A 112,768-nucleotide genomic window follows, 5' to 3' on the forward strand; every position below is an offset into this window, starting at 1 on the left:
CGGGCAAGGAAGCAGGCGGCGGTGATCGACCCGGCGGGGCGGCCACCGATATTGCCCATGTCGGCGAAGTTGCTCTTCAGCTGATCCTGGTAATCCTCCCAGATCGGCAGGCGCCAGGCGCGGTCCCAAGAGGTCTGGCCGGCGGCCAGCAGTTCGTCGGCCAGCGCGTCGTCGTTGGCCATCAGGCCGCTGGTGACGTGGCCCAGCGCGATGATGCAGGCACCGGTCAGCGTCGCGATATCGATTACGCAGGCGGGCTCGTAACGCTCGGCGTAGGTCAGCGCATCGCACAGGATGAGCCGGCCTTCGGCGTCGGTGTTCAGGATTTCTATGGTCTGGCCGGACATCGACTTGACCACGTCACCGGGCCGCGTGGCTGCGCCACCCGGCATGTTCTCGGTGGTCGGGATGAGGCCGATCACGTTCAGCGGCAGCTTCATCGCGGCCAGCGCCTGGAAGGTGCCAAGCACGCTGGCGGCGCCGCACATGTCGTACTTCATCTCGTCCATGCCTTCGCCCGGCTTCAGCGAAATGCCGCCGGTGTCGAAGGTGATGCCCTTGCCGACCAGCACGATGGGCGCCTCGTTCTTCTTGCCGGCGCGGTACTCCATCGCGATGAACTTGGGCGGCTGGCGCGAGCCGGCAGCGACCGACAGGAAGGAACCCATACCCAGCTTCTGAATGTCGGCGCGGTCGAGCACGGTGACGGCGATATCCGACTTCTTGCCAAGTTCGAGTGCCTGTTCGGCGAGATAGGTCGGCGTGCAGACGTTGGGCGGCAGGTTGCCGAGCGTCTTCGCGAGCGCCATGCCGTGACCGATCGCTTCGCCCTGTGCAAGCGCGTCGGCGGCAGCAGACGCCGCGGTTTTCTTCGGCAGCGTGAAGCCGAGCGCGGCCAGTGCGCGCGACTCGTCCTTCTTGTTGCGGGCGTGGGTGTCGTAGCGGTACAGCACGTCGAGTGCGACGATGGCGGCCTGACGCAATGCGCCGGCTGTGCCGACCTTGCGCGGGGCGACTTCGGCCAGCGTGCTCACTGCGTCGCTGGCGCCGGTGTCGCGCAGCGCACGCACGCTGGCGGCAACCGCGTCGCGGTATTCCTTGAGACCGAATTCCTTTTCCTTGCCGAGGCCGACCAGCAGCACGCGTTCGGCGGCGATGCCCGGCAGCTTGTGCAGCAGCAGCGTGGTGCCGGACTTGCCGTCCATGTCGCCGCTGCCGAGGATGTCGGCGATGCGGCCCTTGCTGGCGGCGTCGAGCGCCGCGGCTGCCGCGCCCGGTTTGCGCGACTCGAATACACCCACGACCAGGGCGCCGGTGCGCAGTTTCTCGGGGCCGCCGCTCTTTATGCTAAATTCCACCCGCTTCTCCTCTATCAGTTCGCGCTGCTTCAGATCGCCCGATTATCGGCGTGAAGCCGCGCGCGAGTCAAAAAAGAACGGCCTGACGCGGCTTTGCGCGAAGGCGTTCCGCACGGAGCCCCAGGCTTGATCTTCCAGCGCGCCGCCCTGCGCGAATTCGCCAGTACCGCTTTGACGGTGTTCGTCGCCTTGTTCGCGATCGTGCTGTCCACTCAGCTCGTGCGCCTGCTCGGACAGGCGGCGGGCGGGAAAGTGGCATCGGAAGCGGTGATGGCGCTGCTCGGCTTCGGCGCGCTGCGCTATCTGGGCGTGATCCTGTCGCTGACGCTGTTCATATCGGTGCTGCTGGCGATGTCCCGCAGCTGGCGGGATTCGGAAATGGTGGTGTGGTTCGCGACCGGTCTGCCCCTGTCCGCCTGGGTGCGGCCAGTGCTGCTGTTCGCGTTGCCCATGGTGATCGCGGTCGGGGTGCTGTCGCTGTACCTGGCGCCGTGGTCGCAGGTGAAGAGCGCCGAATTCCGCACCCGAATGAGCAACCGCGACGACGTGGCGCAGATGTCGCCCGGCAGCTTCCGCGAGTCGTCGCAGGCCAACCGGGTGTTCTTCGTCGAGAGCGGCGACGGCACCGACGGCGCGGTCAAGAACATCTTCGTCAGCACGACCGACAAGGGCAAGGTCGGCGTCATCGTCGCCGGTGACGGCTACACGCAGACCATGGAATCCGGCGACCGCTTCGTCGTGCTGCTGAACGGACGCCGCTACGAGGGCGAGCCGGGCAGCCCGGAGTACCGCGTGATGGAATTCGAACGTTACGCGGTGCGGATCGAAACGAAGGAAGCGCAGGGTGTCGAGTCGCGCCCCTACCTGCTGACGGTCGAGGAACTGCTGGCCGACCCGACCGCACCGAACATGGGCGAGCTGGCTTTCCGCATCGGTCTGCCGATTGCTGCGCTGAATCTGGCCCTGCTTGCCATCCCGCTGTCTTTCGTCAATCCGCGCGCCGGGCGCGCCAACAATCTGCTGATGGCGCTGCTGATCTATCTCGTCTATTCGAATCTGCTGAGCATCACCCAGGCCTGGGTGTCGCAGGGCAAGCTGTCCTTCGGCGGCGTGCTGTGGACGCTGCACGGCGGCATGTTCCTGCTGCTGGCCGGCATGTTCGCCTGGCGCATGTATGGCCACTTGCCGCGCACCTGGCTGGGGCGTTGATCGATGCTGATCCACGAACGCTACATCCGCCGCGAAGTCGCCCTGGCCACACTGCTGGTGCTGGCGGCCTTTCTCGGGCTGTTCGGTTTCTTCGACCTGATCAACGAGCTCGATAACCTGGGGCGCGGCAATTACGGCCTGCAGCACGCGGTGATGTACACGGTGCTGACCATGCCCGGTCGTGTGTACGAAACGCTGCCGATCGCGGTGTTGATCGGCGCGCTGTACTCATTGACCACGCTGTCGCGCCATTCGGAAATCACCGTGCTGCGTGCGTCGGGGATGTCGACCGGTCGCATCCTGCGTCTGCTTGCACGCATCGGCCTGCCCTTCGTGCTGCTCACCTTCGTCACTGGCGAATTCATCGCGCCACCGGCCGAGCGCGCGGCGCAGGAACTGAAGCTGTCGGCCCGTTCGCAGCTGCTCACCGGCGAGTTCCGCAGCGGCTTCTGGGTCAAGGACGGTCACGATTTCGTCAATATCGGCAGCGTCACGCCCGAGGGGGTGCTGCGCAAGATCCGCATTTTCGAGTTCAACGACAGCCGGGAACTGCTGTCCGTGCTGGAGGCGGCAAGCGGCGGCTACCAGGCGCCTGCCGGATGGGTGCTCACCGACGTCACCCGCACGGACTTCTCGGAGAACGGCGCCAAGGTGAGCAAGTCGGACACACTGGTGTGGGATTCCGATCTTAGTCCGGATGTGATGAGCGTGATGCTGGTGGTGCCGGAGCGGATGTCGGCGTGGAAGCTGTGGCACTACATCCGGCACCTGTCGGACAACAGACAGGAGACCGGCCGCTACGAAATCGCGCTGTGGAAGAAATTCAGCTATCCGCTTGCCTGCTTCGTCATGCTGGCGCTCGCGCTGCCATTCGCCTACATGCACAACCGCAATGCGGCGGTCAGCATCAAGGTGTTCACCGGCGTGATGATAGGCGTGCTGTTCCACATGCTGAACGGCCTGTTCTCGAACCTCGGCGCGATCAACTCGTGGCCGCCTTATGCGGCGGCACTGACGCCAGGCTTCCTCTTCGTATTCGCTGCGGCGGCCATGCTGTGGTGGGAGGACCGCCGTTGAGCGCTTCGCTCACTTGATGCGGATGACCCGGGTGCCGGCCAGTCTGTCGTGCAGGAACTGGCGGTCGCGGTCGAACAAGGCCCAGAACAGCCCGACGCCGCAGAACAGCAGCGACGGCCAGCTCAGCAGATAGCGCGCGAGCGCGCGTTTCAGTTCGGGCGGCCTGTCCTGCGTCGCGTCGACGACACGTATCCCCCAGGTCTGCATGGCCAGCGTCTGTCCGCCACGGCGCCAGTAGTGAACGAAATACAGGCCAAGCAGCAGCAGGATGTGCAGCCAGGCGAACCAGCCCTGCGGCGCCAGTTCGAAGAACAGCCCGACGATCAGATAGGGCAGCATGAAACCGGCCGCCAGCACACCAAGCAGCAGCAGGGATTCGTAGAGCAGCGATGCGAGGCGCCGGCGCAGGCCGGCCGCCGGATAACGGGTCGTTTCTGACATGTGGAAGCGGTGCGGCGTGGCCGCGTTATGAATTGGACGGCTAAGCTGCCTGTTTACTTGCGGACCGGCGCCGCCGCCGCCGCGCCCGGCGCCTTGCTGCCCGGGCGTTGGGCCGCGCCGAGCCGGCTGCGTTCCTCCGGCGACAGCCCTTCGTAGGCTTCCCATTGCCGGCGCAGCGTTTCGCGCTGGTCGGCGGGCATAGCCTGCAGGCGCTTGTAGCGCTCGCGTGCCTCGATGCGCTCCTGTGCCGTCAGACTGCCCCAGTAGCTCATGCGGGCACGCATCCGCGACTGTTCCTCCACCGTCATCGACGGGTAGCGCGCGGCCAGATCGAGCCACTTGCGGCGGCGTTCGGCGTCGAAGCTGTCCCAGTCCGCTGCCAGCGGCGACAGGATGGCCTGTTCGGCCTGGCCGAGCTGATGCCAGCCAGGTGCCCGGGTCTGTGCTGATGCGCCGGCGCAGGCGAGGGTGGCTGCAAGCAGTGCACCGGCAAACTTGCGTCGCATCAGGACCTGCCCTGGCTGTCGAGCCAGGCTCCGAAACCGCGATCGAGGTAGGCGTCGATAGGCAGATCGTCGGTCAGCAGGGCGCTGTCGATGTCGAGGGATTCGTTGAAGCGCTCGTCCTGCGATTGCTGGCTGGCCAGGGCGGCGATCAGTGCGAGCATCAGGATACCGACGGCCGGCGCCAGTCCGTCGCGCAGCCAGCCGCCGCCCAGATGGCCCGGCAGCCCGGCAAAACGGGGCAGCCATGCCAGTCGGCGGCGTGGCGTGGCGGCCTCCAGTGCGCGCTCGCGTGACTGGCGCAGGCGGAACACGATGTCGGGGGGCAGTTCGGTGCAGGAGGCTTCGAGCGCCGCGTGCACGCGCTGGCCGATCGCGGCCTCGTCGGTCGCCGCGGACGGAAATGTCGTTCGAACGGTGGATTTCATAGCTTGATGCCACGCAGTTTGAGGGCGGCAGCGAGCGCGTGGGTCGCGCGCGAGCAATGCGTCTTGACGCTGCCTTCCGAACAGCCCATGACGGCGGCCGTTTCGGCAATGTCCAATTCTTCCCAGTAACGCATCAGAAAAGCTTCGCGTTGACGCGTCGGGAGGCGGGATATTTCACGCTCTATCAGAGCCATCACCTCGCTCTGTTCGAGGTTCTGCTCCGGCGTACGACCCAGTTCCGACGGCTCGTCGATCACCATGTTGTCGAGCGGGTCGTAATCGTCGTCCTCGTCCGAGCCGGTAAAGGACGACAGCAGCGTGGTCCAGGTCGAGCGCACCTTGCGCCGCCGGAACATGTCGCGGATCACGTTCTGCAGGATGCGCTGGAACAGCATCGGAAACTCTTCCGCCGGCCGGTCGGCGTACTTTTCCGCGAGCTTCATCATCGCGTCCTGCACGGCATCGAGTGCGGATTCGTCGTCGCGCAGCGCGAATACGGCCTGTTTGAAGGCGCGCCGTTCGACCGCGGCGAGAAAGCCGGAAAGTTCTTCGCGAGATGCCAGGATGTGTCTTTCTCAGGGTGGGTGGCGATCGCTGCGGAGCGGGCGGTCAGGCCCGTGCGATGCCGAAAATGCCTTGACCGGGAACTGTGCGACAGCTACCCTTTGCGGCTTTTCCGGAATTTTTTTACAGGTGTGGCGATGCTTTTGACCGGAGCGGAAATTGTAGTCAGGTGCCTTGCGGAAGAAAAGGTCGAGTATGTTTTCGGCTATCCCGGCGGCGCCGTGCTGTACCTGTACGACGAGCTTTTCAAGCAGGACAAGGTCCGGCACGTACTGGTCCGCCACGAGCAGGCTGCACTGCACGCCGCTGATGCCTATTCGCGTTCGACCGAGCGCGTCGGTGTCGCGCTGGTGACCTCCGGCCCCGGTGTGACCAACGCGATCACCGGCATCGCGACCGCCTACATGGATTCGATCCCGATGGTGATCATTTCCGGTCAGGTGCCGACTGCGGCCATCGGTCAGGATGCCTTCCAGGAGTGCGACACGGTCGGCATCACCCGTCCCTGCGTGAAGCACAACTTCCTGGTCAAGGACGTCAAGGACATCGCCACCACCATCAAGAAGGCCTTCTATATCGCGAAGACCGGCCGTCCGGGCCCGGTGCTGGTCGATATCCCGAAGGACATCACGATGGCCAAGGCCGAGTTCGATTATCCGAAGTCGGTCACGATGCGTTCCTACAACCCGATCACCAAGGGTCACCAGGGCCAGATCAAGAAGGCCGTCCAGCTGCTGCTGGAAGCCAAGCGCCCGATGATCTACGCCGGCGGCGGCGTCATCCTGTCCGACTGTTCGGAAAAGCTGACCAAGCTGGTGCGCACGCTCGGTGCCCCGTGTACCAACACGCTGATGGGCCTCGGTGCCTATCCGGCCACCGATAAGCAGTTCGTCGGCATGCTCGGCATGCACGGCAACTACGAAGCCAATATGGCGATGCAGTACTGCGACGTGCTGATCGCGGTCGGTGCCCGCTTCGATGACCGCGTGATCGGCAACCCGGCCGACTTTGCCCGCGTCGCGCGCAAGATCATCCACATCGACATCGACCCGTCGTCGATTTCCAAGCGCGTGAAGGTGGATGTGCCCATCGTCGGCAATCTGCCGGACGTGCTGGACGACATCCTGCGCCTGCTCGATGCGTCGAACGACCGCCCGGACAAGGAAGCGCTCGGCGAGTGGTGGAAGCAGATCGAGGAATGGCGCCGTCGTGACTGCCTGAAGTACAAGCAGAGCGACGAAGTGATCAAGCCGCAGTTCGTGGTCGAGAAGCTGTGGGAAGTGACCAAGGGCGACGCCTTCATCACGTCCGACGTCGGCCAGCACCAGATGTGGGCTGCGCAGTACTACAAGTTCGACAAGCCGCGCCGCTGGCTCAATTCCGGCGGTCTGGGCACGATGGGCGTGGGCATTCCCTACGGCATCGGCGTACAGCTCGCCCACCCGGGCTCGCCGGTGGCGGTGGTGACCGGTGAAGGTTCGGTGCAGATGAACATCCAGGAACTGTCGACCTGCAAGCAGTACCGCATTCCACTGAAGATCTGCAGCCTGAACAACCGGTATCTGGGCATGGTCCGCCAGTGGCAGGAAATCATCCACGGCAACCGTTACTCCGAGTCCTACATGGATTCGCTGCCCGATTTCGCCAAGCTGGCCGAGGCCTATGGCCACGTCGGCATCCGGGTCGAGAAGCCCGGTGACGTCGAGGACGCGCTGCGCGAGGCCTTCAAGCGCAAGAACGATCTGGTGTTCATCGACTTCCAGGTCGATCCGACCGAGAACGTGTATCCGATGGTGATGGGCGGCAAGGGTCTGACCGACATGATCCTGTCGTCCGAGGACCTGTAACGCATTACCCCGACACTGTCGTGCGCGGACCCCGGCAGCCATGCGTCGCCGGGTCCGCCTGACGGACTTACCGGTCTGTCAGGCAGCGGGCACCGGCCTCCGGCAGCCCGTCTTCGCGGCGGCGGTTCCTGATTTCCAGAAAGAGGCGCTCGCAATGAGGCATGTCATTTCCGTACTGATCGAGAACGAAGCGGGCGCGCTGTCGCGCGTGTCCGGCCTGTTCTCGGCGCGTGGCTACAACATCGAATCGCTGACCGTGGCACCGACCGAAGATGGTTCGCTGTCGCGCATGACCATCATTTCCACCGGCTCGGACGACATCATCGAGCAGATCACCAAGCAGCTGAACAAGCTGATCGAGGTGGTGAAGGTGGTCGACCTGTCGGAGGCCGCGCACATCGAGCGCGAACTGATGCTCATCAAGGTGCGCGCCACCGGCAAGGACCGCGAAGAACTGAAGCGTGTCGCCGACATCTTCCGCGGCCGCATCATCGACGTGACCGACTCGACCTATGTGATCGAACTGACCGGCAACACCGCGAAGCTCGATTCCTTCGTCGGCGCGATCGACAGTTCGCTGATCCTGGAAACCGTGCGCACCGGCGTCGCCGGCATCGGCCGCGGCGACCGCATCCTGCGCCTCTGATCCGCACACCGCATTCCGCTCCAGCCCGCAGCACCGCATAAACCTACACAGCACAAGGGAAAACCCATGAAAGTCTTCTACGACAAGGACGCAGACCTGTCCCTGATCAAAGGCAAGAAAGTCACCATCGTCGGCTACGGTTCGCAAGGCCATGCCCACGCACAGAACCTGTCGGACTCCGGCGTCAAGGTCACGGTCGGCCTGCGCAAGGGCGGCGCGTCGTGGAAGAAGGCGGAAGGCGCCGGCCTGAAGGTGAAGGAAGTCGGCGACGCGGTGAAGGGCGCCGACCTGGTCATGATCCTGCTGCCGGACGAGAACATTCCGCAGGTCTATTACGGTGACGTCGAGCCGAACATCAAGAAGGGCGCGACCCTGGCGTTCGCCCACGGCTTCAACATCCATTACAACCAGGTCATCCCGCGCGAAGACCTGGACGTCGTCATGGTCGCGCCGAAGGGCCCGGGCCACACCGTGCGTTCCGAGTACCTGCGCGGAGGCGGCGTGCCGTCGCTGATCGCCGTGTACCAGGACAAGTCGGGCAAGGCGCGTGACCTCGCGCTGTCGTATGCGGCTGCGAACGGCGGCACCAAGGGTGGCGTGATCGAAACCTCGTTCCGCGAAGAGACCGAAACCGACCTGTTCGGCGAACAGGCCGTGCTGTGCGGTGGTCTGGTCGAGCTGATCAAGGCCGGCTACGAAACGCTGACCGAAGCCGGTTACGCGCCGGAAATGGCCTACTTCGAATGCCTGCACGAAGTGAAGCTCATCGTCGACCTGATCTTCGAAGGTGGCATCGCCAACATGAACTACTCGATCTCGAACAACGCGGAATACGGTGAGTACGTCACTGGCCCGCGCGTGATCGCCGGCGAAGCCCGTGCCGCGATGAAGGAATGCCTGGCCAACATCCAGAATGGCAACTACGCCAAGAACTTCATCCTCGAAGGCCGGACCAACTATCCGGAGATGACCGCCCGTCGTCGCCTGACCGCTGCCCACGAGATCGAGAAGGTTGGCGCGCAGCTGCGCGGCATGATGCCTTGGATCACCAAGAACAAGCTGGTCGACCAGTCGAAGAACTGATTGGCGTCCCGCCTGGCCCGGCGGTTCCGGCACATCCGTGCCCGGGCCGCCGGGCCTTTTGCATTCCGGGCCATGGTACGCCATGGTTGCTCCGGCGCTTTCGCGATGCGTGTCATCCTGATACGTTGAGGGCAGTGGTCGCCCGTTCGCCGCGCCGAAGCGCGCAGTCCGTCCGTCGAGTCGGACAATGAGCACGTATGGCCGACCGGCCTGTAATGCAGAATCCATGCCGCGGTGATCCCGCGCATGGTTCGTCGGAGTGAATGCATGTCCGAATACGATCCGCAGTACATCAAGCCTGCCGACCCGGTAAAGCGCCGGCGCGGCATCTACATCCTGCCCAACCTGTTCACGACGGCTTCGCTGTTCGCAGGTTTCTACGCCATCGTGCAGGCGATGAATGGACGCTACGAATACTCGGCGGTCGCCATCTTCATCGCCATGGTGCTCGACGGTCTCGACGGCCGTGTCGCCCGACTTACCCATACGCAATCGGCCTTCGGTGCCGAATTCGATTCGCTGTCCGACATGGTGTCCTTCGGTGCTGCTCCGGCGCTGATCGCCTATGAATGGGCCATGCGCGGTCTGGGCAAATGGGGCTGGATCGCCGCCTTCATCTACTGCGCCGGTGCCGCGCTGCGCCTGGCCCGCTTCAACACCAACCTGGGTACCGTGGACAAGCGCTATTTCCAGGGGCTGCCCAGCCCTGCGGCCGCCGCGCTGGTGGCCGGTCTCGTCTGGGTGGCGACCGACAACGGCTACACCGGACCCGACATGCGCTGGGCGGCCTTCGTCATCACGCTGTTCGCCGGGCTGACCATGGTGAGCAATGTGAAGTTCTGGAGCGGCAAGGACATCAACCTGCGTCGCAGCGTGCCCTTCATCGTCATTTTCGGATTCGTGCTGGCCTTCGTCGCCGTGTCGGTCAACCCGCCGGTGGTGCTGTTCAGCCTGTTCGTTGCCTACGGCCTGTCCGGCTACGTGATGTGGCTGATCCGCTTCTCGCGGCGCAAGCCTCAGCTGCCGCCGACGCCACCGGAGGCCTGAGCCGGCACGCCGTTGTCGCGGCGCGACCCGGCGACTATATTCGCGACCCTGTGCCGCTCGCGGCCAGCCGCCTGTTTTACGAAACGACCTTGCGCGCCCGCCGCTGCGGACGCGCCCCGGAGACTGCAATGACCGACCGCCTCATCATTTTCGACACCACGCTGCGCGACGGCGAACAGAGCCCGGGCGCGTCGATGACGCGCGACGAGAAGCTGCGCATCGCCCGCCAGCTCGAGCGCATGCGCGTGGACGTGATCGAGGCCGGCTTTGCGGCCGCTTCCAATGGCGATTTCGAATCGGTGCGTGCGGTCGCTGAAACCATCCGCGAATCCACCGTCTGTTCGCTGGCGCGCGCCAGCGAGAATGACATCCGCCGTGCCGGCGAGGCGATCAAGCCGGCAGCGAGCGGCCGCATCCATACCTTCATCGCGACCAGCCCCATCCACATGGAGAAGAAGCTGCGGATGAGCCCCGACCAAGTGGTCGAGCAGGCGATCAAGGCGATCGGCTGGGCGCGCGAGTACACCGAGGACGTCGAATTTTCGGCCGAAGACGCCGTGCGCTCCGACATCGATTTCCTGGTGCGCGTGTTCACCGAGGTGATCAAGGCCGGCGCGAAGACGATCAACGTGCCGGACACCGTCGGCTATTCGGTGCCGGCGCAGTGGGCCGAACGCATGCGCATCCTGATTGAGCGCGTGCCGGGCGCCGACAAGGTGGTGTGGTCGACGCACTGTCACAACGACCTCGGCATGGCGGTCGCCAATTCGCTGGCCGCGGTGATGGCAGGCGCCCGTCAGGTCGAGTGCACGATCAACGGCCTCGGCGAGCGCGCGGGCAACGCCTCGCTGGAGGAGGTGGTCATGGCGGTGCGCACGCGCCGCGACGTGTTCGGTGTCGAAACGCGCATCGATGCGACGCAGATCGTGCCGGCCTCGCGCCTCGTATCCACCATCACCGGCTACCCGGTACAGCCGAACAAGGCCGTCGTCGGCGCCAACGCCTTCGCGCATGAATCCGGCATCCACCAGGACGGCGTGCTCAAGCACCGCGAAACCTACGAAATCATGCGCGCCGAGGACGTTGGCTGGAACACCAACAAGCTGGTGCTCGGCAAGCACTCGGGCCGCAATGCCTTCCGCGCGCGACTGACCGAACTGGGCATCGTGGTCGAGTCGGAAGAGCAGCTCAACGTCGCCTTCGCCGCCTTCAAGGAGCTGGCCGACAAGAAGCATGAAATCTTCGACGAGGACATCCAGGCGCTGATGAGCGACGAGGCCGTGACGCCGGAGCAGGAGCAGTACAAGCTGGTGGCGCTCAGTTCGCGTTCGGAAACCGGTGAACTGCCACAGTCCGTGGTCACGCTGTCGGACGGCGGGCGCGAAGTGAAGGTGTCGTCCAACGGCAGCGGCCCGGTCGATGCGGCCTTCTGTGCCATCGAATCGGTGGCGAAGAGTGGTGCCGAGCTTCTGCTTTACTCGGTCAATGCGATCACCACCGGCACCGATGCCCAGGGCGAGGTAACGGTGCGTCTGGCGCTGGGCGGCCGCATCGTCAACGGGCAGGGGGCCGACACTGACATCATCGTCGCCTCCGCCAAGGCCTACATCAATGCGCTGAACAAGCTGCAGGGCGTGCAGAAGCTGAATCCGCAGGGCGAGAGCCCGATCTGAGCGACCCTAGCGCGATTGCGCGAGCCGGCTCGGCGCGGTGAGCTTGGAGTAGAACAGGCAGCCGAGGAACAGCGCCACCGACAGCAGCGTATAGACCAGGGCCAGCTGTGCCGACGGGCTGCTGTCCGAGGTGGCGCGCACGATGCCTTCGGTGAAGTAGGCGAGGCTGAGCAGCGACATCCACTGGTGGGTGTAGCGTTTGCCACGCAGGATGCCGAACAGCGCGCCCAGCAGCGGCACTATCTTCAGCACCAGCCATGAGCCGCCCGGTCGCAGCGGAGCCAGCCACAGCTCCCAGGCGAGGCCGAGCAGGATGAGGGCGATCAGGCTGGACGAGGCCAGCAGGTTCCAGTGTCGTGCGGTCATGGTCGGGCGGCGAGTTTGAGTGCGGTCAGCGCGAGCCGACGGCCGAGTGCAAAGGCAAGTCGTGCTTCGGCTTCCGACAGCTGAGTCCGCCCGTCGTGCCCGCTCACGTGGCTGGCGCCGTAGGGCGTGCCGCCGTCCGGCGTGGTCGACAGATCGGGTTCGGAATAGGGCAGGCCGACGATGAGCATGCCGTGGTGCAGCAGCGGCAACATCATGCTCAGCAAGGTGCTCTCCTGCCCGCCATGCATCGAGGTGGTCGAGGTGAACACCGCGGCCGGCTTGCCGGAGAGCGCACCGGCAAGCCACTGCGGGCTGGTGCCGTCGAGAAAGTATTTCAGCGGTGCGGCCATGTTGCCGAAGCGGGTCGGACTGCCGAGGGCGAGGCCGATGCATTCGTCGAGGTCGCGGGCTTCCGAATAGGGCGCGCCGCTGTCCGGCACGGCCGCAGCGGTCGCTTCGCAGACGGTCGATACCGGCGGTACCGTGCGCAGGCGCGCTGCCGCGCCGTCGACCGAATCGATGCCGCGGCCGATCTGGCGTGCCAGGTTAAGCGTCGACCCGTAGCGGCTGTAGTAGAGGACGAGAATTTCTTTCAATGCGGGCCATCCAGCAGAATGAGGCCCGGAGTGTACAGCTTTGCCGGTCCCGATCTGCTGACGGACCTGCCACCTTCCCCGATGTCTTCACCGCTGATCGATCTTCTGATTCGTCCCTTTCACGTGCTGGGCGCGGCCGCAAGGCGGCACCGCGAGGGCAGCGCCGCGCAGTCGGCGGCGGCGCTTGCATTCGCGTTGCTGTTCGCGCTGGTGCCGCTGATCGTGCTGGTGCGCCAGCTTTCGGTCTGGCTGCCGGAGGCGCTGCAGTTCGGCAAGCCTTTGCAGGCTTATCTGACCGGATCCTTGCTGCCGGACGACGCCGGATCGGCGGTGGTCCGTCACGCGACGCGTTTCGTCGCCAAGGCGCGCCGGCTGTCGCTGGTCGATCTGCTGCTCCTGCTGGGCAGTGCCTGGGTGTGGGTGCGCACCGCCGACCACGCGCTCAATGCGATGTGGCCGCAGCGACCGCCCCGGCGGCTGCGGCGTACCGCGCTGATCTATCTGACGCTGCCGGTGCTCGCACCATTCGCGCTCGGCGCCGGGACGGCCCTGAGTCTCTATCTGGTGACGGCCTCGCTCGGCGTGGTGAACGAGCCGGCCTGGGTGAAGGTTTTTCTGCTGCGCAGTGCTGCAGCCCTGGTGACCGCGGGTTTCCTGCTGTTGCTGTACCGGACGCTGCCGCGTGCCGCCGTCGGACTGCGTCCGGCGTTGTGGGGCGCGGTGGTGGCGACCGCGCTGCTGACATTGATGCAGAAGGTGCTCAGTCTGTACATCGAACACATGCCGGGTTACGCGGTGGTCTATGGCGCGCTGGCCACGCTGCCGGTCTTTCTGCTCTGGCTCTACCTGTTCTGGTCCATCGTGCTGTTTGGCGCTGCGGTGACCGCCGTGTTGCACGACCGGAGCGGGCGGCAAACGGGCTGACGCTCAGGGGCGGCTGGCAGGATCGGATCGACCACCGCTGCTCGTGTTGGCGCTCATTTCCTCGATCTCGAACAGTTCGAAGGCCTGCGTCTGCAGGTCGAGATCGGACAGGCGAGCGTCGCCGAGCCGGTAGCGGCCGCCGGAATTGTGCGCGATGAGCAGGTCGCGACCGTTGGCCTCGCCGGGCGGCAGCATGATGCAGGGGTGCGGGCGGTGGCTGGTAAGCGGCGGCAGGCGCAGCGCGGGTACCGCGGCGCGCGACCCCGACGCCTCGAACACCACGGTCGCCGCCTGGGCGCCGTGACTGAGCAGTTCCACCCCGACATCGATGGCGCCGGCACTGGCGCTGCGCGCCCAGCGCACGACGCAGATCATCCAGTTGCGACTGCCGCTGCCCTTGATCAGCACCGGCAGGCCGGGCCGGACCAGACCGGTCGGGCCGGCGTCGAGGCGCAGCGCAAAACCATTCGGACTGTCGTTGAGCAAGGTCCAGCCGGTGGTCTGGTTGTCCCAGTCGGCGGCTGGATCGCGTCGTTCGAGCAAGTGCCAGATGGCGTCGAAGCCGATCAGCATGCGTATCGCCTGGCCACGCTCGCGCCGCGCGTGCTGCCGTCGCGGCATCGCCATCCAGCGCGCCTGCAGGCGGCGCAGCAGGCGACGCGTGCGCGTCTGACCGAGACAGGCCGGCAGGTACATGTCGGCAACGTTGCCGCCTTCGTCGATCAGGTCGAGATGGTGGGCCAGCACCTGACCGAGCCGCTGGCAGGAGCAGTAGAGGATGTGCGGACCGCGTTCCGGATCGGGCGCCGCCCGCAGCAGCGGCGTCGGGCCGTGATCGTGCTCGTCGTCTATCCAGAACCACGAATCGAGGTCGCGATGCGGCGGGTTCGACTGGATCTGTACCGCGCCCGAATAGCTGCGCACGTAGTCGGCGATGTTGAAGAAATCGGCTGGCGCGAGGTGCGGCGGTTGCGCCAGTTCGAGCGCGATCAATTCGCGGTGCAACTGTTCGGCGTCCGCCGAGCCGGCGATCTGGGTGGCCGGCGTGGCCATCATGCGGGCGTGCATCAGCAGGGCGTGCGCCGTTGTCCACATGCCGGGCGGTACGTCGGCTGCGGTCAGCGTGCGCAGGGCGTAGACGTCGAGCAGGCAGAGCATGGCGTGTCCTGCCGCGCGCGACGGCTTGTGGGCGGCGCGCGCCTGCAGGGCGTCCAGATAGCTGCGCGCAATCTGCATCAGCGCATCGCACAGCCGATCGGCCGCATCTCGCAGCGTTGCCTGCACGGGCAGTCCGCTGGCGGCAAGCTGCGGCTTGAGTGCTGTCGCGCAAGCCAGCGCGCGGTCGTGGAAGATGTCGAGCACGCGTACCCGCGCCGGCGCGTCCATGCGCGTCTGGGCGAGTACGCCGAGGCAGGTGGCCAGCGCGGCTGCTTCGTGCCCCGGATCGCCGGCGGCGGGTGTTGCCAGCCAGTCGAGTACTGTCCGCAATGGGTCCCCGGTCTTTGCCGAGCGCAAAAGGCTGTCGGGCGCGGCAGGAACGGGGGCAGGGGCGGACATCGGGGCGGGGCGCAAGGACGTGTAGAGCGCTGATTCTAGTAAACTCGTGTTTTGTCTGCGCAGGCCATACGCCTCACTTTCCGTCCGCACCATGAACATGCCTACTTCCTCCGTCCAGTCCAAGGCCGCCATCGACCCCGCCGATCGGCTCATCGTGGCGCTCGACGTGCCGTCCGCGGACCAGGCGCGTGCCATCGTCGACCAGCTCGGCGACGCCGTCCGCTTCTACAAGATCGGCCTAGAACTGTTCATGAGCGGCAACTACTTCGAACTGCTCGACTGGTTGATCGCACGGAACAAGAAGGTTTTCGTCGACCTGAAGTTCTTCGATGTGCCGGAAACCGTACGCTCCGCGGTGCGCGCGCTGTCGTCCAGCGGTGCCACCTTCGCCACCATTCACGGCAATCAGGCCATCATGGAAGCCGCCGGCGCCGACAAGGGGGCGCTGAAGATACTCGCCGTCACGGTGCTCACCAGCCTGGATCGGGGCGATCTCGACGATCTCGGTTTTGCCTGCGACGTCGATGCTCTGGTGCTGTCGCGTGCACGGCGTGCGCTGGCCGCCGGCTGCGACGGGGTCGTGTCGTCGGGGCTGGAGGCGCCGCACATCCGCGCCGAACTGGGCGAGCGCATCCTGGTCGTGACGCCGGGCATCCGGCCGGTCGAGAATCGCCCGGTCGATGACCAGAAGCGTACGGTCGATGTTGCGCAGGCGCTGGCCAACGGTGCCGACTACCTGGTGGTCGGGCGGCCGATCCGCAATGCGGCCGATCCGGCGGCGGCGGCCTGGCGCATGCAGGAACAGATCGCGCAGGCGCTCGGCCAGCGCTGATCGTTGGCAGGTGCGCATCATCAGCCCTTCGGATGATGATGCGCCGGACGCCCTTGCTGCATACTCGTTGCGTCTTCCCTTCCCATCGGGCTTGCCCCGCGCGCGAGTGCTGGCGTCAATACACTCGTTCTCCGCAATGACACGCGTCGGCCGCATCGGCCTCGCCGTGCGCATGCTCTTGATGCTCTGTTCACTACTGCTGTGCGGGCTGGTGCAGGCGGCGTCCGTGCTCGTGCTGCTGAGCGAGCCAGGCGGCGCCTATGGCGAGTTTGCCGAGGCGCTGAAGAACGAGCGCAGCGCCCGCGGCGGTTTCTCTCTGGCCGTGGCGACGCGGAACGATTTCAATGTCGCCTCCCTGACCGCACACGACGCCGTGATCGCGGTGGGTGCCGGAGCCCTGCGCACTGTGGTGCAGGCGGACGTGTCGACGCCAGTGCTCAGCGTGCTGGTGCCGCAGAGTGCATTCGAGTCGATGCTGACCGCGGGCAATACGCGCCGCTGGTCGGCCATACACATAGATCAGCCCTTCATCCGCCAGGTCGACCTGATACGCATCGCGCTGCCCGAGGCCCGACGCATCGGCGTGCTCTTCGATGCCGCTGACCCGGAGCGCCTGCAGCCCTTGAAGAATGCAGTTGCCGGCACCTCGATGCAGATATCGAGCGGCAGTTTCACCGGCGAATCGTCGCTGTTCGCGGCGCTGTCGCAGGTGCTCGACAACGCTGACGTCTTCCTGGCGCTGCCCGATCCGCAGGTGCATAACGCGGGGACCATACGCAATCTTCTGCTCACGTCGTTTCGTGCGCGCGTGCCGGTGGTCGGCTTCTCGGCGGCGTACGCGCGTGCCGGTGCCGTCATGTCCCTGTACTCGACGCCGGAGCAGATCGCTCGCCAGACGGCGGACGCGATCGCCTTCTGGATGCGCGAGCGCACCTGGCCGACACCGCGCCATCCTCGACATTTCACCGTGTCGGTCAACGCGCACGTCGCGCGCTCGCTCGGGCTGCGCATCGAGGATGGCGACGCGCTGCGCGACAAGCTGGTCCGCCAGGAGCGATTGCCATGAAACGCTGGGGCATTCGGCAACGCGTGCTGCTGGTCGCACTGGCGCCGGTCGTGGTGTTCGGCATCGCAGCCGGCATCTGGATGGTGCTGCACCGGCTTGCCGAACTTGAGAACGGCCTGGTCGAACGCGGTCGCGCGACTGCGCGGCAAGTGGCGGCCACTGCCGACTACGGGGTGTTTTCCGGCAATACCGAGTCGCTGGTGTCGCTTATCGAAGCGGCGCGTCGCGAGCGCGACGTAAGCGGCATCATGGTTTCGAGTCGTGACGGCGACCTCGTCGTATCCGGCGGCGAACTCAGTCCGGAGGCTTATGTGCCGGGCAAGCGACCGGCGGGGCTTGCGCTGATCGAGCTCGAACATTCGTTGATGTTCATCGAGCCGATACTGCGCAGTGCGGTACTCGACGACCCCGACGTATTCGACGGCCTGAGCGAGATGCCGGCCGACCGGCAACCGGTGGGCTGGGTGCTGGTCGAGGTGTCGCGTCAGCGGGTCGATGCGATGAAGGGGGATTTCATCGTCACGACGGCCATCGTCGTGGCCGTTGCGCTGCTGGCGGCGAGTGCGTTCGCGATGCGCATCAGCCAGACGGTGACTGGGCCGGTGCGTGAAGTGTCGCGCGCGGTGCGTCGCATCGGCGAGGGAGATCTTTCCGCGCGCGTTTCGGTATTTGGCGGAGGTTCGCTGCGCGTGCTGGCCGAAGGCGTGAATGGCATGGCCGAGCGCTTGCTGCGCGCACGCGACGAACTCGAGGCAAGGATTGCGGACGCCACCCGCCAGCTGCGCAGCCGCACCGACGAAGCGGAGCGCGCCAATCATGCGAAGTCGCGTTTCCTCGCCGCCGCCAGCCATGACCTGCGGCAGCCGATGCATGCGCTGGGACTGTTCGTGGCCGAACTGGCCGAGCGCCTGCGTGGATCGGAGCACCGTACGCTGATCCGGCAGATCGAGGAATCGGTCGGCGCCATGGAAGATCTGCTCGACGCCCTGCTGGACATGTCCAAGCTCGACGCCGGCGGCGTGACGGTGCGCCGGTCGGAATTTCCGCTCCAGCCCATGCTTGCCCGCATCGTCGAGGACTTTGCCGCCGATGCGCTGCAACGCGGCTTGCGGCTCAAGCTTCGCGCGACCGACCTGTGGGTCGAGTCGGACCCCTTGTTGCTCGAACGCATCATGATCAACCTGCTGTCGAACGCGGTGCGCTACACGCAGCGCGGCGGCGTGCTGGTGGTCGTACGACGGCGCGGCGCCAGCGCGGTGATCGAGGTGCGCGACTCGGGGCCGGGTATTCCGCCCGAGGCGCACGACATGATTTTCGAGGAGTTCTATCAGCTGCAGAACCCGGCGCGGGCACGCGGGCAGGGCCTCGGCTTGGGTCTTGCCATCGTGCGCCGGCTGACCGGTCTGCTCGGGCACGACGTGGCCATCCGCTCGCGAGCGGGGCGCGGCTCGGTGTTCTCAATCGAAGTGCCGGTTGTTGCGGCGCCGGTCGGACGTCATCAGACGGGCGAACCGGAGCCGCTGCAGACGCCCCTGTCAGTGTTCGTCGTGGTGATCGATGACGACCCGGGGTCGCGCACCAGCATTGCCGGCCTGCTGGCATCCTGGGGGTGCGAAGTGCTCTGCTCGGCCAACCTCTCGGAAGCGCGCGACATGATGAGGCAGCGCGACAAGGTGCCGTCGCTCATCCTGTGCGACTTCCGCCTGGCTGCCGTGGCCAGCGGCATCGACGTGCTCGACGCACTGCTGGCCGAACAGAGCGGCGACATCGCGGCCGCGCTGGTGACCGGCGACACCGATCCGCAGGTTCGCCGCATGGCCGCCGCGCGTGGCTATCCGGTGCTGCACAAGCCGGTACGTCCGGCCCGCCTGCGTGCGCTGGTGCAGCAGGTCGTGCTCAGGCAGCAGAACCCTGTCGGCTGAGTAGCGGGCGGTCCTTGCGGTAACTCCGGTACTTCGCTAACATCGCGGGTTTTCCTCGTTTCGAAGGAATCGTAATGGTCGTTATTCGCCTCGCGCGTGGGGGTGCCAAGAAGCGCCCGTTCTTCAATATCATCGCCACCGACTCGCGCAATCGTCGCGATGGTCGTTTCATCGAGCGCGTCGGTTACTACAACCCGGTCGCTCCTGAAGGCACCACCAGCCTGTCGGTCAACGCCGAACGTCTGGCCTACTGGCAGAGCGTCGGCGCCCAGCTGAGCCCGACGGTTGCCCGTCTGGTCAAGCAGCAGGCAGCCTGATCAAGCACGTTTCCGAAGCAATGGTCGTACTGGGGCGCATTGCCGCTCCGTTCGGCGTGCAGGGCTGGTTGCATCTGCAGGCCTTCGGCGACGATCCGCAGTCCTGGAAGGTGATCGAGCATTGGCTGGTCAGTGCCGATGCGGACGCTGCGCCTGAACGCTGGCGCGAGCTCAAGCTCGATGGCTTCAAGCTGCAGGCCAAGGGTCCCGTCGTGCGCTTCGAGGGCTGCAACGACCGGACCGCGGCGGAGAAGCTGGTCGGCCTGTACGTGGCTGCTCAGCGCCATGATCTGCCGGATACGGAAGATGACGAGTACTACTGGGGCGATCTGATCGGCCTCGACGTCGTCAATCAGTCAGGCGAGCGGCTCGGCCGTGTAGACCGGCTGCTGGAAACCGGTGCGAACGATGTGCTGGTCGTGGTCGATGACGCGGCCGGGGCAGAGAAGCCGGTTGAGCGGCTCATCCCCTTCGTTTCGGCAGTGGTGAAGGACGTGGACCGTGAAGCAGCGGTCGTGCGCGTCGAATGGGACGCGCAGTGGTAAGTGATGCGCACGCGGGGCAGCCGGTCACCTTCGAGGTGATTTCGCTGTTCCCGGAAATGTTTTCAGCCATCGAACGCAGCGGCATCACGCGGCGGGCGATGGAAAGATCGTTGTGGCAGGTCCGGCATACCAATCCGCGCGATTTCGCGACGGACGCGCACCGCACCGTTGACGACCGACCTTACGGCGGTGGCCCGGGCATGGTGATGCTGGCCGAACCGTTGGCGCAGGCGATCGCAAGTTGCAAGGCGCGCCATCCGGCAGCGGTCAAGGTCGTGCATTTCTCGCCGGCCGGTGAGCGCCTGACGCACCGGCGGGTGATGGATCTGGCAGCGGAGCCGGCCTTGATACTGCTCTGCGGTCGGTACGAGGGCATGGATCAGCGGCTGATCGACCGCGATGTCGAGCTGGAGCTGTCCTTGGGCGACTTCGTGTTGTCCGGTGGCGAACTGCCGGCGATGGCGCTGATGGATGCGATCATCCGTCAGTTGCCGGGCGCGCTGAACGATGCGGCGTCCGCAGTCGAGGATTCCTTCGTCGGCGGGCTGCTCGATTGCCCGCACTACACCCGCCCCGAAGTCTGGGACGGCAGGCCGGTGCCCGAGGTGTTGCTGTCCGGCGACCACGCGCGGATACGCAAATGGCGCGCCGAGCAGGCGCTGGAACTGACGCGCAGGCGTCGTCCGGATCTGCTGGCGCAGGAAGAGAAGTAGTTTTTTTGCAGTACGCGGACGGCAGTCGTCTTGCCGTTCCCTCAACAAACGCACGCATCACGGCAAACGTGCTCTGCGGCAAGGCAATGCCATAGACCAGGAGTCAAGACATGAATCTGATCCAGCAACTCGAGCAGGAAGAAATTGCCCGCCTGGGCAAGAACATCCCCGAATTCGCGCCGGGCGACACCGTCATCGTTAACGTGAACGTGGTCGAAGGCGACCGCAAGCGTGTCCAGGCCTACGAAGGCGTCGTGATCGCCAAGCGTAACCGTGGCCTGAACTCGAACTTCATCGTCCGCAAGATTTCCAGCGGCGAAGGTGTCGAGCGTACCTTCCAGACCTACTCGCCGCTGATCGCGTCGATCGAAGTGAAGCGTCGTGGCGATGTCCGTCGCGCCAAGCTGTATTACCTGCGTGAGCGCTCGGGCAAGTCGGCGCGCATCAAGGAAAAGCTGGCCAAGCGCAGCGCACCGAAGAGCGCAGCCTGATATCCGGCTGACAGCAATAAAAAAGGGACCGCGAGGTCCCTTTTTTATTGCGTGCGCGTCTGGCGCTTGTCGGCGCTTACTTGTGCCCAGGCGGAGTGATTGTGGATGGACTCGAAGTTCTCCACCTCCAGCGTGTAGGCGCGCACCCTCTCCTCGGTGTTCAGTCGGGCGGCGATGTCGCGCACCATGTCTTCGACGAATTTCGGATTTTCGTAGGCGCGCTCGGTCACGTATTTCTCGTCCGGGCGCTTGAGCAGGCCGTACAGATCACAGGAGGCCTCCTGTTCGACGATATCGATCAGGTCCTCGACCATCAGATTGCCGTCGATGACGGCTTCTATCGTCACGTGTGAGCGCTGGTTGTGCGCGCCGTACTGCGAAATTCTTTTCGAACAGGGGCACAGGCTTGTAACCGGCACCAGCACGCGCAGCGTGAAGGTATAGCCACCGTCAGAGCCGATACGCGCGGTGAAGCCGACCTCGTAGTCGAGCACGCTCTGTACGCCCGATACCGGCGCCGATTTCCGGCGGAAATAGGGAAAGCGCACCGATATTTCGCCGCTGTCTGCCTCCAGACGATCGAGCATGTCACGGACCAGGGGCTCGAAGGCCGGGGGGGCGAGAGGAGTATCCAGACCATTCAGCAGTTCGACGAAGCGCGACATGTGCGTGCCCTTCAGATGGGCAGGCAGGCTGACGAAGAGGCCGCAATCGGCCACGGTGCCCTGTACCCAGCCATCGCGACCACGCACGCTGATCGGGTGACGGATGCCGCGGATGCCGACTTTCTCGATCGGCAGTTCGCGCGGGTCCAGCGTGTTCTGGACGTCGGGAATGGCGTGTGGATCGCGAGCATTCATGCTGAACCCCTGGTTTCTCTACATGATCATTTGTTGCATGTAGATTAACATCGGGTTCTGCTCCACTCAAGCCGCGACGCACGAAAAAAAGCCCGGCAGTGCCGGGCCTTCATCTTCGCCGAGGTCGGGGCGTTCAGCGCGGGAGCGCCTGCAGTGCCGCGGTCAGCTGGGCGCGCACACCGGCCGCGTCAAGCCCGACTTCCGCGTAAAGCAGGGCCGGATCCCCGTGATCGACGAAGCGATCAGGCAAGCCGATGCGCAGCACGCGACAGGACAGGCCGGCGTTGTGGATCACCCGCTCGACCTCCGCGCCGGCGCCACCGATCAGCGCGTTTTCCTCCAGCGTGACGATGAGCCGGTGCTTCTGCGCGAGCTGGATCACCAGCGCTTCGTCCAGTGGCTTGGCAAAGCGCATATTGGCGACACTGGCGTCGAACTCGTCGGCAACCGCAAGCGCCGGCGTCAGCATGGCGCCGAAAGCGAGCAGGGCGGCATCACCCTGACCGGCACGCCGAAGTTCGCCGCGACCGATAGGCAACGCGGTCATCGTGTCCTGCGGCAACACGCCGGGGCCGCTGCCACGTGGGTAACGCACTGCAGTGGGCCCCTTGTGCATGTACGCGGTGTAGAGCATCTGCCGGCATTCGTTCTCGTCACTCGGCGTCATCACGACGAGATTGGGCAGACAGAGCAGATAGGACAGGTCGAAGGCGCCGTGATGGGTGGCGCCGTCGGCACCGACCAGGCCGGCGCGGTCCAGCGCCATCATGACCGGCAGGTTCTGCAGGCAGATGTCGTGGATGAGCTGGTCGTAGGCGCGCTGCAGGAAGGTTGAGTAGATCGCCACCACCGGCTTGATGCCTTCGCAGGCAAGTCCGGCGGCAAAGGTGAGCGCGTGCTGCTCGGCGATGCCCACGTCGAAATAGCGCTGCGGGTACTCGGCAGCGTAGCGCACCATGCCCGAGCCTTCGCGCATTGCCGGCGTGATCGCCATCAGCTTGTCGCAGCGGGCGGCCATGTCGCACAGCCAGTCGCCGAACACCTGGGTGTAGGTCGGCTTGCCGCCACCTTTGCCGGTCTGGATGCCGGCATGGTGATCGAACTTGCCGACGCCGTGATAGAGGATGGGGTCGGCCTCGGCGAGCTTGTAGCCGTATCCCTTCTTCGTGATCACGTGCAGGAACTTCGGGCCCGGCAGTTCACGCAGGTTCTCCAGCGTCGGGATCAGCGCGTCGAGGTCGTGGCCGTCGATCGGGCCGTAGTAATGGAAGCCGAATTCCTCGAACAGCGTGCCCGGCGTGATCATGCCCTTCACGTGTTCTTCCGCGCGCTTGGCGAACTCGCGCAGCGACGGCGCGATCTCCAGAACCTTGGCGCCGGCACGACGGGCGGCGTTGTAGGTGTGGCCGGACAGCAGGCGGGTAAGGTACTTGTTCAACGCGCCGACCGGCGGTGAAATCGACATGTCGTTGTCGTTGAGAATGACCAGCAGGTCGGCGTCCTCGACACCGGCGTTATTCAGCGCCTCGAACGCCATGCCGGCAGTCATCGCGCCGTCACCGATCACCGCGATACTGTGCCGCTTCTGCCCCAGGGCGCGGGAGGCGATGGCCATGCCCAGTGCGGCCGAGATCGAGGTGGACGAGTGCGCCGTGCCAAAGGTGTCGTAGGTGCTCTCGCAGCGGCGCGGAAAGCCGCTGACGCCCTTGTACTGGCGCAGCGTCGCCATGCCTTCGCGGCGACCCGTGAGTATCTTGTGCGCGTAGGTCTGATGACCCACGTCCCAGACGATGCGGTCTTCCGGGGTGTTGTAGACGTGATGCAGCGCCACGGTCAGTTCGACCGTGCCGAGATTGGACGACAGGTGACCACCGGTGCGCGAAACCGATTCGACCAGAAAGGCGCGCAGTTCCGTGGCGAGCTGGGAAAGCCGTCGGCTGTCGAGTTTGCGGACGTCGGCCGGCGAATCGATCGTTTCCAGCAGCGGGTAGGCGCTCATCGTGTGCAGGGATCTGTCCATATCAGTGTTTCCTCGTCAGCACGAAATCCGCCAGTTCGCGCAGGCGACGCGCCTCGTCCCCGAAGGACGAAAGGCTGTCGATCGCTTCGGCGTGCAGCTCGCGAGCGCGCTCACGCGCGCGCGCAAGTCCCAGCGTGCTGACGTAGGTCGGCTTGTTCGCAGCGGCGTCCTTGCCGGCGGTCTTGCCGAGTGCCTCGGTACTGGCTTCGCAGTCGAGCACGTCGTCGACCACCTGGAAAAGAAGGCCGACAGTACCTGCATAGTGGTCCAGTCGCGCCTGTGCGTCTACGTCCAGTTGTCCGCAGGCGGCTCCAAGGCGCACCGCGCAGCGGATCAGGGCACCGGTCTTGTGGATGTGCATGAACTCGAGTTCGGCCACGCCGAGCGCGATGCCGACCGACGCAAGGTCAATTGCCTGACCGCCAGCCATGCCGCGAGAGCCCGACGCGATGGCGAGTTGGCTGACCATCCTGACGCGGATATCGGCCGGGACGTCGCAGTGTTCGGACAGCAGCAGGAAAGCAAGTGACTGCAGGCTGTCGCCCACCAGCAGCGCGGTAGCGTCGTCGTACTGCACGTGCACGGTAGGTTTGCCGCGGCGCAGCACGTCGTCGTCCATGCAGGGCATGTCGTCGTGCACCAGCGAATAGGCGTGTATCAGTTCGACCGCACAGGCGGCGGAATCGAGTGCCGGACTCGAGGCACCCGACAGCGCACCGGCGGCGTGACAGAGCAGCGGACGCACGCGCTTGCCGCCGCCGAGCACCGCGTAGCGCATCGCATCATGCAGTCGTGATGGCGCCACCGCCGCGGCGGGCAGGAAGCGGTCGAGTGCGGTTTCGGTGCGCGTCTGGACGGCAGCGACCCAGTCGGCGAAGGATGATGGTACGGGCTCAGTCATGGTCGCCACCGCCAACTGGCAGGTCGCGCAGCAGGCCGTCTTCCAGCATCTGCACCTTCTGTTCGGCCGCGCTGAGCGCGGTCTGACATTGGCGCACCAGTTCGACGCCGCGCTGATAGCGTTCGAGCGCGCCATCCAGCGGCAGCTTGCCGTCCTCCATCGCACGCACGATGGCTTCGAGTTCTTCGATCGCCTGCTCGAAGCTGGCGGGTGCGGAAGCCGCTTCTGCTTTTCTGGTCATGCTGTATCGAGCGTCGGGCAAACTCTGAAAAATAGCTGATCCACATCAGCCGGTCAAACGCGCAAGTGGTTATACTGCCCGGCTTTGTCACGCGTTTGCGTGCATCGTCCGCGGTCGCGCGAAATCTTGCGACGCGGGGTCCGCGATGGCAGGCACGCGGTTTTCCAACTTTGACTTCGGGGGTTGGGGAATGTCCGATATACAGTCCATTACCCGTCTTGAACCGGCGCAATCGCAGTTTCCGGTTTCCTGGTACTTCGATCAGCCGCTGTTCGAGCTCGAAAAGCGCGTGCTTTTCGATAACGGGCCGGGCTATGTAGGTCACGAGCTGATGGTGCCGAACGTCGGCGACTATCAAACCCTGGGCTGGGCCGATGATGCGCTGATGCTGGTGCGCAACGAGGCCGGCATCGAACTGCTGTCCAATGTGTGCCGGCATCGCCAGGCGCTGATGATGAAGGGGCGCGGAAATACGCCCAACATCGTCTGTCCGGTGCACCGCTGGACCTACGACACGCGCGGTGAGCTGCTCGGGGCCCCGCACTTTCCGAACACGCCCTGCCTGAACCTGAAGCGCCAGCCGTTGCAGAACTGGAAAGGCCTGCTGTTCTCGGGCACGCGCGACATCGCCGCCGATCTGGCCGGTATGCAGGTGGCGCCGGATCTCGACTTCTCGGGCTACATGCTCGACCACGTCGAGATGCACCAGTGCAATTACAACTGGAAAACCTTCATCGAGGTCTATCTCGAGGACTACCACGTCGAGCCTTTCCATCCGGGGCTGGGCAAGTTCGTCACCTGCGACGACCTGAGCTGGCAGTTCGCGCGCGACTACTCGGTGCAGCGCGTCGGCGTGAACAACCGGCTTGCGCGTCCCGGCACGCCGGCCTACGAGCGCTGGCACCGCGCGGTGCTCGACTTCTATCGCGGCGAGCTGCCGCCGCACGGGGCGATCTGGCTGACCTACTACCCGAACATCATGGTCGAGTGGTATCCGCACGTGCTCGTCGTGAGCACCCTGTATCCGCAGTCGGTCGATCGCACGATGAATGTGGTCGAGTTCTACTACCCGGAAGAGATCGTGCTGTTCGAGCGCGAATTCATCGAAGCCGAGCGCGCTGCCTACATGGAAACGGCGCGCGAAGACGACGAGATCGGCGAGCGGATGGACGCCGGCCGGCGTGCGCTGATGAAGCAGGGTCGTTCCGAAGTCGGCCCCTACCAGTCGCCGATGGAAGACGGCATGCAGCACTTCCACGAGTGGTATCGGCGCGAAATGGTGGACTATCTTTGAGCGCAGCACGGTACAGCGGGCGTGACGGGGCACTTCGGTGCCCCGTTTTCTTGCCGGAGCAGGCGTCGTGAAGTCGCTGTGGATGGTGGCGGCCAGCCTGCTGTTCGCATCCATGGGCGTTTGCGTGAAGCTGGCCAGCGAGGCGCTGCCCGCCTCCGAGATCGCTTTCTACCGTGCCTTCATTTCCTTGCTGCTGATCGCAGCCGTCATGCGCATGCGCGGCGCGTCGTTCGCGACACCGCACGCGGCGATGCATCTGAAACGCGGCGTGTCCGGCGCGATTTCGCTCATCCTGTATTTCCAGGCCATTGCACTGCTGCCCTTGCCCACGGCCGTAACCCTGAACTACACCTCGCCGCTGTTCATGGCGGCCTGGCTGGGCTTCACCGTCAGTGGAGAGTTGTCGAAGCCGGTCGCGCTGGCGCTGGTGACCGGCTTTGCCGGCGTCGTTCTGGTTCTGCAGCCGACGCTGGGCAGCGAGCAGTGGGTTGGCGGCCTGTGCGGCCTCGCCTCCGGGATGATTGCGACCATGGCCTATCTGAGTGTGCGCGACCTCGGCCAGCTGGGTGAGCCGGAATGGCGCACCGTGCTCTACTTCTCGCTCTGCTCCTCGGTGTTCGGCGCCGGATGGGCGCTGATCGACGGCGGCTTCCACCTGCCGGATGCCCGCACCTGGGCGCTGCTGTTTGGCGTCGGCGTGTTCGGCGCCGCCGCCCAGCTGTGCATGACTGCGGCGTACAAGGGAGGGCGTACGCTGGTGTCGGCCAGTCTGGCCTACACCACGGTGGCCTTCTCGACGCTCTACGGCGTGCTGCTGTGGAACGATGTGCCGTCCGCCGCGGTCTGGGCGGGCATGGTGCTGATTGTCGCAAGCGGCGTGCTGGCGATGCTCAATCCGCCGCCGGCGAAGCTATAGTCGAAGTGCGGGGCGTGCCCCCGCCTCTGTGTCGGCAGACCTCTGGAGGTAAGAAAAATGATCACGAGCGAATACAGCGGCAATCTGGTGACGGTGACGGCCTTCGGCGAATTCACGCTGGCCGACTATCGGGAGTTCGAGGACCTGGTCAATTACCGGATCAAGTTCGAAGGCGTCGTGAACCTGCTGATCGACCTGCGGCAGATGACCGACTTCACGCTCGACATGGCGCTCGAGGAACTGCGTTTCGCGCGCGCGCACAGCCACGATTTCGGACGTGTCGCGGTGATCGCCGGCACGCCGTGGGTGGCGTGGACGGCGTGGCTGTCGCAGGTATTCGTCGATGCCGACGTGACCGTTTTCGACGACGAGGCGGCGGCGCGCGACTGGCTTGCGGAGACCGTCTGAACGATGAGTGTGCTCATTTCCGCGGCCGAGCTGGCCGCCGTGGCGGGTGATGCCCGACTGGTCATCGTCGATTGCCGCCACGATCTGGCACAGCCGGAAGCCGGCGAGGCGGCCTGGCGCGAGGCACACATTCCGGGCGCGTTGTTCATGCATCTGGATCGCGACCTGTCGGCGAAGAAGACCGGCCGCAACGGTCGTCATCCGCTGCCGTCACCGCAGGACTTCGTCGCGCTGCTCGGTGCCCGCGGCATTTCGCCGGCACACCGCGTAGTGGCTTATGACGACGCCGGCGGCATGTTCGCCGCCCGGCTGTGGTGGATGCTGCGCTGGGTCGGTCACCGCGATGCTGCGGTGCTCGATGGCGGTCTGGGTGCATGGAAGGCCGGTGGCGGCGCGCTCGACACGACGGTGCGCGATCTGCCGCCCACCGACTACCCGCTCGGTGTCGTCGAACCGACGCTGGACGCCGATGCGGTGCTCGCCAGTCTCGAGGACGGCGGGCGCCTGCTGGTCGACGCCCGCGCGCCCGACCGCTTCCGCGGCGAGAACGAGACGCTGGACCCGGTCGGCGGCCATATTCCGGGCGCGGTCAATCGCTTCTTCAAGCTCAATATCGGCGATGACGGTCGCTTCAAGCCGGCGGACGTGCTGCGTGCCGAGTGGCGGGAGGTGATCGGCGGGCGCGACCCGGCGTCGCTGGTGATGCAGTGCGGCAGCGGCGTTACCGCCTGCCACAACCTGCTCGCGCTCGAAGTGGCCGGGCTGTCCGGTGCGCAGCTCTACCCCGGCTCGTGGAGCGAGTGGTGCAGCGACCCGGCGCGGCCGATGACACGCTGAGCGACGAGCGCGTCGCGGAAGCGCTGCTCGCACTGGTCGCCCGGCGTGCGCCCGGGTACTCGATCTGTCCGTCCGAAGTCGCGCGCGCTCTGTCGCCCGACGACTGGCGCCCGTTGATGCCGAAGGTGCGCGACGTCGCACGCCGGCTGGCGGGTGAAGGTCGCGTCCTGGTCACGCAGCGGGGTGAAGTGCGCGACGCGGACACGGAGTGGCGCGGGCCGATACGCATCGCTCAGCCGCGGAAAAGCGCGTCGGGCTCGATCTGAGCGAACTGTTCGCCGAGATGGTCGAGCAGGCGTCTGACCCGCAACGGCATGTGCCGGCCAGTGGGCAGCATTGCGTGCAGCGGGAAGTCCTCGCCGCGCCAGTCTGTCAGCAGTTCGACCAGCCGCCCGGCGTGCAGGTCGTCCACCACGTCCAGCCGTGCCTTGGTGGCGATGCCCAGACCCTGCAGCACCCACTGGCGCACCAGCGCACCGTCGTAGGCGAGCCGATTGCCCTGCACGCGCACGGTCGTATCGACGCCACCGCGCTCGAAGCGCCAGGCCAGATGCGGGCGTCCGCTGCGATAGAGCGCGATGCAGTTGTGCCGCGCCAGATCGGAGGGTTGCTGCGGCGCGCCGTGCCGAGCGATGTAGTCGGGTGAGGCCACCACCACTCGTCGCGTCACATGCAGCCGGCGAGCCACCAGTGACGAGTCCGGCAGTTCGCCGTAGCGCACCGCCAGATCGACCCGCTCGCGTACCAGATCCTGCAGCGTGTCCGATACATAGAGTGCCAGCCGCACGCCCGGGTGCTGTTCGATGAAGCTGTCCAGCATGGCCGACAGCGCGCCGCGGCCGAGGTCCGACGGTGCGGCGAGATGGATGTCGCCGGACAGCGTTTCGCGGCCTGCGCCGAGCAGTGCGCGCGCGTCGTCGATGTCGCCCAGTGCGCGCCGGGCGTGGTCGCGCAGCAGTTCGCCCTCGGCGGTCAGCCGCATCGATCGGGTCGAGCGCTCGACCAGCCGCGCGCCGAAGGCCGATTCGAGCCGCTTCAGCGCTGCGCTGGCAGCGGCCGGTGTCAGCTGCAACTGCCGTGCGGCGGCGCTGAGCGAGCCGGCGTCGGCGATGCGTACGAACAGTTCGAGCTGGGAAAGCGTCAGATCACGCGGATTCATGGCGGCTCGATTTTCAAGAATCGTTTGAATATGTATTGAGTGCGGGCTGGATTATCAATCGATCTGCCAGTCTGTAGCATGCCTCGACAAACTGGACAGGAGTTGCAGCATGAAAGCCGTTGCATTCAGAGAAAATCTGCCGGTCGAGCGTGAGGACTGCCTGATGGATGTCGAGCTCGCCCGGCCCGACGCCCGCGGCCGCGATCTGCTCGTGCGCATCGAGGCGGTGGCGGTCAATCCGGTCGACACCAAGGTGCGCCGTTTCCATGCGCCGCCGGCCGACGGTGGCTGGCGGGTGCCGGGCTGGGACGCCGCTGGTGTGGTCGAGGCGGTGGGCGAGCAGGTGACGCGCTTCCGCCCGGGGGACCGCGTCTGGTACGCCGGTGACCTGACCCGACAGGGCAGCAACGCCGAGTTCCAGGCGGTGGATGAACGCCTGGTCGGCCGCATGCCATCCTCGCTCGGTTTTGCCGAGGCGGCCGCATTGCCGCTGACCGCGATCACCGCGTGGGAACTGCTGTTCGACCGGCTGCAACTGCGTGACGCTGAAGGCCGGTTGCTCATCGTCGGCGCTGCCGGTGGTGTCGGCTCGATCATGATCCAGCTTGCCCGGGCGCTGACCCGCACGACGGTGATCGCCACGGCGTCGCGCAGCGAGACCGCCGACTGGGTGACGCAGCTCGGTGCGCACCACGTGATCGATCACCGCCGTCCGCTCGCCGAAGCGCTGCGCGACGCCGGCATCGCTTCGGTCACGCACGCGGCCAGCCTGACCCACACTGATCACCACTACCCGCAGATCGTCGAGGCGCTGGCGCCGCAGGGCCGTCTGGGCCTGATCGACGACCCGGCGCATCCGCTCGACGTGCTTGCGCTGAAGCGCAAGAGCCTGTCGCTGCACTGGGAACTGATGTTCACCCGTTCGCTCTACCAGACCGACGACATGGCCGAGCAGGGCCGTCTGCTCGACGAGGTGGCCGACATGATCGATGCCGGCCGGCTGCGCAGCACGCTGGGCGAGCATTTCGGCGTCATCAATGCCGCCAATCTGCGCCGCGCGCACGCACTGCTGGAAAGCGGCCGTGCGCGCGGAAAGATCGTGCTGCAGGGTTTCTGAACCTGTTTCCTTCCGGGGCGCTGCGTGGGCGGCGACCCCAACACCATCCATAGACGGAGAACCGAATGACAACGCTGTTCGAACCGACCCGACTGGGCGACATCGCCCTCGCCAACCGCATCGTCATGGCACCGCTGACGCGCAACCGCGCCCAGGCCGGTAACGTGCCGGGGCCGCTGACGGTCGAGTACTACCGCCAGCGCGCGAGCGCCGGCCTCATCATCGCCGAGGCAACGCAGATTTCGCCGATGGCGCAGGGCTATCTCGACACCCCGGGCATCCACTCGGCCGAGCAGGTCGCCGGCTGGCGCAAGGTGACTGACGCGGTGCATGCCGCCGGCGGTCGCATCGTGCTGCAGCTGTGGCACGTCGGACGCATTTCGCATACCTCGCTGCTGCCGGGCGGCGCGGCGCCGGTGTCCTCGACCGCGCGTCGGCCCAACGCGCAGACCTATACGAAGGAAGGCTTCGTGCCGGTGTCCGAACCCCGTGCGCTGCGCGACGACGAACTGCCGGGCATCGTTGACGATTACCGCCGCGCCGCGCGCAACGCGATCGACGCCGGTTTCGACGGCGTCGAGGTGCACGCCGCCAACAACTATCTGCTGGACCAGTTCATGCGCGACAGCGTGAATGACCGCAGCGGCCCCTATGGTGGTTCCATCGACAACCGCATCCGTCTGGTCGTCGAAGTGATGCAGGCGGTGGCAGCGGAAATCGGTGCGGCGCGCACCGGCATCCGTCTGTCGCCGATCACCACCTTCAGCGACACGGCGCGCGACAGCAATCCGCAGGCGCTGTACGGCCGTCTGGTCGAGACGCTGGCGCCGCTCGGGCTCGCTTTTGTGCACATGATCGAGGGTGAGACCGGTGGCCCGCGCGAACCGGCGGATCTGGCGCAGCCCTTCGACTACGACGCGCTGAAGAAGGCTTTCGGCGGCGGCTGGATCGTGAACAACGGCTTCGATCGCGCGAGCGCGGAAGCGAAGATGGGCGCCGGTGCGGCCGACGCGATCGCCTTCGGCAAGCCCTTCATCGCGAATCCGGACCTGGTACGCCGGCTGCGCGAGAACGCGCCGCTCAATGCGCTGCGTGCCGAGCTGATGTACGGCGGTGGCGCCGAGGGCTACATCGACTACCCGGCACTCGACTGACGTCGTTTCAGGTCACTCGTCGCCGGCCGGCTCGGGTCGCGTCCACAGCCAGCTGGCGACGACGACGAGAATGAGCCACACGCTGCCGCGCACCCAGGGCGGCACCGGGCTGAACCACAGCGTGGTGGCGCTGAACAGCATCATCACGCTGGCCAGCCACTTGGCGCGGCGCGGCACCGCGCCGTGCTCGCGCCAGTGGGTGATGTGCGGTCCGTACTTCGGATGGGCGAGCAGCTTCGCCTCCAGCGCCGGCCAGCCACGGCCGGCGGCCCAGGCGGCGAGCAGCAGGAAGGGCACGGTCGGCAGTACGGGCAGGAAGGCGCCGATGACGCCCAACAGTACCGACACTGCGGCGAGCAGCCGCCACAGCATCTGACGGGTCCAGTGGATCAAGACGGGCAGGGCGTGATGCGAAAGCCGCATTGTGCCGCAGGCCGGCGCGCGACGCAGGCGGCAAGTCAGTCCTTCAGGTGGTTCGGGCGGGATGCTCGCGAGGCTTTCCCTCTCCCGCATCAGCGGGAAAGGGTGGCGCGCAGCGCGAGATGGGGACAGGGCGCGGGATCCACGCCGCAATCGCGAGCAAGCTCGCTTCCCCGGAACCCATGCCATGCGGGCGAGAACCGTCCCGTGAAAAGTCACGAGGCCGCAACGCGGACGCTTCCCTTCAACGCCTGAGATCGAGCGTAAACGGGAAGTTCGGATTGCGCTCCTCGGGCGGGGCCGACACCTGGCCCGGCGTGTGGCCCATTGCGAAGAAGCGCGCCAGCCGGCGGCCTTCCGCTTCATAGGAATTGACCGGGAAGGTTTCGAAATTACGGCCGCCCGGGTGGGCCACGTGGTACTGGCAGCCGCCCATCGAGCGCTTCATCCAGTCGTCCACCAGATCGAACACCAGCGGACTGTGCGGCGCGATGGTCGGGTGCAGACAGGCGGCCGGCTGCCAGGCGCGGTAGCGCACGCCGGCGACGAATTCGCCGACGCGACCGGTGGGCTGCAGCGGAATGCGCCGGCCATTGACCGCCAGCACGTGGCGGTCATCCACCAGTCCCTGCACCTTTACCTGCAACCGTTCGACCGAGGAGTCGACATAGCGCACGGTGCCGCCCGGCGCACCCTCTTCTCCCATCACGTGCCACGGTTCGAGCGCGCTGCGCAGTTCGACCTGCACGTTGCGCGCGGCGAATGCACCCATCTTCGGGAAACGGAACTCGAAGTGCGGGGCGAACCAGTCCAGCTCCATCGTGTAGCCGAAGCTGCGCAGCTCGTCGACCACGTCGCGCAGATCGTCCCAGACGAAGTGCGGCAGCATGTAGCGGTCGTGCAGTTCGGTGCCCCAGCGCTTCAGGCGCGCCGGCTGGTAGGGCTGCTGCCAGAAGCGGGCGATCAGCGCGCGCAGCAGCAGCTGCTGGGTCAGGCTCATGCGCGCGTGCGGCGGCATTTCGAAGGCGCGCATCTCCAGCAGGCCGAGGCGCCCGGTCGGGCCGTCGGGCGAGAACAGCTTGTCGATGCAGAACTCGGTGCGGTGCGTGTTGCCGGTCGAGTCGACCAGCAGATTGCGCAGGATGCGGTCGATCAGCCACGGCGGCGTGTAGCCCATGTCGCGCGTGCGGCGTTCGATTTCGGCGAAGGCGATCTCGATTTCGTACACCGCATCGTTGCGCGCTTCGTCGATGCGCGGCGCCTGACTGGTCGGGCCGATGAACAGGCCGGAGAACAGGTAGGACAGCGACGGATGGTTGTGCCAGTAGCTGATCAGGCTGCGCAGCAGGTCGGGCCGGCGCAGGAAGGGCGAGTCGGACACCGTGGCGCCGCCAAGCACGAAGTGATTGCCGCCACCGGTGCCGCTGTGGCGGCCGTCGATCATGAACTTCTCGGTGCCCAGCCGGGTTTCGTGCGCCGCCTCGTACAGGAAGGTGGTGCCGGCCAACATGTCGTCCCACGAGTGATAGGGCTGGATGTTCACTTCCAGCACACCCGGGTCGGGCGTGATGCGCAGCACTTCGAGGCGGGCGTCGCGCGGCGGCTCGTAACCTTCGAGCACGACCGGATGACCGCAGTCGGCGGCCGTCGCTTCGATGGCCGTCACCAGTTCGAGATAGTCCTCCAGCGCGGCCAGCGGTGGCATGAACAGGTACATGACGCCGTGGCGCACCTGCGCGCACAGGGCGGTGCGGGTGATCCAGGCCGCCGATTCGAAATCACCGGGGCGGCGGTCCGTGACGGGTGCGACCGGGCTGCCGCTGTCCGGGAGGGCGTAGCCCAGCCGTTGCGCACGGTCGCCGGTCAGGCTGGCGAGCGGTGTCTGCATGCGCCAGGCGATGTCGCGCCACTGCGGCAGCGCGGTCTGCGGCGCGGACGGATCCGCCACATGCACCCAGGGGTAGTCGGTTTCCTTGGCCCAGGGTTGGGAGTCGAGTGGCAGCCGGTAACCGAGCGGCGAATCGCCGGGCACCAGGTAGCAGCGTTCGCTGCGCAGGAACCAGGGGCCGCTCTGCCAGCCGTCTCCGGCCGGCGTGCGCGCCAGCGGCAATACGTGGCCGACCACGCTGTCCAGCCCCTGCTCGAACACACGGCGCATGCGTTCGCGTTCGAGCGGATCGTCCAGCCGGGCGTCGAAAGGATCGACGTTCACCGGCAGTTTGCGTTCGCGCCACAGGTAGTACCAGACGTCTTCAAACGCCGGGAAGGCGTGCTTGCTCTCGATGCCGAGACGGCTTGCGAGCATGTTCAGGAAGCGCGCAGCGTCACCTTCGGTCAATGCGTAATCGACTGATTCATCGGCGAACAGGCCGGGGTCGGTCCAGACCGGTTCGCCGTCGCGGCGCCAGAAGCAGGTGAGCGACCAGCGCGGCAGCTGTTCGCCCGGATACCACTTGCCCTGACCGTAGTGCAGCAGGCCGCCCGGCGCGTAGCGCGCCTTCAGTTTGGCCAGCAGTTCGGCGCCGAGCAGGCGCTTGGTCGGGCGGTCCGGTGGTGAGTCGGCGGTGGTGTTCCATTCAGCGCCGTCGCGGTCGTCCACCGACACGAAGGTCGGTTCGCCGCCCATGGTCAGGCGCACGTCATGCAGCTTGAGATCGGCGTCGATGCGGTGGCCCAGCGTTTCGATGCGCGACCACTGCGCGTCGCTGTAGGGCTTGGTCACGCGCGGCGCTTCCCACACGCGCTCGACCTTCATGTGGTGCTCGAATTCCGACTCGCACTTCTCGCTGAAGCCGCTGACCGGCGCCGCCGACGACGGCTCGGGCGAGCAGGCGAGCGGAATGTGGCCTTCGCCGGCGAACAGGCCGGAGGTCGGGTCCAGCCCGATCCAGCCGGCGCCCGGCAGGTAGACCTCGCACCAGGCGTGCAGGTCAGTGAAGTCGGCTTCGGGGCCGCTCGGGCCATCCAGCGATTTGACGTCCGGCGTCAGCTGTATCAGGTAGCCGGACACGAAGCGCGCGGCCAGACCGATGTGGCGCAGCACCTGCACCAGCGCCCACGCCGAGTCGCGGCAGGAACCGCTGGCCTTCTGCAGGGTTTCCTCCGGCGTCTGCACGCCAGGTTCCATGCGGATGAGGTAGCGGATGTCGTTCTGCATCTGCTGGTTCAGCGCGACCAGGAAGTCCACGCTGGCGCGCCCGCCGTTGCACAGCGCGCGGGCGTTATCGACCCAGCGCGAGAACTTCGGCGCGTTGTCGCGGCCGAGCGGCAGTTTCACCAGATACGGCGTCAGTTCGTGCGTCTGTTCTTCGCTGTAGCCGAAAGGAATCTTCTCTGCTTCCGGTTCGAGGAAGAAATCGAAGGGGTTGATGACCGACATCTCGGCCACCAGGTCGATTTCGATGCGCAGTTCGCGCGTGCGCTCCGGGAACACGATGCGCGCGAGATAGTTCGACTGCGGGTCCTGCTGCCAGTTGATGAAGTGCTCGCCCGGCGTCGCCTTCAGCGAGTAGGACAGGATGGGCGTGCGCGCGTGCGGCGCCGGACGCAATCTGACCACCTGCGGGCTCAGCATGACCGGACGGTCGTAGCGGTAGTGGGTGACGTGGTTCAGCGCGACGTGGATGGACACGGAAGACTCCGGTTGCGTACTGGAAAGGGGTTGGTGGCTTCAAGCAATTAGTGTGCGCAAGCCAAGTGCATGATTTTCATGCAGCTTTGTTTCAGTGTCCTTCCGTGCGTGGGGCGGCTGGCGTGTGCGCGCACCGGCGCTGTGCATGTCCGGAAAGTCCGTCATCGTCATTTGAGGCCGAGCCGGCGAGCGAGCTTGTGCAGATTGCTCGGGTCGACGTCCAGCCGACGCGCGGCGTCGGCCCAGTTGCCGCCGCAGGCGTCGAGCGCCGCCCGCACCAGCCGGCGCTGCGTCGCGTCGACCGCGTCGCGCAGTGGCATCAGGGTGGCAGGTATCGCTTCGTCGGTGGGCCGGGGTGCCGTGACGCCGAGCAGCGCCGGGCCGTCCAGGTCGAGCAGTTCGGCCGGCAGCGACACGATGTCGGTGCGCGCAGCACCACGGCTCACCACCTTCAACGCGGCACGGCTGATCACGTGTTCCAGCTCGCGCACATTGCCCGGCCACGGATAGCGACAGAGCGCGTCTTCCGCCTCGGGCGACAGGCGCAGGCTGCGCAGGCCGAGCCGGGCGCGGTTCAGTTCGAGGAAGCGACCGGCCAGCAGCAGCACGTCGCTGCCGCGCTCGCGCAGCGGCGGTATCGGTACCGGATACACCGAAAGCCGGTGATAGAGGTCGGCGCGGAAGGCGCCCTCGCGCACGCTGTCGCGCAGCGTGCGGTTGGTTGCCGCGATCACGCGTACGTCGACGCGTCGCGGCTGGTCGGCGCCCAAGCGCTGGATTTCACCGTTCTGCAGCGCACGCAGCAGCTTGGCCTGAACGGTCAGCGGCAGTTCGCCGACCTCGTCGAGGAACAGCGTGCCACCGTCGGCCGCCTCGAAGCGGCCCGGCCGGTCGGTGGTGGCGCCGGAGAAGGCGCCTTTCACATGGCCGAACAGTTCGCTCTCGGCCAGCGATTCCGGCAGCGCGGCGCAGTTCACATGCACCAGCGGCTGCGCGGCGCGGCGCGAATGGCGGTGCAGATGACGGGCGAACAGTTCCTTGCCGACGCCGGTTTCGCCGAGCAGCAGCACCGGCAGCTCGGACTCGGCCACCACCTTCAGTTCGTGCAGCAGGCGCTGGATCACGTCGCTGTGGCCGATGATTTCAGTCTCGTCCGCAGTGGCGCGCGCGCCTGCCGGCTCGCCGCCACGCGACAGGCGCAGCGCGTGCAGGTCCTGTTCCAGCCGGGTCACGCGCACCGCCGCCTCGACCAGCAAGGTGAAGCGACGCAGATCGTCGCGCGCCGCCTCGGTGAAGGTGCCTGTCTGCAGCGCGTCCAGCGTCAGCGCGCCCCAGGTCTGGCCCTCGACGTGCAGGCTGGTGCCCATGCAGTCGTGTACCGGCAGTGGCTCGCCGACGCGGGTGTCGAGCAGGCCGTCGTACGGGTCGGGCAGCGTGCTGTCGTGATCGAAGCTGGTGATGTCGCGGCGCGACAGGATGGTGGCCAGTCGCGGGTGCTGACCGACGACGAAGCGCCGGCCCAGTGTTTCGCGCACCAGACCGTCGACCGCGAGCGGGCGCAGCCCGTCCTCTTCCAGTTTCAGCAGCGCGACAGCGCCGCAGTCGAAGTGGGCGCGCAGGCTGGACACCAGGCGCTGCAGCCGCACCGCGGGCGGCAGTTCCGACACCAGGTCGGCAAGCAGCAGGGATTCCATCATGGTTCAAATAACCCTTTAAAGGTGATTAATACCTTTTTGTGCGAGGGTCCAAAGTACCTTAATTTTCGTAGCCTGTTGATTTAATTCGACTGAAATACATGGCCCGGAGCTTGCGAAGTGGGAGTGTCTTCTTCCACACGAGGCTCTTGCCATGAACCTGATCGAACAGTCCCTCGGCGCTCTCGCGCGCAGCATTCCCGGTGCCACCCCGGTGCCACCCAGGTGTTCCACGAACACAAGCTCGATTTCTGCTGCGGCGGCAAGCACAGCTTGCAGGAAGCGGCCGCCGAGCGCGGCATCGACGTGCAGCCCATCGTCGATCGCCTGCGCACCCTTGCGTCGCTGGCCACGCGCGAGGAACGCGACTGGCGCACGGTACCGGCGGCAACGCTGATCGAACACATCCTGTTCCGCTTCCATGACCGTCATCGCGAACAGCTGCCGGAACTGATCCGCCTCGCGCGCCGGGTCGAGCAGGTTCACGGCGATCGCCCGGATTGCCCGGTCGGTCTGGCCGACCACCTGACCGTGATGCAGCAGGAACTGGAAAGCCATATGCAGAAGGAGGAGCAGGTGCTGTTCCCGATGCTCGCCCGCGGACACGCGATGGCACTGCAGGGGCCGGTCACGGTGATGCGCAACGAGCACGACCAGCACGGCGAAGCGCTGCAGCGGCTGGAGGCGCTGACCAATGACATCACGCTGCCGCGCGGCGCCTGCAATACCTGGCGCGCGCTCTACGTCGGCCTGGCCGCGCTGCGCGAAGACCTGATGGAACACATCCACCTCGAGAACAACATCCTGTTCGAGGGGCTGAATCCGGCACCGGCCGAGGCGGAGACCGCTCATGGGTAACTATCGCAGGCTGTGGTTCACGCTGATCGGCGTGCTCATCGTCACCTTCTCGCTGCTCGGGTACTACGGCGTCGAGGTGTATCGCAGCGCGCCGCCGATACCGCAGCAGATCGTCAGCGACGACGGCCGCGTTCTGTATACGCACGACGGCATCCTCGACGGGCAGACCGCCTGGCAGTCGGTCGGCGGCATGCAGCTCGGCTCTATCTGGGGTCATGGCGCCTACCAGGCGCCGGACTGGACCGCGGACTGGCTGCACCGCGAACTGCTGGCCTGGCTGGATCTGGCCGCGCAGGACGCTCACGGCAAGCCGTATGCCGAACTCGACGCCGACACCCAGGCGCTGCTCGCCGCGCGTCTGAAGCGCGAGTACCGTCGCAACACCTACGACGCAGCCAGCGGCATCGCCACCGTATCGACGCTGCGCGCGAAGGCGATCGAGCACACCGCTGCCTACTACGCCGAGCTGTTCGGCGACGCGCCGGCGCTGCAGGGCTCGCGCGAAAGCTACGCGATGAAGGAGAACACGCTGCCCGATCCGCAGCGGCGCGCGCAGCTTGCCGGCTTCTTCTTCTGGACTGCCTGGGTGGCCGCGACAGAGCGGCCCGGCACCAGCGCCACCTACACCAACAACTGGCCGCACGAACCGCTGATCGGCAATGCGCCGACGGCGGAGAACGTCGTGTGGTCCATCGTCAGCGTGGTGGTGATGATGGCCGGCGTCGGCTTCCTGATCTGGGGCTGGTCCTTCCTGCGCAAGCAGGACGAGAGCGACCCGGCCGCGCCGGCGCAGGACCCGCTGACGCGCGTCGCGCTGACGCCGTCGCAGCGCGCGCTCGGCAAATATCTCTTCCTGGTGGTGGCGCTGTTCGTGTTCCAGGTCATGCTGGGCGGCTTCACCGCGCACTACACGGTCGAGGGCCAGACCTTCTACGGAATCGACGTATCGCAGTGGTTCCCGTATTCGCTGGTGCGTACCTGGCACATCCAGAGCGCGCTGTTCTGGATCGCCACCGGCTTCCTCGCCGCGGGGCTGTTCCTGGCGCCGCTGATCCACGGCGGGCGCGATCCGAAATACCAGAAGCTGGGTGTCGATGTGCTGTTCTGGGCGCTGGTCGTGGTGGTGGTCGGCTCCTTCGTCGGCAACTATCTGGCAATCGCGCAGATCATGCCGCCGGAGCTGAACTTCTGGCTCGGCCACCAGGGCTACGAGTACGTCGACCTCGGCCGCGTCTGGCAGATCGGCAAGTTCGTCGGCGTCGCGCTGTGGCTGGTGCTGATGCTGCGCGGCATGGTACCGGCGCTGCGCACGCCTGGCGGCGACAAGAACCTGCTGGCGCTGCTGACCGCGTCGGTGGTGGCGATCGGCCTGTTCTACGGCGCCGGCTTCGCCTACGGCGAGCGCACCCACCTGTCGGTGATGGAGTACTGGCGCTGGTGGGTCGTGCACCTTTGGGTCGAAGGCTTCTTCGAGGTGTTCGCGACCACCGCGCTGGCCTTCATCTTTTCGACGCTCGGCCTGGTGTCCGGCCGCATGGCGACGGCGGCCAGCTTGGCCTCGGCCTCGCTGTTCATGCTGGGCGGCGTGCCCGGCACCTTCCACCATCTGTACTTCGCCGGCACGACCACGCCGGTGATGGCAGTCGGCGCCTCATTCAGCGCACTCGAGGTGGTGCCGCTGGTCGTGCTCGGCCACGAGGCGTGGGAGAACTGGCGCCTGAAGGACCGTGCGCCGTGGATGGCCAGGCTGAAGTGGCCGCTCATGTGCTTCGTCGCAGTCGCGTTCTGGAACATGCTCGGCGCCGGCGTATTCGGCTTCATGATCAACCCGCCGATCTCGCTCTACTACGTGCAGGGTCTGAACACGACGCCGGTGCATGCGCATGCCGCCCTGTTCGGTGTCTATGGCTTCCTCGCCCTCGGCTTCACGCTGCTGGTACTGCGCTATGTCCGGCCGCAGCTGGAGTTCGGCGAGCGTCTGATGAAGACCGGCTTCTGGGGGCTCAACGTCGGGCTGGTACTGATGATCGCCACCAGCCTGCTGCCGATCGGCCTGATCCAGTTCCACGCCAGCGTCAGTCAGGGGCTGTGGTACGCACGCAGCGAGGCATTCATGCAGCAGCCGCTGCTGGAAACGCTGCGCTGGGTGCGCACCTTCGGCGACGTGGTGTTCATCGTCGGCGCTCTGGCGCTGGCCTGGCAGGTGGTGAGCGGCGTGTTCGGGCGCTCCGGCCACGCGCCGGCTCGGACTGCCGCGCTGGCTGGCGCCCGCCGATGAACTGAGCGCAACCGTCCTCCCTCCTTGTCGTCACGCATCGACAAGGTTGGGGCGCCGCGCCGCGAGGCCGGCGCCCTTTTTTTGACGGGCCGGCTGGCCTGTACCCGTTTGCAGGGGCGATTCTGCCCCCTTGCTGGCGGATATCCGTTCGGTACCGTTGATCCTCTGTCTTTGCGCGGCATGGGACTTCCGTGTGGCTGTTCGAGCGGAATCAGGCCGAGCGGAGTGTGAAAAAAACTGTGTCTTCAGGGTACGGAAATGTTGTGTGGTTATACTCCAGAGCTCCCAATCTGAATATCCGACTGCACAGGACCATCTCGTGGCCAATATCACCGCTCAGGACAACAGCCTCTCCTTCCTCACTGACACGCTAGGCGGATTCGTGGGGCGGGCGGCGACTAAGCTCGATGCGTTCTCGAGCGACCTCGAGGGCATGATCGATACGATATTCATGGCGATCAGCTATGGGTATGTGGATTCGGTGTCGTCGTCCAGGATCGTCATAAACACCTATTACCCGACCTCCGCGCAGATGATCATCAATGGCAGCGGAATGACCGGGAATTCGTTCTCCATCAATCGCATCACTTATTCGGAGTACGACGGGTTCTACATCAGGATGAGCGGTAACGTGCGCGGAAACGTGTACGGCGATGTCAGCGGGTCCGTGACCAGTGCGGTGATCGGGAACTCGGAGCAGTCGATCGCGTATGTCGGAAGTATTTCGATGACGACCGGCGCCGCACGGTACAGCTCGCTGACCTACACGCTGCGCGATGTTTCGGGCGTGGCCACGACGACCGTCAGCTACGGTGGCAGCTTTGTGGAGGATGACTACGGAGTGATCCGGGGCACGGTGACCTCGTTCTCCTATGGCCGCGATGCGGACGGCGCCGGTTCTGGCGCAGCGCAGACCCTGATGTCGATGACCGGACTGTCGCGCTACGTCGAGATGGATATCGATTCGGGACGCCCGTTCGGCTTTCTTCCCGCCGATACGGCCACGTTCTTCAGCCACATGCTGAACGGTGCTGACAGCATCAGCGGCGGCACGGGAAACGACACGCTCTACGGTTATGCCGGCAATGACCTCATCAACGGTGGGGCGGGCGCTGACGTCATGGATGGTGGTGAGGGCGACGACGTCTATTACGTCGACAACGCCGGCGATGTCGTCGTCGAGGCCGTCGACGAGGGGACCGATCTGGTGCTGGCCTCGGTCAGCCACACGCTGGACGACAACGTCGAGAACCTCACGCTTATCGGCACGGCAATCGATGGCGCTGGAAATCAACTCAGCAACACGCTCACCGGAAATGCACAGGCCAACGTACTGACCGGCCTCGGCGGCAACGACACACTGATCGGCGGCGGCGGCCTCGATACGCTGATCGGTGGTGATGGTGACGACATTTACGTGATCGACCGCGCCGACGAAATCGTCACCGAGCTTGCGGACGAGGGCAACGATACGGTCCGGATCGGCTACGCGAATCCGGGGCGTGCTGCCATCACGGTGACGCTTCATGACAACGTCGAGAACCTTGAGGTGCTGGGGGCGGGGCTGTTCAATCTGGTGGGCAACGCCGAGGCGAACGCGCTGAAGGGTAACGGTTCGGCAAACGTGATCGACGGAGGGGCGGGCGCGGACGAGATGACGGGCGGTCTGGGCAACGACACTTACGTCGTGGATGACGCGGATGACCTGGTGGTGGAGGCGCTGAACGCAGGCACGGACACGGTCCGCGCGTCGTTGAACTACGTGCTGGGGGCGAACGTCGAGAATCTCGAACTGACGGGCAGTGCGGTGAGCGGCACGGGCAACGCACTGGGCAACGTGCTGACGGGCAACGGGTTGGACAACGAACTGTACGGTCTGGGCGGCAACGACGTGCTGGTGGGAGGAGAGGGCGCCGACCTGCTGGACGGAGGAGAAGGCATCGACAGCATGTCGGGCGGAGCGGGTGACGACACCTACGTCGTCGACAACGTGCGCGACGTGGTGAGCGAAGGGCTGAACGCGGGGACGGACACGGTGCGCAGTGCGCTCAGCTACGCACTGGGGGCGAACGTCGAGAACCTTGTGCTGACGGGGACGGCGCACCTGAACGGCACGGGCAACGCGCTGGCGAACGTGATCACCGGCAACAGCGGCAACAACATCCTGGACGGCGGTGTTGGAGCGGACACGCTGGTTGGCGGAGAGGGCGACGACCAGTACGTGGTCGACAACATCGGCGACACGATCACGGAAGCGGACGGCGAAGGCACGGACAGCGTGCGCTTCACGCTGGCCAACGCCAGCGGGGTTGCGCTGGAACTGGACCTGGGCGCGGACTACGCCTTCGTCGAGAACGCGACGCTGGCGGGTGCCGGGCTGATCAACCTGAGCGGCAGCGGTGCGGACAACGTGCTGACGGGCAATGCGCAGGCGAACGTGCTGCGCGGTCTGGAAGGCGATGACGAACTCAATGGCGGAGCGGGTGCGGACACGCTGATCGGAGGCGAGGGAGACGACCTGTACATCGTCGACCAGGCGGGCGACGTGGTGACGGAGAACCCGGGCGAAGGCACGGACACGGTGCGTGTGCTGTACGGGCACAAGGCCAAGGCGGCAGTGACGCTGTCGCTGCAGACGACATACGCGAACGTCGAGAACCTTGAGGTGCTGGGAGCGGGGCTGTTCAATCTGGTGGGCAACGCCGAGGCGAACGCGCTGACGGGGAACGGTTCGGCGAACGTGATCGATGGAGGGGCGGGCGCGGACGAGATGACGGGCGGTCTGGGCAACGACACCTACGTTGTGGACGACGCGGGCGACGTGGTGATCGAGACGGCGGTAAAGGGCTCGGGCGTTGATCTGGTGCGCGCGTCGGTGGACTACACGCTGACGGCGAACGTTGAGAACCTGACGCTGGAAGGCGGTGCGCTGGAGGGCACGGGCAACGAGCTGGGCAACGTGCTGACGGGCAACGGGTTGGACAACGAACTGTACGGTCTGGGCGGCAACGACGTGCTGGTGGGAGGAGAGGGCGCCGACCTGCTGGACGGAGGAGAAGGCATCGACAGCATGTCGGGCGGAGCGGGTGACGACACCTACGTCGTCGACAACGTGCGCGACGTGGTGAGCGAAGGGCTGAACGCGGGGACGGACACGGTGCGCAGTGCGCTCAGCTACGCACTGGGGGCGAACGTCGAGAACCTTGTGCTGACGGGGACGGCGCACCTGAACGGCACGGGCAACGCGCTGGCGAACGTGATCACCGGCAACAGCGGCAACAACATGCTCTCTGGCGGCCTTGGAGATGACGTGCTGCTGGGTGGTGCGGGAAACGATGCGTTGCTGGGTGGTGCCGGCAACGACTGGCTGTCCGGCGGAGATGGATTGAATACGCTCACCGGTGGAACCGGCGAGGACGTGTTCTATTTCGATGCCGCACCTGTTCCGGGCACGCTGCAGACGATTGCTGATTTCAGCTTGATCGACGACCGCATCGTGTTCGACGCAACGGTGTTTGACGCGCTCGGCGCCGGTTTCGACGACACGCCGGTTGCTCTGCCCTCCGAACTTCTGCAGGTGGGTAGTGGCAGCGCAGCGGCCGACGCCGATGTGCGGCTGATCTACGACACTGCTGCTGGCGCGCTGTACTACGACGCGGATGGTAACGGCGCAGGCGACGCGGTCCAGATCGCGCAGTTCACGGGCAAACCCTTGTTGTCGGCCGATCATTTCGAGGTGCTGGCGTCCTGATCGGAAGGCGCCCGCTTTACTGAACGGTGAACTGCCGCGTGCGCGCTAAACTTGGCGCATGAACCGTCCAGACGATCCGCTGCCGCGCTCCACTGCTTCGCTGCGCCTGCATTTCCACAATGGCGAGCGGCTGGGGCCGGGCAAGATTGAACTGCTCGAGCATCTGGCGCGCGAGCGGTCGATCTCCGGTGCGGCGCGTGCGATGGGCATGGCCTATCGGCGTGCCTGGCTGCTGATCGACGACATGAACCGCATGTTCGCCGAGCCGGTGGTGAAGACCTACCCAGGGCGCTCGCAGGGCGCCGGTGGTGCCGAACTGACGCCGTTCGGCGAGCGGCTGATCGCGGTGTTCCGCGCCGCCGAGCGACGAACGGCCGACGCGGTCGCGCTGCAGCTGCGCGAACTGGACGAAGCGCTCAATCCGCAGCCGACGGTGCCTGCGCAGCGTCAGGACGCGGACGTCGGTTGAAGCCAACGCTGCGGCTGTCCAGCGCCACCGATTTCACCATCACCCATACCGCGGTGCCCGGCTGCAGGCCGAGCCGGTCGCACGATTCGCGCGTGACCAGCGCGCGCAGCGAACTGCTGCCCAGATCGACGGCGACATCGGCATATGGACCTTCGCGGGGCGTGATGCCGATGACACGTCCCGGCAGCTTGTTCACGATGGACACATCCATCGGTCGCGACAGCGCGAGAGCCACGTCGCGGGCGCGGATGCGCACACGCACCGCGCAGCCCGGGTCGAGGTCGATGCGCGGCACGCGCAACTGGCCGTCGGTGAAGCGCAGCGTGGTCAGAGCGTAGTCGTCGTTGTGCTGCAGCACCGTGCAGTCGAGCACCGAGCCCGCTTCGTAGCGACCGATCAGCGGTGAGTGCTCGGGGCGCGACATGATGTCGGCCAGTTCGCCACTGGCGACAGTGCGGCCTTCGCTGACGATGACCAGATGGTCGGCCAGCCGCGTCACCTCCTCGATCGAATGGCTCACGTACAGCACGGGCAGCGCGAACTCCTGCGCCAGCCGTTCGATATACGGCAGTACCTCTGCCTTGCGTGGCGCGTCGAGCGAAGCGAGCGGTTCGTCCATCAGCAGCAGCCCTGGCTGACTCAGCAGCGCGCGGCCGAGTGCTATCCGCTGCTTCTCGCCGCCGGACAGGTGATGCGGTCGGCGGTCAAGCAGGTGGGCGAGACCGAGCACGTCGATCACGCTGTCCCAGTCCACCGGGCGCGGACCGCGCGCGCGCTTCAGGCCGTAACGCAGGTTGCCGGCGACCGACAGGTGCGGAAACAGCCGTGCGTCCTGGAACACGTAGCCGACGCCGCGCGCCTCGATCGGCAGGTCGATGCCGGCGTCGGCGTCGAAGAACACGCGGTCGCCGACCGCGATGCGTCCGCGTGACGGTCGCACGATGCCCGCCACCGCGTTGATCAGACTGCTCTTGCCGGCGCCGCTGCGGCCGAAGATGGCGCTGACGCCGCGCGACGGCAGCGTGACGTCGACGTCGAGGTCGAGCGCCCCCAGCCGTGTGCCGAAGCGCAGTTCGATCATGGTCGCCCCAGCCAGCGCTGCGTGCGCCGGTTCAGCCATTCCGACAGGATGATCGCGGCGACGGCAAGCGCCATCGAAAGGCCGACCAGGCGCAGCGCGATGGCATCGCCGTCCGGTGTCTGCGTGGCCGTATAGATGGCCAGCGGCAGCGTGCGCGTTTCGCCTTCGATATTGGAGGCGAAGGTGATGGTGGCGCCGAACTCGCCGAGACTGGCGGCAAAGGCCATCATCGCGCCGGACAGGATGCCCGGCAGCATCATCGGCAGCGTGATCGTGCACAGCACGTCGATACGGCTGGCGCCCAACGTACGTGCGGCCAGTTCAAGGCCGCGGTCGACGCCATCCAGCGACAGCCGGATCGCGCGCACCATCAGCGGAAAAGCCATCACCGCTGCGGCCACCACTACGCCTTCGGTGGTGAAGATGAGCTGGATGCCGAAAGTGTTCTTCAGCCAGGCGCCGAGCGGCGCGCGCGTGCCCAGCGAGATCAGCAGCAGGTAGCCGATCACCACCGGCGGCAGTACCAGCGGCGCATGCACGATGCCGTCGAGCAGGGCGCGACCGGGCAGGCGGGTGCGTGACAGCAGCCAGGCGACGCCCAGCGCGAAAGGCAGGCACAGTGCGGTACTGGCCAGCCCGACACGGAGGCTGAGCAGCAGGGCGTCCAGTTCGATGTCGCTCATCTATGCCTATTTGATGCTGAAGCCGTACCGCGTGAATACCGCCGTCGAGTCGTTGCCGCGCAGCCACTGCATGAACGCGCGCGCGGCCGGCGTGTCTTGCCCGGCGACGATGGCAGCAGGATAGGTGATCGGCGCGTGCGTGTCAGCGGGAAACACGCCGGCGACGCGCACCTTGGGCGACACCGCGGCGTCCGTGGCGTAGACGATGCCTGCGGGCACCTCGCCGCGTTCCACCAGCACCAGCGCCGCGCGCACCGAATCCGCGCGCACCAGTCTGGGCTCCGCGGCCTGCCATGCGCCGAGCTTGGTCAGTGCGTCCTTGGCGTACTTGCCGACCGGCACGTGGGCGGGATCGCCGGTGGCCAGGCGACCGTCGCCGAGCAGCGCGGCAAGATCGAAGCCGGGTTTCAGCGTGACCGACGCTTTGCTGTCGATCGGTGTCACCAGCACCAGGCTGTTGCCGAGCAGGTCGGTGCGCGTGCCCGCGGCGAGCAGCTTGCGCTCGGCGAGATAGTCCATCCACTGCTCGTCGGCCGACAGGAAGACCTGTGCCTGGGCGCCCGCTTCGATCTGCCGCGCCAGCGCTGAGGACGCTGCGAAGGAGAACTTCACGGTATGGCCGGAGTGCGTCTGGAAGGTCTTGCCGATGTCCTGCAGTGCATTGGTCAGGCTGGCGGCAGCGAACACGACAAGGGTGTCCGCATGGACGGCGCCGGCGACGAGGCTCAGCGCGAGCGCGGACAAGAGGCGGGTGGGCAGCAGACGGGTGAGTTTCATGCTTCTTCCTATATCAAGTTGAATACAGGATCATCCTACGATGAATTTCGACGTGTGCTGCGGCGATGGACGAAAAAAAGCCGGCGGCAGCCGGCTCTTCTTCCTGCCCCGTCGAGGTTCAGCGCACCAGCGCGTCGGCGCTTGGCGCGATCGCGGCGAACAGGTCGCGCATCGTCGCGATGCTGGCGGCTTGCACCGTGGCGGCGGGGACCGAGCTGCCATCGGCCAGCGGCAGGTCGCGCGTGGCGGTAGCGGCAGCGACCACGGTGGGTGCGTAGCCGAGGTTGAAGGCACCGCGCGCGGTGGAGTTCACGCACATATGCGTCATGAATCCGGCCAGCACGAGCTGCTTCACGCCCAGCTTCTTCAGTTCCTCGTCGAGCGGGGTCTGCACGAAGCTGTTCGGGTAGTGCTTGATGATCACCGTTTCACCGGCCTGCGGCGCGACGATGTCGGCGATGCGACCGATCGCGGCATTGACGTCGTAGGGCGTGCCCGGACCGGCGTCGTGCTGGATGTGGATGACCGGGCGGCCGAGTTCGCGCGCACGGTCGAGCACGCGGCGTGCTTCGAGCAGTGCGGCCTCGACGCCGGAGAGCTGCATGACGCCTTCACGGTAGGTGTTCTGGCAATCGATCATCACCAGGGCGGCGTCGGCAAGCAGGCCCGGTTCGTGGCCGAGACCCATCAGGTCGCGCAGCGTCGTCAGTGAACTCATCGGTGAGGTGTCCTTTCAGGTGGTGGAGATTTCCTGCGCCTGCATGTGCTGCAGTGCTTCGCTGACCAGCGGCAGCAGGCCGGTGTCGCCGCCGCGGTTCACGTGATCGATGATCGCACGACGCATGCGGGGTTCCCAGAAGCGCCGTATGTGGGCGGCGACTTCGCGCACCGCTTCGTCGTGGTCGGGGTAGCTGTGGAAGAACTGGCCGATCTGGTTGGCCATCTTGACGAGGTTGTGGATGTCCATCTGCTATTCCGTTCGCGTTGCTGTACTGGTTCGGGGTTCGGTGTAGATCGCCATGCGGCCGTCGCGGACGAAGCCGCACAGCGTGACGCCCGTGCGCCCGGCCAGATCGATGGCCAGCCCGGTCGGCGCCGAGATGGCGGCCAGCAGGCCGCCGCCGATGCTGGCGAGCTTGAGCACCATTTCGTAACTGGCGCGGCTGGTGACGACCGCGAAACCCTGTGCGGTGTCGACGCCGGCCAGTGCGACGGCGCCGATCAGCTTGTCCAGCGCGTTGTGCCGACCGACGTCCTCGCGCACCGCGAACAGCGAGCCGTCGGCGTGCGCCCAGGCGGCGGCGTGCACCGAACCGGTCAGCGCGTGCAGCGCCTGCCCTTCGCCCAGGGCGACGAAGGCGCGGTGGATGGCGGCTTCATCGACCGACGGTCGCGCGGCCACCGGTTTCACTTCGCGCGACACCTGGACGAGGCTGTCCACCCCGCACAGCCCGCAGCCGGTGCGTCCGGCCAGCGAGCGGCGGCGCGCCTTCAGCGCTTCGAAGGCGCGGTTCGACACCTGCATGCGCACCTCGATGCCATCGACGTGGTGCGCCGTGTCGATGTCGTGGATCTCCGATGCGCGCGCGACGATGCCTTCAGCCAGACTGAAGCCAGTGCCGAAGTCTTCGAGATCGGCCGGCGTGGCCAGCATGACCGCGTGCGAAATGCCGTTGTACACCATGGCCACCGGCACCTCTTCGGCCACGCATTCGACGCTGGCGGTGCGCACGCCCCCGCTGACACGCACGGCGCTGCGCAGCCGCTGCGCCGGATGCAGCACGGTGTCGCTGCTCATTTCACCCGCTTCATCGCAGACGAGCAGCGGACCGCCCATGGCGAGAGCCTGCACGGCGCCCACGACTCAGACCTTCTCGCGCTTCTTCGGCAGCAGCCCGATCTGCTGCTGCGAGAAGTCGCGGTAGCGCTGCTGCCATTCCGACGGCTGGGACACGCGGGTCACCTCGACCGCGGTGACCTTGTATTCGGGGCAGTTGGTCGCCCAGTCCGAGTTGTCGGTGGTGATGACGTTCGCACCCGATTCCGGGAAGTGGAAGGTGGTGTACACGACGCCAGGCTGCATGCGCTCGGACACCCGCGCGCGCAGCACCGTCTCGCCGGCGCGCGAAGTGATGCCCACCCAGTCGCCCTCGTCGATGCCGCGCGTTTCGGCATCGGCCGGATGGATTTCCAGGCGGTCCTCGTCGTGCCACATCGAATTCGGCGTGCGGCGGGTCTGTGCGCCCACGTTGTACTGCGACAGGATGCGGCCGGTGGTCAGTATCAGCGGGAAGCGCTTCGACGTGCGCTCCTCGGTGGGCACGTACTCCGTCAGCATGAAACGTCCCTTGCCGCGCACGAACTGGTCGATGTGCATGATGGGTGTGCCTTCCGGTGCCTGTTCGTTGCACGGCCACTGGATGCTGCCCAGCTCGTCCAGCCGTTCGTAGCTGACGCCGTGGAAGGTGGGCGTGAGCCGCGCGATCTCGTCCATGATTTCGGACGGGTGGCTGTAGTCCATCGGATAGCCGAGTGCGTTCGACAGCATGCAGGTGACTTCCCAGTCCTCCTTGCCGGCCAGCGGCGGCATCACCTTGCGCACGCGCGAGATGCGGCGCTCGGCATTGGTGAAGGTGCCGTTCTTTTCAAGGAAGCTGGAGCCCGGCAGGAAGACATGGGCGAACTTCGCGGTTTCGTTCAGGAACAGGTCCTGTACCACCACGCATTCCATCGCACGCAGCGCGGCTTCGACGTGCTGCGTGTTCGGGTCGGACTGCACGATGTCCTCGCCTTCGCAGTACAGGCCGAGGAAGGTGCCGTCCATCGCCGCCTCGAACATGTTCGGAATGCGCAGGCCCGGTTCCGGTTGTGGTTCCACGCCCCAGGCGTCCTTGAACAGCGCGCGCGTGGCCGCGTCGGACACGTGGCGGTAGCCCGGTAGTTCGTGCGGGAAGCTGCCCATGTCACAGGAGCCCTGCACGTTGTTCTGGCCGCGCAGCGGATTCACGCCCACGCCTTCACGACCGATATTGCCGGTGGCCATCGCCAGGTTGGCGATGCCGATGACGGTGGTCGAGCCCTGGCTGTGCTCGGTCACGCCGAGACCGTAATAGATCGCTGCGTTGCCGCCGGTGGCGAACAGGCGGGCGGCAGCGCGTACGTCGGCCGCCGGTACGCCGGTGTGCTGTTCCATCGCTTCCGGCGAGTTCTCCGGCTTGGCGACGAAATCGCGCCACTGTTCGAACGAATGCCATTCGCAGCGCTCGCGGACGAAGTCTTCCTTGACCAGGCCTTCGGTCACCACCACGTGCGCCATCGACGTGATCAGTGCGACGTTGCTGCCCGGCTTCAGCTTCAGGTGCTGTTCCGCCTTGATGTGCGGCGAGCGCACGAGGTCGATGCTGCGCGGGTCGACCACGATGAGTTTCGCGCCTTCGCGCAGGCGGCGCTTCATCTGCGAGCCGAACACCGGGTGACCGTCGGTCGGGTTGGCGCCCATCACCATGATGACGTCGGCCTTCATGACCGAATCGAAGGTCTGGGTGCCGGCCGATTCGCCCAGCGTCTGCTTCAGGCCGTAACCGGTGGGCGAATGGCAGACGCGGGCGCAGGTGTCGACGTTGTTGTTGCCGAAAGCGGCGCGCACCAGCTTCTGTACGAGGTAGGTTTCCTCGTTGGTGCAGCGGCTGGACGTGATGCCGCCGACCGATTCACGGCCGTGCTTCGCCTGGATGCGCTTGAACTCGGAGGCCGCGTAACTGATCGCCTCGTCCCAGCTGACGGGTTGCCAGGCGTCCTCAATGCTCTTGCGTATCATCGGCGTGGTGATGCGGTCGGCGTGCGTGGCGTAGCCGAAGGCGAAGCGGCCCTTGACGCAGGAGTGGCCGTGATTGGCGCCGCCGTCCTTGCTCGGCACCATGCGTACCACAGTCGTGCCCTTCACTTCGGCGTCGAAGGAGCAGCCGACGCCGCAGTAGGCGCAGGTGGTGGTGACCTTCTTCTCCGCCTGCCCATGCTCGATAACCCCCTTTTCCATCAGCGTCGCGGTCGGGCAGGCCTGCACGCAGGCGCCGCAGGACACGCATTCCGATTCCATGAAGGGCTGGCTTTCGCCCGGGCTGACGCGCGAATCGAAGCCGCGGCCGGAAATGGTCAGCGCGAACGTGCCCTGCGTTTCCTCGCAGGCGCGCACGCAGCGGTTGCAGACGATGCACTTGGACGGGTCGTAGCTGAAGTAGGGATTGGATTCGTCCTTTTCCTTGGTCAGCGCCGACAGCAGGTCGAAGTGATTCTTGCCCTTCATGCCGTAGCGCACTTCGCGCAGGCCGACCACGCCGGTCATGTCCTGCAGTTCGCAGTTGCCGTTGGCCGAGCAGGTGAGGCAGTCCAGCGGGTGGTCGGAAATGTAGAGCTCCATCACGCCGCGGCGGATGTCCGCCAGCTTGGGCGTCTGGGTGCGCACCTGCATGCCGGATTCGGCAATCGTCGTGCAGGAGGCCGGATAGCCGCGGAGCCCTTCGATCTCGACCAGGCACAGGCGACAGGAGCCGAAAGGCTCCAGGCTGTCGGTCGCGCAGAGCTTCGGAATACTGTTGCCGCATTCCTGCGCGGCGCGCATGACCGAGGTGCCGGCCGGCACCGTGACTTCGATGCCGTCGATCGACAGCGTGACTTCCTTTTCCGATTCGCGCGCGGGTGTGCCGTAATCGGTTTCTCTGGGTAATGACATGGCTGTTCTCCTGGATTCTCGCGTGCTCAAGCCGCTTCGGTCTTGTCGACGCCGAAGTCTTCGGGGAAATGGTTCAGTGCCGACAGCACCGGGTAGGGCGCCATGCCGCCGAGCGCGCACAGCGATCCATTCAGCATGGTGTCGCACAGCGACTGCAGCAGCGCGATGTTCCTGCCGCGCTGCTCGTTGGCGACGATGCGGTCGATCACCTCGACGCCGCGTGTCGAGCCGATGCGGCAGGGCGTGCACTTGCCGCAGGATTCGATGGCGCAGAACTCCATCGCGTAGCGGGCCATGTGCGCCATGTCGACCGTGTCGTCGAACACCACGATGCCGCCGTGGCCGATCATCGCGCCGTGCTTGGCGTATTCCTCGTAGTCGAGCGGCAGGTCGAACTGCGACGCCGGTACGTAGGCGCCGAGCGGTCCGCCGACCTGCACCGCGCGCACCGGACGGCCGGACAGCGTGCCGCCGCCGAAGTCGTGGATGAGCTCGTTCATGGTCACGCCGAAAGCCTTCTCGACCAGACCGCCGCGTTTGATGTTGCCGGCGAGCTGGAAGGGCAGGGTGCCGCGTGAGCGGCCCATGCCGAAGTCGCGGTAGAAGGCGCCGCCCTGGGCCAGGATGGTGGGCACGGAGGCGAGCGAAATGACGTTGTTGATGACCGTCGGCTTGCCGAACAGGCCTTCGTGCGCCGGCAGCGGCGGCTTGAAGCGCACGATGCCGCGCTTGCCTTCGAGGCTTTCCAGCAGCGACGTTTCTTCACCGCAGATGTAAGCGCCCGCACCGAGGCGCACCTCCAGTTCGAAGGCCTTGCCGGAGTTGCGTACGTTGTCGCCCAGCCACCCGGCGGCGCGTGCCCGGTGGATGGCTTCCTTCAGCGTGGCGAAAGCGTGCGGATACTCCGAGCGCAGGTAGATGTAGCCCTGGGTCGCGCCGACCGCGATGCCGGCGATGGTCATGCCTTCGATCAGGCAGTAGGGGTCGCCCTCCATGATCATGCGGTCGGAGAAGGTGCCGGAGTCGCCCTCGTCGGCGTTGCACACCACGTATTTGCGGTCGGCGACCGCGCCGAGCACGGTGTTCCACTTGATGCCGGTCGGAAAGGCTGCGCCGCCGCGGCCGCGCAGACCGGATTCCGTCACTTCCTTCACCACGTCGGCGCCGCTCATCGCCAGCGCGTTGTCCAGGCCGACGAAGCCGCCGTGGTCGATGTAGTCGTCCAGGCTCAAGGGGTCGGTGAGGCCGATGCGCGCGCTGGTCAGGCGTTCCTGGTTCTTCAGATAGCCGATCTCGTCGGTCAGGCCGAGTGACAGCGCATGCGAGCCACCGGTGACGAAGCCGGCGTCGAACAGCGCGGCGACATCCTTCGGCTGCACCGGGCCGTAGGCCACGCGGCCGGCGGGGGTCTGCACCTCGACCAGCGGTTCGAGGAAGAAGGCGCCGCGCGAGCCATTGCGTACCAGCTCGATCGCGATGCCGCGCTTTGCCGCCTCGGCAGCAATGGCCTGCGCCACCTTGTCAGCGCCCAGCGACAGCGCGGTGGAATCGACGGGGACGTAGATGCGGGTGTTCATGCGCTCACCTCCGTGCGCAGCTCCGCAACGATCGCGTCGAGGCGCTCCGGTGTGACACGGCCGACGATATCGTCATCGACCCGCAACGACGGGCCGACCGCGCAGTTGCCGAGGCAGTACACCGCCTCCAATGTCACCGCGCCGTCGGCGGTCGTTTCGTGGAAGTCGATGCCGAGGCATTTCTTCGCGTGCGCTTCGAGCGCAACGGCACCGACGGCCTGACAGGCTTCCGCCCGGCAGACCTGCACCACGTGGCGGCCGGGCGCGTGGCTGCGGAAGTGGTGATAGAAGGTGATCACGCCATGCACTTCGGCGCGCGACAGGTTCAGCCCCCTGGCGATGACCGGGACGGCCTGTTCCGGCACGTGGCCGAATTCGTCCTGGATGGCGTGCAGCATCGGCAGCAGCGCGCCGGGCAGATCGGCGTGGCGGTCGACCAGCGACTGAAGCTGTCGCCCGTCGACACCGGGAGCGGGGTGGTGCGATGACATGGCTCTCTGTCTCCTGCTGAATTCCTAATTGGAACTCTTGTTCATAATTGCTAATCAGCCACCATCAAGGTCCAATAATGGCTTCGCAACGGAGGTTAGCAGCCGGTCTTGCTTTTAACGATATGAAAACAAATGCCTAACATGCGCATCCAGATCGAGCCTGCATGGCGCTTCCGCAACGCCGAGGGCCGCGAGATCGACCCGCTGCTGTTCCGCGTGCTGGCGGCCGTGCAACGCAGCGGAAAGCTGACCGAGGCGGCGCGCGAAGTCGATTTCTCCTACCGCCACTGCTGGAACCTGATCCGCACCTGGTCGGCCTTTTTCGGCACGCCGCTGGTCGAGCTGTCGCAGGGCAAGGGGGCGGAACTGACGCCGCTGGGCGAGAAGCTGACCTGGGCGGCGCAGCGCATCCAGGCGCGACTGACGCCGCAACTGGAAAACCTGTCGGTGGAGATCGACCGCGAGATCAACGCGGCGCTGATGGATACCCACCCGGTGCTGCGGCTGCATGCGAGCCATGGGTATGCGATCGCGCTGATGCCTGAACTGATGGAGCGGGTGGCCGGCGTGCGGCTGGAACTGCAGTACCTCGGGTCGATTGACGCGCTGGGTTCGATGTCACGCGGCAGTTGCGACATCTGCGGCTTCCACCTGCCGAGCGGTCGCGTCACGCCGGAGCTGGCGGCGCGGCTGGGTCGTTACCTGAAGCCGCGCGCGCACCGCGTGATCCGCCTGGTCACGCGCACTCAGGGCCTGTTCGTGGCCGCCGGCAATCCGCTGGACATCCGCTCTCTGCGCGACCTCGTGCGTCCCGACGTGCGCTTCATCAATCGTCAGGCCAGCGCCGGCACACGTGTGCTGCTCGACCTGCTGCTGGCCGAACAGACCCTTGATGCGGACAACATCAGCGGCTATGAAACGGTGGAATTCACGCACGCGGCGGTGGCGGCGCACATTGCCAGCGGCATGGCCGACACCGGCTTCGGCGTCGAAGCAGCCGCCAGCCAGTTCAAGCTCGATTTCGTGCCGGTCGCCGAGGAGCACTACTTTCTCGCCTGCCGGCTGGAAACGCTGGAACTGCCGTCGATGCAGCGCATGCTCGATGCGCTGAGGTCGCCTGATTTTGCGAGCGCGGTGTCGACGCTCCCGGGCTATGCGCTCAATTCGCCGGGCGAGGTGCTGTCGGTGGTCGAGGCGCTGCGCGCCTGAGCACCGCTGGAGGTGGAAATGAAAAACGCCGCGTCAAGCGGCGTTTTTCTCTCAAGGCGGCGCAGGTGATCAACCTCGACGCATCGCGTCGAAGAACTCCCCGTTGCTCTTGGTGGCCTTGATCTTGTCGAGCAGGAATTCGATCGCTTCGAGATCGTCCATGTTGTACAGCAGTTTGCGCAAGATCCAGATCTTCTGCAGGATTTCCGGCTTCAGCAGCAGTTCTTCGCGGCGCGTGCCCGAGCGGTTCACGTTGATCGCCGGATAGACGCGCTTTTCCGCCATGCGCCGGTCAAGATGGATTTCCATATTGCCGGTGCCCTTGAATTCCTCGTAGATCACGTCGTCCATGCGGCTGCCGGTTTCGATCAGCGCGGTGGCAATGATGGTCAGGCTGCCGCCTTCTTCGACATTGCGCGCAGCGCCGAAGAAGCGCTTCGGCTTCTGCAGCGCGTTGGCGTCCACACCGCCGGTCAGCACCTTGCCGGAGGCCGGCTGCACCGTGTTGTAGGCGCGGGCGAGGCGGGTGATCGAATCGAGCAGGATGATCACGTCCTTCTTGTGCTCGACCAGACGCTTGGCTTTCTCGATCACCATTTCAGCGACCTGCACGTGGCGGGTGGCCGGTTCGTCGAAGGTCGAGGCAACGACTTCGCCCTTCACCGAACGCTGCATCTCGGTCACTTCTTCCGGGCGCTCATCGATCAGCAGCACGATGAGCAACGCTTCCGGGTGATTCACGGTGATCGCGTGCGCGATGTGCTGCATCATCACCGTCTTGCCGGTCTTCGGCGGCGCCACCAGCAGCGCGCGCTGGCCCTTGCCGATCGGCGCGATCATGTCGATGACGCGCGAGGTCGTGTTCTCTTCGCCGCGCATGTCGCGTTCGAGTTTCAGCGGCTCGGTCGGATGCAGCGGCGTCAGGTTCTCGAACAGGATCTTGTGCTTGGTCGCTTCCGGCGGCTCGCTGTTGATGCGATCGACCTTGACCAGTGCGAAATAGCGCTCGCCATCCTTCGGCGTGCGGATTTCACCCTCGATGGTGTCGCCGGTGTGCAGGTTGAAGCGGCGGATCTGGCTCGGCGACACGTAGATGTCGTCGGTTCCCGCCAGATAGCTCGCTTCCGGCGAACGCAGGAAACCGAAGCCGTCGGGCAGCACCTCCAGCGCACCGTCTCCGAAAATGCTCTCGCCCTTCTTCGCCCGGTTGCGCAGGATGGCGAACACGAGTTCCTGCTTGCGCAGCCGGTTGGCGCCTTCGATCTCGAAGGACTGGGCCATTTCGAGCAGCTGGCTTACGTGGAGTGCTTTCAGTTCGGAAAGGTGCATGGTGAAGATGTGCGACAGGCGGGGTGGGGAGATGGAGCGGTCTTCCGCTCCGGCGGGCAGGGCGCGGATACGCGCCCGCCGCGGGGTAGGTGTTACAGGTGACTGTCCAGGAAGGCGGTCAGTTGGGACTTCGACAGGGCGCCGACCTTCGTCGCCTCGACATTGCCGTCCTTGAACAGCATCAGCGTCGGAATGCCGCGAATGCCGAAGCGTGCGGGCGTTTCCTGATTCTCGTCGATATTGACCTTGGCCACGCGCAGCTTGCCGGCGTAGTCACGGGCCACTTCGTCGAGGATGGGAGCGATCATCTTGCACGGACCGCACCACTCGGCCCAGTAATCGACCAGAACCGGCAGGTCGGCCTTGATGACCTCGGCTTCGAAACTGGCGTCGGTGACGTGGTGGATGTGTTCGCTCATTGTTTCCTCGCGGTGCTTGACTGGGAAAGTGGATTCTGTGAATCGGAAGGTCTTCGGGGGTGTATCGGGAAGAACCGGATGCCTCGTGCCGGACGCCTCGGTTCGGGACGCCTGCAGGACTGGATGGATGTTGCGTGCCGAAAGGTGAGTGTCGGGTCGCTGGACTGGGTTTCCCGGCCACTCACGGAGCGGCCCGGTTCGGGGCTTGCTGAAACCTGGCCGCCGGAGTGATCACGGTATCGGCGTCCCCTGCGTCGGAGTTCAGGGTTTCTGCACTGTTTGCAAGATGCTAATACAAAAAACAGTCGGGCGTGCAGAGGCAGATGGCAAGGAAATACAAAAAGTCATGGCCACATGTCGCAGCGGCACGACAGCGTGGGCGAGGTGCCGCCGCGCCCCGGTGCTAAACTCCCGCGTCCGGAAGAGGTGCGGCGCGCCTGTGTTTAGCAGTCTGCAGGCTGCTCCCGCGTGCCGCGGCCCCTCGTGAATTCAGCCTTTTTCAGCCCATGCATGGCCTGCCTGCGAGTGCAGAGCCCCCGCCCAACGGAGAAATCATGACCTACGTCGTCACCGAATCCTGTATCAAGTGCAAATACACCGACTGCGTCGATGTGTGCCCGGTCGATTGCTTCCGCGAAGGCCCGAATTTCCTGGTGATCGATCCGGACGAGTGCATCGACTGCACGCTGTGCGTTGCCGAATGTCCGGCCGAAGCCATTTTTGCCGAGGACGACGTGCCGGCGGACCAGGTGCAGTTCATCGAACTGAATGCCGAACTGGCCAAGGAATGGCCGGCCATCATCGAGCGCAAGGACGCGCTGCCCGACGCCGACGACTGGGCCAAGGTGAAGGACAAGCTCGGCATGCTCGAGCGCTGAGCGCGCGCTCCGTTTCCTTTCTTCGCCCGCGCTGACGCATGAGCGGAGCGGGTTTCGACTCCGTCACGCTGTCCCCCGGTCCGGACCTGTTCGGCCGGGTGGCACGCATCCTCCTCGATCGTCACGGCGACGCGCTCGCCGACTGTGACCTCATCCTGCCGTCCATTGCGCTGGCACCGGCGCTGCGCAGCGCGCTGTCAGCTGCGGCCGGCCGAGCGCTGTTCATGCCGCGCGTGCTCACGCCGCAACTGCTGGCCGCGCGCTGGCGGGGCGATGCGGCGACCGACCCCGATTCGCGGCGGCTGCTCGGGCTGGTCGCCCAGTTGCGCCGGGTAGGTTGGCTGGGGGACGCCGACCTGTGGGCGGTCGCGCGCGAACTGATGGATCTCGCCGACACGCTGGCCGATGTGCCGGTGCCGGACGAGGCCGCGCTCGAAGGCGCATTCGCCCGGGCGCACGCACTGCACGACAGTGCGGCGCTGTCGCTCGAGGCGCGGCTTGTTCACGCGGTGTGGCTGGCTGACAGCACCGGCACCCCCGGTCATGCACGCGCGACGACGCAGGCGCTTTACCGGGCGGCCGCGGCAGCGCGCCGGCCGGTCGTGCTGCTGGCCGACACGCTCGATCCGGCGCCGGACTGGTTGACCGCGTTTGCACAGCGCGTGCAAGTACTGCACATCGGCGTGCGGCGCGCGGCGGATGAAGACGCGCTGTCGCGCGCGCTCGATGCCGCCTGGCCGGTTGCCGCCGACGATGCGCGCACGCTGTGGTCGCGCCGCGTGCCGGCGGACGCGGCGCAGCGTCTGCGTGACCGCGTGCGGCTGGTCAGTGCGCAATCGCTCGAACAGGAGGCGCAGCATGCTGCCACCTGCATTGTCCGCTGGCTGGCGGAGGGGCGCCGCCGCATCGCCCTGGTCGCCAGCGACCGCGAAGCCGCCCGCCGCACCCGTGCCCTGCTCGAACGCAGGCAGGTGCTGCTGGCCGACGAAACCGGCTGGAAGCTGTCCACCACGCGCGCCGCGGCGACGGTCGATGCCTTTCTGCAGTGCCTGGCGTCCGACGGCTATCACCGCGACCTGCTCGATCTGGTGCGCTCGCCCTATGTCGCAGGCACGATGGATGCCGACACGCACGCGCGGGCGATCGCCGAGGTCGATCACTGGGTGGTGCGGCGCAACCATGTCGACGGGCTGCAGGCCTTGCTCGCCGATGCGGCGCGCGAACTGGCCGGGCGGGCGGGCGCGGCGCTGATGGTTCCGTTCGCGCAGGCGGCGAACCTGATGCCGACCCAGGCCGCGCCCGCCGCCTTCTGGATCGAACGGCTGCTGGCCGCGCTCGATGCGCTGCAGGCGCGCACGGCCTTGCTGCAGGACGCCGCCGGCGCACAAGTGATCGCACTGCTCGAACAACTGCGTGCGGACAGCAGCGGTGTGGCGCTGGCACTGACCTTTGCCGACTGGCGCCAGTGGCTCAATGGCGAGTTCGAACGGGCGCTGTTCCGCGACACTGCGATCGACAGTCCTGTCGTGCTGACCCATCTTGCGGCGACCCGGCTGCGCGTGTTCGACGCCGTATACGTGATTGGCGCCGACGGCGAACATCTGGCGCCGCCGCAACTGCGCGGCGTGCTTGGCCACGAAGGGCTGCGGCGCGAACTGGGGCTGGCCGATACGCAGCAGGCGGCACGCCAGCTGCGCGAGGACCTCGCCGGGCTGATCCTGAACAGTGAAGAGATCGTGTTCAGCTGGCAGGCGCAGCGCAATGGCGAAGCCAATCTGCCCGGCGCCGACCTGCAACTGCTCGATCTGATGTTCGTGCGCGCCGGCCTGCCGAGTGCCGTCAGCGCCGCGCCGGCCCAGCCCGATCCCGAGCCGGCCGCGCTGCCGCGGCAGACCAGCGCGCCGGTGCTCGAAGCCGATCGGGTGCCGCAGCGGCTCACTGCCAGCGCGATGGCCGATCTGATGGCCTGCCCCTACCGCTACTACGCGCGCCGCGTGCTCGGCCTGGGCGAGGGCGACGAGGTCGAGGAAACGATGGGCAAAGGCAGCGTGGGCGAACTGGTGCATGCGCTGCTGCACGACTTTCATGTTGCGCACCCGCGCCTCGACAGCGAAACGCCGCAGGCGCTGGTCGATGACATGCGCGCGCGCATCGCGGTCGCCTTCGATGGCGCGATCAGTCGCAACTTCCAGGAACACGCGTGGGCCGATCGCCTGCACGACCGCGCCGACGCCTACGTTGCCTGGGCCTGCGCGCGCGAAGCCGAGGGCTGGGTTTTCGACAGCGGCGAGCAGTCGCGGGCGCGACCGCTCGACCTGCCGGACGGCGGCACGCTGTCGCTCGAAGGCCGCATCGACCGCATCGACCGCGGTGTCGCCGGCGTGTCGCTGCTCGACTACAAGCTGCGTAGCAGCGAAGCCGTGAAGAAGAGCGTGCAGGGCGGGGAAGATCTGCAGCTCGCTTTCTACACACTGCTCGAAGGCGACACGGTGAGCGAAGCCGCCTATCTGGCGCTCGACGAGCCGGCGCCGGTGCCGCACCCGCAGCCCGAGCCGCACGCGGCGGCCGAAGCGTTGCAGGGACTGATCGGCGCGCTGTTTCCGGCGCTGCGTGCCGGAGCCGCGCTGCCTGCGCACGGCGACGACCGCGCCTGCGCCTACTGCGAAATGCGCGGCCTGTGCCGCAAGGACTGGCGCGCATGAACGACGGCCTGCGCGCACTCGATCCATCTGCCAGCGTCGTCGTCGAGGCGTGCGCCGGCAGCGGCAAGACGTGGACGCTGGTGTCGCGGCTGATCCGTCTGCTGCTGGCGGGCGTGGCGCCGGGCGAGATACTGGCCATCACCTACACGCGCAAGGCGGCGCGCGAGATCGACGAGCGGCTGCAGCACTGGCTGGGCGAACTGGCGGTGGCGGACGACGCCGGCGTGATCGCCTTCCTCGATCAGCGCGGGGTCGATGCGCGCAATGACGCGGCGCTGATCGAGCGTGCGCGCGGTCTGTTCGAACGCGTCGCCGGCGCCCGCCCTGGGCTGACGATCAACACCTTCCACGGCTGGTTTTCGTCGCTGCTCGGTGCCGCTCCGCTGTCGGCCGGCCTCGGCGGGCTGCAGCTTGCCGAGCGCACCGCACGCCTGCGCGACCAGGCCTGGGGCGTGCTGATGCGACGTGCCGGCAGTGCGCCGGACGGCGAACTGGCGCAGTCGGTGCGCTGGCTGCTCGCGCAGGCCGGTCTCGCCGGCGCGCGCAGCCTCGCCGAAGCGCTGATAGAGCGGCGCGCCGAGTGGCAGGCCTGGCTGGCTGCGCACGACGGGCTCGATGGCGTGTTCGCGCATCTCGAGTCCTTCTTCGGCGCCGACCGTGAAGCACCGGTCGATGCGCTGGCACAGGACGCTACGCTGCGCGCCGCAGCGCTGGAACTCGCAAAGCTGCTGGGGCAGGGCACGGAGGCGCAGCAGCGCAAGGCGGTCGCGCTGGAGACGGCCGCCGGCCAGCGTGACGCCCGGGCCTTCTTCGACGGTCTGTGCGCCGAACTGCTGACCCGCGCCGGTGTGCCGATCGCGTTCAAGCCGGGCAAGGCGATGGAAAAGCTCGGCGCAGCCGAGCGCACGCAGCAGTTGTTCGAGTCCTGCGCCGAGCGCCTGCTGGCCTGCCTGCACGCGCTGAGCGACCGCGCCGCCTGGGAACTGAACCGGCACGCGCTGACCGTCGCCTCGGCCATGCTCGACGCCTACGACCAGGTCAAACGCGGCGCCGGCGTGCTCGACTTCGGCGACCTCGAATGGCACGCGGCGCGCCTGCTCGGCGACGCCCAGACCGGCCCCTTCGTGCAGGCAAGGCTGGATGCGCGCTACACCCACCTGCTGCTCGACGAGTTCCAGGACACCAATCCGCTGCAGTGGCAGGTGCTGATGCACTGGCTCGACGCCTACGCGCCGGATCAGGTGCAGCCACGCGTGTTCGTGGTGGGCGACCCGAAGCAGTCGATCTACCGCTTCCGCCGCGCCGATCCGCGCATCTTTGCGCACGCGCGCACGGCTTTCGCCGAGCGCTTCGGCGCCATCGACATCCGGCGCAACGTAACGCGGCGCAGCAGCCCGGCGGTGGTCGAGGTGGTCAATGCGCTGTTCGGCGCGCTCGACGTGTTCGAAGGTTTCGCGCCACACGGCACGACGCAGCTCGGCCTGCCCGGCGCGGTCGAGGTGCTGCCGGCTTTCGGCCACGACGTCGACGCGCCGGACGAGGCGACGACGAACGATGCCGGCCTGCGCAATCCGCTCACCACGCCGCGCGTAACGGTCGAGGACAGCAGGCGTCGTCGCGAGGCCGACGCGATGTGCGCGCGGCTGCAGGCAATGGTCGGGCGGGTCGCCGTGCGCGATGCGCACAGTGGCGCGGTGCGGCCGGCGCGCTATGGCGACATGATGATCCTGCTGCGCCGGCGCACCGGTCTCGCCGTCTATGAGGCGGCGCTGCGCGCGCACGGCATTCCGTACTTCGGTGCCAGCCGCGGCCGCCTGCTCGACACGCTGGAGGCAGCCGATCTGCAGGCGCTGCTGGGCTTCATCGCCGCGCCGGCCGATGCGCTGGCGCTGGCGCACGTGCTGCGCAGCCCGCTGTTCGCGCTGTCCGATGCGCACCTGCTGCGCCTGACCAGCGCCGGCTCCGCACTGTGGCCCGCACTGCGCGCTGCACGTGACGGCGACGACGCCGAACTCGCGCGTGCGGCGTCGCTGCTGAGCGACTGGCTGGCCGCCGCCGCGCAACTGCCGGTGCACGACCTGCTCGACCGCGTGTTCCACCGTGGCGAGCTGATGCAGCGCTATGCCGCCCAGGTCGATCCGATGGCCTGGCCGGGCGTGCGTGCGAATCTGGAAGCGTTCATGGAACTGGCGCTCAAGGTCGACAGCGGCCGCTTCCCCAGCATGCCGCGCTTTCTCGACGAACTTGCACGATTGCGCAACGAGGACGACGAAGCGCCGGACGAGGGGCTCATCCTCGGTGAGGATCCGGCACGCGGCCGCGTGCGCGTGCTTACGGTCCATGCGGCGAAAGGGCTGGAGGCGCCCATCGTCTGGCTGGCCGACGCCATCGCGAAGCCGCGAGCCGACAGCGGCGCGCGCGTGCTGCTGGCCTGGCCGCCGGGTGCGCCGGCGCCCGAACACCTGTCGCTGCTGCAGCGCAAGGAGAACCAGGGGCAGGCGCGCGCCCGTTTCATCGAGGCCGAAGCCCGCGCTGCGGCACGCGAGGACGCCAATCTGCTCTACGTCGCGGTCACCCGGGCGCGGCAGTTCCTGTTCGCCAGCGGCGTCAGCCCGGCGCGGGGCGTGGCCGAGGACAGCTGGCTGGCGCGTTTGCAGACGGCCCTGCGTGGCTGCCCGTCGGTACAGACCACCGACGACGGTGCACTGCGACTGAGTTCAGGCGCCGCCGATGCGTGCCCCGACATCGATACGGTTGCCGCGGCGCCGATGGCTGCCGAAGCTCCGCCATTGACACCGGTGGGCGAGCGTCGCGTCGTGGTGCCGATGAACGACGCACAGATCTGGGGTACCGGCCTGCACGCCTGGCTGGAAGCGCTGGCCTGCGGCGAGCCGCCGCCGCCGCGCCCGCCGGCGCTCGATGCGACGCGCTGGAGCGAACTTGAACGCCTTGCGCGCGCCATGACCGGCAGCGCTTCGCTGCGCCGTTTCTTCGATCCGGCGCTGCATCGCTGGGCGGCCAGCGAAGTGGAATTCGTGCTGCCCGACGGCAGCCTCGGCCGCATCGACCGCCTGGTCGAGTTCGACGACGAGATCTGGATACTGGATTACAAGAGCGGGGAGGGCGCGGGATTCGCCGGGGAGTATGCCGAACAGCTGAAGCGCTACGCCGAGTCGGTACGCCTGATCCGCCCCGGAAAGACGCCATGTGCGGCGTTGCTGCGTCCGGACGGGCGTCTGGATCGCCTTTTCTGAACGCCGGCGCTTTGCGGCGCCGACGCTTTTGACTACCATCGACGCATGGTCATCCGCAGCGCGCACCCCGTGCCCGCGCGGCGAGGAGGAGAGTGGCAACCATGCAAGTACATGAAATCCTGCGCATCAAGGGCACCGTGCTCTACACGGTGGCACCGCAACAGACGCTGGGCAACGCAGTCGTCACGATGACCGACCTCGACGTCGGTTCGCTGGTGGTGATGGAGCATGGCCGCATGGTTGGCATGCTCACCTTCCGCGAAGTGCTGCGCTCGGTGCGGGCGTCCGGCGGCGACTGGCAGTCGCTGACCGTATCCGCCGTCATGCATCGCGATCCGGCGACCGCCCACCCGGACATGGAAGTCGACGAACTGCGCCGACTGATGCTCGAGAACCGCTGCCGCTATCTGCCCATCATGGAAGGCGATACGCTGATGGGCGTGCTGTCCTTCCACGACGTCGCGCGCGCGATGCTGGAGGAGCAGAGTTTCGAGAACCGCATGTTGAAGAGCTATATTCGCGACTGGCCGATGGAAGACATGTCGGGTTGATGCCCGGCCGCACGATCATGCAGCACGCTGCCGCGTTCGCACGGCAGCGGCACGATGACGCGAGGAGGCGGTAATGGAGAAGGTGTGGCTCAAAAGCTACCCCAAGGGTGTTCCGGCCGAGATCGATCCGTCGGAGTTCATGTCGGTCGGCGAGGTGTTCGAGCGCAGCTGCCGCGAGTTCGCGGAGCGCGATGCCTATGTCTGCATGGGCAAGGCAATCACCTACGCGGAACTTGACCGCCTGAGCGCCGCCTTCGCGGCCTATCTGCAGTCGGTGCTCGGTCTCGCGCCGGGGTCGCGCGTCGCGATCATGATGCCCAATGTGCTGCAGTATCCGGCGGCGATGTTCGGCGCGCTGCGCGCCGGCTACACGGTGGTGAACTGCAACCCGCTGTATACGCCGCGCGAGCTCGAACACCAGCTCAACGACAGCGGTGCGGAAGTCATCGTCGTGCTGGAGAACTTCGCCTCGACGCTGCAGCGCGTGATCGACCGCACTTCGGTGCGTCACGTCGTCGTCACCGCGCTGGGCGACTTGCTGCCGGCGCCCAAGGGCTGGATCGTCAATCTGGTCGTGCGCCACGTGAAGAAGATGGTGCCGTCCTTCGACCTGCCGTCGGCGGTCCGCTTCAACGAGGCGATCAAGCTGGGGCTGGGGCACACGCTGAATCCGGTCAATGTCGTGCACGAAGACATCGCCTTCCTGCAGTACACGGGCGGCACGACCGGGGTGGCCAAGGGCGCCATGCTCACCCATCGCAATATCGTGTCCAACATGATGCAGGCCGACGCCTGGATTCGGCCTTTCATGAGCGGACCGCAGATCGTCATCACGGCCTTGCCGCTGTATCACATCTTTGCGCTGACCGCGAATTGCCTCGTATTTCTGAAGCTGGGTGCAACCAACATACTGATCACCAATCCACGTGACATTCCCGGCTTCGTCAAGGAACTTCAGAAATACCGTTTCACCGTCATTACCGGTGTCAATACACTGTTCAATGCGCTGCTGAACAATCCGGATTTTGCCAAGCTCGATTTTTCCGGGTTGCGCGTATCGCTGGGCGGCGGCATGGCGGTTCAGCGGGCGGTCGCCGAACGCTGGAAGAAAATCACCGGTCAGCCGCTGATCGAGGCCTACGGCCTGACCGAAACCTCGCCGGCGGTGTGCATCAATCCGCCGGATCAGAAGGAATTCAACGGCGCGATCGGGTTGCCTGTTCCGTCTACTGAAATATCGATACGTGACGACGAGGGGCGGGAAGTGCCGCCGGGCGAAACCGGCGAATTGTGCGTGCGCGGCCCGCAGGTGATGAAGGGGTACTACCGTCGTCCGGCGGAAACCGCCCAGGTAATGACGGCCGATGGATTCCTGCGTACCGGTGATGTCGCCACGGTCGATGAGGCCGGCTTCGTGCGTATCGTCGACCGCAAGAAGGACATGATTCTGGTGTCCGGCTTCAACGTCTATCCGAACGAGGTCGAGGACGTCGTCGCCGCCTGCGCCGGCGTGCTCGAGTGCTGTGCGATCGGGCTGCCGGACGAGCATTCGGGCGAGGTGGTGAAGGTGTTCGTCGTCAGCAGGGACGCGACCTTGACCGCCGATGCCGTGATAGCCCACTGCCGGACCCAGCTCACCGCATACAAGATTCCGCGCCACGTTGAATTCCGCAGCGAACTGCCGAAGACGAATGTCGGAAAGATATTGCGCAGGGCGCTCAAGGAAGAGGCCGCGGCTGCGCGGAAACAGTGAATGAAAAAGGCACCTTGCGGTGCCTTTTTTGTGCGCGACTGAATTGAAGTCAGGACACGCGAGCGGCCGAAAGTTCGTCGGCGCTCATCGCTGCGAGCCAACCCGGCTTACGGCCGGCAGCACCGATTTCCTTGATTTCGCCGGTGGCCGGATTGCGATATTTGCCGGGAGCGATCTTTACCTTGGCTGCTGCAGCCGGGCGACCCGAGCGACGTGCTGCACCGCCAGCAAGGCCAACATCGGAGGCCGACAGATTGTATTTCTTGATCTTGGCACGCACGTCCGAAATGACTGCTTCGAGCTCCGCTCGGCGCACTGCTTCTGCCTGCTGCTGCAGTTCCGCGATTTTTGCCATCAATTCGTCGTAGCTCTGACCGGACATTGCGTTGTCTCCATGGGTTGAGGAAATCGAATGATAAGCGCGGAATTTCATTCCGTAAATTGATTTGATCGAAGTTCTTTTCTTGATTCGATCAGCGTCGAATATCATTTTCCGTGGGAAAAATGCGGCAGGCATCGGTGCGCACGCCGCGACGGTGAAACAGCGTGAAACGATAGAGCGCTTGACGTGGGTCAAGACCCGCAAGCGGGCGAGCACATACCCTTCGGGCCGGATCATGCGTGCGTGCGCCCATGCGGGCGTAGCGGTGCAATTTCAATGTGGGAGCAGGCAAAAATGAAAACAGAAGCAATGGGGTCCGTTCACGGCACCTACGACTACCGGGTGGTGCGGCAGTTCGCACTGATGACGGTGGTGTGGGGCATCGTGGGCATGCTGGTCGGCGTGGTCATTGCCGCCCAGCTGGTCTGGCCGCAACTTAATGTCGGCGAGTGGTTCCACTTCGGCCGACTGCGGCCGCTACACACCAACGCGGTCATCTTTGCCTTCGGCGGCTGTGCGCTGATGGCGACTTCGTTCTTCGTCGTGCAGCGCACTTGTCACACACGGCTGTTCGCACCGTGGCTGGCCGAGTTCGTGTTCTGGGGCTGGCAACTGGTGATCGTGCTGGCCGCGGTCACGCTGCCGCTGGGCTACACCTCGGGCAAGGAGTACGCCGAGCTCGAGTGGCCGATCGACGTGCTGATCACGCTGGTCTGGGTGGCTTACGCGGTCGTGTTCTTCGGCACCATCGCCAAGCGCCGCACCTCGCACATCTATGTCGCGAACTGGTTCTACGGCGCCTTCATCCTGACCGTCGCGGTACTGCACCTGGTCAATAGCGCGGCCATCCCGGCCGGCTTCTGGAAGTCCTACTCGGCCTACGCCGGCGTGCAGGACGCCATGGTGCAGTGGTGGTACGGCCACAACGCGGTCGGCTTCTTCCTGACCGCTGGCTTCCTCGGCATGATGTATTACTTCGTGCCCAAGCAGGCCGAGCGTCCGGTCTATTCCTACCGCCTGTCGGTGGTGCACTTCTGGGCACTCATCTTCACCTACATGTGGGCGGGCCCGCACCACCTGCACTACACCGCGCTGCCGGACTGGACTCAGTCGCTGGGCATGGTGTTCTCGCTCATCCTGCTCGCACCGAGCTGGGGCGGCATGATCAACGGCATCATGACGCTGTCGGGCGCCTGGCACAAACTGCGCACCGATCCGATCCTGAAGTTCCTGATCACCTCGCTGTCCTTCTACGGCATGTCGACCTTCGAAGGTCCGATGATGTCGATCAAGACGGTCAACGCGCTGTCGCACTACACCGACTGGACCGTCGGTCACGTGCATTCGGGCGCGCTGGGCTGGGTGGCGATGATCTCCATCGGCTCGATCTACTACCTGATCCCGCGCCTGTTCGGCCAGGAGAAGATGTACTCGATACCGGCCATCAGCATCCACTTCTGGATGTCCACCCTCGGCGTCGTGCTCTACATCGCCTCGATGTGGATCGCCGGCGTGATGCAGGGCCTGATGTGGCGCGCCATCAACGACGACGGCACGCTCACCTACACCTTCGTCGAAAGCGTCAAGGCCAGCTATCCGTTCTGGTTCATCCGCTTCCTCGGCGGCGCGCTCTTCCTGTCCGGCATGTTCGTCATGGCCTGGAACGTGTGGAAGACCATCGCCGGCCAGAAGCCGTACAACGCACCGGTGGTGGCGCCTGCTGCCGCGCACGCCTGATCACTGGAGAAAGACATCATGGCTGCATCCAAACACGAAGCAATCGAACGCAACGTCGGCCTGCTGGCGATCCTGACGGTGATCACCATCGCCATCGGCGGTCTGGTCGAAATCGTTCCGCTGTTCTTCCAGCACTCGACCACCGAACCGGTCAAGGGCGTCGAGCCGTACGGCCCGCTGCAACTCGCCGGACGCGACATCTACATCCGCGAGGGCTGCTACAACTGTCATTCGCAGATGATCCGTCCGTTCCGTGCCGAGACCGAGCGCTATGGCCACTACTCGGTCGCTGGCGAGTTCGTCTATGACCGTCCGTTCCAGTGGGGCTCCAAGCGTACCGGTCCGGATCTGGCCCGCGTCGGCGGTCGCTACTCCGACGAGTGGCACCGCGTGCACCTGATCAATCCGCGCGATGTCGTGCCGGAATCCAACATGCCGGCCTTCCCCTGGCTCGAGCGTCCGGTCGACGCCAGCACCATCGAGCAGCGCATGCGTGCGCTGACCGTAGTCGGCACGCCCTACACCGAAGAGCAGATGAAGGGCGCAGCGGCCGAACTGAAGGGCAAGACCGAAATGGATGCCCTGATTGCCTACCTGCAAGGTCTGGGCACCGCGATCAAGCGTGTGAACTGAGGGAGCCCGTCATGGAACTCGACATCAACGCACTGCGCTCGGCAGTCACCGTCGCGGGCTTCGCCTGCTTCGTCGCCATCGTGATCATGGCCTGGCGTCCGGGCGCGCAGCGCGCCCACAACGAGGCAGCGATGCTGCCCTTCGCCGACGACGATCGCGCGCACACCGAAACCGGAGAACAAAAGTGAGCGACTTCATCAACGACTTCTGGAACATGTACGTGGTGGTGCTCGTCGTCGCCAGTATCGCGTTCTGTGCCTTCATCATCCTGTCCAACCGTGGCGCCCGTCCGAAGGGACAGGTCGAACTGCACGGTCATCAGTGGGACGAAACGCTGGCCGAGTGGAACAACCCGCTGCCGCGCTGGTGGGTGTGGCTGTTCTGGATCACCATCGTGTTTGCCATCGTCTATCTGGCCGCTTACCCGGGCCTGGGCAACTTCGGCGGCAAGCTTGCGTGGTCGTCCACCGGCGCCTACGACAAGGAAGTGAAGGAGGCCGAAGCCAAAGTGGCGCCGCTGTTTGAGCGCTACGCCGGTCTCGACGTGAAGGAAGTGGCGGCCGATCCTGAAGCACGCGCCATGGGCGAACGTCTCTACCTGAACAACTGCGCCCAGTGCCACGGCACCGACGCACGCGGTTCGCGCGGCTTCCCCAACCTGACCGACGCCGACTGGCTGTATGGCGGCGAGCCCGAGGCGATCAAGGCCACGCTGGTCAATGGTCGCAACGGTGCGATGCCGGCCTTCGGCGCCATCCTCGATGGCGAGCAGCAGCGCGACGTGGTGCATTACGTGCGCTCGCTGTCGGGCATGGCGGCGGATGGCGTGCGCGTGCAGCGTGGCAAGGCGGTGTTCGGTGCGAACTGCGCGGCCTGCCATGGCGCCGACGGCAAGGGCAACCAGATGGTGGGTGCGCCCAACCTGACCGACGGCATCTGGCTGTACGGCAGCACTGAAGCAATCGTGCTGCAGTCGGTGGCCAAGGGGCGCAATGGCCATATGCCGGCGCACGGCGAACTGCTCGGCGACAAGAAGATCCACCTCGTCGCAGCCTACGTCTGGGGCCTGTCGAACAACGCGGGTGGAGCGAAGTAAATGGCTTCAAATCCCTCTCCCGGCGACAGTACGTCCGGTAACGAAGTGAAGCGGGCGGCGCGGGTGATTCCGATCACCGATGTGTCGTCGGATGAGGGAGATCTGTACGCGGCGCGCAAGAAGATCCAGCCGCGCAGCATCAAGGGGCGCTTCAACAACGTACGCTGGGCCATGGTGTGGATCACGCAGATCGTGTTCTACGGCCTGGCCTGGCTGCCCTGGAACGACAGACAGGCCGTGCTCTTCCATCTGGTCGAGCGCAAGTTCTACATCTTCGGCATCGTCCTGTGGCCGCAGGACGTGCTCTTCCTCGCGCTGCTGCTGATCATCAGCGCGCTCGGACTGTTCCTGGTCACCGCAGTGGCCGGGCGTGTCTGGTGCGGCTACGCCTGTCCGCAGTCGGTCTACACCGAAATCTTCATGTGGATAGAGCGGCACATCGAGGGCGACCGTTCGGCCCGCATGAAGCTGGACGCGGCGCCGATGAGCGCGCGCAAGCTCGGTCTGCGTGCCGCGAAGTTTGGCGCTTGGGGTGCGCTGGCCCTGTGGACGGGTTTCACCTTTGTCGGTTACTTCACGCCGATACGCGAACTGGCATCCGAGATCGCCGCCTGGTCGCTCGGTCCGTGGGAGGCGTTCTGGATGTTCTTCTACGCCGCCTTCACCTACGTGTTCGCCGGTCACATGCGCGAGCAGGTATGCAAGTACATGTGCCCGTATGCCCGCTTCCAGGGCGTCATGTTCGATCCCGACACCCTGATCGTCAGCTACGACGCGAACCGGGGCGAGCCGCGCGGCAACAAGAAGAAGGCGCGCGAGGGGCAGGTGGTCGGCGACTGCGTCGATTGCGACTGGTGCGTGCAGGTCTGTCCGACCGGCATCGACATCCGTAACGGCCTGCAGTACGAGTGCATCGGCTGTGCGCTCTGTATCGACGCCTGCGACCAGGTGATGGACAAGGTCGGCCGCCCGCGCGGACTGATCGCCTACACCACCGAACGCACGCTGCTGGCGAAGAAGCCGGCACACGAGGGCTGGCGCGAGGTGATGGCGCATATCCTGCGACCGCGCGTCATCCTCTACACCACGCTGCTGGCCGTCATCGTGTCCGGTTTTGCCTGGGCACTGTTCACCCGTACGCCGGTCAAGATGAACGTGCTGCGCGACCGCGCCACGCTGGCGCGCGAGGTCGAGGGCGGCAAGATCGAGAACGTCTATCGGCTGCGCATCATGAACACCTCGGAAGTCGCACGGCGCTACGTGCTCGAGGTCGAAGGTCTGCCGGGTGCTGCCATCGCCGACCTGCGCGAAATCGAGGTCGAAGCGGCCGGGTCGCGCGACATCGCCGCACGGGTGCAGGTCGATGCCGAAGCCCTGCAGCCGGGCTCCCACGAAATCTATTTCAACCTGCAGGCCGTCGATGCACCGGATATCCGCGTGCATGAGAAGACGTCCTTCCTGCAGCCGAGGTAAGCCGCATGAACAACGACGCATCGATGCAGTTGCCGTGGTACCGCCATCGCTGGCCGTGGATACTTGCGGCCGGGCCGGTCACCGTCATCATCGCCGGCGTGATCACCACCTGGCTGGCTGCGACCGGCAATACGGCGCTGGTCGCCGACGATTACTACAAGCAGGGCCTGGCCATCAATCGCACGATAGAGCGCGAGCGCAAGGCGACCGAACTTGGGGTCGAACTGTCCGTGTCGGCGACGCCGGCCGGCGCCGATGACACCCGCTTCGATCTGGCTCTGCGCATGGCTGATGCGACCGCGATGCCGGCGCGTCTGCGCGTGCTGCTGGCGCACCCGACACGCAGCGAACTCGACCGAGAACTGCTGTTCGACGGGCAGGACGGGCATTTCGGCGGCGTCGTGCGTGCCCTGCAGCCGACCCACTGGAAGCTGGTGATCGAGGACGAGGCGCGCAGCTGGCGCGTGCAGCAGTCGCTGACGGTGGAGGCGAGCGGTGGCTAGGGAAATCGAGATCGAGGAGGTCGAGACGCGGCGCGTGCCCGGACGTTTCGGGCGCCTGTTCGCACTGGTGTCCTGGCCGTCCTTCCTGGTTGCCGCGGTCGCGGAGACCATCTTCTTCAGCCTGATCAATCCGCGGGAGCTGTATCTGCTCGGCGAGCCGGTGCATTTCTCGCCGCTGGCGACCTACACCATAGGCTTCTTCGGCTTCTGGTGCGTGGCCGGCGCGTCCAGCCTCATTTCGTCGTGGATGGCGGAGAAGATGCCCGCCTGCGCCGACCGCTGCGTCGGCCGCAAATGAAAACGGGGATGCCGTTGCCGGCATCCCCGTCCTTTTCCGCCGGTCGGCGTCGCGTCGCTCAGCGATAGACCAGCACCGGAATCTTCGAATTCGACAGCACCTTCTGCGTCACGCTGCCCAGCAGCAGGTTGGCCAGACCACGTCGGCTGTGCGACGCCATGAAGATCACGTCGGCGTTGCGCTTCAGCGCGACCTCGATGATGGCCTTGTGCGGCTCGTCATGGGTCACGGCAATGCTGTCGACCTGGACACCATCGGCTTCCGCTTCGGCGCGTGCCGACTGCAGGATGCGGTCGGCGTGGGTGCGCATCGCGTCGGTGAAGTCGTTCGGTGCAATCGGGTCGATGTTCTCCTCGTCCTGCTCGCTGTGCAGCGCCGATACGTGATAGTCCTTCATCACGTACAGGAAAGTGACGCGACCCTTCACGTCCTTGGCGAAGCAGACGGCATGCTTGACTGCGGCCTTGGAAAGATCCGAACCATCGATCGGTACGAGTACGTGGCGAAACATCCTTGACTCCTTCTCGTTGTTATTGGCCGGCACCGCCACGGTGTCCGGCCGTGCTCCACTGCATGGCTCCTGCAAATTCTATCGGCTAACCGAACACTATTTTGAGGGTAAGCCGCCCATTTGGTTTGATCCAAGTAAAAAGCCGGAAGTGCGACGCACTTCCGGCTTCCAGGGTGCAGCGAATGCGTATCAGATCGCGTAAGACTTGAGACGCATCGAGAAGTCCTGCAGTTGCTTGATGCCGCTGGCTTCGGCGCGCGCACACCAGTCCTGCAACTGCTTCAGCAGCTGCTCGCTCGACGCGGTTGAGCGTGCCCACAGTGCGGTCAGTTCCTGGCGCATCGTGTGCACCGTTTCCAGACGGCTGCTGTGCGACAGCATCGAGGCCATTTCGGCGTCGTCGCTGGTCGGTTGCGCGTTCTCGCTGCGGTTCAGCCAGCGCTTGAAGCGCTGGTAGCGTTCGCCGTCGGCCAGTGCGGCGTTCGACGCGCGCAGCTTCTCGACTTCCTCGGCGTAGATCGAGCGCAGCGACTTCATGTAGCGCGTCATCACGTCGTAGCGGTGCGTGATGATGGCTTCCAGCGTCTGCGTGTCGACCACGTTGCGCGCTTCGAAACGCGGCTGCGGAATGGTCTTCTTGGCCTTGGCCAGACCGAGGATTTCGAGGATGCGGATGTACATCCAGCCGATGTCGAATTCGTACCACTTCGACGACAGCTTTGCCGAGGTCGCAAACGAGTGGTGGTTGTTGTGCAGTTCTTCGCCGCCAATGATGATGCCCCAAGGCACCAGATTGGTTGCCGCGTCGTTGCAGTCGTAGTTGCGGTAGCCGATGTAGTGGCCCAGACCATTGACGACGCCAGCCGCCCAGATCGGGATCCAGGCCATCTGCACGGCCCAGATCGTCAGGCCGAGCGGGCCGAACAGCAGCACGTTGATGACGAGCATCAGCTTGATGCCCAGCGCCGAGCGACCGGTGTACAGATTGCGCTCCAGCCAGTCGTCCGGCGTGCCATGACCGTAGCGGCTCATGGTTTCCTTGTTCTTCGCTTCGGCGCGGTACAGCTCGGCGCCTTCGAACAGCACCTTCTTGATGCCGAGGACCTGCGGGCTGTGCGGATCTTCGGGCGTCTCGCACTTGGCGTGGTGCTTGCGGTGGATGGCTGCCCATTCCTTGGTGACCATGCCGGTCGTCAGCCACAGCCAGAAGCGGAAGAAGTGGCTGGGAATGGCGTGCAGCTCAAGCGCACGGTGTGCCTGGTGGCGGTGCAGGAAAATCGTCACCGACGCGATGGTGATGTGGGTGAACACCAGCGCGACGACGATATAGCCCCACCAGGGCAGGTCGATAAGACCATTCAACATTCAGGATTTCCCTTGATACACGATTTGAAGATGCGGATTCTACGCGAGAGTGGCTAGCGGTCAATTTGCGCAGCGTCAAGCCTTGGCGTCACACAATGCAACATTGCCTGTGTCCCCAAGTACTCTTATTTCGCGCTGCGGGAAGGGTATTTCAATCCCCTCGGCACGGAAACGGCGCAGGATTTCGAGCTGGACCGCCGAACGGATGCCCAGCGTACCGTTCTCCGGGTCGGTAATCCATAAGCCCAGTTCCAGATTGATGCCGGAATCTCCGAAGGAATGCAGGAAGGCGCGCGGCACCGGTTCGGACAGCACGCGCTCATGCGCGCGGGCGCATTCTTCCAGTATGACCAGCGCCCGCTCGACGTCGTCGGCGTAACCGACCTGGACCGAAATCGCCACACGCACCTCGCGGTCCGACAGGCCCTCGTTCTGTACGACCGAACTGATCAGCGTTTCGTTCGGCACGATGGACTGCACGCCCGACGGGCTGCGCAGCACCGTGTAGCGGGTGGTGATCTGCTGCACCTGTCCGCGGTCAGTGCCGACCGAAATGAGGTCGCCGATGCGGATCGAGCGGTCGAGCAGGATGATGAAGCCCGACACGTAATTGGCCATGATCTTCTGCAGACCGAAGCCGAGGCCGACACCGAGCGCGCCACCGAAAACCGACAGCGCGGTCAGATCGATGCCGACCAGCGGCAGCGTGATCATCAGCGCCAGGAACATCAGCGCAACCTTCGACAGCCGCGCCAGCACGATGCGCAGATTGCTGTCCAGCGGCGCGCGCATCAGCTTGCGTTCGACCGAACCGGAGAGCCATACGGCGGCGATCAGCGTCACCAGCACCCAGGCGCCGCCCTGCATCAGTGCCCACAGTGACAGCTTCTGCTTGCCGAGCGCGACCTGCTGGCTGTCCAGCCATTCGATCACTTCCGGCAGGATGTCGAGCGCGTGCAGCACCCAGGCCGACCAGATGGTGAGGCCGATCAGCAATTCGAAGGTGCTGAGCCAGCCGGCCGGAGAGAACACCTGGCGCAGTCCGTAGACGACCAGGCGGATGACGCCCATCGCGACCAGCATGGCGATGACCAGGCGCATCAGCACCGGCGGTTGCTGCAGCATTTCGACCACGACGCGGGCAATCGACAGCAGGGCGATGCCCACGAGCGGGAACAGCAGGCGCTGCAGTCCTTCAAGCCCGAGTCGGGCGGTGGCGCCCAGTGTTTCAATGCCCGCCTGCCGGCGCTGGCGCCGGATGAGCAGGCGAGTGATCAGGCCGGCCAGCGCCAGACAGGCGGCCACCACGGCAAGCTCGATGCGCGTGCTGTTCAGCGACAGCATGTGCATCAGCGCGTCGAACGAAATTTCCGTCATTGAGCTGCCGCGTCCTTCGCCTGAGTCTGCACTACCGCGTCAGCGAAGCTCATCGATTTCGCGCGATGGCGTTTCCAGTTCTCCAGATAGGTCTGCGCCAGCGCGCGATGGCCGCTCAGCACCATCACGTTCTCCGCGTTCTCGCTCTTCGCCGAATAGCTGAAGTTGTACGAGCCGGTGACCACCACCGGTTCCTTGCCGTCCGGGTCGATGATCATCACCTTGCTGTGGGCGGCCGCGTGGTCGCCGTCCAGCCATACTTTCACGCCGTTGCCGGCGGCACGCGGCAGCGCGCTGCGCTCGTCCTTCAGCACCTTGTCGCGGTCGGCCACCACCTCGACCTTGACCCCGCGCTCGGCGGCAGCGATCAGGGTCTTGACGATGTTGCGGCTGGTCAGCGTGTAGGCCTGCACATAGACCGCCTGGCGGGCGCCGTCGATCTGGTCCATCACCAGCCGTTCGACGTCGTCCCAGGGGGCGAACGCAACCTCGACCTTGCCCTCGGCAGGCAGCGTGCGACCGGCGCTGAGCGGCATCGCCGCCAGCATCGTTGCGGCGAACAGCGCGCCGCGCAGATCACTCCTCACTCTTGTCCTCCTTCTTGTCGGCGGCGCCGCGGCGCTCCAGCACCGCCGCGTAGAAGCCGTCGGTGCCGTGCGCGTCGGGCCGCAGTTCGAGGTCGATTCCGGTGTCGAGTTCGATGCGGGCGGCGGCGAGCAGCTCATTCACCGGCACGCGGACGAAATCCGGGTGAGACGACAGAAAGTCGTCGACGACGCCGCGGTTCTCCTCGTCGAGCAGGCTGCAGGTCGCGTAGACCAGCCGGCCACCCGGCTTCACCAGTCGCGATGCACCGGCGAGGATGGCGCGCTGCTTGGCGATCAGTTCGGTCACCGCCTGCGGTGTCTGGCGCCACTTCAGATCCGGGTTGCGGCGCAGCGTGCCAAGACCGGAACAGGGGGCATCGACCAGCACGCGATCGACCTTGCCGGCCAGCCGCTTCACCTTGATGTCGGACTCGCTGTCTATCAGTACCGGGTGTACGTTGGACAGCCCGGAGCGCGCCACGCGCGGGCGCATCTTGAGCAGCCGCTTCTCCGACACGTCGAAGGCGTACAGGCGGCCGGTCGAGCGCATCATGGCGCCGATGGCCAGCGTCTTGCCGCCGGCGCCGGCGCAGAAATCGACCACCATCTCGCCGCGCTTGGGTGCCAGCAGCAGGGCCAGCAACTGGCTGCCCTCGTCCTGCACCTCGATGATGCCCTTCTCGTACAGCGGGTTCTTCGACAGCGACGGGCGCTCGTTCAGGCGCAGCGCCCACGGCGACCAGCGGCCCGGCTCGGCGACGATGCCGTTGTTGGCCAGCGTCGCCATGACCGACTCGCGGTCGGACTTCATCAGGTTGATGCGCAGGTCCAGCGGCGCCTGCTGGTTCAGCGCGCGCGCCAGCGACAGCAGCGCCGCTTCGTCCATCTGCGCCGACAGCCGCTCGATCACCCAGTCCGGCAGGTCGGTGCGCTCGCCCAGCGACAGCTCTTCCGCCTTGCTTGGCGCCAGCGTTTCCAGCCACTGTGCTTCGTTGCGCGAAACCAGCGGCGCGAGCTGCTTCAGACCCAGCCCCTCGATGCGCGCCATCGCGGCGATCAGCAGCTTGCGCGCGCCGGCGTGCTCACCGGCGATCGCGCGCAGCCAGCGCAGGCGGCGCAGCACCAGGTAGGCGTGTTCGGCGATGAAGGCGCGGTCGCGCGACTGCAGCGCGCGCTGCTCGCGGAAGTAAGCGGACAGTACGCCGTCGGCCGGGTGTTCGAAGCGCAGCAGCCGGGTCAGTACGTCGGCGGTGGCGTCTATCAGTTTCTCGTTCGGTTTCATCGCAGGAATATGGGAATGTCTGAATCGGTCTGGCGTTGGTCGGACGCGGGTGGCGCGGCGCCGGGCGCGGCCGTGACCGGCGCGGCGACGATGCTGCGGTTTTCGTACTCGATGCGGCGCACGCGCTGGTCGTACACGTCGCCCTTGCGGTCGGTGAAACGGATGCGTACCGGCAGCCAGCGCAGGTCGGGCGCCAGCCACACTTCGATCTGGTTGTCGCCGGGCTGGGCACGTACCTGCAGGCGCTTGACCAGCAGGCGCCCGAGCGCGGTATCGAGTCCGGTCGGCGCGTCGTCCGGCACGAACCAGCGCGGCGTATAGCGGCGGGCCGGTCGCCACGTTGAAGTCGAACTCGCCGCCTCGCTGCGCGCGCCAGATGATTTCCAGCCACAGGCTCGCCATGTCCTGCGAACCGGGCGTCAGTGTGTGCGTCGTCGTCTTCGAACCGCTGCGCAGCATAACCTGACTGGCCGTCCAGTCGAAATCGACCTGTTCGTCCGGCGGTTTGGCCTGCTTCGAATCCTGTACGAAGCGCCGCGGCTGCAGACCCTCGCTGCCGACGTCGCCCTCGCTGTACTGCTCGATGCGCAGCGGTTTGAGCAGGCCGGCCAGCCCGGTGGTTTCGGTCACCGTGTCCATCCGGTAGCGCGTGCCGTCGTGCACCCAGTGATAGCGGGTTTCGCCGATGCGCAGGCTGTCGCCCCGATAGACCTCGAATTCCAGCCTGGCCTCGCCGACCAGGGCCTGTTGTGGTGACACCTCCTGCGTATCGTCCACCGCTGCATCGCGCCCGGGCTCGTCGTTTTCATCGCGCTCGGGTTCATCCGGCGTCCGCGGCCTGTCGGACTCCGCGTCTTCAGTGTTGCCAACCTGAGGTGGTAGGTCGGCCTGCCCGTCGGACAGCGCCTCGGGGGGTGTCGGCGCCAGCTCGCGTGGCTCACGTGGCGGTCTGGGCTCGGGCTTCGGCGGTGGAGGCGGCGGCGCGGGCTCGGGTTCGGGCGCCGGCACCGGAAGGGGGGGCGGCAGCGGCGCCGGCACCAGGGCGGCACGGATGAGCAGCGATTCGTCCGGTCCGGCGCGGTGGTCGAAGCTGCTCAGTCCGCCCGCCAGCAACAGGTGCAGCAGCAGCGAAACGAGCAGCGCGAGGGCCAGTCGCGAACGGGTCAGCGGCTCAGTCATCCGCACCCGGGGCGGTCAGCGCGCCAGCGGCCGGCGTCGCTTCGTCGCGCAGTGCGGCGCGACCGTGCTGCAGCGTCAGCCTCTCTTCGAGGAACCAGCGCACCACACGCGGATAGAGCAGATGTTCCTGCGCCAGCACGCGCGCGGCCAGCGTTGCCTCGTCGTCACCGGCGAGCACCGGTACGGCGGTCTGGGCGATGATGGGGCCGCCGTCCAGTTCGCCGGTCACGAAATGCACGGTCACGCCGGCGATGCGGCAACCCGCCTCGATCGCGCGCCGGTGCGTGTGCAGGCCGGTGAAGGCGGGCAGCAGAGACGGGTGGATATTGATCATGCGGCCGGCGTAGTGCTCGACGAAACCGGGTGTCAGGATGCGCATGAAGCCGGCCAGCACCACCAGATCCGGTGCGTGGCGGTCGATTTCCTGCGCCAGCGCGTGGTCGAAGGCGGCGCGATCCGGGTGTTGCGTGTGATCGACCACCGCGGTGGCGATGCCATGTTCACGTGCGTAGGCGAGGCCGCCGGCGTCCGGGCGATTGCTGATGACGGCACGCACGTTGGCGCCCAGGCCCGCTTCGACGATGGAGCGCATATTGCTGCCGCGCCCGGAGATCAGGATGACGACGGATTTCATTCGGTTTCGGTGACGGAGGCGAAGGTCGGGTGTGAAGGCCGGATTATCGCCCAGCCGCTGTCTGCACTACCTGACCGGCAGGAAGACGGCGGTCGCCAGCGACTGCAGGATGCGGGTGACGACACGGCGATTCTTGTCGGCGACGATCTGCGCACTCATGTCCAGCCAGCCGATCATCTTGCCCATTTCGCGCTCGAAACTGAGATTGCGCATGCCGTCGATGCCGATCTCGTTCGACAGCAGGAGTGGGGCACCGAGATCATCGCGCGACTGCGCCAGCTTCCAGGCGGAGATTTCGATATTGCGCGCGCAGTTCGACAGCGCCTGCGGATCGAGTTCGTCCATGATGAACAGTTCGCTGCGGTCGGCCCAGGCGGTCTGGATCATGCCACCCATGCCAATGATGAGCGCGGCCACCCGGTCGCCGGCGAAATCCGGCGCAAAGGCCAATCGCATCACGTCGATGCCGCGACGGTTGTCGAATTCCGGCAGTCGCCAGTCGTGCTGCGCGGCGAACAGCCGGGCCATCGCCGCTTCGCGGCTGTCCAGTCCGGCGCGTCGCCACTCGCGCGGATTGCGCTTGTACAACTTGTCGGCCAGACGTTCCAGACTGGCGAATATTTCCCTGTGATGCGCTTCCAGCACCCGGTCGATGTCACTTTTAACAATCTGTTTAGGATGCATGGAATCGGCCACTGGCGCGGGTTTCTGACCAGTGCCCGAACAGCCCGTGACCAAGTTGGCTATCGCGGCGCAACACAGGGCGCGCACAATCGGCTTGCAGGCTGTCATAGCGTTCATGACCGACAGCGTACGACAACCCGGGCCATTCGTGGCGGATCGCCGCAGTTGCGGAAGACCGCCCGCGCAGGGCCCCGAAAGAGCCGAAACCGCCATGAAGATGGAACCGCTGGAAAGGGTGCGCGCACCCGGTGTGAAGGCAGGCAGCCGCCGTTTCGGCCGGCTGCTGCGCACGCTGGCGCGCGCCGAGCACGGCGGTGTCCTGATCTGCGGCGGGCAGGACGTGCAGTGCGACGCACTGGCGATGGCGCTGGCGAGGCTGCGTGACCAGCCTCTGCTGCGGGTCGAACTGGAGGCGGCCAACGACGAGCCGATCACGTCGGAACAGTGGCGCCCGTCGCTGCAGCAGGCGCGCGAACATTCGGCGCTGCTCTATCTGCACCTCGGCGACGGCGCCGACACGGTTTTCGGCCGTAGCGACCAGCGCATGGCCAGCGTACGGGCCGAGCACCTGCTGGCCGACGTGCAGCGTGCAGGTGTCGTCGTCATCGTCGCCGGTGCCGAGCGCTACTGCATCGCGCTCGAGGCCTGCTGGCCGCGCATCAGGCTGCCGGATTCGACGCGCCGGACATCTTCGACTTCACCCAGGCCACTGCCACTGGCGCAAGTGATATCGCGATGATGGCCAGGATGACCAGGGTCAGGTTCTGCTTCACCCAGGGCAGGTTGCCGAACCAGTAACCGGCCAGCGTCAGCGACACCACCCACAGCAGCGCGCCACTCACGTTGAACATCGCGAAACGCGCGTAGCGCATCCGTGCCACGCCGGCCACGAAGGGCGCGAAGGTGCGGATCAGCGGCATGAAGCGCGCGATGATGACCGTCTTTCCACCGTGCCGCTCGTAGAAAGCGTGCGTGCGGTCGAAGGCAGAGCGGTTGAAGAAGCGCGAACTTTCCCAGCGGAACACCTTGGGCCCGAACCAGGCGCCGACCGCGTAATTCACCGCGTCGCCCAGCACAGCGGCAATCACCAGCAGCACGATGAGCAGGCCGATCTGCATGCCGCCTGCCGCGGCCAGCGCGCCGGCGACGAACAGCAGCGAGTCGCCGGGCAGGAAGGGCGTCACCACCAGACCGGTTTCGCAGAACACGATGGCGAACAGGATGGCGTAGACCCAGGCGCCGTACTGCGCCACCAGTGCCGCGAGGTGGGTGTCCAGATGCAGCATCAGGTCGACGAAGGTGGTGAGCAGTTCCATGGCGAGGCCGGCTGAAATCGAGCGGCGATGATAGCGGATGCATGTTGCGGCCCGTAAAATCGCGCACCGAATACCTTCTGCGCACCGCCATGCCCTCGATTCACCTGTTGCCCGACCTGTTGATCAGCCAGATTGCCGCCGGCGAGGTGGTCGAACGGCCGGCGTCGGTGCTGAAGGAACTGCTGGAAAACAGCCTGGACGCCGGCAGTCGCGACATCCGGGTTCAGCTCGAAGCGGGCGGCGTCAAGCGTCTGCGAGTGGCCGATGACGGCTGCGGCATGCCGCCAGAGGACCTGCCTCTGGCGCTCGCCCGCCACGCAACGTCGAAGATCGCCTCGCTCGACGATCTCGAAGCGGTGGCCACCATGGGCTTTCGCGGCGAAGCGCTGGCGTCGATCGCCAGCGTTGCGCGCGTCACGCTCACCAGCCGCGAAGCGGGCAGCGCGCACGCCTGGCGCATCGACAACGGCGGTTCGCCGGAGCCGGCCGCGCTCGACGCCGGCACCGTGGTCGATGTGGCCGACCTCTACTACAACACGCCGGCGCGGCGGAAATTCCTGCGCACCGAACAGACCGAGTACGGCCATTGCGACGACGTGTTCGGCCGCATCGCGCTGTCGGTGCCGCAGGTCGCCTTCCAGCTGATGCACAACGGCCGCCTGATGCAGCGCCTGCCGGCGGGCGACATGGCAAGCCGTGTGCGTGCGCTGCTCGGCGACGAATTCATGCAGCACGCGCGCGTGGTCGAGGCCGACGCCGGCCAGATCCGCGTCAGCGGCTATGCGGCCCAGCCGGCCTTCTCGCGCTCCGGGCGTGACGCACAGTACTGTTTCGTCAATGGCCGCTTCGTGCGCGACCGCCTGCTTGCGCACGCGCTGCGCGAGGCCTACGCCGACGTGCTGCATGGCGCGCGGCACCCGGCTTACGTCGTGTTCATCGAACTCGATCCGCGCGCGGTCGACGTGAACGTGCATCCGGCCAAGACCGAAGTGCGCTTTCGCGATTCGCGTGGCGTGCATCAGTTTGTGTTCCACGCGGTCGAGCGCGCGCTGGCGCCGTCGATACAGGTTGCCGCTGCCGTCGCGCCGTCGTCGCCGTTCGAGTCCTTGCCGGAGCGTCCGCAGTGGCCGTCGCAGCAGCAGGGCATGAATGTCGAACAGCCGCTGGCGCGTTACTTCGATTTCGTCCGCCAGGACGCACCAGTCGCCGCTTCGGCTGCGCCGGTTCTGCGCCCCGATCTGCCGGCGCAGCAGAACGACGCGCCACCGCTTGGCTTCGCGCTGGCCCAGTTGCAGGGCGTGTACGTGCTGGCGCAGAACAGCGCCGGCCTGGTGCTGGTGGACATGCACGCGGCGCACGAACGCATCCTCTACGAACAGCTGAAGAAGGTGCTCGAAGGAGCGCCGGCGGTACAGCGGCTGCTGATTCCGGCCGTGCTGTCGATGAGTGCGCGCGAGGTGGCGACCGCCTTCGAATACGCCGACGTGCTGGAGAAACTCGGTTTCGACATCGGGCAGGCCGGCCCGAACGAACTGATGGTGCGCGCGGTGCCGGCGCTGCTTGCGCGTGCCGACACGGGGGCGCTGCTGCGCGCGCTGCTGGAGGAACTGCGCGAGGCGCCGGCCAGCCAAGTGGTGGAGCGCCGGCGCAACGAACTGCTGGCCACCATGGCCTGCCACGGCGCGGTACGTGCCAACCGCCTTCTTTCGCTGCCGGAGATGAACGCGCTGCTGCGTGACATGGAAGCCTGCGAGCGTGCCGACCAGTGCAACCACGGCCGGCCGACCTGGGTCCAGCTCAGCATGGCCGAACTGGACCGCCTGTTCATGCGTGGCCGCTGACATGGCACACACGCGGCCGGTGCTGGTGCTGCTCGGCCCGACCGCCAGCGGCAAGACGGCGGCGGTCGCCCGCATCGCGCGTGCGCTGCCGATCGAGCTGATCAGCGTCGATTCGGCGCTGGTGTTCCGTGACATGGACATCGGCACTGCCAAACCGTCGGCCGAAGAACAGGCGCTGTGCCCGCACCACCTGATCGACATCGTGTCGCCGGAAGAGGCCTACTCGGCGGCGCGTTTCGCAGCTGACGCCCGTCGCCTGATCGGCGATATCCAGGCACGCGGCCGCATCCCGCTGCTGGCCGGCGGCACCATGCTCTACATCAAGGCGCTGCGCGAGGGACTGTCCGACCTGCCTGACGCCGACGCCGCGCTGCGCGCCGACATCGATGCACGCGCGGCGGAGCAGGGCTGGCCTGCACTGCACGCCGAACTGGCCCGGCTCGATCCCGACGCCGCTGCCCGTCTCAAGCCGACCGACGCGCAGCGCGTCCAGCGCGCGCTCGAAATCGTCACGCTGACCGGCCGGCCGCTCGCAGAAAGTTACGCCCGACGAGAGGACGACGCGCCGCTGCCGCCGATGACCGTGCTGTCGCTCGAACCGTCGGACCGTGCCTGGCTGCATCGGCGCATCGAGCAGCGTTTCGACCAGATGCTGGAACAGGGACTGGTCGACGAACTGCGCAGGCTGCGTGCGAAGTACCGGCTCGATGCGGGCATGCCGTCGATGCGCTGCGTCGGCTATCGCCAGGTGTGGAATTTCCTGGAAGGCGAGGTCGATGCATCGACCATGCGCGACACCGGCATCTACGCGACGCGCCAGCTGGCGAAGCGGCAGATCACCTGGCTGCGCTCGATGCAGATAGACCAGCGCATCGACTGCCTGCGTGAAGATGCGGCGGATGCGGTGATGGACGCGTTCGCGCGGAGCGTCCGGACACCGTAGGCGCTGCGTCAGGTTGGCGTGTTTTGTGTGGGAACGAGCTCTGGTCGCGAAGCGGCTTGTGTGGGATGCGGGCTTCGATTCAGGCCGCTGTCTCGAGCAAGCTCGCTCCCACAAGAATCCCCGGCTCGGCGACAGGTCGGGCGCGCTTTGTGTGGGAGCGACCCTTGGTCGCGATGCTGCCTAGGCGTGCCGCGGGCCTGCTCAGCAGCGCGGACTCATCGCCCGCTTCAGGTCGTCCAGTTTGTGGATGCGGATGTTCTTGTTGCTGACCGACAGCAGACCTTCATCCTGCAGCCGGGACAGGCCGCGGCTGACGGTTTCGAGCTTGAGGCCCAGGTAGGAGCCGATTTCCTCGCGCGTCATACGCAGGTTGAACTCGGTCGCCGAATAGCCACGCGACGCGAAGCGCTGCGACAGGTTCACCAGGAAGGCGGCCAGGCGCTCTTCGGCACGCATGGTGCCGAGCAGCATCATCACCGCCTGATCACGCACGATTTCGCGGCTCATCACCTTGTGGAAGTGATGCTGCAGCGTGTCGATCTCGCGCGACAGCTCCGACAGGCGGTTGAACGGGATGACGCACACCTCGCTGTCCTCCAGCGCGCGCGCGTCACAGTTGTGCTGGCCGGAGCCGATACCGTCCAGCCCCATCAGTTCGCCCGCCATCTGGAAGCCGGTCACCTGCTCGCGGCCGTCTTCCGAGATCACCTCGGTCTTGAAGAAACCGGTGCGGATCGCGTACAGCGACTGGAAGGATTCGCCCGACAGGTAGAGCGGCATGCCGCGCGGAATCTTGCGGCGGGCACCGATCAGCGTGTCGACGCGTTCCAGCTCGTCGTCGGACAGGCCGACCGGCATGCACAGTTCGCGCAGGTTGCAGGCGGAGCAGGCGACTTGCAGTCCCTGCGGGGTGATCGGTATCGATACGCTGTTCATTGATTGCGATCAATGCACGGTGATGGCCGCGCTTGCATGATGAACATACCGCAAAGTGTGCCAATAAATCATGAATGTCGCAAAGGAACTGGTGTTCGACCCGCAGTTGATGCGTCGTTTCGACGTACCGGGGCCGCGCTACACCTCATACCCCACCGCCGACCGGTTCAATTTCTCGCACGACGCGCGCGCCCACGCTGCACGCCTCGCTGCGCGTACGGCGAGCGCCGGACCGCTGTCGATCTACGTCCATATCCCGTTCTGCGACACGATTTGCTACTACTGCGCCTGCAACAAGATCATCACCAAGGATCACGCGCGTGCGGATGCATATCTCGACACGCTGCTGCGCGAAATGGCGATGAAGGCGTCGCTGGTCAAGGGCAGCCGCGAGATCGCCCAGTTGCACCTGGGGGGTGGCACGCCGACCTTCCTGAACGACGCGCAGATGACCCGGCTGATCGAAGGCCTGCGTACCCATTTCAGGGTGTCGGACAACGCACAGTGTTCGATCGAGCTCGATCCGCGTGGCGTCACCGCGGCGCGCGTGGCGCATCTGGGCTCGCTCGGCTTCAACCGCATCAGCGTCGGTGTGCAGGATTTCGACCCGGTCGTGCAGCGGGCGGTCAATCGCATCCAGAGCGTCGAGGAGACCGAGATCGTGCTGAAGGCGGCACGCGAGAACGGTTTCGTATCAACCGGCGTGGACCTGATCTACGGCCTGCCCGGCCAGACGCTGGACAGTTTCGACGCGACGCTGGCCACGCTGATCCGGCTGGCGCCGGATCGGGTGGCGATCTATCACTACGCCCATCTGCCCAAGCAGTTCATGCCGCAGCGGCGCATCGACGAGGCCATGCTGCCCGGCCCGGAAGTGCGGCCGCAACTGCTGCGACTGGCGATCGACCGTCTGCACGAGGCGGGCTACGTGCATGTGGGCATGGATCATTTCGCCCGCCCCGACGACGAACTGGCGCAGGCGCAGCGGCACGGTCGCCTGCAGCGCAACTTCCAGGGGTATTCGACGCACGCCGGCTGCGACCTGATCGGTCTGGGCGTATCGGCCATCTCTCGCGTCGGTGCGAGCTTCGCGCAGAACCACCGCACGATAGAGAGCTGGACCCAGGCCATCGATGATGGCGAACTGCCGGTCATGCGCGGTCTGAACATGACCGCCGACGACAGCGTGCGCAGTGCCGTGATCGGTGCGCTGATGTGCCACTTCGAACTGTCGATCGAGGCGATAGAAAGTTCCTACGCCATTGATTTCAAGAAGTATTTCTCGTCCGAGCTGGATGAGCTGTCTGAGCTTGAGGAGGCCGGTCTGCTCACCATAGAGCCGGACTGGATCGCCATCACGCCGCGCGGGCGCCTGCTGGTGCGCGCGGTCTGCATGGTGTTCGACCGCTATCTGCGTCTCGACAGCGAAACGGTGCGCTACTCTAAGGTGGTGTGAGCCGGCGGTCCGACCGACCGGCTCCCGTTTTCCACCGGACCTTCAATGAACCTCGGATTGGCAGCTGTCTTCGTCGTCGGCCTGCTCGGCGGCGTGCACTGCGCCGGCATGTGCGGCGGCATCGTGTCGGCGATTTCGGCCGGCGTGCCGCAGCCGGTACGTCGCGGCTGGCGTGCCCAACTGCCTGCGCTGGCGATGCACGCCGCCTACAGCGGCGGGCGCATTGCCAGCTATTCGCTGGCCGGAGCGGTGGCCGGTGGTGTCGGCGGCGTCAGCCTGCTCGCCGGCGACGCTGCGCCGGTGCAGATGACGCTCTACGTGTTCGCCAACCTGATGATGATCGCGCTCGGTTTCTATCTGGCCGGTTATACGCGCCTGCTGGCGCCGGTCGAGGCACTGGGGCGCCCGCTGTGGGCGCGCATCCAGCCGCTGGCCCGGCGCTTCCTGCCGGCGCACACGCCGGCGCAGGCGCTCGGCGTCGGTCTGCTCTGGGGCTTCCTGCCCTGCGGCCTCGTCTACAGCATGCTCGGACTGGCGCTGCTGTCTGGGTCGCCCGGCAGTGGGGCGCTGATCATGCTGGCCTTCGGTCTGGGCACGCTGCCTAATCTGCTGCTGGCCGGCATGCTGCTGACCCGGCTGCGCGCGGCGACCCGTCATCCGGCGCTGCGACGGGTGGCCGGGCTGCTGGTGCTCGGCTTCGGCATCGTTGGTCTGGCGCGGGCATCCACGCTTGGCGACGGGCTGTGGAACGGCCTCATCTGCCATACTTAGACACCTTCCTATAACAAGTGTCGAGAACACCATGCGTATCCTCCTTGCCGTAGACGGTTCCGATCATGGCGTGCGCGCCACGGCCGAAGTGCTGCGCCTTGCCGCCATGCTGACCACTCAGCCCGAAATCCACCTGCTGTTCGTGCACGCCCCGGTACCGGGCGGCCTGCTGCAGCACCACGTCAGCCGTGAAGCGCTGAACGACTACTACCGCGAAGAAGGGCAGGACGCCGTGCGCTCGGCGCTGGAAACCCTGCGCAACGCGAAGATCGAGCCGGTGCTGCACCTGCACGTCGGCCCGCCGGCCGAAACCATCGCCCGCTACGCCGAACAGCACGACTGCGAAATGATCGTGATGGGCCGTCGTGGTCACGGCGCGCTCGCCAGCTTTGCCCTCGGCTCGGTGGCCAGCGGCGTGCTGCACCATTCCAACCGCCCGGTGCTGCTGGTCAAGTAAGCCCGGTACGGCCGGCGGCGCCTGCTCCGGCGCGCCGGCCGCTCTCACGCCGCCTCGGGTTCTGTCTCAAGAATTCGCGGTGGCGCGCCGTTAGCGGGACATGATGTCAATTTTTGTGTCCCGTACCCGTCCATGAGCGCACCCACCGCCACCGCATCCGATCCGCTCGAAGCCTGGGTGGACCGCCTGCGCAGCCAGGACATGCCCATCTTCAGCGCCACACTCGCCGCCATCGGCGAGGTCGCGGGCGACGAGGCAAGCCCGACTTCTGCGCTCGGCACCATCATCCTGCGCGACGCCGGCATGACCGCGCGCGTACTGCGGATGGCCAATTCCGTCTTCTTCCGTGGCGAAAGCCAGCGCGTCAGCACGATTTCGCGCGCCATCGTCGTGCTCGGCTTCGACACGGTGCGCAATATCGCGGTGTCGGTCGCGCTGATCGACGCCTTTCTCGCCGGCGGCGTGCGCGAGCGCGTCGCCGCCGAAATGGCGCGCTGTTTCCACGCCGCAGTGCATGCGCGGCACGCCGCGTCGGCGCGCGGCGACGCGTCACCCGAAGAAGTGTTCATCGCGACGCTGCTGTCGCACATCGGCGAAATGGCGTTCTGGTGCTTTTCCGGCGAGGTCGGGCAGAAGCTGGACAAGGCGTTGCGCCAGAGCAAGGCGCCGCCCGAGCAGGTCGAGATGGAGGTGCTGGGTTGCCGCCTGCGCACGCTGACGCAGAAACTGGCGCGTGAATGGGCCTTGCCCGGCCTCGTCGTGAACGCCTGTGCCGACGGCGTGCGGCTGGACAGTCGCGAAGCGCTGGTGGTCGCCGGATACCGTCTGGCCGTGGCGGCCGAAGGCGGCTGGGACTGCGAGCGCGCCCGGGTGGCGATGCGCGATTACGCCAAGGTGCTGCGCCAGGACGTGGCGGCACTTGCGCCGGTGGTCGCGGCGCATGCGCGCGAGGCGGCCCGCATCGCCGGCTTCTACGGTTGCGAGGACGCGGCGGCACGCATTCCGCAGCCGACACCGACATCCGGTGCTGCGCCGGCCGAGGGTGGCGACGGCGCCGAGGCCGATCCGCTGCTGCAACTGGATGTCGCGCGCCGCATGACCGCACTGATGGCGGCCCGATCGGCGAGCACCGCGGTGCTCGATCTGGCGCTAGAAGGCGCCGGCCGTGCGCTGGGTGCCGACCGCGCGGTACTCGCGCTGGTGGCGCCCAACCGTGCGCAACTGGCCGCACGCGCGACCGAAGGTCACGGTGCGCAGCAACTGATGCGCCATTTCACCTTCCTGCTCGCCGGTGCGCCGCGCGACGCGCTGACCGAACTGGTCGACCACGGCCGCGTCATCGACATCGACGCTAGCCACGTGCCGGCCCCCGGGTTGCCGTCGGTGGCCCGCCTGCGCGCTGCGCTGGGCGAGCGGCACCAGATACTGGTGCCGCTGCACGCGCAGAACCAGGTGGTCGGCGTGCTCTACATCGATCGCACACCGTCCCGGCCGCCGTTTCCGGCCGGCACCCAGGACGCGCTGCTGCATCTGGCGCAGTTGGCCGGCCTGGCGCTCGACGCTGCCGCAGCGCCGCGCCGCGGCTGACTCAGCCGCGACGGCGGCGGGCCGCTGCGCCGATCAGGCCCAGACCGGCCAGCAGCAGCGCGTATGTTTCCGGCTCGGGTACCGGCGCCAGCGTCAGCGTGCCGGCCATCAGGCCGCTTTCTTCGAAGCCCTGAACGGTGCCGACGGGGATGTCGATGGCCGCGCCCACCCAGCCCGGGCGGGTGATGTAGCTCAGCGACAGCGTGACCTCGGCGCCGACCACGGTGTCGAGGCTCAGATCGAACGCCTCCATCGAGCCATTGCCGGTGTAGCTCACCGACTGACCGCCCCAACTCGCGACCAGGCTGAAGGAGGTGTCAGGCTCGATCACCGACAGGCTGGCCGAGAACAGCGACTCGGCGGTGCCGCTGATCAGCATGCGGATGGCGCTGCCGGCGGCTTCGCCGTCCGACGCGATCTTCAGCGTCGTATCCAGCGTGACGCGCGACGATTCCACCAGTCCCTGCAGGCCTTGAATGCCATCGAACCCGAGCACCGAGGTGCCGCCGAGCGCGAAGCCGACGGCCGTGGCGTCGGTCTGCGCGTCCAACGTGACTTCGCGCACCCAGTCGTAAGTGATGGTCGAGCTGCCATCGGTCGCCGAGTCGCTGTACGCGCCGAAGCCCAGCAGCGCCTGGGGCGACGAAAGGTCATCGACCTCGGCATCGGCCGACACCGTGCCGAACACGCTGGTGGTGGCTTCGGCATAGGTATAGCCACCGACGAGGCTGGGGCCGACGATCTGGAAGTGTGCAGCCTGTGCGGACAGGCCAGTGGCGGCCAGCGCGACGGCCAGCGTGGTCTTGATCAGGTTCATTTTCTGTTCTCCGGAATCAGGGGCGGGCGTCAGTCATTCTTGGTGATGCGGTTCTGCGGGCCCGGCGCGACGCCGCTCGGGTTGGCCTGCAGATAGGCTTCGAAGGCATCGGTATCGACCGCGCCGCCGAGGCGCTGCGTGCCGTCCTTCAGCACGGCGAAGCCGTCGCCGCCGTCGGCGAGGAAGCTGTTCACCGTCACCCGGTAGCTGGCCGACGGATCGACCGCCACGCCATCCAGCGACATCGACGTGACGCGCGCATTGCAGGCGTTGCCGGCGGTGTAGGCGTAGTGGAAGCCGCGCGACACCTGCAGGATGCGCGTCGCGGTCTGGCCGTTGCAGCCGCTGAACTGCGTTTCCAGCAAGGTACGGATCTGGGCGCCGGTCAGCGTCATGGTTACCAGCGAATTGCCGAAGGGCTGCACGGTGAAGGCGTCGCCGTAGGTCACCTTGCCGTCCGGTGCGTTGAACGGCAGGTCGGCGCGTATGCCACCGGGGTTCATGAAGGTCACGGCCGCGTTGCCGGTGCCGGCATCGTCGGTCGCGTCGAGCTGGGCGTCGGCGATCACGTCGCCCAGCGCCGATTCGCCGGCCGCGTTCTGCGAGCGGCTGATCGCTGCCGTGATCGTGCCGATCACGCGCGCCTTGGGCACGGCGGACAGCGCGTCGTAGTGCGCCACCAGATCGGTCAGCGCCGCATCTTCCGCGGTCGCGGTTCCGGTGACCAGGTTGTTTGCGGCGACTTCGATCACGTCACGCGTGCGGGTATCGATGGTGAGGTCGATGTCGCTCAGGTTGCGCGCGTACTGGCCGGCGGACGTCACCCGCACCGGCTGGCCGGCGCTGTTGTTGATCAGGCAGTTGTATGCGGCATGGGTGTGACCGGACACCACCAGGTCAACCTCGGGGTCGAGCCGGTTGACGATGTCGACGATGGGGCCGGAGGCGCCGGTGCAACCATTGATGCCGCCGGACGCAAAGCCGCCTTCGTGGATCAGTACGACGATGGATTCGATGCCCTGCGCCTTCAGTTTCGGAATCAGCGCATTGACGGTGTCGGCCTCGTCCTTGAACTGCAGGCCGGCCACGCCCGAAGGCGACACGATGCTCGGTGTGCCTTCCAGCGTCATGCCGATGAAGGCCACCTTGTTGCCGAGGAAGTCCTTCACGCCGTAACCGGGGAACACGGTGCTGCCGGTGGCGGTGTCATGCACGTTGGCGGCGAGGAAGCGGAATTTCGCGCCGGCGAATTCGCCGCCCTTCAGATCCTCGTTCATGCCCAGGCCGGAGTAGGCGTCGGTCGGGTGGTTGCCGCCGTGCTGCATGCGCAGCAGTTCGTCCTTGCCTTCGTCGAACTCGTGGTTGCCGACCGCATTGAAGTCGATGCCGATGCGGTTCATCGCCTCGATCGTCGGCTCGTCCTTGAACAGCGCCGAGGTCAGCGGGCTGGCGCCTATCATGTCGCCGGCCGATACCACGGCGTGCAGCGGGTTCTGCGCCTTCAGTTCCTTGATGCGGGTCGAGAAGCGGGTGACGCCCGGGTTGCTGCTCGAACCTTCGAACGGCTTGATGTAGCCGTGGAAGTCGTTGAAGGCGATCAGCTTCACCTTCAGCGTGGTGCCGATCTGCGAGTTGCGTGCGGCGATCAGCAGGCGTGCGCGTTCGACCGCACTGATCCTGCCGGCCTTCTGCTGTGCCAGCGTGACCGACGATACGTGGGCGATGAAGGCGGCCTGATTGCCCCACGGGTCCTCGTCGCGGATCTGACCATCGACGGTGGTGCAGCTCGCGTCCAGCACACGGTCCGGCACACCGCTGTCGGTGCTGCCGAAGAGCACATTGCTGCTGTAGCTGCCCGGTACGCAGGCGAACGCCGCCTGACTCAGTGCGCCGGCGATGGCCAGTGCGAGGAATTTGATGCGCATGGTGATGTTCTCCAGGGAGTAAGGGGTCAGCGCCGCGCGTGGCGACGGGCCAGCGACAGCAGACCAAGGCCGGCCAGCAGCAGCGCGTACGTTGCCGGCTCGGGTACCGGCGCGATTTCAAGTGCGATGAACTGCGTGCTCTGCGTGGCGCTGAAGTTGTTGTCGGCGGCCAGCACCAGCGTGCGGTTGCCGTTGGCCAGCGTCTTGCCCCAGCTGATGGCTTCGATGTTGTCGAGCGTGATGCCTTCGAAAGTGATCGGCATTTCCAGCAGCAGCGTGCGGCGCATCGGCGTGTAGTCGGCGCCGGTCAGGCTGGCGATGCCGCTCACGTCGGTAGTGTCGGCGGTGATCTCGGCCAGCGTCAGGCGGATGGTGTTGCCGACGCCGAAGGCGAAGGCGCGCTCGATCGCGATGAACTGCGTGTCGGAAATCGCCAGCAGTTCGGGCAGGCCGTTGTCCGGGCCGAAGGGCGCACCCGGAACCGCGTCGACCGGGATCGGCGGCAGTTCGTACGCATATTGCACGCCGGCCGCACCGCTCACCGGGTCGAGCGCGGTCAGGCGTACCACGCTGCCGTTGCTGATCGACGTGAGCGGGCCGTCCTGCACCAGCGCGTCTTCGTTGGCGGTGTAGATCGTGCCGTTCGGCGTCACCGTGAGCGCTTCGAACAGCTTGTTGTTGCGCCCACCGGTGCTCGCGTTGTCGACGTAGTTGTACATGGCGGGTGTGGCGAATTCGCGTACGAACACGCCCGAGGTCGTCATCTCGCGGACGAAGGGCTGGTAACGGCTGGCGGCGTTCGCGTTCCAGTTGCCCTCCGACGACCAGTACAGATTGCCGTTCGGTGCGACGCGTATGCCTTCCGGGTCCACCGTGCGGGCGTTCGACGGGAAGGTCGTGCCGTCCGGACGCTGCATATAGGTCTGGCTGTTGATGGCGACGCCGTTGAAGCCGGCGGCGTCGTAGTCCAGCGACAGGTTGTAGAAGCGCGGCGTGCCGCGCTCGCCGCCGCGGTCATCGGCGATCGCCCAGTAAGTGCCGTCGGCGGCGCGGTCGAGGCCGGAGATGCCGCCGAATTCGACACCCTGGAACAGCGTGCCGGTGGGCAGCGAGGTTGCACCGATCACGCGCAGCGAGAAGTCGGCCGCCTGTGCGGCGCCGACCGAGAGGGCCACAGCGGTGGCCAGAAGCAGTTTCTTCATGATGGATTCCGGAGGGAATGACGAACCGACCCCGTCATTGCGGGGCCGGCGCGAAGGATCAGCGGCGGCGCTTCGCGGCCAGGCCGATCAGGCCGAGGCCGGCCAGCATCAGCGCGTAGGTTTCCGGCTCCGGTACCGGGTTGGCCAGGCTGATCTTCAGGAACTCGGTGTGGTCGGAACCGAAGTCGCGGCCGCCGGTGCCCGGGTAGTTGTTGTCGTTGATCACCAGCAGCGTGTTGGCGTCGAGGATGAGCACGTCCTCGATGGTCACGTAGGGGAAGGTGAAGCTGGTGAGGCCGTCGCCGTTCAGGTCGTCCGGGTCGGCGATGTTCATCAGGTCGACCAGTTCGGTCTTGGTGACGAAGCCGCCGTCGGCGACACCGGTGGTGTCGGCGATGAAGATCTTCTTGAACGGCGTGCCGCTGGTGGCGGTGCCGCCGTTGCGCTCGATCACCAGGAAGCGGTGGTCGTCGATGGCGGTCATGTCGCCGATCGCGGTGCCTTCGGCTTCGAGCTGGTACAGGTAGTCGACGCCGGTATAGCTTTCACTGTCGATGCTGAATTCATTGATGCGCAGGCTCTTCGCCGGGTCGCCGGCCACCGTCTTTTCGAGCAGCGTGTAGAGCTTGTCGCCGCTGGCGTTGATGGCCATGCCCTCGAAACCGCCCGAGCCGCCGAGGTTGCTCGTGACCGAACCGTTCAGCACCGCCTCGTGCTGCGGCGCGAACACGCCGGGCAGCGCGATCTCGCGGCGCTGGACCACGCCGGTGGCGTCGGTCTTCACCAGATAGGGACCGAACTCGTCGCCGAACCACAGATTGCCGTTCTTGTCCTGACGCACCGACTCGACGTCGAGGTCGGCGCCGGTGAGCAGGCGACCGGCCTTGATCGACGGATCGACCAGCGGGTTGGCGGCGTTGTTGTAGTAGTGCGTGTAGTCGGCCTGGACCTTGATGCTCAGCAGGTTCTTCGGGTCACTCAGCGTGATCCGGCTGGCCGCGTTGAAAGCGGGCAGCGAGGCGCCGGTATTCCAGTTGGCGGCGGACACGGTGCCGCTGCCGCCCAGCGCGGTGCGGAAATCGACATTCACCGCGTAGCTGCGCAGCAGCGTGTCGGCCGAATTGCCCTGTGCCCCGAAGCCGTTGTCGGTGATGACGCGGAAGCTGCCGTTGGCGCCGGCCAACACGCCGGAGAAGCCCTGCACCGGCTGCATGTCGACCAGCGGCAGCGGATTGCCGCCGGCACCTGCGCCGGCAAACTGACCCGAGGTCGGGCCGTCGGAGAAGGTGTTGGCCGGCATCACCGCCCAGCCGGACAGCGTGTTCTGCGCGGCGTTGGCCGAGGTGGCGGCAAAGGCGGCCGCCACCGCCAGTACCAGCGTGAGTTGCGTGCGTGCGTTCATGTCGTGTCTCCCACAGGTTTCGTGCCGGCGGAGCGCCGGGAACGCGCCGACCATAGGGAGAGGTCTTTTCAATGCCATGAAGGGCGGGTGAGCCGTTCGGCCCATGCCGCCGGCAGATCCGCGCCGGGCCGGGGTGTGCGTAGCGAGGTGGGCGTGCCCGCGCAGCCTTGCCGCAGCCGCCCGCGCAAGCGCCAGATGACGGCCGTGTGACGGAATGCGTTTCTTCCTGTTACGCGACGGACTGTTTGCACGGTCCGGCAGGCGCTGCGGCCTGCATGTAAACTCCGCGCTTTACCTCCCGCGAACCGAGCCTGCCATGCCCGTGAACTACCAGACGCCCCCCGCCGAAACCATCCTGCCGGTCGCCGGCGTCCGTCTTGGCATCGCCCAGGCCGGCATCCGCAAGGCCAACCGGCGCGACCTGTGCCTGATTTCGCTGCTGCCGGGCGCGCGCGTGGCCGGTGTGTTCACGGTGAACCGCTTCTGTGCCGCGCCGGTGCAGGTGTGCCGCGATCACCTGTCGCGCAGCGACATCCGCGCGCTGGTCATCAACACCGGCATCGCCAATGCCGGCACCGGCGAACCGGGTCTGGTCGCCGCCCACGCCACCTGCGTGGCGGTCGCCCGCGCGCTCGAACTGGCGCCGGAACAGGTGCTGCCCTTCTCGACCGGCGTCATCATGGAGCCGCTGCCGGTGGACCGCATCGAGCGCGGCATCCCGGCCTGCATGGACGATCTCGACGAGGCCAACTGGTACGAGGCGGCACACGCCATCATGACCACGGACACCATCGCCAAGGCCGGCTCGCGCACGCTCACCCTCGACGGCCGCAAGATCACGATCACCGGCATCAGCAAGGGCGCCGGCATGATCAAGCCGAACATGGCCACCATGCTCGGCTTCATCGCCACCGACGCGGCGGTGTCGCAGGCTGCGCTGGAAGACATGGTGAAGCACGCCGCCGATCGCTCGTTCAACTGCGTCACCGTCGATGGCGACACCTCGACCAACGACTCCTTCATGCTCATCGCCTCTGGCACGGCCGGCAACGCCGAAATCACGTCGCTCGACAGCGCCGACGGCCGCGCGCTGGCCGACGCCGTCACTTCGCTGGCAGCCGAACTGGCGCAGGCCATCGTGCGCGACGGCGAAGGCGCGACCAAGTTCATCACCATCGAGATCGAAGGCGGCCATGACGTGCCGGAGTGCAAGGCGGTCGGCTACGCGATCGCGCACTCGCCGCTGGTCAAAACCGCCTTCTTCGCCTCCGACCCCAACCTCGGCCGCATCCTGGCCGCGGTCGGCAACGCCGCGCAGACGCACCCGTCGCTGGCTGATCTCGACACGTCGAAAGTGAGTCTGTGGATAGGCGACTTCCTCGTGTCGAAGGACGGCGGACGCAATCCGGACTACAAGGAAGAGCAGGGCGCGGCCGCGATGGCGCCGGCCGAGATCACGATCCGCGTCGCGCTAGGCCGCGGTGACGCCCGCGCCACCTGCTGGACCTGCGACTTCAGCTACGACTACGTGAAGATCAACGCGGACTACCGCAGCTGAGCGCATCGACGCGCGGAGCCCCCAGCCCGGCGCTGCGCGCCACCCCTCCCGCATCAGCGGGAGAGGGACCGAAGGTGAGGGCCGAGGCCGTTCCCCGAGAGCAGCCCGGCCGATTCACCGCCAGCGCCCGCACCTTGCAGGAGCGAGCTTGCTCGCGATGGCGGCGTCGATTCGGCGCTGCAGCGCAGGCGGGGTCTTTGCCTACGCCCCCCAGCGCCGTGATTGCAGCGCAGCAGCCACCGCCTGCGCGCGCGCTTCGAGCAGGGCGTCGGTAGCAATCGCCGCTTCGTCGACGCCCCGGCAGGCGGACAGCGCGGCGCGCAGCATCGGTGCCTTGGGGTAGGGGCGGGAGGCGCGTCCCGGGTAGGCGCGGAAGTCGCAGGTGCATAACGTCATCAGCTGCTCGAAGCGCTCGGGCTGCCCGAAGGCATCCACCCGTTCCAGCATCGCCGTGATCGAACCGGCGCGCATTTCCGCCGCACGGTGCACGCGCTCGCATTCGGCGTTCGCCAGCAAGGCCAGATCGAGGCAGTCGTACGGCACGCCGAAACGCGCGCTGATCGCCTCGATGCGTGGCACCCCGCGCTCGATGTGCCGGTAGTGCACCGGCAGGTGCTCGCGCGGCGAATCCGACTTGCCGACGTTGAACACCAGCGCCGCGTAACGCACCGCGAACGGCGCTTCGCGGCGTGCAGCTTCATCGACGGTGCGCAGCAGGTGTTCGCCGATATCGACCTGGTCCGGGTCGTCCGCGATCTGCGGCACGCCGAACAGCGCGTCGACCTCCGGCAGCAGCACGGCCAGTGCGTCGCACTCGCGCAGCGCACGCAGCATGCGCGACGGCGCTCGCGCCGACAGGCCGCGCGCCAGTTCGCGCCAGATGATCTCGGGCGCGAGATCGGCCAGCACGCCTGCAGCCACCTGTTCGTACATCAGGTCCAGTGAGTCCTCGTCGATCCCGTCGTCCTGGCTCGCAGCGAGGGCCGCCATGCGCAGCACGGTGAGGGCGGGGCTGGCGAGCAGGTCGGTGAAGGACTTGCCGAACGGTCCGGGGGTCAGGTTTGCGCTCATGAGTTTCGTCGTCGTGAGGTGTCCGGTGCGCATTCTGGCGCCGTCGCGATGCAGTGCATCGTCGATGAGCTGACCTGCCGCCATCAGCCGGGGCCAATGGCCCGTTCGGACCACGTAGCGGCGCCGACGCCGTCATGCAGTCGACACCCGCCGCACCGATGATGAGAATCTCGTTACCGCGCCCGGAGTCCCGAATGTCCTCGTCCTGTATGTCTCCCAGCCGTCGCCGCCTGCTCCAGGGCTCCGGCGCGCTGGCCGCCACTCGCTTCACCGGCCTGATGGGCGCGCTGTATGCGCAGAACGCGCTGGCCGCCACCGGCAAGCAGACCGTGTCGGCCCTGTCGCCCTACGGCGCGCTGGCGCCGGTCAAGGATGCGACCACCGGCCTGCCGCTGCTGCAACTGCCGCCGGGCTTCAGCTACCGCAGCTTCGGCTGGACCGGCGACAGCATGAGCGACGGCAACCCGACGCCCGGCAATCACGACGGCATGGCCGTGGTCACGTCGCGCCGCGCCGGCCGCAGCACCGAACTCGTGCTGGTGCGCAACCACGAGCGCGGCCTCGTCGCCACACCGGCCGAAGCCATCCAGGCGCCGCGCAGCTACGCCACCCAGCCGGTGAACGGCATCATCACCGTGTATTACGGCAGCCTGCCCATCCGCATCGGCGTCGGTGGCATCGTGACCGACCCGTCGGCCGCCGCACCGGCGCCCTTCGTCGGCTACCCGGCCGGCGGCACCACCAACCTGCTGTTCCGCGACGCGGGCTGGGCCGGCACCACCGGCTCGATCGGCGGCACGCTGGGCAACTGCGCCGGCGGTCCGACGCCCTGGGGCACCTGGCTCACCTGCGAAGAAACCATCTACGACTTCTCCGGCATCGGCGGCAAGAAGCACGGCTATGTGTTCGAGGTTGACGCCGACGCCGGCGACTCGATCGCCGACCCCATCATCGGCATGGGCCGTTTCGTGCACGAAGCGGTGGCGGTCGACCCGACCACCGGCTACGTCTACGAAACCGAAGACAACCGCAACGTGTCGGCCTTCTTCCGCTACGTGCCGGCCGACACCTCGGGCGAACTGGGCAGCCTGCACAACGGCGGCAAGCTGCAGGCGGCGCGCATCAAAACCATCGTGCGCAAGGCCGCGCCGGCCACGCTGGCGCAGGCCAACGACCAGGGCCTGCTGAACCCGGACATCGGCGACGAGTACGAACTGGAGTGGGTGGACATCGCCAACCCCGACGCCGACCCGGTGGTTGTCGCCGGCCAGCCCGGCGGCGTCAGCCTCGCCTTCATGTCCGGCCCCACACACCAGGCAATCAGCCAGGGCGGCGCCCGCATGAGCCGCGGCGAAGGCATCTGGTATTCGGCCGGCAAGATGTTCATCGTCGATACCGCCGCCGGCACCGACAGCCGCTCGCGCGTTGGCCAGGGCGAAGGTGCGGTGTGGGAACTGACGCTGGCCACCATGCGCCTGCGCGCCATCTTCGTCAGCGGCAACCAGACCGCCGGCAACAACCCGGACAACGTCACCGTCAGCCCGCGCGGCGGCGTGCTGCTGTGCGAAGACGGCGGCGGCGCCACCGACGCCTACGGCAGCGGCAACCGCCTGCTCGGCCTGAACCCGGCCGGCGAGGCCTACATCTTCTGCAAGAACAACGTGAACCTCGCCGCCGACCAGATCGCCGTCGCCGGCAAGACCGTGGCCGCGGCCGACTATCGCAACTACGAATTCTGCGGCGCCTGCTTCGACCCGACCGGCCGCGTGCTGTTCGTGAACATGCAAACGCCGGGCATCACCGTGGCCATCACCGGCCCGTGGGCCAAGGGCAATCTCTAAGCACCGATCCGGGAGCCATCACATGAACATCCGCCACACCCTCGCCGCCGCGCTGTGCGCCCTCGCACTCGCCCCGGCCGCCCACGCCTACACGCTCGAAGTCGTCGCCGCCAACGGCAACACCGTGGACACCAGCTTCAGCACGCCTGACATGCTTTCGATCGACTTCGGTCTGATCAACACGCTGCCGGTCACGCTCACGCTGACGCGCGACGACAGCGACCTGCCGCTGCTGCCGTTCAATGCCATCGTCCGCAATTACATCGGTCTGGGCTTCGAAAGCCTGACGCTGACGATATCCGGCGGCCTGTTCAACACGCTGGGCAGCGCCGGCGGCACCTTCGGCTCGGTCGCCACCGTCACCGGCAGCCACGACAGCGCGCGCATCACCTTCAGCGGCCCGGAATACGTCGAAGCCGCGCTCGGCGACTGGTTCCTCGACGGCAGCCAGACCGACTTCGTGCTCGACATCGCCAACGCCACCGGCCCGGTCACCCTGACGCTGACTGCCGCGGTGCCCGAGCCTGAAGGCTGGGCCATGATGCTGGCCGGTCTGGGGTTGCTCGGCGCGGCGGCGCGTCGGCGTCGCTGATACTGCATTCGCTGCTCGCCCGGGATTGGTGTAGCGTGCTGCGCTCTTGCCGCGACAGCGGCTTCAGCGCGGACGGAATGGTCAGTGAGCGAAGCAGTTCTGCAATGGAATGAAGGCGATGTTCAACACAGCGTCCGCTGGCAATCCGAAGCCGGCGTAGCGCCCCCGAAGAAGGTGGTCGTCGCCGACGACACGCTGACTGCCGACATGGCCTTCCGGCTGGCGAGCGAGGGCACGGCGCTGCTGTGGCGCGGCGACTTCCAGAACGCGCGGCAGTTGCTGCAGGCGATGGCGCGGCGGGTGGATCGCAAGCCGCGCAAGCCGGCGGCCACGCTGCGCGATGCGTTCAATCAGCACCGGCTGGCGCAGTCGCAACGGGCGCGCACGCTGGGCATGCTGCTGATTCCGTTCGAGGCGGGTCACGTCATTCCGCTGCGCCGCGCGCCGGACGTGGTCGAGGCCTGCACGCAGGCGCACGGCGAAGCGGGCGAGCCCTATGTCTGTTCGCTGCGCGAGCTGCTGGGCGTGATCAGCGCCTACGAGTGGCGGCGCAACGGCGTCGACATTCCGGCGCTGGGCGCGCGCATCCATCCGCATTACGGCGTGTTCTCGCCGGTGCGCGGCGAGTATGTCGATCTGGTGGCGAAGGCGCCGCTGCCGGCGGCGCTGAAGAGCGATTCGACCGCTTTCGACATCGGCACCGGCACCGGTGTGCTGTCCGCGGTGCTGGCGAAGCGCGGCGTTGAGCGCGTGGTGGCGACCGATCAGGACGCACGCGCGCTGGCTTGTGCGCGCGACAACGTCGCGCGGCTGGGCATTGGTGCGCAGGTCGAGGTGATCGAAGCCGATCTGTTCCCGGCCGGCCGCGCGCCGCTGGTCGTGTGCAATCCGCCCTGGCTGCCGGCGCGGCCGAGTTCGCCGCTGGAGTACGCCGTCTATGACCCGGACAGCCGCATGCTGCGCGGTTTCCTCGCCGGGCTGGCGGCGCATCTGGCGCCAGGCGGCGAGGGCTGGCTCATCCTGTCGGACTTCGCCGAACACCTCGGTCTGCGCGCGCCGGACGAACTGGCGGGCCTGATCGATGCGGCCGGGCTGAAGGTGGCCGGCCGGCTCGACGCGCGTCCGCGTCATCCCAAGGCCGCCGACGCCACCGACCCGCTGCACGCGGCGCGGGCGAAGGAGGTGACGACGCTGTGGCGACTGGTGGCGGCCGACGCATGAGCTATTACGTGATCGGCCACATCCGCGTGCTGGACGCGTCGCGCTGGGCGGATTACCGCGCGCGCGTCGGTGCCACGCTGTCGCCCTTCGGTGGCGAGGTGGTGATGCGGGGCGGGGTGGACGTGGTGCTGGCCGGCGACTGGCCGGGCACCGATACCGTGGTGCTGCGCTTCGCCGATGCGGCCAGCGCGCGCGCCTGGCACGACTCGCCGGCCTATCAGGCGCTGGTGCCGCTGCGCGAGGCCGGGGCCGAGGTGGTGCTGGTCGGCTACGAGGGCGAATAGCCCGCTGGAGCCTTGTACGCCCGGCGCTTCAGCCGGTGGCCCACAACACGAGGCCGATCAGCACGACGTTGACCGCGATCGCGGCGAACAGCCCGCCGAGCAGGAAGTGCTGCGGGCCCAGCCCCTCGGTGGTGCGGTTGATCATCCGCGCGCGGCCGATGCCGGTGAAGGTGAGCAGGATGATTTTCAGCGCGCGCAGACTGCCGCGCAGCAACGGTACGGGGGCGTGATCCATCGTCCGATTGTGCCCGATCGGCAGGCTGCTGCGCTCGTGGCATCATGCGGCGATGACATCCGGAAGCGATCCGATGGACGACACCCTGTCCCGCACCGATGCGCAGCAGCGCGTGGATGACATTCACGCCTATCGCCGCGAACAGGCACGGCTGAGCGCCGACGGCATGGCGGCGGCCGATGCGGCGGCGATCCGCGCACATCACGACGCACTGCTCGCACGCTTTGCCGCACGGCCCGATGTCGACACCACTCAGCGCGCGCGCCAGCTCACGCTGGGCCTGCGCATCGCGTCCTTCCTCGGCGCGCTGGCGCTGGCGGCCAGCGTGTTCTTCCTGTTCCGCCAGTACTGGCCGCTGTTTCCGGAAGCCGTGCAGGTGCTCGTGCTGGCCGGCGCTTCGCTCGGCACGCTGGTGCTCACCGCCTGGCTGCACCGGCGCGACGCTTCCGGCTACTTCACCAAGCTGGCCGCGCTGGTGGCCTTCGCCTGCTTCGTGCTGAACCTGAGCCTGCTCGGTTCCAGTTTCAACATCACCCCGTCGGACAAGGCGCTGCTGCCGTGGGCCGCGTTCGCGCTGCTGCTCGCCTACACCTGCGAACTGCGTCTGCTGCTGGTGGCCGGGCTGGTCTGCATCACCGGCTTCATCGCCGCCCGCGTCGGCAGCTGGTCGGGCATGTACTGGCTCAGCGTCGGTGAGCGGCCGGAACATTTCTTCCCAGCGGCGCTGCTCATGTTCTGCGTTCCGTTCTTCGTCGATCACCGGCGGCATCCAGGTTTCGACGCGACCTGGCGGCTGGTCGCGCTGCTCGCGCTCTTCCTGCCCATGCTGGTGCTGTCGAACTGGGGCCGCGCGAGCTATCTGCCCTTCGATGCGGATGTGGTCGAAGGCTTCTATCAGCTGGGCGGCTTCGTTGCCGGCGGCCTGCTGACCTGGCTCGGCGCGCGTCGCGGCTGGCCGGAGGTGATGAATACCGCGGTCGTGTTCTTCGTCATCTTTCTGTACACCAAGCTGTTCGACTGGTGGTGGGCGGTGATGCCGAAATTCCTGTTCTTCCTCGTGCTCGGCCTGGTGGCGCTGCTGGTCATCCTGGTGCTGAAGCGGCTGCGCGCGGTGACGCAGACGGAGGGCGAGCGATGAGGCGCGCGCAGAAAATCCTGCTGGTGGGCGGTGTGGCCCTCATCGTCGCGGTGAATGCCTTCGTGCTGGCGGGTGTCGCGTGGAACCGCTCGGGCGTGCCCGGCAGTGCGCTCACCCTCACGCAGCGCGAGCTCAGTCTGCCGTACGCCTTCGGGCTGGACGGCGAGCGCGGCGGCGTCGAAGTGGCGCTGCTCTGGCGCGCGCCGATGCGCGACGACAATGCGGATGCCGCCTACGACATGCACTACGGCCGCGGCCCCGACTGGCTGGGTGCAGACAAGCTGCGCGAACTGGGCTTCGATCTGAAGGACGAGCACGACGCCTATCGCCAGAAGCGCGAGGTGTATGTCGTGCTCGAACTGGCGGGTGCCGACTGGCAGGCTGCGCTTGCCCAGGCGCAGCGCCGGCTTGACAGGGCGCTCGCCCGCGGTAACGCCGAAAAGCAGGATTTCGATGCGCAGAAGTCGGCACAGGAGGCACTGAAATACGAGCAGCACAAGGCGTCGCGCCTGTTCGCCGTCGACGCCGGGCTGGACGCCGCGGCGCTGCGCCAGCGCTATCCGGACACGCATCGCCACCTCATCGTCGTGGCGACGGTGACGCCGTCGGTAATGGTGATCGACAAGAAGACCACCTTCAGCGGCCACATCGGCGAACTGGCGGTCGCCCGCATCAGCGTGCCGCACGCGCTGCGTGGGGCGATGGACGGCATCGACCGCAGCGCGCTCGACAGCGGTCGCGCCGCCTTCGAAATGGACGTTGCGTGGGGCCGGCGCTTCGAGCCGTGGGTGACCGCGGTGCGGCCGCAGCGCACGGCGGCGGCTGAATGAAGCAGCCGATCACCGGCTATCTGATCGACGAGGAGGGGGACTGGGTTGCCCGGCTGGCCTGCGGGCACCGCCAGCACGTGCGCCACCACCCGCCCTTCATCAACCGCCCCTGGGTGGTGACGGAAGAGGGGCGTGCCGCCCACCTCGGCGCGCTGCTCAACTGCCCGCGCTGCGACGCCTACGAGTGGCCGGACCACATCGTCGAACAGGCAGGGCGCGACCAGCGGTGATATCGTCCGCAACCTCTTTTCCGGGGTAAGCAGCATGCGCAGCGAAGGTCGCATCCGGTCGTGGAAGGACGACAAGGGTTTCGGGTTCATCACGCCGGACGGCGGTGGCGAGGACGTGTTCGTGCACATCAGTTCGTTCGACGCCGAAGGACATCGGCCGAGCGAGGGCGAACGCGTCGTGTTCGATCTTGGCCGCGACCGCAAGGGCCGGCGCTGCGCGCAGCGCGTGACGCTGGCGGGCGTGCCGCTGAAGACACGACGGGTCGAGGTGCGCGACGAGGCGTCGCCGGCGCAGTGGGGCGGTGCGACGCTGTTCCTGATCCCCGCCTTCCTGCTGCTGATGGTGGTGGTGAGCGTGCTGTGGCAGGCGCCGCACGGCTGGTTCCTGCTCTACCTGACGGTCAGCCTGGTGACCTTCGCGCTGTACGCGATCGACAAACAGCAGGCCGCAATCGGCGCGATGCGCGTGCCCGAACCGCGCCTGCACCTGCTGGCCCTGGTCGGCGGCTGGCCGGGCGCGCTGCTGGCGCAGCAGTTCCTGCGCCACAAGACGGTGAAAGCCTCGTTCCGGCGCGGTTTCTGGATCACGGTGGTGGGAAATGTCGCGCTCTTCCTGCTGCTGACCAGCCCGTTCGGGCGCCCGCTGGTGGCGCGGCTGCTCGGCTGAAGGGCTGACTCATACTCTCGAGCCGGCGCCGCGCCCAACCCGCCGCCGCTGTCGGGGTCAGAAGACCCCTCCCACAGAAACCCAGCCCGGGCACCGGCCGAGGGTCTGGGCGCGTCCTCTGTGGGAGCGGCCTTGGCCGCGACGCGGTCGCGGTGTGCCGCAGGCTGTTGTTCCGCGCTTGCAGCGCAATTCTTCAGTTCGATACCCGACCCTGATCCCGCTCAAGGGCCGAACGCTTTCGGCTGGTCATGATGAAGGCCTGTGCATCGCAGGAGCCCGGCCATGAGCCGCATCGTCGTCATCCAGGGTCACCCGGAATCCCGCCCCGGGCTGTTGCGCGCGCTGGCCGACAGCTATGTCGCCGCGGCGCGTGAAGCGGGGCATGCGGTCAGCGTGATCGACGTCAGCCAGCTCGCCTTTCCGCTGCTGCGCTCGAAAGCCGAGTGGTCGGCGCCGGCCGAGGGCGACATTGCGCAGGCCCAGGCGCTGATCGCCGACGCCGAACATCTGGTGGTGTTCTTTCCGATCTGGCTGGGCACGTTGCCGGCGGTGCTGAAGGCCTTCTTCGAACAGGTGTTCCGCCCGGGTTTCGCGATCGGCGAAGGGCGCGGGCGCAATCCGTTCACGCGGCTGCTCACCGGACGTTCGGCGCGGCTGGTGGTAGCTATGGGCATGCCGGCCTGGCTGTTCCGCACCTTCTATCTGGCGCACGGCGTCATGAGCTTCAAGCGCAACATCCTGCATTTCGTCGGCATCCAGCCGGTGCGCACTACGCTGATCGGCAGCGTAGACGCGATGGACGACGCCGGGCGGGCGCGCTGGCACGAACGCATGCGGCGTCTCGGCCGCGCGGCTGCGTGAGCCGGCTCAGGTACGCAGCAGTCTCACCTGTCTGAACCAGCCGCCGAAGGCCGCCGGTTCGTCGCTGACGATGCCGAAGGGCAGGCCGTCGAGCGCGTCTTCGAGCACCACGTCGAGCCGGGTGGCGATGCGGCCCGCCAGCGGCGACAGCAGGCGACGCAGCGGGGCCGGGCGGCCGCGGCGCAGGAACTTGTCCAGCACCAGCGCCGCGCCGCCGGGGCGCAACACGCGCGCCGCTTCACGCAGGCAGGCGGCGCCGTCCGGCACCACGGCGACGATCAGATGCAGCACCACGCAGTCGAACTGCGCGTCGGCGAAGGGCAGGCGCATCGCGTCGCCGCGCACGGGCGCGTAGTTCAGGCCCGAGGCGCGCGGCAGGCTGCGCGCCAGCATGGCGGCGTTGAAGTCGATCGCGGTGTAGCGGTGATCAGCGGGCAGATGGGGCAGGTCCAGCCCGGTGCCGACGCCGACCAGCAGCACGTCGGACGCTGTGCGTGGCAGGTGGGCCAGGCTGGCGCGGCGCGCGGCGCGCGACGCGGCGGCGACCACCGTGTCGTAGAGGGGAGCGAGGCGGGTGTAGGACGAGGCGAGCGACATCGCCCCGTCGCTCAGTGCAGCACGCGTGGCATGGCCAGCGTGAATTCGGGAATGTCGGCTTCGAACTGCGTGCCGTCTTCGGCCACCATCTGGTAGCTGCCGCGCATCGTGCCGACCGGCGTGTTCAGCGCGCAGCCGCTGGTGTATTCGAACTTCTCGCCGGCCTTCAGCAGCGGCTGCTGGCCGATCACGCCGAGCCCGCGCACCTGCTGTTCGGCGTTGTGGGCGTCGCGGATGATCCAGTGCCGGCTGATCAGCTGCGCCGGCACGGTGCCGGTGTTGGTGATGCTGACCGTGTAGGCGAACACGAAGCGGCTGTCCTCGGGGTCGGACTGCTCTTCGACATAGCGTGCCTGCACGCTTACCGTCACTTCGTATTTTTTCGCTTCGGCCATGGCCCTTATTTAACCGAAGTCTGATGACGCGGCAAGCGCTGCGGCAGGAAGGCGCGTGTCCGACCCGATACAATCGCGGCTTCGACCTTCGGAGCCGCACCGTGAGCACCACCAATCTGGATTACCTGATCGCCCCCAGCATTCTGTCCGCCGACTTCGCCGCACTCGGCCAGGAAGTGCGCAACGTCATCGCCTCGGGCGCCGACTGGATACATTTCGACGTGATGGACAACCATTACGTGCCCAACCTGACCATCGGCCCGCTGGTGTGCCAGGCGCTGCGCCCGCACACCGAAGCGGTGATCGACGTGCACCTGATGGTGAAGCCGGTGGACCGCATCATTCCCGATTTCGCCAAGGCCGGTGCCAACGTAATCACCTTCCACCCGGAAGCGTCCGAGCACATCGACCGCACGCTGTCGCTGATCCGCGAGCACGGCTGCCAGGCCGGCCTGGTGTTCAACCCGGCCACGCCGCTGCACTACCTCGACCACGTGATGGACCGCCTCGACGTCGTGCTGCTGATGTCGGTGAACCCGGGCTTCGGCGGCCAGAGCTTCATTCCGTCCTCGCTCGACAAGCTGCGCGCGGTGCGCGCCCGCCTCGACGAGTACGTGTCGCGCACCGGCCGCCACATCCGGCTGGAGATCGACGGCGGCGTCAAGATCGACAACATCGCCGAGATTGCGCGCGCCGGGGCCGACACCTTCGTCGCCGGCTCGGCCGTGTTCGGTGCCGGCAAGGACAGCGACCCGCACCGCTACGACAGTGTGATCGCCGCGCTGCGCAAGCAGCTGGACGCCGTCTGAGCATGACGCAGCGCTTCTCGGTCGCCGCCATCACCTTCGACCTCGACGGCACGCTGCTCGACACCGTGCCCGATCTCGCCGCCGCGGCACAGGACATGGCGGCCGAACTGGGCATCCCGCCGCGCCGCGAGGACGAGGTGCGGGTGTTCGTCGGTCGCGGCATTCCGAATCTGGTCGAACGCTGCCTCGGCGAGCGGGCGCAGGACGCGGCTCTTCTCGCGCGGGCGATCGAGGTATTCAAGCGCTGCTACCGGGTGCGCAACGGCGAGCGCGCCGTGCCCTACGACGGCGCGCACGATACGCTGGTGGCGCTGCAGAAGGCTGGCTTCAGGCTGGCCTGCGTCACCAACAAGGCGGTTGATTTCACACTGCCGCTGCTCGAACAGATGGACATGCGCCAGTACTTCGGCAGCGTGGTCGGTGGCGACACCCTGCCGCAGAAGAAGCCGGACCCGGCGCCGCTGCTGCACGCCGTGCGCGAACTGGGCGTGGCGCCGTCGGCCGCGCTGCACGTCGGCGACTCGTACAACGACATCGACTGCGCGCGCAATGCCGGCATTCCGGTGCTGGGCGTGCCCTGGGGCTACAGCGAGGGGCGCGTGCTGGACGCAAAAGATTGCGATGGGCTACTATCTTCGCTCCCCGATCTGCTCTCGCGGGTCGCACTTCCGACCGAACACTGAATGGACAGCCTGACTTCCAAGGAGACACCCGCCCGCAGCTGCGCGCCCGCGCCCCTGCACGGGTACCTGTGGCGAGCCGCCTGAGTCCGCTCCTGGTCAGGCGCGCGCGGTGACACCGCGGCGTCGTTCAAAACCCCGCTCTCCGGTCTGTCCATGAATCAAGATCAATTCGAGGCGCTCGCCCGCGCCGGCTACAACCGCATCCCCGTTTCGCGCCAGGCACTGGCCGATCTCGACACCCCGCTGTCCGCCTATCTGAAACTGGCCGACGTACCGTATTCCTATCTGCTGGAATCGGTGCAGGGCGGCGAGCGCTGGGGCCGTTACTCGATACTCGGCCTGCCGGCGCAGACGCGCATCGTCGTGCGCCGCGACCGGATCGAGGTGCTGCGCGACGACGCCGTGATCGAGCGGACGGAAAGCAGCGACCCGCTGGCCTTCGTTCAGGCCTTCCTCGGCCGCTACCGCGTGCCCGACCTGCCGGGCCTGCCGCGCTTTTCCGGCGGTCTGGTCGGCTATTTCGGTTACGACGTCGTGCGCTACGTCGAGCACCGGCTCGCCGCCGGCTGGGACAAGGCCGACCCGCTGGGCGTGCCGGACATCCATCTGCTGCTGTCGGACGAACTGGCGGTGTTCGACAACCTGTCCGGCCGGCTCACCTTCATCGTCTATGCCGACCCGGAAAAGCCGGACGCGCTGGTCAATGCGCATCTGCGCCTCGACGCGCTGACCGCGCGCCTGCGTTCGCCGCTGCGCGAGCCCGACACCCCGCGCGGCGAATCGGTGGCCGCCGAATCCGGCTTCGGCCATGACGCCTACTGCGCCGCGGTGGAGAAGGCGAAGCGCTACATCTTCGACGGCGACATCATGCAGGTGGTGCCGTCGCAGCGCATGAGCAAGCCGCTGGCGACGACGCCGATGGCGGTGTATCGCGCGCTGCGTGCGCTGAATCCGTCGCCCTACATGTATTTCTTCAATCTGGGCGACACGCACATCGTCGGCGCCAGCCCGGAAATCCTCGCCCGCCTCGAAGGCGACAAGGTGACGGTGCGTCCGATCGCCGGCACCCGCAAGCGCGGCGCCACGCCTGAGGAGGACCGCGCGCTGGCCGAGGATCTGCTGTCGGACGAGAAGGAACGCGCCGAGCACATCATGCTGGTCGACCTCGGTCGCAACGACCTCGGCCGCGTCGCCGCCACCGGTACGGTCGAGGTGACCGACCGCATGGTGGTCGAGAAGTACTCGCACGTGATGCACATCGTCAGCAATGTCGAAGGCGTGCTGAAGCCGGGCCTGACCGCGATGGACGTGCTGCGCGCCACCTTCCCGGCTGGCACCGTCAGCGGTGCGCCCAAGGTGCGGGCGATGGAAATCATCGACGAGCTGGAACCGGTCAAGCGCGGCATCTATTCCGGCGCAGTCGGCTACCTCGGCTTCAACGGCGGCATGGACGTTGCGATCGCGCTGCGCACCGCGGTGATCAAGGACGGCGTGCTGCACGCCCAGGCCGGTGGTGGCGTGGTGATGGATTCGACGCCCGAAGGCGAATGGCAGGAAACGCTGAACAAAGCACGCGCCGTGCTGCGAGCGGCAGAACTGGCCGAAGCGGGGCTGACGCCCGGCTGAGTCCGGACCAGAACCGCCGCCCGCGGTTTTGTTGGAGCGAGCTTGCTCGCGATGCGGCTGTTGTCGGCCGCCGGCTTCGATCGATGCGGCAATCGCGAGCAAGTTCGCTCCCACAGGGAATGCACCCGACCCGCGGCCGGCGCCGGGGGTCTGTGGGAGGGGTCTCCTGACCCCGACTGCGGCGGATATCGAAGCCTGCGGGCAGCAGAGGCCGCTCCCACAGGAGGCGAGCCGATGCCCGGTCTGCCCCTACAATTCAGGCCTCGAACACATCCGGTAGTGCGACATGCAGAACTTCATTGCCGTCGGTGGCGGCGCCGCGCTGGGTGCATGGATGCGCTGGGGTCTTTCGCTGGCGCTGAACCCGCTGTTCGCAGGCTTCCCGCTCGGTACGCTGGTGGCCAACCTGATCGGCGGCCTGCTGATGGGGGTGGCGCTGGCGGTGCTGCAGGCCATGCCCGAGTTGCCGGCCCATCTGCGCCTGCTCGTGACCACCGGATTCCTCGGTGGCCTGACCACCTTCTCCAGCTTTTCCGGCGAGGTGTTCGCGCTGTTCGAACGCGGCCACACCGGCTGGGCGCTGGTTGCGGTGGCGGCTCATGTGCTCGGTTCGCTGGCGATGACCGCGCTGGGCTGGTGGGGCTGGCAGCTGCTGCGCGGCTGAGCGGTTCGCGCAGGCGCCGTCTTTCGCGGACAATGGCGCCCTTTCTGCGCGACGCAGACCGCAGCCCGATCCGATGAAAGTGCAGCACCCCGATCTGAATTCCCTGCTCGAACAGTGCATGAGCCGCGACGCGGCGGCGATTTCGCGCGCGCTGCGCGAACTGCCGCCGGCGATGCGCGCGCCGGACAAGTGGCCGGCGAAGATCGCTGAACGCGTGGCGGCGTCGCAGGCGCGCGTCGCCGCGCGGCGCGCATCGGCGCCCAAGGTCGAGTATCCGGAAGAGCTGCCGGTGTCGGCGCGGCGCGACGAGATCGCGGCGGCGCTGGCGGCGCATCAGGTGGTCATCGTGTGCGGCGAGACCGGCTCCGGCAAGACGACGCAGCTGCCCAAGCTGTGTCTGGAACTGGGCCGTGGCGCACGCGGGCTGATCGGCCACACGCAGCCGCGCCGCATCGCCGCGCGCGCCACCGCCGACCGCGTGGCGAAGGAACTGAACGTGCCGCTCGGCCGCGAGGTCGGCTTCGCCATCCGCTTCACCGACCGCACGTCGGAAGACAGCCGCATCAAGCTGATGACCGACGGCATCCTGCTCGCCGAAACACAGCGTGACCGCTGGCTGGCCGCCTACGACACGCTCATCATCGACGAGGCGCACGAGCGCAGTCTGAACATCGACTTCCTGCTCGGCTACCTGCGCCAGCTGCTGCCGCGCCGTCCGGACCTGAAGGTGATCGTCACCTCGGCCACGCTGGACGCCGAGCGCTTCGCCAACCACTTTGCGCAGAACGGCAAGCCGGCGCCGGTGATCGAGGTCAGCGGCCGGCTCTACCCGATCGAGATGCGCTGGCGGCCGTTCGATGCCAACAAGGAACGCGACCTCTACGACGCGGTAGCCGACGCGGTCGACGAGGCCTTCTCGTGCGGACCGGGCGACGTGCTGGTATTCATGCCGGGCGAGCGGGAAATCCGCGAGTGCGCCGAAACGCTGCGCAAGCACCATACGCGTCTGCCCGGCGTGAAGCCGGACATCCTGACGCTGTTCGCGCGCCAGTCGGCGCAGGAACAGTCGCGCGTGTTCCAGGGCTCGAACGGCCGGCGCGTCATCCTCTCGACCAACGTCGCCGAAACGTCGCTGACGGTGCCCGGCATCCGCTACGTGGTCGATACCGGTCTGGCGCGCGTCAAGCGCTACAGCTACCGCAACAAGGTCGAGCAGCTGCAGGTCGAGCCGATCGCGCAGTCGGCTGCGAAGCAGCGCGCCGGCCGCTGCGGCCGGGTGTCCAGCGGCGTCTGCTTCCGCCTCTACGACGAGGACGACTTCAAGCAGCGCACCGCGCACACCGACCCGGAAATCCTGCGTTCGTCGCTGGCCGGCGTCATCCTGCGCATGAAGTCGCTCGGCCTGACCGACGTCGAGGAATTCCCCTTCATCGACCGCCCGGCGCCGCGCGCGATTGCCGACGGCTACCAGCTGCTGCAGGAACTGGGCGCGGTGGACGAGGAACGCACGCTGACCACGCTGGGGCGCGAACTGGCCAGGCTGCCGCTGGACCCGCGCGTCGCGCGCATGATCCTGGCGGCGCGCAACCACGGCGCGCTGAAGGAAGTGCTCATCATCACCGCCGGCCTGTCGGTGCAGGACCCGCGCGACCGCCCGGAGGAGCGTGCCGGCACGGCCGACCAGGCGCACGCGAAGTTCGCCGACGAGCGCAGCGAATTCCTGTGGTACCTGAAGGCCTGGGCGGCTTTCGACGAAGTGTGGCATCACCAGTCGCAGGCCAAGCAGCGCGAGTGGTGCAGGGCGAACTTCCTGAACTGGCTGCGCATGCGTGAGTGGCGCGACGTACATACCCAGCTGCACACGCTGTGTGCCGAGCACGAGTGGCCCGAGAACGAACAGCCGGCCGCCTTCGATGCGCTGCACCGCGCGCTGCTGACCGGCCTGCTCGGCAACCTCGGCCTGCGCATCGAGGACGCGCGCGCCGGCGAGCCGCCTTATCTGGGCGCGCGCGGCATCAAGTTCTGGCCGCACCCCGGTTCGGCGCTGGCGAAGAAGGGCGGCAAGTGGATCATGTGCGCCGAGCTGGTCGAGACGACGCGGCTGTTCGCGCGCTGCATCGCGCGCATCGAACCGGAGTGGGTGGAAGAGGTGGGCGCCCACCTGATCCGCCGTTCGACCTACGAGCCGCACTGGTCGAAGAGCCGCGGCGAAACGGTGGCCTGGGAGCGCGGCGTCATCCACGGCATCACGCTGTACGCCAAGCGCGCCGTGCAGTACGGCAAGACCGACCCGGTGCTGGCCCGCCAGCTGCTGATCCGCGAGGCCCTGGTCAATGGTGACGTGAGCGATGTCGCGCTGAAGCAGATGAAGTTCCTGCAGCACAACCTCGACCTGATCGCGCAGATCGAGCGGCTGGAGGAAAAGC

At 66.6% G+C, this 112,768-nt stretch carries 107 protein-coding genes and 1 pseudogene (2 of these 108 only partly in view); 61 read left to right on the top strand and 47 right to left on the bottom strand.

The features are described from left to right. On the bottom strand, positions 1–1,358 hold the 5' portion of the coding sequence (locus tag METRZ18153_RS0104530) for a leucyl aminopeptidase (RefSeq protein WP_020163604.1). It extends 136 nt beyond the left edge of the window; 1,358 of the gene's 1,494 nt are visible here — the first part of the coding sequence; it begins with the start codon at positions 1,356–1,358; its stop codon lies beyond the left edge, outside the window. 126 nt (positions 1,359–1,484) lie between these two features. Here METRZ18153_RS0104530 and lptF point away from each other — a divergent pair, with 126 nt between their 5' ends. Together lptF and lptG are read left to right on the top strand one after the other, a co-directional pair. Further along, positions 1,485–2,567, top strand: a complete 1,083-nt coding sequence (gene lptF / locus METRZ18153_RS0104535; protein WP_020163605.1) for an LPS export ABC transporter permease LptF — start codon at positions 1,485–1,487, stop codon at positions 2,565–2,567. A 3-nt stretch (positions 2,568–2,570) separates the two neighbouring features. After that, positions 2,571–3,644 (top strand): LPS export ABC transporter permease LptG, encoded by a 1,074-nt coding sequence (lptG, locus tag METRZ18153_RS0104540; protein WP_020163606.1) that lies wholly within the window; start codon positions 2,571–2,573, stop codon positions 3,642–3,644. Positions 3,645–3,653: 9 nt separating this feature from the next. Here the strand turns inward: lptG and METRZ18153_RS0104545 are convergent, their stop codons facing one another. The 4 genes from METRZ18153_RS0104545 to METRZ18153_RS0104560 are packed head-to-tail and all read right to left on the bottom strand — an operon-like array spanning position 3,654 to position 5,579. Next, entirely contained in the window at positions 3,654–4,085 is a 432-nt protein-coding gene (locus METRZ18153_RS0104545; RefSeq protein WP_020163607.1) for an RDD family protein, read from the bottom strand. A gap of 53 nt (positions 4,086–4,138) precedes the next feature. Further along, complete coding sequence (locus METRZ18153_RS0104550; protein WP_020163608.1) at positions 4,139–4,591, bottom strand: DUF3106 domain-containing protein; 453 nt, start codon at positions 4,589–4,591, stop codon at positions 4,139–4,141. Next, positions 4,591–5,016 (bottom strand): DUF3619 family protein, encoded by a 426-nt coding sequence (locus tag METRZ18153_RS0104555; RefSeq protein ID WP_020163609.1) that lies wholly within the window; start codon positions 5,014–5,016, stop codon positions 4,591–4,593. Before METRZ18153_RS0104555 ends, METRZ18153_RS0104550 begins: the two co-directional genes overlap by 1 nt. Then, positions 5,013–5,579 (bottom strand): RNA polymerase sigma factor, encoded by a 567-nt coding sequence (locus tag METRZ18153_RS0104560; protein ID WP_081629060.1) that lies wholly within the window; start codon positions 5,577–5,579, stop codon positions 5,013–5,015. Before METRZ18153_RS0104560 ends, METRZ18153_RS0104555 begins: the two co-directional genes overlap by 4 nt. A 138-nt stretch (positions 5,580–5,717) precedes the next feature. On the opposite strand from METRZ18153_RS0104560, the gene METRZ18153_RS0104565 reads away from it, so the two are divergent. The 5 genes from METRZ18153_RS0104565 to METRZ18153_RS0104585 all read left to right on the top strand — a co-directional run bounded on the left by METRZ18153_RS0104565 (position 5,718) and on the right by METRZ18153_RS0104585 (position 11,876). Further along, positions 5,718–7,427 carry an acetolactate synthase 3 catalytic subunit gene (locus tag METRZ18153_RS0104565; RefSeq protein WP_019919415.1) on the top strand — a complete coding sequence of 570 codons (1,710 nt, stop codon included), beginning with the start codon at positions 5,718–5,720 and terminating at the stop codon, positions 7,425–7,427. A gap of 154 nt (positions 7,428–7,581) precedes the next feature. Beyond that, positions 7,582–8,073, top strand: a complete 492-nt coding sequence (gene ilvN / locus METRZ18153_RS0104570; RefSeq protein ID WP_019919414.1) for an acetolactate synthase small subunit — start codon at positions 7,582–7,584, stop codon at positions 8,071–8,073. A gap of 66 nt (positions 8,074–8,139) precedes the next feature. Then, a complete protein-coding gene (ilvC, locus tag METRZ18153_RS0104575; RefSeq protein WP_020163611.1) occupies positions 8,140–9,156 on the top strand; it encodes a ketol-acid reductoisomerase in 1,017 nt (338 codons plus the stop codon). A gap of 267 nt (positions 9,157–9,423) precedes the next feature. Next, positions 9,424–10,203 carry a CDP-diacylglycerol--serine O-phosphatidyltransferase gene (gene pssA, locus METRZ18153_RS0104580; RefSeq protein WP_020163612.1) on the top strand — a complete coding sequence of 260 codons (780 nt, stop codon included), beginning with the start codon at positions 9,424–9,426 and terminating at the stop codon, positions 10,201–10,203. A 128-nt stretch (positions 10,204–10,331) separates the two neighbouring features. Then, positions 10,332–11,876, top strand: a complete 1,545-nt coding sequence (locus METRZ18153_RS0104585) for a 2-isopropylmalate synthase (RefSeq protein WP_020163613.1) — start codon at positions 10,332–10,334, stop codon at positions 11,874–11,876. Between the two features lie 6 nt (positions 11,877–11,882). Here the strand turns inward: METRZ18153_RS0104585 and METRZ18153_RS0104590 are convergent, their stop codons facing one another. Beyond that, complete coding sequence (locus METRZ18153_RS0104590) at positions 11,883–12,242, bottom strand: DUF2069 domain-containing protein (protein WP_020163614.1); 360 nt, start codon at positions 12,240–12,242, stop codon at positions 11,883–11,885. Then, positions 12,239–12,838 carry an NAD(P)H:quinone oxidoreductase gene (gene wrbA / locus METRZ18153_RS0104595; RefSeq protein ID WP_020163615.1) on the bottom strand — a complete coding sequence of 200 codons (600 nt, stop codon included), beginning with the start codon at positions 12,836–12,838 and terminating at the stop codon, positions 12,239–12,241. The genes METRZ18153_RS0104590 and wrbA overlap by 4 nt, the downstream gene beginning before the upstream one ends. Before the next feature lie 81 nt (positions 12,839–12,919). Here wrbA and METRZ18153_RS0104600 point away from each other — a divergent pair, with 81 nt between their 5' ends. Continuing rightward, complete coding sequence (locus tag METRZ18153_RS0104600; RefSeq protein ID WP_232415964.1) at positions 12,920–13,762, top strand: YhjD/YihY/BrkB family envelope integrity protein; 843 nt, start codon at positions 12,920–12,922, stop codon at positions 13,760–13,762. Between the two features lie 3 nt (positions 13,763–13,765). Here the strand turns inward: METRZ18153_RS0104600 and METRZ18153_RS0104605 are convergent, their stop codons facing one another. Further along, positions 13,766–15,250: a hypothetical protein gene (locus METRZ18153_RS0104605; RefSeq protein WP_020163617.1), complete on the bottom strand. Its 1,485-nt coding sequence runs from the start codon at positions 15,248–15,250 to the stop codon at positions 13,766–13,768. Positions 15,251–15,416: 166 nt separating this feature from the next. On the opposite strand from METRZ18153_RS0104605, the gene pyrF reads away from it, so the two are divergent. The 7 genes from pyrF to rplS all read left to right on the top strand — a co-directional run bounded on the left by pyrF (position 15,417) and on the right by rplS (position 21,205). Beyond that, positions 15,417–16,151 (top strand): orotidine-5'-phosphate decarboxylase, encoded by a 735-nt coding sequence (pyrF, locus tag METRZ18153_RS0104610; protein ID WP_020163618.1) that lies wholly within the window; start codon positions 15,417–15,419, stop codon positions 16,149–16,151. 181 nt (positions 16,152–16,332) lie between these two features. Further along, a complete protein-coding gene (locus tag METRZ18153_RS0104615) occupies positions 16,333–17,217 on the top strand; it encodes an ABC transporter substrate-binding protein (protein ID WP_232415965.1) in 885 nt (294 codons plus the stop codon). After that, positions 17,214–19,139: a hybrid sensor histidine kinase/response regulator gene (locus METRZ18153_RS0104620; RefSeq protein WP_020163620.1), complete on the top strand. Its 1,926-nt coding sequence runs from the start codon at positions 17,214–17,216 to the stop codon at positions 19,137–19,139. Before METRZ18153_RS0104615 ends, METRZ18153_RS0104620 begins: the two co-directional genes overlap by 4 nt. A 74-nt stretch (positions 19,140–19,213) precedes the next feature. Next, on the top strand, positions 19,214–19,456 hold the full coding sequence (gene rpsP, locus METRZ18153_RS0104625; protein WP_019919404.1) for a 30S ribosomal protein S16: 243 nt from the start codon (positions 19,214–19,216) through the stop codon (positions 19,454–19,456). Positions 19,457–19,476: 20 nt separating this feature from the next. Further along, positions 19,477–20,001 (top strand): ribosome maturation factor RimM, encoded by a 525-nt coding sequence (rimM, locus tag METRZ18153_RS0104630; protein ID WP_020163621.1) that lies wholly within the window; start codon positions 19,477–19,479, stop codon positions 19,999–20,001. After that, entirely contained in the window at positions 19,983–20,714 is a 732-nt protein-coding gene (trmD, locus tag METRZ18153_RS0104635) for a tRNA (guanosine(37)-N1)-methyltransferase TrmD (protein ID WP_020163622.1), read from the top strand. The genes rimM and trmD overlap by 19 nt, the downstream gene beginning before the upstream one ends. Before the next feature lie 110 nt (positions 20,715–20,824). After that, positions 20,825–21,205 carry a 50S ribosomal protein L19 gene (rplS, locus tag METRZ18153_RS0104640; protein WP_020163623.1) on the top strand — a complete coding sequence of 127 codons (381 nt, stop codon included), beginning with the start codon at positions 20,825–20,827 and terminating at the stop codon, positions 21,203–21,205. A 44-nt stretch (positions 21,206–21,249) separates the two neighbouring features. Here the strand turns inward: rplS and folE2 are convergent, their stop codons facing one another. The 4 genes from folE2 to METRZ18153_RS0104660 form a co-directional block, all read right to left on the bottom strand. Then, on the bottom strand, positions 21,250–22,065 hold the full coding sequence (gene folE2, locus METRZ18153_RS0104645; RefSeq protein WP_020163624.1) for a GTP cyclohydrolase FolE2: 816 nt from the start codon (positions 22,063–22,065) through the stop codon (positions 21,250–21,252). Between the two features lie 133 nt (positions 22,066–22,198). Continuing rightward, complete coding sequence (dxs, locus tag METRZ18153_RS0104650) at positions 22,199–24,085, bottom strand: 1-deoxy-D-xylulose-5-phosphate synthase (RefSeq protein WP_020163625.1); 1,887 nt, start codon at positions 24,083–24,085, stop codon at positions 22,199–22,201. Position 24,086: 1 nt separating this feature from the next. After that, a complete protein-coding gene (locus METRZ18153_RS0104655) occupies positions 24,087–24,986 on the bottom strand; it encodes a polyprenyl synthetase family protein (protein WP_029143549.1) in 900 nt (299 codons plus the stop codon). Continuing rightward, positions 24,979–25,227: an exodeoxyribonuclease VII small subunit gene (locus METRZ18153_RS0104660; RefSeq protein ID WP_020163627.1), complete on the bottom strand. Its 249-nt coding sequence runs from the start codon at positions 25,225–25,227 to the stop codon at positions 24,979–24,981. Before METRZ18153_RS0104660 ends, METRZ18153_RS0104655 begins: the two co-directional genes overlap by 8 nt. Positions 25,228–25,417: 190 nt before the next feature. On the opposite strand from METRZ18153_RS0104660, the gene METRZ18153_RS0104665 reads away from it, so the two are divergent. The 5 genes from METRZ18153_RS0104665 (at position 25,418) to METRZ18153_RS0104685 (ending at position 28,948) form a co-directional block, all read left to right on the top strand. Continuing rightward, the gene (locus tag METRZ18153_RS0104665; RefSeq protein ID WP_020163628.1) at positions 25,418–26,521 is read left to right on the top strand and encodes an aromatic ring-hydroxylating oxygenase subunit alpha; all 1,104 of its coding nucleotides are present in this window, start codon (positions 25,418–25,420) and stop codon (positions 26,519–26,521) included. A gap of 67 nt (positions 26,522–26,588) precedes the next feature. Further along, complete coding sequence (locus METRZ18153_RS0104670) at positions 26,589–27,437, top strand: DMT family transporter (RefSeq protein WP_020163629.1); 849 nt, start codon at positions 26,589–26,591, stop codon at positions 27,435–27,437. Positions 27,438–27,494: 57 nt separating this feature from the next. Next, a complete protein-coding gene (locus METRZ18153_RS0104675) occupies positions 27,495–27,845 on the top strand; it encodes a SpoIIAA family protein (protein ID WP_020163630.1) in 351 nt (116 codons plus the stop codon). Positions 27,846–27,848: 3 nt separating this feature from the next. Beyond that, complete coding sequence (locus METRZ18153_RS0104680; RefSeq protein WP_020163631.1) at positions 27,849–28,682, top strand: sulfurtransferase; 834 nt, start codon at positions 27,849–27,851, stop codon at positions 28,680–28,682. Continuing rightward, positions 28,649–28,948, top strand: coding sequence for a DUF3253 domain-containing protein (locus tag METRZ18153_RS0104685; RefSeq protein ID WP_020163632.1), 300 nt, complete (start codon positions 28,649–28,651; stop codon positions 28,946–28,948). The genes METRZ18153_RS0104680 and METRZ18153_RS0104685 overlap by 34 nt, the downstream gene beginning before the upstream one ends. Here the strand turns inward: METRZ18153_RS0104685 and METRZ18153_RS0104690 are convergent. Then, entirely contained in the window at positions 28,915–29,841 is a 927-nt protein-coding gene (locus METRZ18153_RS0104690) for a LysR family transcriptional regulator (protein WP_020163633.1), read from the bottom strand. The two genes, METRZ18153_RS0104685 and METRZ18153_RS0104690, sit on opposite strands and share 34 nt — an antisense overlap. A gap of 109 nt (positions 29,842–29,950) precedes the next feature. On the opposite strand from METRZ18153_RS0104690, the gene METRZ18153_RS0104695 reads away from it, so the two are divergent. Beyond that, a complete protein-coding gene (locus METRZ18153_RS0104695; RefSeq protein ID WP_020163634.1) occupies positions 29,951–30,958 on the top strand; it encodes a zinc-binding alcohol dehydrogenase family protein in 1,008 nt (335 codons plus the stop codon). Positions 30,959–31,023: 65 nt separating this feature from the next. Beyond that, a complete protein-coding gene (locus METRZ18153_RS0104700; protein WP_020163635.1) occupies positions 31,024–32,112 on the top strand; it encodes an alkene reductase in 1,089 nt (362 codons plus the stop codon). 12 nt (positions 32,113–32,124) lie between these two features. On the opposite strand, the gene METRZ18153_RS0104705 is transcribed toward METRZ18153_RS0104700, so the two are convergent. The 3 genes from METRZ18153_RS0104705 to norR form a co-directional block, all read right to left on the bottom strand. Continuing rightward, positions 32,125–32,484 (bottom strand): YbaN family protein, encoded by a 360-nt coding sequence (locus METRZ18153_RS0104705; RefSeq protein WP_020163636.1) that lies wholly within the window; start codon positions 32,482–32,484, stop codon positions 32,125–32,127. 292 nt (positions 32,485–32,776) lie between these two features. Continuing rightward, positions 32,777–36,163 carry a transglutaminase family protein gene (locus METRZ18153_RS0104710; protein WP_020163637.1) on the bottom strand — a complete coding sequence of 1,129 codons (3,387 nt, stop codon included), beginning with the start codon at positions 36,161–36,163 and terminating at the stop codon, positions 32,777–32,779. 167 nt (positions 36,164–36,330) lie between these two features. Beyond that, a complete protein-coding gene (norR, locus tag METRZ18153_RS0104715; protein WP_020163638.1) occupies positions 36,331–37,857 on the bottom strand; it encodes a nitric oxide reductase transcriptional regulator NorR in 1,527 nt (508 codons plus the stop codon). Positions 37,858–38,082: 225 nt separating this feature from the next. On the opposite strand from norR, the gene ytfE reads away from it, so the two are divergent. The 4 genes from ytfE to METRZ18153_RS0104735 all read left to right on the top strand — a co-directional run bounded on the left by ytfE (position 38,083) and on the right by METRZ18153_RS0104735 (position 45,213). Further along, entirely contained in the window at positions 38,083–38,715 is a 633-nt protein-coding gene (ytfE, locus tag METRZ18153_RS0104720) for an iron-sulfur cluster repair protein YtfE (protein ID WP_020163639.1), read from the top strand. Next, positions 38,708–40,993 (top strand): nitric-oxide reductase large subunit, encoded by a 2,286-nt coding sequence (locus METRZ18153_RS0104725; RefSeq protein ID WP_020163640.1) that lies wholly within the window; start codon positions 38,708–38,710, stop codon positions 40,991–40,993. Before ytfE ends, METRZ18153_RS0104725 begins: the two co-directional genes overlap by 8 nt. A 319-nt stretch (positions 40,994–41,312) precedes the next feature. Beyond that, the gene (locus tag METRZ18153_RS20485) at positions 41,313–44,744 is read left to right on the top strand and encodes a calcium-binding protein (RefSeq protein ID WP_232415966.1); all 3,432 of its coding nucleotides are present in this window, start codon (positions 41,313–41,315) and stop codon (positions 44,742–44,744) included. Positions 44,745–44,802: 58 nt separating this feature from the next. Continuing rightward, entirely contained in the window at positions 44,803–45,213 is a 411-nt protein-coding gene (locus tag METRZ18153_RS0104735; RefSeq protein WP_020163642.1) for a winged helix-turn-helix domain-containing protein, read from the top strand. Here the strand turns inward: METRZ18153_RS0104735 and modC are convergent. From modC to METRZ18153_RS0104780, 9 genes are all read right to left on the bottom strand, one after another. Beyond that, positions 45,161–46,333 (bottom strand): molybdenum ABC transporter ATP-binding protein, encoded by a 1,173-nt coding sequence (gene modC, locus METRZ18153_RS0104740; RefSeq protein ID WP_232415967.1) that lies wholly within the window; start codon positions 46,331–46,333, stop codon positions 45,161–45,163. The genes METRZ18153_RS0104735 and modC overlap by 53 nt on opposite strands. Next, a complete protein-coding gene (gene modB, locus METRZ18153_RS0104745; RefSeq protein ID WP_020163644.1) occupies positions 46,291–46,977 on the bottom strand; it encodes a molybdate ABC transporter permease subunit in 687 nt (228 codons plus the stop codon). Before modB ends, modC begins: the two co-directional genes overlap by 43 nt. Before the next feature lie 6 nt (positions 46,978–46,983). Next, positions 46,984–47,754 (bottom strand): molybdate ABC transporter substrate-binding protein, encoded by a 771-nt coding sequence (gene modA / locus METRZ18153_RS0104750; protein WP_020163645.1) that lies wholly within the window; start codon positions 47,752–47,754, stop codon positions 46,984–46,986. A 118-nt stretch (positions 47,755–47,872) separates the two neighbouring features. After that, complete coding sequence (locus METRZ18153_RS0104755; protein WP_020163646.1) at positions 47,873–48,472, bottom strand: cysteine hydrolase family protein; 600 nt, start codon at positions 48,470–48,472, stop codon at positions 47,873–47,875. A 15-nt stretch (positions 48,473–48,487) separates the two neighbouring features. Beyond that, positions 48,488–48,721 (bottom strand): formate dehydrogenase subunit delta, encoded by a 234-nt coding sequence (locus tag METRZ18153_RS0104760; protein ID WP_020163647.1) that lies wholly within the window; start codon positions 48,719–48,721, stop codon positions 48,488–48,490. A gap of 3 nt (positions 48,722–48,724) precedes the next feature. Continuing rightward, complete coding sequence (gene fdhD, locus METRZ18153_RS0104765; RefSeq protein WP_020163648.1) at positions 48,725–49,591, bottom strand: formate dehydrogenase accessory sulfurtransferase FdhD; 867 nt, start codon at positions 49,589–49,591, stop codon at positions 48,725–48,727. 27 nt (positions 49,592–49,618) lie between these two features. Beyond that, on the bottom strand, positions 49,619–52,483 hold the full coding sequence (gene fdhF, locus METRZ18153_RS0104770; protein WP_020163649.1) for a formate dehydrogenase subunit alpha: 2,865 nt from the start codon (positions 52,481–52,483) through the stop codon (positions 49,619–49,621). Positions 52,484–52,509: 26 nt separating this feature from the next. Continuing rightward, on the bottom strand, positions 52,510–54,060 hold the full coding sequence (locus tag METRZ18153_RS0104775; RefSeq protein WP_020163650.1) for a formate dehydrogenase beta subunit: 1,551 nt from the start codon (positions 54,058–54,060) through the stop codon (positions 52,510–52,512). After that, complete coding sequence (locus METRZ18153_RS0104780; RefSeq protein WP_020163651.1) at positions 54,057–54,551, bottom strand: formate dehydrogenase subunit gamma; 495 nt, start codon at positions 54,549–54,551, stop codon at positions 54,057–54,059. Before METRZ18153_RS0104780 ends, METRZ18153_RS0104775 begins: the two co-directional genes overlap by 4 nt. Positions 54,552–54,683: 132 nt before the next feature. Between METRZ18153_RS0104780 and METRZ18153_RS0104785 the strand changes: the two genes are divergently transcribed. Beyond that, positions 54,684–55,760, top strand: a complete 1,077-nt coding sequence (locus METRZ18153_RS0104785) for a substrate-binding domain-containing protein (protein WP_232415968.1) — start codon at positions 54,684–54,686, stop codon at positions 55,758–55,760. Positions 55,761–55,829: 69 nt separating this feature from the next. On the opposite strand, the gene rho is transcribed toward METRZ18153_RS0104785, so the two are convergent. Both rho and trxA read right to left on the bottom strand, forming a co-directional pair. Continuing rightward, a complete protein-coding gene (rho, locus tag METRZ18153_RS0104790) occupies positions 55,830–57,089 on the bottom strand; it encodes a transcription termination factor Rho (protein ID WP_019919371.1) in 1,260 nt (419 codons plus the stop codon). 92 nt (positions 57,090–57,181) lie between these two features. Further along, on the bottom strand, positions 57,182–57,508 hold the full coding sequence (gene trxA / locus METRZ18153_RS0104795) for a thioredoxin TrxA (RefSeq protein WP_008062188.1): 327 nt from the start codon (positions 57,506–57,508) through the stop codon (positions 57,182–57,184). Positions 57,509–58,062: 554 nt separating this feature from the next. On the opposite strand from trxA, the gene fdxA reads away from it, so the two are divergent. The 5 genes from fdxA (at position 58,063) to METRZ18153_RS0104820 (ending at position 66,646) form a co-directional block, all read left to right on the top strand. Next, positions 58,063–58,386: a ferredoxin FdxA gene (fdxA, locus tag METRZ18153_RS0104800; RefSeq protein WP_019919370.1), complete on the top strand. Its 324-nt coding sequence runs from the start codon at positions 58,063–58,065 to the stop codon at positions 58,384–58,386. A gap of 38 nt (positions 58,387–58,424) precedes the next feature. After that, complete coding sequence (locus tag METRZ18153_RS0104805) at positions 58,425–61,088, top strand: PD-(D/E)XK nuclease family protein (protein WP_020163654.1); 2,664 nt, start codon at positions 58,425–58,427, stop codon at positions 61,086–61,088. Further along, positions 61,085–64,342 carry a UvrD-helicase domain-containing protein gene (locus tag METRZ18153_RS0104810; RefSeq protein ID WP_020163655.1) on the top strand — a complete coding sequence of 1,086 codons (3,258 nt, stop codon included), beginning with the start codon at positions 61,085–61,087 and terminating at the stop codon, positions 64,340–64,342. Before METRZ18153_RS0104805 ends, METRZ18153_RS0104810 begins: the two co-directional genes overlap by 4 nt. 101 nt (positions 64,343–64,443) lie before the next feature. Next, a complete protein-coding gene (locus METRZ18153_RS0104815) occupies positions 64,444–64,893 on the top strand; it encodes a CBS domain-containing protein (RefSeq protein ID WP_020163656.1) in 450 nt (149 codons plus the stop codon). 73 nt (positions 64,894–64,966) lie between these two features. Then, positions 64,967–66,646 carry a long-chain-fatty-acid--CoA ligase gene (locus METRZ18153_RS0104820; RefSeq protein WP_020163657.1) on the top strand — a complete coding sequence of 560 codons (1,680 nt, stop codon included), beginning with the start codon at positions 64,967–64,969 and terminating at the stop codon, positions 66,644–66,646. A gap of 49 nt (positions 66,647–66,695) precedes the next feature. Here the strand turns inward: METRZ18153_RS0104820 and METRZ18153_RS21065 are convergent, their stop codons facing one another. Continuing rightward, entirely contained in the window at positions 66,696–67,265 is a 570-nt protein-coding gene (locus METRZ18153_RS21065) for an H-NS histone family protein (protein ID WP_232415969.1), read from the bottom strand. Between the two features lie 72 nt (positions 67,266–67,337). Here METRZ18153_RS21065 and ccoN point away from each other — a divergent pair, with 72 nt between their 5' ends. From ccoN to METRZ18153_RS0104860, 7 genes are all read left to right on the top strand, one after another. After that, positions 67,338–68,765, top strand: coding sequence for a cytochrome-c oxidase, cbb3-type subunit I (gene ccoN, locus METRZ18153_RS0104830; protein WP_020163659.1), 1,428 nt, complete (start codon positions 67,338–67,340; stop codon positions 68,763–68,765). 18 nt (positions 68,766–68,783) lie between these two features. Then, a complete protein-coding gene (ccoO, locus tag METRZ18153_RS0104835) occupies positions 68,784–69,398 on the top strand; it encodes a cytochrome-c oxidase, cbb3-type subunit II (RefSeq protein ID WP_020163660.1) in 615 nt (204 codons plus the stop codon). 11 nt (positions 69,399–69,409) lie between these two features. Continuing rightward, positions 69,410–69,586, top strand: a complete 177-nt coding sequence (locus METRZ18153_RS0104840; RefSeq protein WP_020163661.1) for a cbb3-type cytochrome oxidase subunit 3 — start codon at positions 69,410–69,412, stop codon at positions 69,584–69,586. Beyond that, complete coding sequence (gene ccoP / locus METRZ18153_RS0104845) at positions 69,583–70,494, top strand: cytochrome-c oxidase, cbb3-type subunit III (protein ID WP_020163662.1); 912 nt, start codon at positions 69,583–69,585, stop codon at positions 70,492–70,494. The genes METRZ18153_RS0104840 and ccoP overlap by 4 nt, the downstream gene beginning before the upstream one ends. A 63-nt stretch (positions 70,495–70,557) precedes the next feature. Then, the gene (gene ccoG, locus METRZ18153_RS0104850; RefSeq protein WP_020163663.1) at positions 70,558–71,967 is read left to right on the top strand and encodes a cytochrome c oxidase accessory protein CcoG; all 1,410 of its coding nucleotides are present in this window, start codon (positions 70,558–70,560) and stop codon (positions 71,965–71,967) included. A 5-nt stretch (positions 71,968–71,972) separates the two neighbouring features. Continuing rightward, positions 71,973–72,470, top strand: a complete 498-nt coding sequence (locus METRZ18153_RS0104855; RefSeq protein WP_020163664.1) for a FixH family protein — start codon at positions 71,973–71,975, stop codon at positions 72,468–72,470. Further along, complete coding sequence (locus METRZ18153_RS0104860; protein WP_020163665.1) at positions 72,463–72,768, top strand: hypothetical protein; 306 nt, start codon at positions 72,463–72,465, stop codon at positions 72,766–72,768. Before METRZ18153_RS0104855 ends, METRZ18153_RS0104860 begins: the two co-directional genes overlap by 8 nt. A gap of 58 nt (positions 72,769–72,826) precedes the next feature. On the opposite strand, the gene METRZ18153_RS0104865 is transcribed toward METRZ18153_RS0104860, so the two are convergent. The 9 genes and pseudogenes from METRZ18153_RS0104865 to METRZ18153_RS0104905 form a co-directional block, all read right to left on the bottom strand. Next, entirely contained in the window at positions 72,827–73,279 is a 453-nt protein-coding gene (locus METRZ18153_RS0104865; protein ID WP_019919357.1) for a universal stress protein, read from the bottom strand. 189 nt (positions 73,280–73,468) lie between these two features. After that, a complete protein-coding gene (locus tag METRZ18153_RS0104870; RefSeq protein WP_020163666.1) occupies positions 73,469–74,644 on the bottom strand; it encodes a DesA family fatty acid desaturase in 1,176 nt (391 codons plus the stop codon). Between the two features lie 75 nt (positions 74,645–74,719). Further along, a complete protein-coding gene (locus tag METRZ18153_RS0104875; protein ID WP_020163667.1) occupies positions 74,720–76,021 on the bottom strand; it encodes a mechanosensitive ion channel family protein in 1,302 nt (433 codons plus the stop codon). Then, positions 76,018–76,608, bottom strand: coding sequence for a phospholipase D family nuclease (locus METRZ18153_RS0104880; RefSeq protein ID WP_020163668.1), 591 nt, complete (start codon positions 76,606–76,608; stop codon positions 76,018–76,020). The genes METRZ18153_RS0104875 and METRZ18153_RS0104880 overlap by 4 nt, the downstream gene beginning before the upstream one ends. Then, on the bottom strand, positions 76,598–77,890 hold the full coding sequence (locus METRZ18153_RS0104885) for an RsmB/NOP family class I SAM-dependent RNA methyltransferase (protein WP_020163669.1): 1,293 nt from the start codon (positions 77,888–77,890) through the stop codon (positions 76,598–76,600). Before METRZ18153_RS0104885 ends, METRZ18153_RS0104880 begins: the two co-directional genes overlap by 11 nt. After that, positions 77,887–78,192, bottom strand: a complete 306-nt coding sequence (locus tag METRZ18153_RS21070; protein WP_020163670.1) for a DUF3108 domain-containing protein — start codon at positions 78,190–78,192, stop codon at positions 77,887–77,889. Before METRZ18153_RS21070 ends, METRZ18153_RS0104885 begins: the two co-directional genes overlap by 4 nt. A gap of 64 nt (positions 78,193–78,256) precedes the next feature. Next, positions 78,257–79,069, bottom strand: a pseudogene (locus tag METRZ18153_RS20350) (DUF3108 domain-containing protein); the annotation flags it as partial. Beyond that, positions 79,062–79,703 carry a phosphoribosylglycinamide formyltransferase gene (gene purN / locus METRZ18153_RS0104900; RefSeq protein WP_020163672.1) on the bottom strand — a complete coding sequence of 214 codons (642 nt, stop codon included), beginning with the start codon at positions 79,701–79,703 and terminating at the stop codon, positions 79,062–79,064. The pseudogene METRZ18153_RS20350 and the gene purN, both read right to left, overlap by 8 nt. Positions 79,704–79,769: 66 nt before the next feature. Further along, positions 79,770–80,387, bottom strand: a complete 618-nt coding sequence (locus METRZ18153_RS0104905) for a hypothetical protein (protein WP_232415970.1) — start codon at positions 80,385–80,387, stop codon at positions 79,770–79,772. Positions 80,388–80,598: 211 nt separating this feature from the next. Between METRZ18153_RS0104905 and METRZ18153_RS0104910 the strand changes: the two genes are divergently transcribed. Then, complete coding sequence (locus tag METRZ18153_RS0104910; RefSeq protein WP_020163674.1) at positions 80,599–81,126, top strand: hypothetical protein; 528 nt, start codon at positions 80,599–80,601, stop codon at positions 81,124–81,126. On the opposite strand, the gene METRZ18153_RS0104915 is transcribed toward METRZ18153_RS0104910, so the two are convergent. After that, positions 81,047–81,703 carry a DedA family protein gene (locus METRZ18153_RS0104915; RefSeq protein ID WP_020163675.1) on the bottom strand — a complete coding sequence of 219 codons (657 nt, stop codon included), beginning with the start codon at positions 81,701–81,703 and terminating at the stop codon, positions 81,047–81,049. The two genes, METRZ18153_RS0104910 and METRZ18153_RS0104915, sit on opposite strands and share 80 nt — an antisense overlap. Before the next feature lie 89 nt (positions 81,704–81,792). Here METRZ18153_RS0104915 and mutL point away from each other — a divergent pair, with 89 nt between their 5' ends. Both mutL and miaA read left to right on the top strand, forming a co-directional pair. Further along, entirely contained in the window at positions 81,793–83,544 is a 1,752-nt protein-coding gene (mutL, locus tag METRZ18153_RS0104920) for a DNA mismatch repair endonuclease MutL (RefSeq protein ID WP_029143554.1), read from the top strand. 1 nt (position 83,545) lies between these two features. Further along, entirely contained in the window at positions 83,546–84,487 is a 942-nt protein-coding gene (gene miaA / locus METRZ18153_RS0104925; protein ID WP_043363764.1) for a tRNA (adenosine(37)-N6)-dimethylallyltransferase MiaA, read from the top strand. A gap of 201 nt (positions 84,488–84,688) precedes the next feature. Here the strand turns inward: miaA and fnr are convergent, their stop codons facing one another. Continuing rightward, positions 84,689–85,423: a fumarate/nitrate reduction transcriptional regulator Fnr gene (gene fnr, locus METRZ18153_RS0104930; protein ID WP_019919345.1), complete on the bottom strand. Its 735-nt coding sequence runs from the start codon at positions 85,421–85,423 to the stop codon at positions 84,689–84,691. A 70-nt stretch (positions 85,424–85,493) separates the two neighbouring features. On the opposite strand from fnr, the gene hemN reads away from it, so the two are divergent. The 4 genes from hemN to METRZ18153_RS0104950 all read left to right on the top strand — a co-directional run bounded on the left by hemN (position 85,494) and on the right by METRZ18153_RS0104950 (position 89,694). Continuing rightward, positions 85,494–86,879 (top strand): oxygen-independent coproporphyrinogen III oxidase, encoded by a 1,386-nt coding sequence (gene hemN, locus METRZ18153_RS0104935; RefSeq protein ID WP_020163678.1) that lies wholly within the window; start codon positions 85,494–85,496, stop codon positions 86,877–86,879. Positions 86,880–86,924: 45 nt separating this feature from the next. Continuing rightward, complete coding sequence (locus METRZ18153_RS0104940; protein WP_029143555.1) at positions 86,925–87,650, top strand: sulfite exporter TauE/SafE family protein; 726 nt, start codon at positions 86,925–86,927, stop codon at positions 87,648–87,650. Positions 87,651–87,681: 31 nt separating this feature from the next. Further along, entirely contained in the window at positions 87,682–88,107 is a 426-nt protein-coding gene (locus METRZ18153_RS0104945) for a universal stress protein (RefSeq protein ID WP_020163680.1), read from the top strand. A 132-nt stretch (positions 88,108–88,239) separates the two neighbouring features. Beyond that, on the top strand, positions 88,240–89,694 hold the full coding sequence (locus tag METRZ18153_RS0104950; protein WP_020163681.1) for an HDOD domain-containing protein: 1,455 nt from the start codon (positions 88,240–88,242) through the stop codon (positions 89,692–89,694). A 1-nt stretch (position 89,695) separates the two neighbouring features. On the opposite strand, the gene METRZ18153_RS0104955 is transcribed toward METRZ18153_RS0104950, so the two are convergent. The 4 genes from METRZ18153_RS0104955 to METRZ18153_RS0104970 are packed head-to-tail and all read right to left on the bottom strand — an operon-like array spanning position 89,696 to position 95,040. Beyond that, on the bottom strand, positions 89,696–90,511 hold the full coding sequence (locus METRZ18153_RS0104955; protein ID WP_020163682.1) for an FxDxF family PEP-CTERM protein: 816 nt from the start codon (positions 90,509–90,511) through the stop codon (positions 89,696–89,698). 29 nt (positions 90,512–90,540) lie between these two features. Next, positions 90,541–92,436, bottom strand: coding sequence for a bifunctional metallophosphatase/5'-nucleotidase (locus METRZ18153_RS0104960; RefSeq protein WP_020163683.1), 1,896 nt, complete (start codon positions 92,434–92,436; stop codon positions 90,541–90,543). Between the two features lie 26 nt (positions 92,437–92,462). Then, positions 92,463–93,638 (bottom strand): esterase-like activity of phytase family protein, encoded by a 1,176-nt coding sequence (locus tag METRZ18153_RS0104965; protein ID WP_020163684.1) that lies wholly within the window; start codon positions 93,636–93,638, stop codon positions 92,463–92,465. A 58-nt stretch (positions 93,639–93,696) separates the two neighbouring features. Next, entirely contained in the window at positions 93,697–95,040 is a 1,344-nt protein-coding gene (locus METRZ18153_RS0104970) for an esterase-like activity of phytase family protein (protein ID WP_029143556.1), read from the bottom strand. 316 nt (positions 95,041–95,356) lie between these two features. On the opposite strand from METRZ18153_RS0104970, the gene argJ reads away from it, so the two are divergent. Continuing rightward, positions 95,357–96,598, top strand: coding sequence for a bifunctional glutamate N-acetyltransferase/amino-acid acetyltransferase ArgJ (gene argJ / locus METRZ18153_RS0104975; RefSeq protein WP_020163686.1), 1,242 nt, complete (start codon positions 95,357–95,359; stop codon positions 96,596–96,598). A 201-nt stretch (positions 96,599–96,799) separates the two neighbouring features. Here the strand turns inward: argJ and METRZ18153_RS0104980 are convergent, their stop codons facing one another. Beyond that, positions 96,800–97,669 carry a tRNA nucleotidyltransferase gene (locus tag METRZ18153_RS0104980; protein WP_029143557.1) on the bottom strand — a complete coding sequence of 290 codons (870 nt, stop codon included), beginning with the start codon at positions 97,667–97,669 and terminating at the stop codon, positions 96,800–96,802. A 194-nt stretch (positions 97,670–97,863) separates the two neighbouring features. Between METRZ18153_RS0104980 and METRZ18153_RS0104985 the strand changes: the two genes are divergently transcribed. The 4 genes from METRZ18153_RS0104985 (at position 97,864) to METRZ18153_RS0105000 (ending at position 101,607) form a co-directional block, all read left to right on the top strand. Further along, on the top strand, positions 97,864–99,510 hold the full coding sequence (locus tag METRZ18153_RS0104985; protein WP_029143558.1) for a PhoX family protein: 1,647 nt from the start codon (positions 97,864–97,866) through the stop codon (positions 99,508–99,510). 22 nt (positions 99,511–99,532) lie between these two features. Continuing rightward, positions 99,533–100,102, top strand: a complete 570-nt coding sequence (locus METRZ18153_RS0104990) for a PEPxxWA-CTERM sorting domain-containing protein (RefSeq protein WP_020163689.1) — start codon at positions 99,533–99,535, stop codon at positions 100,100–100,102. An 84-nt stretch (positions 100,103–100,186) separates the two neighbouring features. Continuing rightward, positions 100,187–101,323 (top strand): methyltransferase, encoded by a 1,137-nt coding sequence (locus METRZ18153_RS0104995; protein WP_020163690.1) that lies wholly within the window; start codon positions 100,187–100,189, stop codon positions 101,321–101,323. Next, complete coding sequence (locus METRZ18153_RS0105000) at positions 101,320–101,607, top strand: DUF1330 domain-containing protein (RefSeq protein WP_029143559.1); 288 nt, start codon at positions 101,320–101,322, stop codon at positions 101,605–101,607. The genes METRZ18153_RS0104995 and METRZ18153_RS0105000 overlap by 4 nt, the downstream gene beginning before the upstream one ends. A 28-nt stretch (positions 101,608–101,635) precedes the next feature. On the opposite strand, the gene METRZ18153_RS0105005 is transcribed toward METRZ18153_RS0105000, so the two are convergent. Further along, positions 101,636–101,842, bottom strand: a complete 207-nt coding sequence (locus METRZ18153_RS0105005; RefSeq protein ID WP_232415971.1) for a DUF2970 domain-containing protein — start codon at positions 101,840–101,842, stop codon at positions 101,636–101,638. A gap of 73 nt (positions 101,843–101,915) precedes the next feature. Between METRZ18153_RS0105005 and METRZ18153_RS0105010 the strand changes: the two genes are divergently transcribed. The 5 genes from METRZ18153_RS0105010 (at position 101,916) to METRZ18153_RS0105030 (ending at position 105,568) form a co-directional block, all read left to right on the top strand. After that, positions 101,916–102,980, top strand: coding sequence for a DUF2157 domain-containing protein (locus METRZ18153_RS0105010; protein WP_020163693.1), 1,065 nt, complete (start codon positions 101,916–101,918; stop codon positions 102,978–102,980). Next, a complete protein-coding gene (locus tag METRZ18153_RS0105015) occupies positions 102,977–103,810 on the top strand; it encodes a DUF4824 family protein (protein ID WP_020163694.1) in 834 nt (277 codons plus the stop codon). The genes METRZ18153_RS0105010 and METRZ18153_RS0105015 overlap by 4 nt, the downstream gene beginning before the upstream one ends. Further along, a complete protein-coding gene (locus tag METRZ18153_RS0105020; protein WP_020163695.1) occupies positions 103,807–104,040 on the top strand; it encodes a DUF3565 domain-containing protein in 234 nt (77 codons plus the stop codon). The genes METRZ18153_RS0105015 and METRZ18153_RS0105020 overlap by 4 nt, the downstream gene beginning before the upstream one ends. A gap of 34 nt (positions 104,041–104,074) precedes the next feature. Then, the gene (locus tag METRZ18153_RS0105025) at positions 104,075–104,707 is read left to right on the top strand and encodes a DUF1294 domain-containing protein (RefSeq protein WP_020163696.1); all 633 of its coding nucleotides are present in this window, start codon (positions 104,075–104,077) and stop codon (positions 104,705–104,707) included. Positions 104,708–104,989: 282 nt separating this feature from the next. Next, positions 104,990–105,568: an NAD(P)H-dependent oxidoreductase gene (locus METRZ18153_RS0105030; protein ID WP_020163697.1), complete on the top strand. Its 579-nt coding sequence runs from the start codon at positions 104,990–104,992 to the stop codon at positions 105,566–105,568. A gap of 6 nt (positions 105,569–105,574) precedes the next feature. Here the strand turns inward: METRZ18153_RS0105030 and METRZ18153_RS0105035 are convergent, their stop codons facing one another. Both METRZ18153_RS0105035 and apaG read right to left on the bottom strand, forming a co-directional pair. Continuing rightward, entirely contained in the window at positions 105,575–106,165 is a 591-nt protein-coding gene (locus METRZ18153_RS0105035; protein ID WP_020163698.1) for a class I SAM-dependent methyltransferase, read from the bottom strand. Between the two features lie 11 nt (positions 106,166–106,176). Then, the gene (gene apaG / locus METRZ18153_RS0105040) at positions 106,177–106,560 is read right to left on the bottom strand and encodes a Co2+/Mg2+ efflux protein ApaG (RefSeq protein ID WP_020163699.1); all 384 of its coding nucleotides are present in this window, start codon (positions 106,558–106,560) and stop codon (positions 106,177–106,179) included. A gap of 101 nt (positions 106,561–106,661) precedes the next feature. On the opposite strand from apaG, the gene rpe reads away from it, so the two are divergent. From rpe to hrpA, 5 genes are all read left to right on the top strand, one after another. Next, on the top strand, positions 106,662–107,369 hold the full coding sequence (gene rpe, locus METRZ18153_RS0105045) for a ribulose-phosphate 3-epimerase (protein ID WP_029143560.1): 708 nt from the start codon (positions 106,662–106,664) through the stop codon (positions 107,367–107,369). A gap of 2 nt (positions 107,370–107,371) precedes the next feature. Beyond that, on the top strand, positions 107,372–108,052 hold the full coding sequence (locus tag METRZ18153_RS0105050; RefSeq protein WP_020163701.1) for a phosphoglycolate phosphatase: 681 nt from the start codon (positions 107,372–107,374) through the stop codon (positions 108,050–108,052). 153 nt (positions 108,053–108,205) lie between these two features. After that, positions 108,206–109,678 (top strand): anthranilate synthase component I, encoded by a 1,473-nt coding sequence (gene trpE, locus METRZ18153_RS0105055; protein ID WP_020163702.1) that lies wholly within the window; start codon positions 108,206–108,208, stop codon positions 109,676–109,678. A 286-nt stretch (positions 109,679–109,964) separates the two neighbouring features. Next, positions 109,965–110,342 carry a fluoride efflux transporter CrcB gene (crcB, locus tag METRZ18153_RS0105060; RefSeq protein WP_020163703.1) on the top strand — a complete coding sequence of 126 codons (378 nt, stop codon included), beginning with the start codon at positions 109,965–109,967 and terminating at the stop codon, positions 110,340–110,342. Positions 110,343–110,415: 73 nt separating this feature from the next. After that, on the top strand, positions 110,416–112,768 hold the 5' portion of the coding sequence (gene hrpA / locus METRZ18153_RS0105065) for an ATP-dependent RNA helicase HrpA (protein WP_029143561.1). 1,778 nt of this gene lie beyond the right edge of the window; only the first 2,353 of its 4,131 coding nucleotides appear in the window; the start codon lies at positions 110,416–110,418; its stop codon lies beyond the right edge, outside the window.

Origin of the sequence: Methyloversatilis discipulorum (assembly GCF_000385375.1) — a bacterium.
Taxonomy (GTDB): domain Bacteria; phylum Pseudomonadota; class Gammaproteobacteria; order Burkholderiales; family Rhodocyclaceae; genus Methyloversatilis; species Methyloversatilis discipulorum_A.

Coding starts and splice junctions, on each gene's coding strand:
- lptG (WP_020163606.1), top strand. CDS start 2,571: ATGCTGATCCACGAACGCTACATCCGCCGCGAAGTCGCCCTGGCCACA.
- METRZ18153_RS0104545 (WP_020163607.1), bottom strand. CDS start 4,085: ATGTCAGAAACGACCCGTTATCCGGCGGCCGGCCTGCGCCGGCGCCTC.
- METRZ18153_RS0104550 (WP_020163608.1), bottom strand. CDS start 4,591: ATGCGACGCAAGTTTGCCGGTGCACTGCTTGCAGCCACCCTCGCCTGC.
- METRZ18153_RS0104555 (WP_020163609.1), bottom strand. CDS start 5,016: ATGAAATCCACCGTTCGAACGACATTTCCGTCCGCGGCGACCGACGAG.
- METRZ18153_RS0104565 (WP_019919415.1), top strand. CDS start 5,718: ATGCTTTTGACCGGAGCGGAAATTGTAGTCAGGTGCCTTGCGGAAGAA.
- ilvN (WP_019919414.1), top strand. CDS start 7,582: ATGAGGCATGTCATTTCCGTACTGATCGAGAACGAAGCGGGCGCGCTG.
- ilvC (WP_020163611.1), top strand. CDS start 8,140: ATGAAAGTCTTCTACGACAAGGACGCAGACCTGTCCCTGATCAAAGGC.
- pssA (WP_020163612.1), top strand. CDS start 9,424: ATGTCCGAATACGATCCGCAGTACATCAAGCCTGCCGACCCGGTAAAG.
- METRZ18153_RS0104585 (WP_020163613.1), top strand. CDS start 10,332: ATGACCGACCGCCTCATCATTTTCGACACCACGCTGCGCGACGGCGAA.
- METRZ18153_RS0104590 (WP_020163614.1), bottom strand. CDS start 12,242: ATGACCGCACGACACTGGAACCTGCTGGCCTCGTCCAGCCTGATCGCC.
- METRZ18153_RS0104600 (WP_232415964.1), top strand. CDS start 12,920: ATGTCTTCACCGCTGATCGATCTTCTGATTCGTCCCTTTCACGTGCTG.
- pyrF (WP_020163618.1), top strand. CDS start 15,417: ATGCCTACTTCCTCCGTCCAGTCCAAGGCCGCCATCGACCCCGCCGAT.
- METRZ18153_RS0104615 (WP_232415965.1), top strand. CDS start 16,333: ATGCTCTGTTCACTACTGCTGTGCGGGCTGGTGCAGGCGGCGTCCGTG.
- METRZ18153_RS0104620 (WP_020163620.1), top strand. CDS start 17,214: ATGAAACGCTGGGGCATTCGGCAACGCGTGCTGCTGGTCGCACTGGCG.
- rpsP (WP_019919404.1), top strand. CDS start 19,214: ATGGTCGTTATTCGCCTCGCGCGTGGGGGTGCCAAGAAGCGCCCGTTC.
- rimM (WP_020163621.1), top strand. CDS start 19,477: ATGGTCGTACTGGGGCGCATTGCCGCTCCGTTCGGCGTGCAGGGCTGG.
- trmD (WP_020163622.1), top strand. CDS start 19,983: ATGGGACGCGCAGTGGTAAGTGATGCGCACGCGGGGCAGCCGGTCACC.
- rplS (WP_020163623.1), top strand. CDS start 20,825: ATGAATCTGATCCAGCAACTCGAGCAGGAAGAAATTGCCCGCCTGGGC.
- folE2 (WP_020163624.1), bottom strand. CDS start 22,065: ATGAATGCTCGCGATCCACACGCCATTCCCGACGTCCAGAACACGCTG.
- dxs (WP_020163625.1), bottom strand. CDS start 24,085: ATGGACAGATCCCTGCACACGATGAGCGCCTACCCGCTGCTGGAAACG.
- METRZ18153_RS0104655 (WP_029143549.1), bottom strand. CDS start 24,986: ATGACTGAGCCCGTACCATCATCCTTCGCCGACTGGGTCGCTGCCGTC.
- METRZ18153_RS0104660 (WP_020163627.1), bottom strand. CDS start 25,227: ATGACCAGAAAAGCAGAAGCGGCTTCCGCACCCGCCAGCTTCGAGCAG.
- METRZ18153_RS0104665 (WP_020163628.1), top strand. CDS start 25,418: ATGTCCGATATACAGTCCATTACCCGTCTTGAACCGGCGCAATCGCAG.
- METRZ18153_RS0104675 (WP_020163630.1), top strand. CDS start 27,495: ATGATCACGAGCGAATACAGCGGCAATCTGGTGACGGTGACGGCCTTC.
- METRZ18153_RS0104680 (WP_020163631.1), top strand. CDS start 27,849: ATGAGTGTGCTCATTTCCGCGGCCGAGCTGGCCGCCGTGGCGGGTGAT.
- METRZ18153_RS0104690 (WP_020163633.1), bottom strand. CDS start 29,841: ATGAATCCGCGTGATCTGACGCTTTCCCAGCTCGAACTGTTCGTACGC.
- METRZ18153_RS0104695 (WP_020163634.1), top strand. CDS start 29,951: ATGAAAGCCGTTGCATTCAGAGAAAATCTGCCGGTCGAGCGTGAGGAC.
- METRZ18153_RS0104700 (WP_020163635.1), top strand. CDS start 31,024: ATGACAACGCTGTTCGAACCGACCCGACTGGGCGACATCGCCCTCGCC.
- METRZ18153_RS0104705 (WP_020163636.1), bottom strand. CDS start 32,484: ATGCTGTGGCGGCTGCTCGCCGCAGTGTCGGTACTGTTGGGCGTCATC.
- norR (WP_020163638.1), bottom strand. CDS start 37,857: ATGGAATCCCTGCTGCTTGCCGACCTGGTGTCGGAACTGCCGCCCGCG.
- METRZ18153_RS0104725 (WP_020163640.1), top strand. CDS start 38,708: ATGGGTAACTATCGCAGGCTGTGGTTCACGCTGATCGGCGTGCTCATC.
- METRZ18153_RS0104735 (WP_020163642.1), top strand. CDS start 44,803: ATGAACCGTCCAGACGATCCGCTGCCGCGCTCCACTGCTTCGCTGCGC.
- modC (WP_232415967.1), bottom strand. CDS start 46,333: ATGGCTGAACCGGCGCACGCAGCGCTGGCTGGGGCGACCATGATCGAA.
- modB (WP_020163644.1), bottom strand. CDS start 46,977: ATGAGCGACATCGAACTGGACGCCCTGCTGCTCAGCCTCCGTGTCGGG.
- modA (WP_020163645.1), bottom strand. CDS start 47,754: ATGAAACTCACCCGTCTGCTGCCCACCCGCCTCTTGTCCGCGCTCGCG.
- METRZ18153_RS0104755 (WP_020163646.1), bottom strand. CDS start 48,472: ATGAGTTCACTGACGACGCTGCGCGACCTGATGGGTCTCGGCCACGAA.
- METRZ18153_RS0104760 (WP_020163647.1), bottom strand. CDS start 48,721: ATGGACATCCACAACCTCGTCAAGATGGCCAACCAGATCGGCCAGTTC.
- fdhD (WP_020163648.1), bottom strand. CDS start 49,591: ATGGGCGGTCCGCTGCTCGTCTGCGATGAAGCGGGTGAAATGAGCAGC.
- fdhF (WP_020163649.1), bottom strand. CDS start 52,483: ATGTCATTACCCAGAGAAACCGATTACGGCACACCCGCGCGCGAATCG.
- METRZ18153_RS0104775 (WP_020163650.1), bottom strand. CDS start 54,060: ATGAACACCCGCATCTACGTCCCCGTCGATTCCACCGCGCTGTCGCTG.
- METRZ18153_RS0104780 (WP_020163651.1), bottom strand. CDS start 54,551: ATGTCATCGCACCACCCCGCTCCCGGTGTCGACGGGCGACAGCTTCAG.
- METRZ18153_RS0104785 (WP_232415968.1), top strand. CDS start 54,684: ATGCCTAACATGCGCATCCAGATCGAGCCTGCATGGCGCTTCCGCAAC.
- rho (WP_019919371.1), bottom strand. CDS start 57,089: ATGCACCTTTCCGAACTGAAAGCACTCCACGTAAGCCAGCTGCTCGAA.
- trxA (WP_008062188.1), bottom strand. CDS start 57,508: ATGAGCGAACACATCCACCACGTCACCGACGCCAGTTTCGAAGCCGAG.
- fdxA (WP_019919370.1), top strand. CDS start 58,063: ATGACCTACGTCGTCACCGAATCCTGTATCAAGTGCAAATACACCGAC.
- METRZ18153_RS0104805 (WP_020163654.1), top strand. CDS start 58,425: ATGAGCGGAGCGGGTTTCGACTCCGTCACGCTGTCCCCCGGTCCGGAC.
- METRZ18153_RS0104810 (WP_020163655.1), top strand. CDS start 61,085: ATGAACGACGGCCTGCGCGCACTCGATCCATCTGCCAGCGTCGTCGTC.
- METRZ18153_RS0104815 (WP_020163656.1), top strand. CDS start 64,444: ATGCAAGTACATGAAATCCTGCGCATCAAGGGCACCGTGCTCTACACG.
- METRZ18153_RS0104820 (WP_020163657.1), top strand. CDS start 64,967: ATGGAGAAGGTGTGGCTCAAAAGCTACCCCAAGGGTGTTCCGGCCGAG.
- METRZ18153_RS21065 (WP_232415969.1), bottom strand. CDS start 67,265: ATGATCCGGCCCGAAGGGTATGTGCTCGCCCGCTTGCGGGTCTTGACC.
- ccoN (WP_020163659.1), top strand. CDS start 67,338: ATGGGGTCCGTTCACGGCACCTACGACTACCGGGTGGTGCGGCAGTTC.
- ccoO (WP_020163660.1), top strand. CDS start 68,784: ATGGCTGCATCCAAACACGAAGCAATCGAACGCAACGTCGGCCTGCTG.
- METRZ18153_RS0104840 (WP_020163661.1), top strand. CDS start 69,410: ATGGAACTCGACATCAACGCACTGCGCTCGGCAGTCACCGTCGCGGGC.
- METRZ18153_RS0104855 (WP_020163664.1), top strand. CDS start 71,973: ATGAACAACGACGCATCGATGCAGTTGCCGTGGTACCGCCATCGCTGG.
- METRZ18153_RS0104865 (WP_019919357.1), bottom strand. CDS start 73,279: ATGTTTCGCCACGTACTCGTACCGATCGATGGTTCGGATCTTTCCAAG.
- METRZ18153_RS0104870 (WP_020163666.1), bottom strand. CDS start 74,644: ATGTTGAATGGTCTTATCGACCTGCCCTGGTGGGGCTATATCGTCGTC.
- METRZ18153_RS0104875 (WP_020163667.1), bottom strand. CDS start 76,021: ATGACGGAAATTTCGTTCGACGCGCTGATGCACATGCTGTCGCTGAAC.
- METRZ18153_RS0104885 (WP_020163669.1), bottom strand. CDS start 77,890: ATGAAACCGAACGAGAAACTGATAGACGCCACCGCCGACGTACTGACC.
- purN (WP_020163672.1), bottom strand. CDS start 79,703: ATGAAATCCGTCGTCATCCTGATCTCCGGGCGCGGCAGCAATATGCGC.
- METRZ18153_RS0104905 (WP_232415970.1), bottom strand. CDS start 80,387: ATGCATCCTAAACAGATTGTTAAAAGTGACATCGACCGGGTGCTGGAA.
- METRZ18153_RS0104910 (WP_020163674.1), top strand. CDS start 80,599: ATGAAGATGGAACCGCTGGAAAGGGTGCGCGCACCCGGTGTGAAGGCA.
- METRZ18153_RS0104915 (WP_020163675.1), bottom strand. CDS start 81,703: ATGGAACTGCTCACCACCTTCGTCGACCTGATGCTGCATCTGGACACC.
- mutL (WP_029143554.1), top strand. CDS start 81,793: ATGCCCTCGATTCACCTGTTGCCCGACCTGTTGATCAGCCAGATTGCC.
- miaA (WP_043363764.1), top strand. CDS start 83,546: ATGGCACACACGCGGCCGGTGCTGGTGCTGCTCGGCCCGACCGCCAGC.
- fnr (WP_019919345.1), bottom strand. CDS start 85,423: ATGAACAGCGTATCGATACCGATCACCCCGCAGGGACTGCAAGTCGCC.
- hemN (WP_020163678.1), top strand. CDS start 85,494: ATGAATGTCGCAAAGGAACTGGTGTTCGACCCGCAGTTGATGCGTCGT.
- METRZ18153_RS0104940 (WP_029143555.1), top strand. CDS start 86,925: ATGAACCTCGGATTGGCAGCTGTCTTCGTCGTCGGCCTGCTCGGCGGC.
- METRZ18153_RS0104945 (WP_020163680.1), top strand. CDS start 87,682: ATGCGTATCCTCCTTGCCGTAGACGGTTCCGATCATGGCGTGCGCGCC.
- METRZ18153_RS0104950 (WP_020163681.1), top strand. CDS start 88,240: ATGAGCGCACCCACCGCCACCGCATCCGATCCGCTCGAAGCCTGGGTG.
- METRZ18153_RS0104955 (WP_020163682.1), bottom strand. CDS start 90,511: ATGAACCTGATCAAGACCACGCTGGCCGTCGCGCTGGCCGCCACTGGC.
- METRZ18153_RS0104960 (WP_020163683.1), bottom strand. CDS start 92,436: ATGCGCATCAAATTCCTCGCACTGGCCATCGCCGGCGCACTGAGTCAG.
- METRZ18153_RS0104965 (WP_020163684.1), bottom strand. CDS start 93,638: ATGAAGAAACTGCTTCTGGCCACCGCTGTGGCCCTCTCGGTCGGCGCC.
- METRZ18153_RS0104970 (WP_029143556.1), bottom strand. CDS start 95,040: ATGAACGCACGCACGCAACTCACGCTGGTACTGGCGGTGGCGGCCGCC.
- argJ (WP_020163686.1), top strand. CDS start 95,357: ATGCCCGTGAACTACCAGACGCCCCCCGCCGAAACCATCCTGCCGGTC.
- METRZ18153_RS0104980 (WP_029143557.1), bottom strand. CDS start 97,669: ATGAGCGCAAACCTGACCCCCGGACCGTTCGGCAAGTCCTTCACCGAC.
- METRZ18153_RS0104985 (WP_029143558.1), top strand. CDS start 97,864: ATGTCCTCGTCCTGTATGTCTCCCAGCCGTCGCCGCCTGCTCCAGGGC.
- METRZ18153_RS0104990 (WP_020163689.1), top strand. CDS start 99,533: ATGAACATCCGCCACACCCTCGCCGCCGCGCTGTGCGCCCTCGCACTC.
- METRZ18153_RS0105000 (WP_029143559.1), top strand. CDS start 101,320: ATGAGCTATTACGTGATCGGCCACATCCGCGTGCTGGACGCGTCGCGC.
- METRZ18153_RS0105005 (WP_232415971.1), bottom strand. CDS start 101,842: ATGGATCACGCCCCCGTACCGTTGCTGCGCGGCAGTCTGCGCGCGCTG.
- METRZ18153_RS0105010 (WP_020163693.1), top strand. CDS start 101,916: ATGGACGACACCCTGTCCCGCACCGATGCGCAGCAGCGCGTGGATGAC.
- METRZ18153_RS0105015 (WP_020163694.1), top strand. CDS start 102,977: ATGAGGCGCGCGCAGAAAATCCTGCTGGTGGGCGGTGTGGCCCTCATC.
- METRZ18153_RS0105020 (WP_020163695.1), top strand. CDS start 103,807: ATGAAGCAGCCGATCACCGGCTATCTGATCGACGAGGAGGGGGACTGG.
- METRZ18153_RS0105025 (WP_020163696.1), top strand. CDS start 104,075: ATGCGCAGCGAAGGTCGCATCCGGTCGTGGAAGGACGACAAGGGTTTC.
- METRZ18153_RS0105030 (WP_020163697.1), top strand. CDS start 104,990: ATGAGCCGCATCGTCGTCATCCAGGGTCACCCGGAATCCCGCCCCGGG.
- METRZ18153_RS0105035 (WP_020163698.1), bottom strand. CDS start 106,165: ATGTCGCTCGCCTCGTCCTACACCCGCCTCGCTCCCCTCTACGACACG.
- apaG (WP_020163699.1), bottom strand. CDS start 106,560: ATGGCCGAAGCGAAAAAATACGAAGTGACGGTAAGCGTGCAGGCACGC.
- METRZ18153_RS0105050 (WP_020163701.1), top strand. CDS start 107,372: ATGACGCAGCGCTTCTCGGTCGCCGCCATCACCTTCGACCTCGACGGC.
- trpE (WP_020163702.1), top strand. CDS start 108,206: ATGAATCAAGATCAATTCGAGGCGCTCGCCCGCGCCGGCTACAACCGC.
- crcB (WP_020163703.1), top strand. CDS start 109,965: ATGCAGAACTTCATTGCCGTCGGTGGCGGCGCCGCGCTGGGTGCATGG.